Here is a 115,343-nt window from a genome sequence, read left to right on the forward strand (position 1 = left end):
CTCCCGCCGAAAAGATGCCGATACCCACGGGTGGGCCGGACACAAAGGCGCCCAGGTAGGGCACGCCGGTAAATGCGGCCTGCAAGGGCTGTTGCACATAGGTGGCCAGCACCGGACCAAAAACCAGCAGACCCCACATGCCGTAAACAATCGAGGGCACGGCGGCCAACAACTCAATGGCCGTGCCCAACGGCCGCTTGAGCCAGGTGGGCGATAGCTCGGTCAAAAACAGGGCAATGCCAAAACTGACTGGCACCGCAATCAACAAGGCAATGAACGAAGTGGCCAGCGTGCCGTAAATCATGACCAACCCGCCAAACTCCTCCTTGACGGGGTCCCAGGTGGTGCTGGTCAAAAAGCCCAGCCCGTACTTGCTGATGGCAGGCCAGGCGCCGACCGTCAGCGAGGTCAGGATGGCCAGCAACATGCCCAACGTTACCAAGGCAGCCCCTTTGGCCAGCCAGCTAAATATCAGGTCAGCCAAGGGGCCGGATCGGGTCTTTTTGACAGTTGGAGGTTGGGTCATGGCACGCACCGGCTGGGTTGCGGGAGAGCTGGACCCTAGGTCCTCGTGCACCAGTGTAGTGGACATGATTGCGTTCCCAGGCAAACCCATACGAATCATCAAACCTTACTTGAATGCCACTGGCTTGCCGGCGTTGTCCTTGATGTCGCCCCAGGCCTTCTCAATGGCGGCAATCACGGGCTTTGGCATGGGCACATAGTCCAGATCGGCGGCAGTCTTGTCGCCATGCTGATAAGCCCAGCTAAAGAACTTCAGCACTTCGGTGGCATTGGCTGGCTTGTCCTGTTTGGTGTGCATCAGGATGAAGGTGGCACCGGAAATCGGCCAAGCATCCTTGCCAGGCTGGTTGGTGAGGATTTGGTAGAACGATTTGGCCCAGTCAGCACCGGCGGCAGCGGCCTTGAAGCTGTCGTCTTCGGGTTTGACAAAATTACCCGTCGCGTTTTGCACCAGGGCGTAGTTCATTTTGTTCTGCTTGACGTAGGAATATTCCACATAACCCATGGAATTGGGCAGACGGGCCACAAACGCAGCCACACCTTCGTTGCCCTTGCCACCCGCGCCCACAGGCCAGTTCACCGCCGTGCCCTCACCCACTTTGGACTTCCACTCGGCGTTGACCTTGCTCAGGTAGTTCGTGAAGATGAAGGTCGTGCCAGAGCCGTCAGCACGGCGCACCTGCGCAATAGCCGCGTCCGGCAGGTTCAGGCCGGGGTTCAGGGCCTTGATGGCGGGGTCGTTCCAGCGCGCCACCTTGCCCAGATAAATGTCACCCAACAACTGTCCCGTCAACTTCAGCTGACCCGGCTCAATGCCCTTGACATTGATCACCGGCACCACGCCACCCATGACGGTGGGGAACTGCATCTGGCCCTTGGATTTGAGGACTTCGTCCGTTTGCGGCATGTCGGAAGCGCCAAAGTCCACCGTCTTGGAGTCAATCTGCTTGATGCCACCACCCGAGCCGATGGACTGGTAGTTGACCTTCACACCGGTTGATTTGTGGTACTCAGCAGCCCACTTGGAGTAGATCGGCGCCGGAAATGTCGCACCGGCACCCGTGATTTCCTGCGCACTGACTGCACCGGTAAAGACCACAGTGGACAGCAGAAGCAACGACAGTGCTGGCAATTTAAAAGTGATTCGCATGGAAAACCTCGTTCGGTTGGTTAAGGAATGAGGGAACTTTAAGAAAGATATGTGACAGGCCTGTGACAAAAAGCCTTCTTTTCACATGAGGGATGCATGCAACGTCACGCAAGCCTTGTCACAGCCTCGTCATGGGACATTCTTACGCTTGGTGCTTGCAATCTACGCCTCAAGGAAGACACCAAGCGCGCACCAATGCTGAATCGCTTGTTTCTACTTTTCTTTGAATAAAAACAGCTTCTAGCCCTCGTGGAATATACATATCGAACTATCGAAAGCATAGCAACTATCTACTGCAACAGCACCGTCAACTTGTCCAAAAAAGGAACCAATACCATGCCCTCGTTTCCCCATCCACCCCGCCGGCAAGTGCTGCGCACACTGGTCTGCCTTCCCATAGCCTTGGCCACACCCAGCTGGGCCCAGCCCCGCCAGCTCGCGTCCGGATCACGCTCGGTCACCATCGCACAGATTATTGACACTTCCACCGGACAAATCGACGTCACAAAAGACTTCCTGGTCGGCTCCCGCACTGCCTGGCAAGACATCAACAGCCGTGGGGGACTGGCCGGCGCCACCATCAAGCACCATGTCATCGAAGTGAACGGCAGTCCGGCCAGCTTGCGCGCAGCCGTGGAATCCCTCAAAGCCCTACCCCATTGCGTGGCCCTGTTTGGCAGCGCAGGAGACCTGGCAGCCTCTCAGCTGGTGGGCCTGCTCGCACGTGAACTGCCTGACTTGCCCCATGTGGCACCCTGGCTGCAAAACGTGGAAACCAACTCCTCCGACTCGACCTTTCCAATCTTTGCATCGCGCCAGGAGCAAATTGGCCACGCCATCAAGTCTTTGTCCGTCATTGGTATCCGGCAAGTGGGCGCGGTCTACGGGTCGACTGCCGAGTACAACGCCTACCGTGCCGACCTGGAGCAAATTGCCCGTTCACTCCAGCTCTCCATCAGCTCTTACCGCACGGGCGGTGACTTGCGCGACTTGGCGCAGTCGCTTACGCCCGACAGCCCGCGTGTGCTGCTGTTTGTGGGAGGCACGCCAGAACTGGTGCGCTTCTCACAGGGTGTGGAAAAGCAGGCAGCCCAGCGCTACCTGATCGCCATGTCGGACGTGAATTTGCAAAGCATCCAGCAAATGGGGGCATCGCGCTTTACGCCCATGATTGCCACCCAGGTGGTACCCATGGTCAACGCCAGTCTGCCCGTGGTCAAGGCCTATCGCGCCGCGCTGGGACGTCTTTACGATGAGCCACCCACGCCACTCAGCCTGGCCGGCTACATTGCGGCGCGCTACACCCATGCGGTACTGCAAACCCTGGATGGCCCCATCACCCGCGCCAACGCTCTGCTGGCCTTTGCACGGCGTAACCCGGTGGATTTGGGTGGCTTTCACATTGCGCCCAACAACCGGGGCCGTGGTACCACCTACGTCACACAGAGCATGGTCGCGGCAGACGGGCGGTTGGTAGGGTAGAGAACAACCCGGTGCTATGCTCTGGCGGTCGTTCCCTCCTCCAGAAACAAAGAATCAATGCACATCGGTAATCGTCTGGCTGCGGTGGACCTGGGGTCCAACAGTTTTCGTCTTGAAATTGGCCGCATTGAACATGGCAGCTTTATCCGCACCGAGTATTTGAAGGAAACCGTACGCCAGGGTGGCGGGTTGGATGAGGAACGCAACCTCACCCCCGAAGCCATGCAAAACGGCTGGGACTGTCTGGCCCGCTTTGGAGAGCGACTGGCTGGCTTCAAACCCGCCGAGGTACGCGCGGTGGCCACCCAGACCCTGCGCGAAGCCCGCAACCGCGATGTCTTTTTAAGTCAGGCCAACACCATTCTGGGTTTCCCGATCAACGTCATATCCGGGCGTGAAGAGGCCCGACTGATCTACCAGGGCGTGGCCCAGATGCTGCCCCAGTCGAACGAGCGGCGTATTGTGATTGACGTTGGAGGTCGTTCCACCGAAATGATCCTGGGCACCGGTGCGGTTCCCCAGGTCATGGAGTCTTTTCGTGTGGGCAGCATTGCCTGGTCCAACCGCTATTTTCCCGACGGCCAGTTCACCAAGAAGTCTTTTGCCATGGCCGAAATTGCAGCCAAGGCAGTGATGGACGAGGCGCTGGACGCCTACCACCCCAGCCGCTGGGACGTGGCCTATGGTTCCGCCGGAACGGTGGGGGCCATTGCCGACGTGCTGGTGGCCGCCGGCTGGCCTGCCGGCATCGTGAACCAAGAGGGTCTGGACTGGTTGCTGGACAAGCTGCTGGCCGCCCAAAGCGCAGACCGGCTCAAGATCGCCGGCATGCGCGAGGACCGCAAGGCCATCATTGGCGGCGGGGTAAGCATCATGCGGGCTATTTTTGATCTGCTGAGCATCCAATCCGTCGAGCAGGCTGCCGGCGGGCTGCGCCACGGCCTGATTTGCGACCTGTTGGGTGCCACGGCAAACAACGACGATTTGCGTATAAAAACTGTGCAGCGACTGGCCAGCAAATTTGGCGTGGATAGCCCGCACGGCGCACGCGTGGGCCAGGTTGCCACCACGCTGTTTACCCAGCTGGTTGCCTCATCTTCCAATGGGCTGGTGGTTGATGCTGAGCGCCATTTACGCAAGCTCAAATGGGCGGCCCAGTTGCATGAGATTGGCTGTCACATTTCTCACAGCGATTACCACAAGCACGGCGCCTACATTCTGGACAACGCCGATGCCATGGGCTTTTCGCTCTCTGAAATGCACCGTTTGAGTCTCTTGGTTCTGGGCCACCGGGGCAAGTTGCGCAAACTGGAGGCAGTGTTGGGCGAAGACGACCTGGTCCTGCAGTTACAAGCCCTGCGCCTTGCCGTCATCTTGTGCCATGCCCGCCGTGAACCCGATCTGGGTGGCATGACCTTGCAGCGCACGGCGCCAGGCAGCCAGGTTTTGCAATTGCGTTGCCGAGGCGGCTGGGCCGAGGCGTTTCCACAATCGGCCTATTTACTGCGCGAAGAGGTGCAGGTCTGGCAACGCACGCCTTGGTCACTGGAAATTCTGGGCTGCTGACAATGAACCCAACCAGAGCCATCCAGCACATACTGCTTCAATGGCGGCATTTGCTGCACTTGGGCGCCAGCATTTTGGTGCTGGCACTCTCACCATCCAGCTATACCCGTGCCAACCGAGCCACGCTGGCGCAGCAAATCTACCTCAACACCGCACCCATACTGCCTGGATTCACCGTGGGCTGTGTCCTGATCACGGTAGTGCTGACCCGCATTGTTTTGGTCACCGCCCTGAGTTATGGGCTGTCCCAGTACGCGTTGCAATTGGTGATACGGGTTTTGGTTTTGGAGTTGATTCCCCTGAGCGCAGCGCTATTCGTGGCCCTGCGTTGCACCATACCTGACGGTGCAGAACTCACCGCGATGCACGCCAGCGGCCAAGTGGACGGCCCCGCCAGCCACTCGCTGGCGTTCATGCAAGGCGAGGTCCTGCCCCGCACAGTGGCGGGTCTGTTTTCTGGCCTGACGCTTGCGGCCATGAGCAGCGTAGTGGTGCTGGTGGTGGCGTTTGTGGCCAGCTACGGGTTCACCTTGGCGGGACTGCCCGGCTATGTGCGCCTCTTTGGCCAGGTTTTCAACCCGGCGGTCACGATGATTTTCACGCTCAAGACCCTGTTGTTTTGTCTGACTGTGGCACTTGTCCCCATGGCCTCGGCCGTGTTTGGCATGCGCTACCTGTCGGACTCACGCACCCAAGCGGTTCGCACCAGTGCGGAAATGCGCGGACTGGTGCGCATGTTCGTACTTCTATTGGCCATTGAGGTAGCGTCACTGATCGGCAACTATTACTAATATCCCGCCAAAGCACACTATGACCCCACCGCCCGCTCCCACGCCCCCACCCGTTGCCAATCTGGAATTCAAGGCTCGCTTGCTGATGGTCTTTACGCTGCTCTTGGTATGCGGTGCCATTCTGTTTGTTCTGTACGCACGCGGCGCATTTGATTCCACGCAACGCCTGGTGCTGATGGCCGAAGACTCCGAAGGCGTGGCGGTGGGCATGGACCTGACTTTTTCCGGCTTTCCCATCGGCCGAGTGCACCGCATCGAACTGGCGGAAACCGGCAAAGTCCGCATTTTGGTGGACATTACCAGCAAGGACGCGCACTGGCTGCGAACCAGTAGCGTCTTCACCCTGATTCGCGGCGTGGTGGGCAGTCCCGCTATCCGCGCCTATACCGGTGTGCTGGACGATCCCCAGCTGCCCGATGGAGCGGAGCGCACCGTATTGCAAGGCGACGTCAGCGCAGAGATTCCCAAGGTGATTGCATCGGTGCGGGAGCTGATGGACAACCTCAACAACCTTACCGCCGCCGACGGGTCCATGGGAACCAGCCTGCGCAACCTGCAAACGCTGACCGCGCGGCTCAACGGCCCTGGCGGCGCACTCACGGTGGCCCTGGGAAGCGAGCAGGATGCCCAAAAAATCATTGCCATGCTGGACCGCACCCAAGCCTTGCTGGCCAAGCTTGACAGCATGGCGGCCAAAACCGACACCCAGGTGTTTGGTGACAAAGGCATCCTGCCACAAACGCGCGACACCATCGTACAACTTCAGGGTCTGCTCGGCGACTCGCGCGACAGCCTGAAACGCCTCGACCTGGTGCTGCAAGATGCCCAGGCCATCAGCGGCAACGCCAAAGCAGCCACCGCCGATCTGGGCGTTTTGCGTGCCGAAGTGGATGCCAGTCTGCGCAAAGTGGATGGATTGGTCACCGAGATCAACCGCAAATGGCCATTTGCCCGCAGCACGGAGATTCCATTGCCATGAAACTGTCTTTTTATACCCTGACACGGGCCTGGATAGGTGCCATCGCACTGACACTGGCAGCTTGCTCCAGTGCCCCGCCTGCCCCCAATTGGCAAGTTGACGCCAAGGGTGCAATGGACCGAGCCGTGGCGGCCTATCTGGAGGGCAATACCCGGGTGGAACAGGCCGAGCGAACGCAGGCGCGCCAGCAAATTGCCCGTACCGGTCGAGCGGACCTGATAGCGCAGGCCGAGCTGCTGCACTGCGCCGCGCGCGTGGCCAGCCTGGTGTGGGAGCCCTGTACCGGCTTTGAGACGCTGCGCCCAGACGCCACGCCGAGCCAGCGCGCCTACGCCGACTATTTGCGCGGCCAGGTTGCGGCGTCAGACATCCCGCTATTGCCCGAATTGCAGCGTACCGCCGCGCTGCGTGCCCCAAACGATGGCAGCGCCCTGCCAAGCGCGGCCGAGCCACTGTCCATACTGGTGGCTTCGGGCGTTTTGTTGCAAACCGGCAAGGCCAGCCCTGCGGTCATTGAACAGGCGGTCAACGTGGCCTCCAGCCAAGGCTGGCGCAGGCCACTGCTGGCCTGGCTGGGCGTGCAAGTGCAACGTGCCAAGCAAGCCGGTCAAACAACGGAGGCAGAGCGCCTGCTTCGTCGCGTGGATCTGGTGCAGGGAACCGCCAGCCGCTAAAACACCAAGGCACTCAACTGGCCCAGGACCACGCAAAGGCCAAAGCCTGTTGACTGTTACAGCAACTCGGGGGACTGCACCGTCATGATGAAGGTTTGAGGTGTGGTGTCGCGCTCGCGGTAGCGCAACCACCACAACGCACCTTTTTTCACAGAACACTCCTGCGTGCGCAGGCCCAACAGTTGCGACAGCGTCTGCCCCAACGTCGGTTGGTGGCCCACCACCAATACACACCCTTTGGCGTGTGGCCACTGGACCAGTTCCAACAACTGCTCGGGTGTACCCATAGGCGCAATCGCCGGGTTGAGCTTGAATTTTCGATCCAACGCCTGCGCGGTCTGCTCGGTGCGCCGCGCCGGGCTGACCCAAATGCGGCTGCTGTCAGGCAACTGCCGGTCCAGCCAGGCCGCCATGCGCTTGGCCTGTTTCTCGCCGCGCGGCGTGAGCGTACGTGCCATGTCGTCGCCGCTGACATCATCTTCTACCGCTTCGGCATGTCGCCACAGGATCAAATCCATGTGTCAGCCTCAATCTTGGCCTTTGCCGAGGTCAGCATAGCGTGCCATCAGGGCAGCCTGCGCACCCTGTGCGGGTGACTTCTTGCCCGCCGGGGCGTAGCGGGTGTATTTTCCATCCGGCCCCAACTCCCAACTGTCGACGCCATCGTGCAGGTAGGCCACCAGACATTCGTCCACCAGACGTTGGCGCAGGACCGGGTCGGTCACCGGCCATGCCACCTCCACTCGGCGTACCATATTGCGGTTCATCCAGTCGGCGCTGGAGAGGTACAACTCATCGACCTCTCCCTCGCGGAAGTAGAACACCCGTGAGTGCTCCAAAAAACGCCCTATGACAGAGCGCACTCGGATGTTGTCGGTATGCCCTGGCACTTGCGCTGGCAGCATGCAGGCACCGCGCACGATGAGGTCGATCCGCACGCCTTGAAGGCCAGCACGCATCAAGCTGTGAATCAAAGCCTCATCGGTCAGCGAATTCATCTTGACCACGATGCGGGTGTCCTTACCCTGACTGGCCGCTGTGCCGAGCGCGTCAATGCGGGTAATCAGATTTTTGTGCAGATAAAACGGTGCGAACCAGAGCTTGCGCAGACGCGGCAATTTGCTTTGGCTGGCCAGATGCACAAACACATGTTCCATGTCCGAAGTCAGCGCCGGATCAGCCGTGATGTGGCTGACATCGGTGTACAGGCGTGCCGTGCGCGGGTTGTAGTTGCCGGTGGACAAGTGGCCATAGCGCTTGAGCGATTTGCCTTCACGGCGGGTGACGAGCATCATCTTGGCATGGGTTTTGAGGCCCACCACGCCGTACACCACTTGCGCGCCAATGGATTCGAGCATCTCGGCCCAGTTGATGTTGGCTTCCTCGTCAAAACGGGCCTTTAGCTCCACCACCACGGTCACTTCTTTGCCACGGCGCACAGCCTCGCGCAACAGGTCCATCAGTTCCGAATCGGTGCCCGTGCGGTAGATCGTCTGCTTGATGGCCAGCACCTTAGGGTCGTGCACCGCCTCACACAAAAAGTCCAGTACGCCCTTGAAACTCTCAAACGGCTGGTGAATCAGGATGTCACGGGTCTTTAGCTGCTCAAAGAACGACTGCCCCGCGTTGATCTGCACCGGGTAGGACGCCTTGTAGGCTGCGAAGCACAGTTCCGGCCGGTCCACCAGATCAATGAACTGGGTCAGACGCCCCAGATTTACTGGCCCCTGCACCCGGTACAAGGCCTTGGACGGTAAAACGAACTGCTTGAGCAAAAAATCGGACAGGTAATCCGAGCAGCCCGCCGACACCTCCAGCCGCACGGCCTGACCGTAATGCCGATGCACCAGGCCCTGGCGCAGAGCCATGCGCAGGTTTTTGACATCGTCCTCGTCCACCGCCAAATCGGAATGGCGCGTCACACGAAACTGCGAGAACTGCCCCACGTGCCGACCAACAAATAGTTCGCCCAAGTGTGCGCGGATCACGCTGGAGAGCGAAACAATCAGCGTCTTGCCACCCGACACCTTGGCGGGCAGGCTGATCAAACGCGGCAACACCCGTGGCACCTTGACGATGGCAATCTCGTTCTCGCGGCCAAAAGCGTCCTTACCCCCCAGACGCACGATGAAGTTGAGCGACTTGTTGGCCACCTGGGGAAACGGGTGGGAAGGGTCCAGCCCGACGGGAATGAGGAGCGGGCGTACCTCGCGCTCGAAATACTGTTTGACCCATTGGCGCTGCGCAGGGTTGCGATCGCCGTGGGAGACGATCTTGATACCCAGCTTCTCAAAAGCCGGCATCAATTTTTCGTTGTAAAGGGCGTATTGGCGCGCCACGATGTCGTGTACGGCCGCCGCCAGCCGCTCAAACGAGCCTACAGAAAACAGCCCCTTGCGTTCCTTGGCCTGGTAGGCAATCAGGTGGGGTTCCGCCCGCACCTCAAAAAATTCGTCCAGATTGGACGATACGATGCACAGGTAGCGCAGACGCTCCAACAGCGGTACGTCATCGCGCACAGCCCAGTTCAGCACCCGCTCATTGAATGCCAATATGCTGTGGTCGCGATCCAGCAGATCCAGCGCCTTAGCGGGCGCTTGTGGTGTGGGACTGCGAAGAATAGACAACATAGATTCGACCTTCACTATGACACAACAGTGAGGGATTTTTGACGAATTGAATGACAGATTTATGACAAAACCTGGAAACAAGCCGGCGCAGTGGCCAGCTCGCATATCAGGTTGCCAGGAAGTGCTTTCGGTAGCGCGCCGGCAAATCAGCAAGGTGCATCAACATGGGCAAGTCCGCTGAATTGAAGTCCGGGTCCCAGCCCGGTGGACCCAGGACCTTGGATCCCAGACGCAGATAGCCTTTGATCAGCGCCGGTGGCTCCACATCCAATGAAGAATCCAGGTGCTCGATGGGCAGGGGCAGACGCGGACGAACATGGTACTCAATGGGTGCCAGGTGGGTGGCCTGGACCTGTCGCCAGATACTCGCAGCGACATCGCCACAGACCACGCCGTTGTGCAGCATGGGCACACTGGCGCAACCAATCATGGTGTCCAGCTGGTTGCGAACCATAAACGCCCCCAACGCACCCCAAAGGGCCATGATCACGCCGCCGTGACGGTAGTCTTTGTGGACACAGCTGCGGCCAAGTTCCACCATCCGCTTCCGCAGAGAGCGCAGACGTGTGAGGTCGAACTCGGTATCGCTGTAAGTGCTGCCCACTCGCTTCGCCTGCACCGGTGTCAACACCCGGTAAGTGCCAATCACCATGCCTGTGGTCTCGTCGCAGACCAACAGATGCTCGCAAAAGTTGTCGAACAGATCCATGTCGTGCCCCGGCAGCGGGGTATTCAGTCGCGCACCCATCTCGACAGCGAACACTGTGTAACGCAGGCGCTGGGCGGCGCGCACCTCGTCCAGGTGGCGGGCCCAGGAAACACGAATGCTCGGTCGGTCTTGCAAGCGCAAACCACCCGGGCCATTGGCCAGGTCCTGCTCCGTGCAACGTAAAACACGTTGGCATTGCTGCTCAAAATTGCTGGATGCCCTGTGGGTGGCTACATCTAAAACTCGCCCTGCGGCGTCTTCGGTGTACGGTATTGACTCCATCTTGATCTCCGTTTTGTAGATATTCGGAAATTTTGGAAGCTTAAGATGACGTAATGACGTCAAATTAATGACATTTACGTGACGGGGAACTCATTGGCGGTATTTGCAACACATACAATTCACGTCTTGATCTATTGAGGGTTAACCCTTATATTTTGAGAACTATCGCTTTCATGAGGTTTCGCTATGCGCCCCTCCGTGCTTCCCTTCGCCGCAACTTCAAAGTTGTCGGCTTTTGCATTCGGTGCTATGCCGCCCGTTTTGACCCAATCCATGGCCGACACCATCAAAATCACGATGAATCTGCTGGGTCTGCCCTTCGACATCGTCCGCGCCCAGTACGCCCGCGCTGTGCAGTTGGGCCTGATCGAGCGTTCCATGCTGGGTTCGCGTGACTTCTCGCGCACCTTGGAAGCCCTGGAACAACTCTCGCTGGGGCCATGGGCTCGCCACGTTTAAAGGAAATTACGTGCTAGCCCTCTAGCAATATACGTGATGCGCTATATTTTTAATAGCGATTGGATCTGCCGCCGCTGCAACTGCAATGCCTAAACGTTCAGACTGTCAGATGAGCGGTGTAAGCTGTGCAGCCTATGAAATCCTTTGGCACCAGCCCCAAGCGGACCGTGGAAGTTGAGCTCAAACTGGCACTGCACACGACCGATTCCAACCGCCTGGAGCAATCCCTCGCCCGGCTACCCCTGTTGGCGCGCCGCAAGGCCAGCCGGCAAGCGTTGCACAACACCTATTTTGATACCCCGCAGGAGGACTTGAACCGCCAACGCATCGCTCTTCGCGTGCGGCGCGTCGGCAGCGCCAAATGTCCCCAGTGGCTGCAAACCCTCAAAATCGGTGGCAACAGCCAGTCGGCCCTGAGCCGCCGTGGCGAATGGGAAGAATCCATCCCCGATGCCACGCTCAGCCAGACCATGCTCGAAGGCACTCCGTGGAACGAACTTGACCCGGCCGGCACACTGTTTACAAAACTACAACCCTGCTTTATTACGGCCTTTCAGCGTACGCGCTGGACCGTGCGCCGACGCGACGGTAGTACCGTCGAAGTGGCGCTAGACATAGGCCACATCTTGGCAGATGGCCACAACGCACCCATTTGCGAACTGGAACTGGAACTGCTCCAGGGCGACGCCTCCACCCTATTTAGCGTTGCCGCTGAAATTAGCCGCACGTTGGCCGTATTGCCACTGGGCATCAGCAAGGCTGAGCGGGGTTATGCATTGGCCCGCAACACACTACTGCAACCCCAGAACGCACGTCCCCCGGTGCTGCACCCCCGAACCAAAATGCCGCTTGCAGCTGTGCAAGTGCTACGTGAAATGCTGGACCAGTTCTGCGCCAACCTGGCAACACTCACGCAATCCGACGACCCGGAGGTGGTGCACCAAACCCGCGTGGCATGGCGGCGCTTTCGTAGCGGTCTGTCCCTGTTCAAAAAGAGCGAGTGGGTCAAGTCCATACCGGATTGGCAACTTCTGCGTCCCCTGCTGCTGGGCCTGAGTGCCCTGCGAGACCTGGATGTGGCCCATCTGGAAACCCTGCCCATGCTGGCCCATGCCTATACTGGCGATGACCCCAACCGCCAAGCCCATTGGCACGCCATGCAGGAGGCGTTGACCCAGGCAGTAGACCAGCAGCGCCGGGTTGTGCGTACGGCCCTGAGCAGCCCAGTGACCGGCGCCACCCTGCTGGCCCTGACCGCTTGGCTGGAGGGCGGTCCATCAGCCCCATTCACCAAGACGGAAAGTCATGAACGGAAAGCGACGCCACGCCGCTGGGCACACAAACGCATTGCGCACCTGCGGGAGCAATTCAAGGCCAGCCAGCGCAACACCAGTGATCCTGCTGCCGAACACCGCACCCGTATTCTGGCCAAACGGTTGCGCTATGGCATCGAGGCCCTGGCCCCCCTGCTGCCCAAGCGGCGTAGCCACCACTGGTACCAACAGGCGCTGCAGGTGCAAAGCGATATTGGCACCAAGCGGGATGTGCAGCGGGCGCTGGAAATTGCTGTGCGCCTGAAGGCCCATGATGGGTTGCTTGAATTCTTACGTGGGTTTCTCGTTAACACAGCTTGATGATTGGCCTCCTGGCCACCCCGGTTAGTGCTTCGATCCTCGCCTCGCGGTGTGCAACACACACGATCAGGCTCAACACCCCAAGAGGCGGGTTTACCCGATTATCCAATTGGTAAAAGTCGGTAGTCTCAGCCACTCATAAGTGCCTGATTGATCAACCGTTGTTCAACACAGCAACGGACTTTTCGCCACTGCGCACAGCCCGATCTGGCACATCCCCCATCTCCGCTGGACATTGATTCCCCTCTGAAACAGTCAGTACGGGGGCCTGGAGAAACCCACTAGCGCCAACGCCGCAAGCAAAGCTGGCACGCCCTATGCGTATAGGTTGCCCGTCGGCCGCCACACAAAGGTGTTTTGGTCGTATGCGAGTGACATAGACCAACAAGCACAGGAGACCCCATGAAATTTCCCGTTCCGCACGACGTCAAGGCACAGACCATCCCCGGCACCGAAGGTTGGGAGCGCATGTATCCGTACCAATACCAGTTCGTCACTGACGACCCGGTACGCAATCAGTATGAAAAGGAAACTTTCTGGTTCTACGACGGGCTGCACTACCCGGAGCCGCTGTACCCGTTTGACACGATCTGGGACGAAGCCTGGTATCTCGCCCTGTCGCAGTTCAACAACCGCGTCTTCATGGTGCCACCGGTGCGGGGTGTGGACCATCGGATGATCAATGGTTTCGTCTATATCTCGCCGGTTCCGGTGAAGGACCCCGCCGAAATTGGCAGCCGGGTACCCCACTTCATGGAGCGCGCGGGCCACTATTACAAAAACTGGGATGCGCTGGAGGCCAAATGGAAAGTGAAGATGGAGGCCACCATTCGCGAGTTGGAAGCGATCCAGATCCCCAAGCTGGCCGACATGGAAGACATTTCAGTGGTGACAGAGGCGCTGGGTGAATCCAAGGGCTACCACCTGCTGAAGAACTACGACGATCTGATCAACCTGGGCATCAAGTGCTGGCAGTACCACTTCGAATTTCTGAACCTGGGCTACGCCGCCTACGTGTTCTTTCTGGACTTTGTGCAAAAGCAGTTCCCCAGCATTCCGGCCCAACGCGTAACGCAGATGATCTCGGGTATCGACGTCATCATGTACCGCCCCGATGAAGAACTCAAAGGCCTGGCGCGCAAGGCGATTGAACTGGGCGTCGAGGCACTGGTCACATCCAGCACGGAGTGGACGGTGGTCGAAGCCGCGCTCAAAGCGCAGCCCAAAGGCGTCGAGTGGCTGACATCGCTGAATCTGTCGCGTGAGCCTTGGTTCAATGTCTCGACCGGCACGGGTTGGTTCCACCATGACCGCTCCTGGAACGACCAGATGAACGTGCCACTGTCGGGCATCGCCACTTACATCGGCAAGCTCAAGCAGGGCGTCAACATTGAGCGCCCCAGGGAGAAGGTCTGCGCAGAGCGCGACCGTATCACCGCCGAGTACCGCGACTTGATCGTGAATGAAGCCGACCGCAAACAGTTCGACGAGTTGCTGGGTTGCGCCAAGACCGTGTTCCCTTACGTCGAGAACCACCTGTTCTACGTCGAGCATTGGTTCCATTCGGTGTTCTGGAACAAGATGCGCGAAGTCGGCGCCATCATGCAGGAGCACGGCGTCATCAAGGACGTGGAAGACGTGTGGCTGCTGCGCCGCGACGAAATCAAGTCGGCCTTGTGGGACATCGTTACCGCCTGGGCTACGGGCGTGACGCCGCGCGGCACGCATACCTGGCCGCCCGAGATCGAATGGCGCAAGGGCGTGATGCAGAAATTCAAGGAATGGAGCCCGCCACCAGCCATCGGCATCGCCCCTGAAGTCATCCAGGAGCCCTTCACTATCGTGCTGTGGGGAGTCACCAACAAGTCGTTGGCAGACTGGGCCAGCGTGCAGGAGGTGAAGGACCCCGACACCATCACTGAACTCAAAGGCTTCGCTGGCAGCCCCGGCATCGTCGAGGGCATAGCCCGGGTCTGCAAAACGGTGGCCGAAGTCGGTCAACTGCAGGAAGGCGAGATCCTGGTGGCGCCCACCACCTCGCCATCATGGGCGCCGTCTTTTGCCAAGATCAAGGCCTGTGTGACCGATGTGGGCGGCGTCATGAGCCACGCGGCCATCGTTTGTCGCGAGTACGGGCTGCCTGCCGTCGTGGGCACCGGGCTCGGCACCAAAGTGATTCGCAGCGGCATGATGATCCGGGTGGATGGCTCCACCGGCGTGATCACCATCCGCCGCTGAATGCCACACATGCGTTCGGCTGTACTCCCCGTGTCTACCGCAGCGCTGGCTGGCGCTGCGGCATCGGTTGCACCGCTGGTGTGCTGGCTGGAGGACTGCGACAGGTCCTCGCTACCAATAGTGGGCGGCAAATGCGCCTCATTGGGTGAACTGATCCATGCCGGGGTGCGGGTGCCACCCGGCTTTGCGTTGACCACTGCGGGCTATCGACAGTTTATGGCCGAGTCGGGCGTAGCCGAGTCGGTGGCTGCGCTGCTGCGTGGGGCGGATTGCAATGATCTGGAAGCGCTGGAGGGTATCAGTGCCCAAATACGCGCACAAATCGAAGCACATCCCTTTTCCGTCGAGATAGAAGACCAGGTGGCCGAGTGCTACCGCAAGCTATCGCTGCGCTGCTGCATGCCGGCCGCTCCGGTAGCAGTACGCTCCAGTGCAACGGCGGAAGACCTGCCGGGTGCCAGCTTTGCCGGCCAGCAAGACACCTATCTCTGGGTGCGTGGTGTCGATGAGGTGCTGCACCACATGCGCCGCTGCATCTCCAGTTTGTACACGGCGCGCGCCATCGCCTACCGCGCCAACCAGGGGTTTGCGGATGAGCTATTGGCCATCAGCGTAGGCGTGCAGAAGATGGCCAACTCGTACACCGCAGGCGTGATGTTCACGGTGCACCCTGGCAACGGGGACCGCTCGGTGATCGTGATCGATTCCAACTTCGGTTTTGGCGAGTCGGTAGTTTCGGGCGAGGTCACGCCAGACAATTTTGTGGTCAACAAAATCACGCTCGACATCATTGACCGCACGGTCTCTGAGAAGTTGATTTGCTACACCGTGGACACCAAGACACAGACCTCTCAACTGGTGGAGGTGCCGTTCGAGCGGCAGAAGGTGCAATCGCTGCTTGACGACGAAATCACCGAACTGGCCTGGATGGGCAAACAAATCGAAAAACACTACGGCTGCCCAATGGACATTGAGTGGGCCATCGACAAGGACGTGCCCGCAGGCGGCAACATTTTCATATTGCAAGCACGTCCCGAAACGGTTTGGAGCAAGAAGCCGACCGATCAGGCCAAGGCCGCAGTGGGCTCAGCCATGGACTACATCTTGAGCGGCATGCTGGCAGGACGACGCGTGAGTTGAATCACTCCCTACCCGATCACCCCGATTTTTCATATTTTTTAATTTTTCAACAGGAGAAACCATGAGTAAGCCGAAAGACGTAGCCCCCATTGACGATTTGCGCGGTTTTATTGCCGCGCTCGAAGCCAATGGGCAATTGCACCGTGTCAAGACCGAGGTGGATTGGAAGTTCGAACTCTGCCACGTCTCCAAAGTTAACGAAGAACAAAAGGGTCCTGGCCTGCTGTATGAGAACGTCAAGGGCTACGACATCCCGGTGTTCACCAGCGCCTTCACTACCTCGCAGCGGCTGGCCATCGCACTGGAGCAAGACCCCTCGCTGTCGATGAGCCAGCTCTCCAAGAAGTGGATGGAGCTGACCACCAAACAAATGGTCAAACCGGTTTTCGTGGACAACCCACCCGTGATGGAAAACGTCATCACCGGCGATGATGTAGATATCGAGAAATTTCCTTCACCCTGGTTTTATCCGGATGACGGCGGGCGCTTCTTTGTGACCTCGGGTTACCTGGTCACACAAGACCCCGATACCGGCTGGACCAACCTGGGCACCTACCGCTCACAGGTGCTGGGCAAAAACCTGCTGGGCTCGCAGATCATCAAGGGCAAGCATGGCGACATGCACATGAAGAAGTACCAGGAGCGTGGCGAGCTGATGCCCGCCGCCGCCGTGGTGGGCTGCGACCCGGTGCTGTTTCTGGCCGCCTCCACGCTGGTCAGTTCACAGGTCGATGAATACGACGTGGCGGGTTCGCTGCGCGGCCGGCCTGTGCCCGTTTTCAAGTCAGACCTGACTGGCCTGACGCTGCCAGCCAACGCCGAAATCATTGCCGAGGGCTGGATCGACCCCAATGAGCTGATGGACGAAGGTCCGTTTGGCGAGTACACCGGCTACTACTCGGGCAACAAGGGCAAGGACTATCCCAAACCGGTACTGCGCATCGCACGCATCCTGCATCGCAACAAACCCATCATGTGGTCCACCACGGTGGGCAAGCCGATCAACGACATTCACATGATCCAGTCGCTCAACCGCACGGCAACGCTGTGGCATGACCTGGAAACCATGAAAGTGCCAGGCATCCAGAGCGTCTACATTCCGCCGGAAGCCTGCGGACGCTTCTGGGCGGTGGTGTCGGTCAAGCAGATGTACCCCGGTCACTCGAATCATGTAGGCAATGCGGTGATCGCCACCACCACGGGCCACTATGGACTCAAGGGCGTGATCGTGGTGGATCATGACATCGAGGCTGATGACTGGGACCGCATTTGGTGGGCGCTGTCTACGCGCTTTGATCCAAAGCGTTCGGCGCAGATTATTGATCGGGGTCGCTCGACTCCGCTGGACCCGGGTCTGCCAATTGACGCGCGCGACATCACCAGCCGCATCATCCTGGATGCCTGCACACCCTACGAGTGGGCAGACAAGCCGAATGAGATCTTCATGGACCGCACCGTGCTGCAAAAGGTGTCGGACCGCTGGAACGAGTACGGCTTTGCCGGCACCAGTCCGGTGGCAGGCATGATCAACCGCCTGACACGGCCCGAAGTCAAGGGCAAAGCCAAGGGCGGCAAGTAGCCATAGCAAAAGGCGAACCCATCATGAAAGTGCTGCGCTACACCCAGGCCATGGTGGACGAGTTCGTCCGCGCAGGCTACTGGACCAACAAAACCTTCTACGATTCCTACGACCGCAATGCGCGTGAGTTGCCTGACCAGGAGGCGCTGGTTGATTCTCAACACCGCGTAACTTGGCGCGAGGCGCGCGACCTGGTGGATGCCATTGCCACCGGCTGGGTCGAGGCGGGCATCCCCAAGAGCGCGCGCATCGTGATCCAGGCGCCCAACAGCGTCTATGGGTTTCTGGCGCGCGCCGCTGCGGAGCGGGCGGGCCTGATCTCGATGACCGCGTTCGCCACGCTGCGCCAGAACGAGCTGGAGGACATTCTGGAGAAAACGCAGGCCGAGGTTGCGGTGATTCCAGCGGTGTTTCGCGGTTTCGACTACCTGGCCATGTACCGTGATCTGATGGTCCGCTTTCCATCGCTGCGTCGCCTCTACTTGTTTGACGATGTGGTGCCGGATAACGCGCCGGACGGCACGAAGTCCCTGACGCGTACCGCACACCACTATTTGGGGCGCATCGACCGCGCAACACTGAATAAGCGGCGCTTCGATCCTTTCCTGGATGTGGCCCTGTTAACCACCACCTCGGGCACCACCGGTTTGCCCAAGCTGGTGGAGTGGCCGCTGGCACCGCGTGTATGCACGTCCAAGGGTCGCATCGACTTGTGGGCCCTGACCAAGGATGATGTCACCATGGCCATCGCACCGCATGCCGGGGGCGCGGCGGGTACCTTGACCTACTTTGCCGCTCCCCTGTGCGGCGCCAAGACCGTGATGCTGGAGGACTTCAACCCCGAGCTGGCGCTGCAGATGATGGAGCGCGAGAAGGTCACCGCCATTGGCGTGGTGCCGACGCATCTGGTGCGCATGCTGGAGAAAAACGTCGAGGCCTACGACTTGTCGTCGCTGCGTTTCATCCGCTCTGCCGGCGGCTATTTGTCGCCACAACTGGCACGGGAGGCAGAGGCGCGTTTTGGTGCCGTCATCACCTCGGACCTGGGCACCCAGGACAAGGGCTCAGTCAGCGGTTGCCGGGTGAGCGATCCCGGTGAATTGCGCCGCCTCACGGTGGGCCAGATGTTGCCCGGGAACGAGGTCCGATTGCTGGGCGAAGATGGCCAAATCGTGCCGCCCAACGAGCCTGGCGTTCTGTGGTTTCGCGGCCCGCATTCGCCGGCTGGCTACTACCGAGATCCGGTCATGACTGCAGAGGTTTTTGACGCAGATGGTTGGTGCACCACTGAAGACGTGGTCAAGTTCGACCAGGGCTGTCTATGGATCTTGGGCCGACAAAAAGACGTCATCATCCGGGGTGGGCAAAACATTTACCCAGCCGAAGTAGAGGGCCTGATGAATGAACACCCAAGCGTGGCAGCGGTTGCGGTGGTTGCCATGCCCGACGCGGAGTATGGCGAACGTGCCTGTGCATTTGTCGTATTGCGTCAGGGTCAATCACTCGCCCTGGAAGCGCTCAAAGACTTCCTGTCCTCCAAAAAGGTTGCCAAGTTCAAGTGGCCCGAACGGCTTGAATGCATCGACGTAATGCCCACTGTTGGCGACTCCGGCAAAGTGGATAAAAAGGCATTGCGGACGCAACTAACGGCTACGGCACAGATTGCCTGACAGCATTTCCCCATGAACCAACCGAGAACCGAATCATGATGGTGCGAAACTGGATGCAGGTTAACCCGCTTACCATTACCAGCGACACACTGGCGTCGGACGCCAAGCGCCTGCTGAGCGAACACAACCTGCATGTGTTGCCGGTGGTCGACCAGGGCCACCTGCGGGGGCTGGTGACGCGTGCCAACATGCTGCGCATGGGGCATTTTGTGCTTCGCAAACAGGACCCGGATGAATTCAACTTCTTCGTCAACCGTCTGCGTGTGCGGGACGTAATGGTGCGCAACCCCGCCACGGTGTGCGAAGAAGACACTATGGAAGAGTGTCTTCGGCGTGGCCGTGAACTGGGCGTTGCCCAGTTTCCGGTTTTAAGCGGGCATACTTTGGTTGGCATCATCAGTGCCAACGAAATTTTCCAGCTGGCCGCACACTGTCTGAGCCGGTGGCAAGATCACGCCCTGATACCAACACAATGACAAGAACATGAATCAGCACAACAGCAAGCTGCCACTGGTAGTGGCGATCACAGGCGCCACTGGCGTCATCTACGGCGTGGAGTTGCTGCGCATCTTGCGCGAACTGGGGCAGGAAACGCATTTGATCCTGAGTGAAGCGGCAGGCATGAACCTGTCAATCGAGACCGACTACTCCATCGAAGATGTCAAAGCGCTGGCCAGTGTGGTCTACAGCAACAAGGATGTGGGTGCGGCGGTGGCCAGCGGATCATTTCGCACCCGCGGCATGATTGTGACGCCCTGCACCATCAAAACCCTGTCTGCCATTGCCAATTCTTTCACGTACAACCTGGTAATCCGTGCGGCCGATGTCACGCTCAAGGAGCGCCGCCCACTGGTGCTGATGGTGCGGGAAACGCCGTTGCACAAGGGTCATCTGGAACTGATGTCGCGCGTGGCTGACTATGGCGGCATCATCCTGCCGCCCATGCCGGCCTTCTATCACAAGCCGCAGACCGTGATGGACATCGTGCACCAAAGTCTGGGCAAGGCGCTTGATCAGTTCGGGATTGAACACCAGCTCTTTGCACGCTGGACCGGCCAAGATCGCGGCCGCCACAGCAGCACGTAAGCAATGCCCCAACTGCAGTGGCTACCGTGTCCGCTGGTTGTAGAAGGGCCGCGCGTGACGCGCAGCACGCCCGACGATACGGTCATTTATGCCATTGGTGATATCCATGGTTGCAGCGAGCTGCTCAAGCCTCTATTGCAGGGCATTGAGCAGGACATCAACCATCGATCGCGTTCGCGGCATGTTGTCATTTTTCTCGGTGACTACCTCAGCCGAGGACGTGACTCGGTCGCGGTACTTAACCAGGTGATGGCTTGGCGTCCGTCAACGCCGAGCTTGGTCGAAATCATCACCCTCAAGGGTAATCATGAAGACTTGGCCTGTCGCTTTTTGCAAGGCGATATGGAAGCTGGCAGGCATTGGTTTGACTATGACGGTATGGATGCACTGGTCGACTATGGTGTCATCGCCACAGACCCAGCGGCACGGGATGACGCGTCGCTACTATCCTTGCGGGATCGCTTCGCCCAGGCTCTACCACCACCCCATCTGGCTTTCTTGCAGGCGCTGTCGATCAGCCACCGTGAGGGGGATTACCACTTTGTGCATGCGGGCGTACGCCCTGGCGTGGTGCTGGCTGACCAGAATGATCAAGACCAGATGTGGATTCGCAAGCGCTTTCTGGAGTCTGAGGTTGAGCATGGCGCCATCGTGGTCCACGGTCACAGCATATCGGCGCAGCCAGAGGTGCGGCATAACCGGATTGGGATTGATACCGGTGCCTATGCCAGTGGCGTACTCACCTGCCTGGTGCTCGACGGGGCAAAGCGGGAATTTCTTCAGTGCGTTGGATTAGTGGCACCGGCCTGCAAGTCAACTTCCTCTCGGTGACCAAAACCCAAAGCATTGTCAATGTAAAACAGACGCCTCGGCGTCACCCGATACCAGCGCACCTTCGCCAGCGCCTTGACGATTGCTGCGGGTGCCAGCGCAATTTTTCCCACCACCGGAAACTTCTGTCCATAAAGGTCGCGGGCACGCGCCAGTGCGTCGCCATGGATCTCGTCAACAACCCCATCCATCTGCACACCCTTGATGCCGGGCCAGTCCGCGTAGTCGGCCTGAATGGTGATGGCAACCTGGGCACTATTTGCCAGGTTGACGCAATGCCGACTGGTGGGGGCTGACAAAAAATACAAGTTCCAGCCGTCATGCACATAAAAAACTGCGGCGGCCCATAAGCCCTCCGTGCCATGGGTGGCCAGTGTGGCGACATGGTGCGCCTGCAAATACTGCTGCACCCTGGCTGTGAGCGTCATGGCGTGGGTAGTGCTGGCGAGGGCGCGGCGGAATCATGCAGCCCGGGCGACACTTCTTGCAAGCGCCGCAGGCGATACGCCAGTTGCGGTCTTGTAACGCCCAGCATACGCGCCGCTGAAGACAGGTTTCCGTGCGATTTGTCCACAGCCATCTCCAGCAGCATGGCTTCTACCTGATCGAGCGTCATCATCCCGTTCAGTACCGCATCACACAGGGCTTTGCTGCTCTGCGTGAGTGGCGCGTGGATATCCCCATGCACATCCAGCCCCAACTCCAGTGCCTGGCGCTCATCAAAACCCGAAAACATGTGGTGCACTTCAATTCGGGTACCACCGGGTGCCAGAATCACGCCGCGCTCGACCATGTTCTGCAGTTCCCGGATATTGCCCGGCCAGGCGTAGGTCAGCAGCGCACGTTTGGCCTTGTCGGTAAACCCCTTGAGTCGCTTGCCATGGATGGCGCAGTATTTTTCCAAAAACCGCTTGGACAGTGGCGAAATGTCTTCCTTGCGTTCACGCAGCGGCGGAATGTTGATCTGGTAGGCATTGAGCCGGTAATACAGGTCGGAGCGGAACTTGCCCTCTTTGACCAACAGCCGCAGGTCCACGTTGGTGGCGACCAGCAAACGCACATTCACTTTGCGCACGGTCTGGTCACCCAAGCGTTCCACCTCGCCCTCCTGCAGCACCCGAAGCAGCTTGGCTTGCGCCGCCAGCGGCAAATCACCGATTTCATCCAGAAACAGGGTTCCGCCATTGGCACGCTCAAAGCGCCCTGCACGCGAGACGAGTGCACCGGTGTAAGCGCCCTTCTCCACGCCAAACAATTCGGACTCAACCAGGTCCGCAGGAATGGCCGCACAGTTGATGGCGACAAATGAGGCCTTGCTGCGCGTGCCACGTTCATGCAGTGTGCGCGCAAACACCTCTTTGCCAACACCGGTCTCACCCAGCAGCAGCACTGTAATCTGGCTGCCAGCCGCTTGCCGCAGTAGTTCGTAGGCGGCACGGAACGCCGGCGAGTTGCCCACCATGTCGGCTGGCAAGCCCTCGTTTTCACCCATGCTTGTTTTGAGCTGAACGACCTGCGTCTGCAGGTAGATCAATTGTTCTGCAATCGACTCCCGGTTGACGCAATGCGCATAGTCACTGGCGTCATCCCATTCTTCAAGCGGTTTGCCGATGATGCGGCAATGGTCGTCGCCCATCCCCGCGCATTCCACCTCCTTGTAGAGTATGGGGCGCCCCATAAAAGCCGATGTGTAGCCACAGGCATAGCCAATCTGGGTCCAACATACGGGCTCGGTATGAATACCAAAAAAGTGACGGTGCCACTGCCCCTCCCATGAGTTTTCCCACAAAAACTCGCCATAAAACCGCCCCGCTGTCCGGTCCAGTTCCAACCGGATTTGCGTCACCTTGACGATACCTTCCAGCGTGTGGAGTTGCGGGCCGGTCATGAAGGCATCCAGGTCTCCCATGCTTTCTGCGCGAACGCGCGCCAGCTCGGCATCACGCACACCCGACTCGTAACCCATGCGGGTGAGCAACCCCTGCGCCCGATCCATGCCCAGCGTATCAATAAGCTCCTTGCGCAGCAGCGCCTGCGCCTGCGCATGGATGAGCAGCATCCGATGTTCATGCAGCCATATCTGGCCCGTCTCGGCGCAAAAATGCACTTGTGATCGCAAATCACCATTGGCAGCATCGAGTTGCGCACCAGCAACTACGCGAAGTTTGGCCATTGCTCCCCTTCCCAACGGGAATTCTCGGCTTCGACCCATGCACCCGCATGACCGGAAACCCAGAGTCAAATCAAACGGCGATTTTGGACTCTATGCCATGCGCTAACAAGTGCGCAGCCTGCCACGTCTTTAACCTAGCGCAAGGAAAATCCCAAATTTAGGGCCGTTAAAGGGTTAACACTTATGCAACTGCGACCTCTGAAATCCGTACAGCCATAAGCGGCGGTCACTCAGCGCTTTGGCAGCGGTGGTGACTATGCAAAACTGACTGAAGGCCACAGCGCATATCCGCTACTTGAGTTTCAAGTCCCACACCTGATTGATGGGGCCGTATTCACCCTTGGTTGCTGCAGTCGGCATCAACGTGTATTTCGCAGTCAAATGCGATGGATCAGAAAAAGGCAAGGGGTGTTTCGGATTGCATCCCCCGGAGCGCCGGTACCCAGCGTCAGGGCGATGCCCTTCTTTGACTTGTAGGGGCCCGAACGTGAATGCTTGCAATTAAAGGCAACGTCCGTGGTCGACACAAGCGTGAGGGACAACGTGTGCTTCTTTTCCTTCAAATTGACATCAAGAACGCCAGTCGCTGACATAGGGATTTCGGTCGGTCCGGCCAGTGAGCAGGTATAGCTATTGAACTGGCCTCCAGAATCTTTGGTCTTCTCGGTATTGGATATGTCCCATTGGGAGAGAAGTACGGTTGCATTCGGCGCCTCACCCGACAGGAATTCAGCCTCGATGGAAGACCCGCTACGCTGGCTGACCGGAAGGCTGACCTTGACGCTGGCGCGGTAAGTGACCTCGGGCCCGAACTGGGTTCCAGAAATTTCGATCGTCCCGGTGTAGCTACCCAGCTTAGACTGTGCTGCCGCAATGCTGCTCACGCCGGCGCATGCAATGGTGGTAACTGCCAGCACAAGCCGCCGCATACTGGTAGCGTTGCGTCCGGAGTTCAATGCAATGAATTTCATGGATGCCTTTCAAAGTATTTCGATCGAATCTCGGTGGATTCCCATCAACCAACACTTATCCAGCCCTCGTGGACATTGCGTAGACTACTCCAAAATTGATAGTACTTACAACCACTTTTGCATGAACTGCGCCTGACCCAGTGCCGGGTCAAGTTCGTAGTTGGCAAAGCCCAGGCGGCGGTACAGGCGGTCGGCACCCACGTTGCCTTGCAGCACTTCCAGGGTGAGCTTACAGGCACCGCGTTCCACGGCCACGGCTTCGGCCAGGGCCAGCATTTTCTCGGCGATGCCTTGGCCACGGTGGGTGGCGAAGACGGTTACATCGTGCACGTTGACCAGGGGCCGGCAGGCAAAGGTGGAAAACCCTTCGATGCAGTTCACCAGGCCCACGGGCTGGTTGCCGTCAAAGGCCAGCACGCTGTAGGCTTGGGGTCGTGCCGCAAGGGCCGCCACCAGATTGGCCTTGGCGAAGTCGCTCAAGCCATGGCCACCGCCCATGGGGTCTTGGGCGTAGGCGTCCAGCAGCAGTACCACGGCGCTGGCGTGGTCTGCATTGGCGTAGTCAGCACGGCAAACTGTCATGGATGCGCCACGGCGCGCGCTGGGTGCGGTGGGAGGAGTTATTGTCATGCTGGGCGCTCCCGTCATGCGTTCAGTGTGTCGGCAATGCGTTGGGCGCAGGCCCTGGCTTGGGCGGCGTCGCGCGCCTCCACCATGACCCGCAACAATGGCTCGGTGCCACTGGCTCGGATCAGCACCCGGCCGGAGTCACCCAGTTCGGCTTCCACCGCGCGCGTTTCTTGCTCCAGGCGGACATTGGACTTCCAGTCCTGGCCAGGCTTGAGGCGCACGTTGATAAGCGTCTGGGGAAAAAGCGTAACCTGGGCCAGCAACTGCGACATGGTTTTGCCGCTACGTTGTAGGGCTTGCAATACCTGCAGGGCAGAAATCAGGCCGTCACCGGTGGTGTGCTTGTCCAGCGCCAGCAGGTGGCCCGAGCCCTCGCCGCCCAGAATCCATTTGTGCTTGTAGAGCTCTTCCAGCACGTAGCGGTCGCCCACCTTGGCGCGCACAAACTCAACCCCGCGTGCCTTGAGCGCCACTTCCACAGCCATATTGGTCATCAGGGTGCCAACCACGCCAGGTAGATGCTCATCGCGACTCAGGCGGTCGTCGGCCATCAGGTAGAGCAGTTCGTCACCGTTGTACAGGCGCCCGTCGGCATCCACCACCTGCAGGCGGTCGGCGTCGCCATCCAGCGCAACGCCAAAGTCGGCTTGGTGGGCCTTGACCGCATCCACCAGCGCCTGCGGATGGGTGGCACCCACCTCGTGGTTGATGTTGAGGCCATCGGGGGCACAACCAATGGCCACCACGTCGGCGCCCAAGCTCATGGAACACCTTGGGTGCAATTTGGTAAGCCGCACCGTGAGCGGCATCGACCACGATCTTCATGCCCTTGAGGGTGAGGTCGTTGGAAAAGGTGCTCTTGCAAAACTCGATGTAGCGGCCATCCGCGTCATCCAGCCGGCGGGCCTTGCCCAGCGAGGCGGAATCGGCCCAGACGGGGGGTTCTTCCAGCGCAGCTTCCACCGCGCGCTCCCAGTCATCGGACAACTTGGTGCCCTGGGCGCTGAAAAACTTGATGCCGTTGTCGGCAAAGGGGTTGTGGCTGGCGCTAATGACCACGCCCAGCGAGGCCCGCTGTGCGCGGGTCAGGTAGGCCACGCCCGGTGTGGGAAGTGGCCCCAGCAACACCACGTCCACGCCGGCGGAATTGAAGCCGCTCTCCAGCGCGCTTTCCAGCATGTAGCCCGAGATGCGGGTGTCCTTGCCGATCAGCACCGTGGGGCGCGCCTCGGTGCGCTTGAGCACGCGGCCCACCGCGTGCGCCAGGCGCATGACAAAGTCAGGGGTGATGGGGGCCTGGCCGACTGTGCCGCGAATGCCGTCAGTGCCGAAATACTGTCTGCTCATGTTGCTTCTTTACTTTGATACTGCGGATGGTTAACCGCACTGTTGCATGGTCTCAAACACCTTGAGGGCCTGCACCGTTTCTTTGACGTCATGCACCCGCACCACGCGGGCACCATTCTGCACAGCCAGCAGCGCCGCCGTCACACTGGGCACCAGCCGGTCCCGAGCGTCCATGGTGGCCACGTTGGACAGGGACCGCAGCGTGACCGCTGCGAGCGAGGATTTGCGTGACCAACCCGCCAGCACCGGGTAGCCCAACGATAACAGGCTGGACTGCTTCGCCAACAGCGCAAAATTTTGTTGTACCGTCTTGCCAAAGCCAATGCCGGGGTCAATAAAAATACGAGCTGAATCGACCCCTAGCCCTCGCAGTTCTTGCGTAAGCTGCTTCAAAAACAATAGCACTTGCGGCACCACGTCACCTTCCATGGGTGCTATCTGCATGGTCTGCGGGTTGCGGTGCATGTGCATCAGGCACACGCCGCAGTTTGGATGGGTACTGACCACCTGCTGCCCAGTTGGGCTGTCACCGTCGGCACGCCAGCGCAGGGCCCAGATATCGTTGATGATGTCGGCACCCAAATCGAGTGCCGCCTGCATGACGGCTGGTTTGTAGGTATCCACCGATACCGGTACGCCCAGGGTGACGGCATGGCGAATGATGGGCAACACACGCGCCAGCTCGTCTTCCACCGGTAGTTCCAGGGCACCCGGGCGGGTAGATTCGCCACCAATGTCCAGCATGTCGGCACCGTCTTTGAGTAATCGGTCGCAATGGGCCAGAGCGGCGTCTTGGCTGGCGTACTGGCCACCATCAGAAAAAGAATCGGGCGTGACGTTGACAATGCCCATGACCTTGGGTGTACGCAAATCAATCAAAAATCGGCTGGTTTGCCAGTGCATGAAAGGATCCATATGCAATGCCCGTTGAAACAAAAACGGGGCACAAGGCCCCGTCTGCTATTGATGCAAGCCCTTACGCCACGGTCGGGCTGGGATCGACCGCCACGGCAGGAGCTCCGCCGCTGCCACCACCACCACCGGAGTTGGGTGTGCGCGGGGTCCAGTCCTTGGGCGGACGCGGATCCTTGCCGGCCATGATGTCGTCGAGCTGGTCGGTGTCGATGGTTTCCCATTCCAGCAGGGCCTTGGCCATGGCGTGTATCTTGTCCTTGTTGTCCTCAATCAGCTTACGCGCCTCTGCGTACTGCTGGTCGATGATGCGGCGTACCTCGGAATCAACCTTTTGCATGGTCGATTCGCTCATGGTGGTGGTCTTGGTGACGGAACGGCCCAGGAACACTTCGCCTTCATTCTCTGCATAGACCATGGGGCCCAGGGCGTCGGTCATGCCGTAGCGGGTGACCATGTCGCGGGCAATGTGGGTGGCGCGCTCGAAGTCGTTGCTGGCGCCGGTGGTCATCTGGTTCATGAACACTTCTTCGGCGATGCGGCCACCAAACAGCATGCTGATCTGGTTGAGCATGTATTCGCTGTCGTAGCTGTAGCGGTCTTGTGCTGGCAGGCTCATGGTCACGCCCAGGGCGCGGCCACGGGGAATGATGGTGACCTTGTGCACCGGGTCGCACTTGGGCAGCATCTTGCCGATCAGGGCGTGGCCGGACTCGTGGTACGCCGTGTTTTTGCGCTCTTCTTCGGGCATGACCATGCTCTTGCGCTCGGGGCCCATGAGGATCTTGTCCTTGGCCTTTTCGAAGTCCTGCATTTCCACCACACGGGCGTTGCGGCGCGCAGCCATCAGGGCGGCTTCGTTGCACAGGTTGGCCAAATCGGCACCAGACATGCCGGGCGTGCCGCGTGCAATCACGTTGGGGCTCACATCCTGACCCACAGGGATTTTGCGCATGTGCACGTTCAAAATCTGCTCACGACCACGGATATCGGGCAGCGTGACATACACCTGACGATCAAACCGGCCGGGGCGCAGCAAGGCGGCGTCCAAAATGTCGGGGCGGTTGGTGGCAGCCACCACGATCACACCCACGTTGGTCTCAAAACCGTCCATCTCGACCAGCATCTGGTTGAGCGTTTGCTCGCGTTCGTCGTTGCCACCGCCTAGGCCAGCGCCACGTTGGCGGCCCACGGCATCGATTTCGTCAATGAAGATGATGCAAGGCGCGTTTTTCTTGGCGTTCTCAAACATGTCGCGCACTCGTGATGCGCCCACACCAACAAACATTTCCACAAAGTCCGAGCCCGAGATGCTGAAGAACGGCACCTTGGCCTCGCCGGCAATGGACTTGGCCAACAGCGTTTTACCCGTACCCGGAGGGCCTACCAGTAGCAAACCACGGGGAATACGACCCCCGAGCTTTTGGAACTTGCTGGGGTCTTTGAGGAAGTCCACGACTTCCTTCACTTCTTCCTTGGCCTCGTCGCAACCGGCCACATCGGCAAAGGTAACGGTATTGGTGTTTTCGTCCAGCAGACGGGCCTTGCTTTTGCCAAAGCTGAACGCCCCGCCCTTGCCACCGCCCTGCATCTGGCGCATGAAATAAATCCACACACCCACTAGCAGCAGCATGGGGCCCCAGCTAACCAGCAGGGTCATCAACAGCGAGCCTTCTTCACGCGGCTTGACGTCAAACTTGACGTTATTGTTGATGAGGTCACCAATCAGGCCACGGTCCAGATAGGTAGCCGTGGTCCGTACCTTGCGGTCATCGTTGGTAATGGCCATGATCTCGGTGCTGCCGCCCTGACCTTCCTGGATGATGGCGGTCTTGATGTGTTTGTTACGGACTTCATCCAGAAAATCCGAATAGCCCACCACGTTGGCGCCGGCAGCGCCGCGTGTATCAAACTGCTTGAATACGGTGAAGAGCACCAAGCCAATCACCAACCACACTGCAATTTTTGAAAACAACTGATTATTCAAGCGAAGCTCCAAGAGGGGCACAGGTAGAGATACCGTGCTTATCTGGGCCCCATTTTAGGCGTTTCAAGGTAACCGGGACGCAATATTAGGGTTATTTAAGACCCAGACCGATCAGAAAGGTCTCTGATGACCGGTCCCGCGAGGCCTTGGGCTTGAACGGTTTGACCACCTGGAAGGCCGCTTTGAAGTGCTGCACCACGTCGTTGTAACTGGGGCCGTGGAAAACCTTGGCCACCAGTGCGCCCTGCGGTTTCATGTGGTTTTGAGCGAATTCGATGGCCAGCTCAACCAGGAGTTCTACCCGTGCAGCGTCCACCGACGAGATGCCAGATAAGTTAGGTGCCATATCGGACACAACAACATCGGCCTGGCGCCCCTGCAGGGACGCCTCCAGCTGGGTCAGTATCTCGGCCTCGCGAAAATCACCCTGGATAAAGGTTACGCCTTCAATCGGGTCCATGGGCAGCAGGTCCAGGGCGATGATGGTGCCGTCCAGGTCGCCCACCGCAGCCCCACTGGGCGACAGGCGCCGGCGCACATACTGACTCCAGGCGCCAGGGGTGCTGCCCAGGTCCACTACCAGGTAGCCGGGTTTGATCAACCCCAGCGCCTCGTCGATCTCCTTGAGCTTGTAGGCCGCGCGCGCGCGGTAACCCTCCCTGGACGCCAGTTTGACGTAGGGGTCGTTGATGTGATCGTGCAACCAGGCCTTGTTGACCTTCTTGCTGCTCGTTTTCGTTTTCATTTCTGCTTTCTGAGGGAACGGCTCTACCGCCCCATAACCATTGCACGGATAATACCGGTATGCCCTTAATTCAACTGACTCCTGCCCAGCGCAAGGAACACCGCGCCGAAGCTCACCATCTGGACCCCGTTGTCATGGTCGGCGGCGATGGCCTCACCGCCAACGTCAAAAAAGAAATTGACGCCGCCCTCAAATCCCACGGCCTGATCAAGGTCCGCGTGTTCTCGGACGACCGCACTGCCCGCGAAGCCATGTTCCAGTCCCTGGCGGATGAACTCAGCGCCGCACCCATTCAACACATCGGCAAGCTGCTCGTCCTGTGGCGGCCCAAAGTCGAAAAAGAAAAGGCCGTCGATGAAGACCGCATGGCCGGTCCGCGCGACGTCAAAGTGCTCAAGTACGCCAAGCGTGCCGGTCAGCGCCCCGAAGTCAAGACCCTGCGTGTGCTCGGCAACCAGCGCTTAACTGCTGGTGGCAATGTCAAGCGGGCTAAACCTAAACCACCCGTCAGCGTGAAAAAGCGCAACCAAACCTGATTCTTTGCGGGCCAGACCGCAGCGCAGCGTAGCTCTGCCCTCAACTGGTTAACGGTCTTTTGCCAATTTCCCAAACACCACGCCAGCGCAGAGCCACTGCACGACATACATCCCAGTTCCAACCCGATGCCACAGCACCAGGTTGTCGCGAGCCAGGATATGGGGCGTCACGCCAAACTCCACCAACAGCGCCAGCAGAACGCCACCCACTACGAAAAGCGTAGCGCTCTGCGCAGTATCCACGAGGGCTGGTGCCTGCTTTTGTCGAAATAACATAAGCAGCACCAAGCCGCAGACTACGGACACGGTTGTCTGAGCCGTGAACAGCTTGGCGGCCATGCCACCCGCCATAGCGGGGGTGGGCAGGTGCACAAACAGCAGTGGCACCACCAGAAAGCCCACGGTGGTCAGGCTGCCCCACCACAGGGCAGTCAACCACAGCGGCAAAGAGTACAACAGCTTAGACGTATTGCACCGCCACGACTTCATAGACGCGCTCGCCACCGGGGGCCAGCACCACAGCGGTATCGCCCGACAATTTGCCAATCAGCGCGCGGGCAATCGGGGAGCTGATGTTGATGCGCCCGTGCTTGAGGTCGGCCTCGTCTTCACCCACGATCTGGTAGGTAACACGGTAGCCAGTGTCTTCGTCTTCAAGTTCTACCGTAGCACCAAACACCACTTGGCCGTCTGCCTGAATGCTGGTGGGGTCGATCACCTGGGCGGCAGACAACTTGCCTTCGACTTCCTGGATACGGCCTTCAATAAAGCCTTGGCGCTCTTTGGCAGCGTCGTAATCGGCGTTTTCACTCAGGTCACCCTGCGCCCGTGCCTCGGAAATAGCCTGGATAACGGCGGGCCGTTCAACAGTTTTCAATTTGTGCAGCTCCGCCTTGAGTAGCTCGGAGCCGCGCTTGGTAATGGGATAGGTTGCCATGGTGTATCTGGTTTGTTCAGCCTCAAAGTACAAGGACAGTGCGGCGCTCACGCGCGGCACTGTCCTTGCAGTTGGCCCCAATTATGCCAACTTTATGCGGCCAATTGGCTGTGCATTTCTTGTATTGAAATCACATCCAGCTCATCCAGGTACTTCATACCTTCCACAGCAGCCTCGGCGCCGGCTATGGTTGTGTAGGTGGTGACGCGCGCCAACAGGGCCGAGGTGCGAATCTGACGGGAGTCGGCAATGGCGTTACGGCGCTCTTCCACCGTGTTGATGACCATGGCCAGGGGCTCGTTCTTGATCATGTCCACAATGTGCGGGCGCCCTTCGGTAACCTTGTTGACCACCTCGCAGGCCACACCGGCGGCGTTGATGCTCGCCGCAGTGCCCTTGGTGGCTACCAGCGTAAAACCCATATCGGCCAGCTTGCGGGCCACTTCGACCACGCGGGGCTTGTCGCTTTGCTTGACCGAAATAAACGCCTTACCCGAGCGCGGCAGCTTGGCGCCGGCACCGAGCTGCGATTTCACAAAAGCTTCGCCAAAGGTCTTGCCCACGCCCATCACTTCGCCGGTGGACTTCATCTCGGGGCCGAGAATGATGTCCACACCGGGAAACTTGACGAATGGGAACACGGCTTCCTTGACACTAAAGTACGGGGGCGTCACTTCGCGAAGAACACCCTGCGACGCCAGTGACTGACCCACCATGCAGCGCGCGGCCACCTTGGCCAGCGGAATACCGGTAGCCTTGGAGACAAAAGGCACCGTGCGCGAAGCGCGGGGGTTGACTTCCAGCACGTAAATCACATCCTTGCCATCGATGTTCTGGATGGCAAACTGCACGTTCATCAGGCCTACCACGTTCAGGGCGGTGGCCATGGCGGCAGTTTGGCGCTTGATCTCGGCAACGGTAGCCGGGCGCAGGCTGTAGGGTGGCAACGAGCAGGCGGAGTCACCACTGTGCACACCGGCTTGCTCGATGTGTTCCATCACGCCACCAATAAAGGTCACACCGGTGTCATCGCGGATGCAGTCCACATCGCACTCGATGGCGTCGTTCAAGAAGCGGTCCAGCAACACCGGGGAATCGTGACTGACCTTGACGGCCTCGCGCATGTAGCGCTCCAGGTCACGCTGTTCGTGCACGATTTCCATCGCGCGGCCACCCAGCACATAGCTGGGACGCACCACCAGGGGGTAGCCCAAGGCGGCGGCCTTCTCCAGTGCTTCGGGCTCGGTACGGGCCGTGGCATTGGGTGGTTGGCGCAACTCCAACGCGTGCAGCAGCTTTTGGAAACGCTCGCGGTCTTCGGCGGCGTCAATCATGTCGGGGCTGGTGCCGATGATGGGCACGCCATTGGCTTCGAGGTCCAGTGCCAGCTTCAAGGGCGTCTGGCCACCGTATTGCACGATCACACCAACCGGCTTTTCCTTGTCGACAATTTCCAGCACGTCTTCGAGTGTAAGTGGCTCGAAGTACAGGCGGTCGGAGGTGTCGTAGTCTGTCGACACGGTCTCTGGGTTGCAATTGACCATGATGGTTTCATACCCATCTTCGCGCATGGCCAAGGCGGCGTGCACGCAGCAGTAATCAAACTCGATGCCCTGCCCAATACGGTTGGGACCACCACCGAGCACCATGATTTTTTTCTTGTCGGTGGGTGCTGCTTCGCACTCCGCGCCTTCAGACTCGTAGGTGGAATACATGTAGGCGGTGTTGGTGCCGAACTCAGCCGCGCAGGTATCTACCCGCTTGTACACAGGGCGCACACCCATGGCATGCCGTTTTTCTCGCACGGCTTTGTCGGTAGTCTTAAACTGTTTGGCCAAGCGGCGGTCAGAGAAACCCTTTTGCTTCAGGCTGCGCAGCGTGGCGGCGTCGATCCGGTCGAAGGCCGTGCCGCTGGCGGGCTGGGGCAAGCGCTCAATCTCCAGCTCGATCTTGACGATCTGCTCGATCTGCACCAAGAACCAGCGGTCGATCTTGGTCAGCGCAAAGACTTCGTCCACGCTCAGCCCTTGGGCGAACGCATCGCCCACGTACCAGATGCGCTCGGGGCCGGGCTCGCCCAGCTCTTTTTCGAGCACTTCGCGGTCTTGGGTTTTTTCGTTCATGCCGTCCACGCCCACTTCCAGACCACGCAAGGCCTTTTGGAACGATTCCTGAAAGGTGCGGCCCATGGCCATGACCTCGCCCACGCTCTTCATTTGCGTGGTCAAGCGTGAATCTGCTGCAGGAAATTTTTCAAATGCGAAACGTGGAATCTTCGTAACCACGTAGTCGATGCTGGGTTCGAACGACGCCGGGGTAGCGCCGCCCGTAATATCGTTGCGCAGCTCGTCCAAGGTGAATCCTACGGCCAGCTTGGCCGCAATCTTGGCAATGGGAAAACCCGTGGCCTTGGAGGCCAGCGCTGAGGAGCGCGACACACGCGGGTTCATCTCGATGACAACCATCCGGCCATCATCCGGGTTGATGGAGAACTGCACGTTCGAGCCACCCGTGTCCACACCAATTTCGCGCAGCACGGCCAGCGATGCATTACGCAAAATCTGGTATTCCTTGTCGGTCAGCGTCTGCGCCGGTGCCACGGTAATGGAGTCGCCGGTGTGCACGCCCATCGGGTCCAAATTCTCAATCGAGCAGACGATGATGCAGTTGTCCGCCTTGTCGCGCACCACTTCCATCTCGTACTCTTTCCAACCCAACAACGATTCTTCAATCAGCAGCTCGTTGGTGGGCGAGGCTTCCAGGCCACGCTTGCAAATGATCTCGAACTCTTCGGGGTTGTAGGCAATGCCGCCGCCCGTGCCACCCAATGTGAAGCTGGGGCGAATAACGGTGGGGAAACCCAGCGTCTTTTGCACAACCCAGGCTTCTTCCATGCTGTGGGCGATACCCGAGCGTGCGGAACCCAGACCAATCTTGGTCATGGCGTCTTTGAACTTCAGGCGGTCTTCGGCCTTGTCGATGGCTTCGGGTGTGGCACCGATGAGTTCCACCGGTTTGCCGGTGCCCGCGCCCATGTACTTGGCCAGCACGCCGTTGTGCCACAGGTCCAACGCGCAGTTCAGAGCCGTCTGGCCGCCCATGGTGGGCAAAATTGCGTCTGGTTTTTCCTTGGCGATGATTTTCTCGACCGTCTGCCAAGTAATGGGCTCGATATAGGTGACGTCCGCCGTGGCGGGGTCGGTCATGATGGTCGCTGGGTTGCTGTTGATCAGAATGACGCGATAACCCTCTTCGCGCAGTGCCTTGCAGGCCTGCACACCGGAGTAATCGAACTCACAGGCCTGACCAATGATGATGGGGCCGGCGCCGATGATGAGGATGCTTTTAATGTCGGTACGTTTTGGCATTTTTTGACAGCGCTTTACTTTTCAATCGATTCAAACTTGCAAAATTTCAGTTATGGCTAATTCAGACTTGCAGTGGCCAGCTTCACCCCAAACCACAAAAACAATCCACCCACTGCACTGGAGAGGCTGCTGGTCAGGCGCTTGCGGGCACGAAATATCTGCGCCAGGCGTGCGCCTGCAAATATCAGAGCGGACAAATACAGGGCGCTGAAAGTCATTACGATGGCACTCAGGATCAGGAAGGGAATAGCGGGCCTGTCATACGTCGGGTCGATGAACTGCACAAAGAATGACAGCAGAAACAAAATCGCTTTGGGGTTGAGCAGGCTGATGACCAGTGCTCGCTTGAACGGGTGTGCCAGATTCGCGGGCGTCTCGGTGACCGGTTGTTCTGGCGCATCTGAGCTATTCCATTTGCGGATGCCTGCCACGATCAGGTTCACACCCACCCAAGTCAGGTAGGCCGCGCCAGCGTACTTGACCACCATAAACAGCGCCGGATTGGTGCGCAGCAAACTGGCCGCACCCAATGCGGTTAATCCCAATAAAATGGTATCACCCACAAACACGCCACAGGCCCCCTGGTAACCCGATTTAACACCGCGTGTTGATGCCACCGACAACACAAACAGCGAGTTGGGTCCGGGCAGCAAAATGATGCCAAAGGCCCCTATCACATAGGTCCACAGATCAGTGACACCGTAAAAGCTCATGCGGCCTTCCCTGCGCGGCTTTCCATCGACCGGATGAAGCGGTCAAACAGGTAACCGATGTCGTGCGGGCCGGGTGATGCTTCCGGGTGGCCCTGAAAGCAAAACGCCGGCTTGTCGATTCGCTCAAAGCCTTGCAGCGTCTGATCAAACAGACTGATGTGGGTGGCACGCAAGTTGGCAGGTAGCGATTTTTCGTCCACCGCAAACCCGTGGTTTTGGCTGGTGATGCTGACGCGGCCCGTGTCCAGGTCTTTGACCGGATGATTGGCGCCATGGTGGCCAAACTTCATCTTGAAGGTCTTGGCACCACTGGCCAACGCCATGATTTGGTGCCCCAGGCAAATGCCGAACATGGGGATGCCGGTTTCGATCAGTTCGGCCGTCGCCTTGATCGCGTAATCGCACGGCTCTGGGTCACCCGGGCCATTGCTCAGGAAGATGCCGTCAGGTTGGTGTTTCAGGGCGTCCGCAGCAGAGGTCTGCGCGGGCACCACGGTCACCTTGCAGCCGCGCTGTGCCAACATGCGCAAGATGTTGTTCTTGACGCCAAAGTCGTACGCCACCACATGAAAGCGCGGTGCCGTCTGCTGGCCGTAGCCCGGCTTTCCATCCGCATTCGCCAGCGTCCACTCGCTCTCGGTCCACAGTGCCGCCTTCTGGGCCGACACCACCCGGGCCAAGTCCAGGCCCGACATGGACGGTGCAGCCTTGGCTGCCGCAATGGCCTGCTCGACAAGTTCTGTGGTTACCATTTCACCGGCAGCCAGCGCCAGAATGCAGCCGTTTTGCGCGCCCTGGGTGCGCAACTGACGTGTCAGCTGGCGGGTGTCCACGTTGGCGATGGCCACGGTGCCGGCTTGCACCAGGTATTCGCTCAGAGTCGCTGTGCTGCGGAAGTTGGAAGCCACCAGGGGTAGATCACGGATGATCAGGCCAGCGGCGTGCACCTTGTCGGACTCGATGTCCTCGGGGTTGGTACCGTAGTTACCAATGTGGGGATAGGTGAGCGTTACGATCTGCTGGCAATAGCTGGGATCGGTCAGGATCTCCTGGTAGCCGGTCATGGAGGTATTGAACACGACCTCGCCGACAGTGGAACCAGCGGCTCCAATGGAATTGCCAATATAGACCGTGCCGTCTGCGAGCGCCAAGATGGCGGGGGGGGTGGTTCCCTTAAGAGACAAAAGCACTGGGTTCTCCGACTGTGTTACGGGTACGCCCAAGCGTGCTCAAGAACGATTCTTGGCAGCTAGTGTTGGTTGGAAAAGGTGCTTGAAATGCGCTTGGGACGGCTGTTTTCTGGAAAGCCTCTTATTATAACGGAGGGACCCTGATCGCCGTTTTCCTACGACAAGCTGCTGGCGTGCAGGCAAATCGCTGCAGCCGCGGCCACATTGAGCGATTCCTCACCCCCCGGCTGCCCGATGCGCACATGTACCGTGGCGCGGGCCATCAGTTCGGGGCAGACGCCCTGCCCTTCGTGACCCATGGCCCAGGCGCAGGGCTGGGGCAGCACAGATTTTGGATCAGATCACCTTGGTGGGAGCTGGTGACGACGATGGGCACTTGCAGCGCTGCCAGTTCGTCCAGGCTCACGCCTTCGAGCAGGTTCAAGCCAAAGTGCGCGCCCATGCCAGCCCGCAAAACCTTGGGCGACCACAGGGCCGCCGTGCCCTTGAGCGCAATCACCTGTTTGAAGCCAAAGGCCCCTGCACTGCGCAGGATGGAGCCCACATTGCCGGCATCTTGCACCCGGTCCAGGATGACGCTGGGTGCCAAGGGTTGCAGGGCGGCATCTACCGGCAAGTCCAGCACAAAGCCAACGCTGGCAGGCGACTCCAGGCCACTCAGTTCCCGAAACAGCGCGTTGGGAATTACTATGCTTTTGATAGCGGTCTGCGTATATTCCGCGAGGGCTAGAGGGTAATATTCTTCAGTAAATACTGCAACGGATGGTTTCAGCCCGCGTGCCAATGCGGCGCTGCACAGGTGGTCGCCTTCTACCCAGTAGCGTCCGGCTTTGCGATAGGCAGTGTTGTCTTGCGCGACCTTGCGCAACTCCTTGAGCAGCGGGTTCTCACGCGAGGTGATGTGTGCGGGTTGGGATGCGGCGATGCTCATGCCAGCACCTTGGCCACTGGTGCAAAGGTCTTGCGGTGCTGTGGGCAGGCACCATGGGCTTGCAGGGCCGCCAGATGCTCGGCCGTGCCGTAGCCTTTGTGGCCTGCAAAGCCGTATTGCGGGTACAGGGCGTCGAGCTCGGCACACCAGCGGTCACGCGTCACCTTGGCCAAAATAGAAGCCGCCGAGATGGCTTGCACCTTGCTGTCGCCTTTGACAATGGCCTCGGCCCGCATCGTTAGCACCGGCAGGCGGTTGCCGTCGACCAGTACCAAAGTGGGTTTGAGGCGCAACCCTTCAACCGCACGCCGCATGGCCAGCAGGGTGGCCTGCAATATGTTGATCTGGTCGACTTCTTCCGCACTGGCCTGGGCAATAGAGCAGCACAAGGCCTTGGCCCGGATTTCTTCAAACAATTGCTCGCGCCGCTTGGCAGTTAGGACTTTGGAGTCGGCAAGGCCCTGAATCGGACGGCGATCATCCAAAATCACCGCCGCCGCAACCACTGGTCCAGCCAAGGGGCCACGCCCGGCCTCGTCCACGCCGGCGGTCAGTCCGGGGTATCCCAGGAGAGTTTTGCTTGCTCAGCGTGCAAGAATTTTTTCGATCGCATCGGTTGCCAGTTGGGAGGTGTCGCGCCGCAAGCTGTGGTGCAGTGCCAGAAATTGGCGTTGCAACGCCGCCATTTTCGCAGGCTGATCCGAGATATCGGCAAACCATTGCAGCACCGCATTGGCCAGCGCTGGCGGGCTGGCGCGGTCTTGTATCAGCTCTGGCACGATGAAATCCCTGCTAAGGATATTGGGCAGCCCCACCCAGGGCTGCAACTGCTTGGGCCGCATGATCCGCCACGACAGCCAGCCCATACGGTAGGCAATGACCATGGGCCGCTTGAACAAAGCCGCCTCCAGCGTGGCAGTGCCGCTGGCGATCAGCGTCACATCGCAGGCTGCCAGCACGGTGTGCGACTGACCGTCCACAATTTGCACCTGATCCAGCATGCCGGCGCGCTGGGCCGCCCGCTCGATTGCACCGCGCAAGGCCGGTACCGCAGGCACTATCAATTTAATAGCTTCTTGCGACCGTTTGACGAGGGCTGCAGCCTCAAAGAAGCACAAGGCCAGGTGCTGAACCTCAGATGCGCGGCTGCCCGGCAAAATGGCCAACACCCGGTCATCTGGCTGCAGGCCCAGGGCTGCGCGGGCTGCGGCCTTGTCAGGCTCCAGTGCAATCACATTGGCCAGCGGGTGGCCCACATAGCTCGCGTTTATGCCATGGGTGGCCAGCAATTCTGGTTCAAACGGGAAAATGCACAGCACGTGGTCTACGCTGGCGCGAATCTTCTCGATCCGCTCGGGGCGCCAGGCCCAGATGGAGGGGCAGACAAAATGCACGGTCTTCACACCTGCCTGGCGCAGATTGCGCTCTACGTGCAGGTTGAAATCGGTGCATCCACACCGATAAACACATCGGGCTTTTTGGCCAGCAACCGCACCTGTAACTGGCTGCGGATACCCACAATTTCGCGGTAGCGGCGTAACACCTCCCAGCCGAACCCATGCACCGAGAGCTTGTAGTGCGGCCACCAAGCCTCAAAGCCATGGCGTGCCATTTGAGGGCCACCAATACCGGCAGCAGTCAGCCCCGGCCAGCGCGCCTTCAGGCCTTCCAGCATGAGGCCGGCCAGCAGGTCGCCAGAAGCCTCGCCAGCCACCATCGCAATGTTGGGTTGGGTTTGCGGCACCGGGGCCACGGGCGGTGCTGCTTGCATGCCAGACGGCCCTAACGAACGATACCGCGCTGGGGCGTGGTCTGGTGCAAAAAGGACAACATCATGGCCACGTCAGGTGCCGTTTCGGGTTGTTTGGCAACCAGCTCGGCAATGCGGACTTTGGCCTGTTCCAGCGTCAAACCGTCACGGTACAGGGCCTTGTGCATGGCCTTGACACCGCTGATGCGCTCAGGCGTCCAGCCACGGCGGCGCAGGCCTTCAAAGTTCATGGAGCGCGCACCTGCTGGCTGGCCTTGACACATGACAAACGGTGGCAAATCGGCAAACAACAGGGAGCACATGGCCGTCAGGCTGTGTGCTCCCAGCCTGACAAACTGGTGCACCACGGTGAAGCCGCCCAGAATGACCCAGTCGTCTACGTGCACGTGGCCGGCTAGCTGGGAGTTGTTGGCAAAAATAGTGTTGTTGCCGACCTGACAGTCATGCGCCAGATGCACATAGGCCATGATCCAGTTGTCATTACCAACCTGGGTTACGCCCACATCACCCGGTGATCCGATGTTGAAGGTGCAAAACTCGCGGATGGTGTTGCGATCGCCAATGCGCAGCTCGCAGGGTTCGCCCGCATATTTTTTGTCTTGCGGAATGGCACCCAACGAATTGAACTGGAAGATGCGGTTGTCTCGGCCAATGGTGGTGTGGCCTTCTATGACGCAATGCGGCCCCACTGTGGTCCCGGCCGCGATGCGCACATGCGGACCGATGACGGTGTAGGGGCCAACGGTGACGGAGTCGTCCAGCTCCGCAGCCGGATCAACAATAGCACTGGGGTGGATCTGGGTCACAACGTGCTGCCCAATCCGTTCAAGCGATGGTGCGCATGGTGCACATCAACTCGGCCTCGCACACCACATTACCTTCCACGCGGGTCACACCGGCAAACTTGAATATGCCGGACTTGGAACGGATCATAGTGACGTCCATCACCAATTGGTCGCCAGGCTCCACCGGGCGCTTGAATCGGGCACCGTCAATACCCGCAAAGTAGTACACCATTTTGTCGTCCGGGCTCACCCCCATGGTGTCGAACACCAACAGCGCTGCGGCCTGCGCCATGGCTTCGAGCATCATCACACCGGGCATGACCGGGCGGTGGGGAAAGTGGCCGTTGAAAAAAGGCTCGTTGATGGTGACGTTCTTGAGGGCCTGAATGGACACCCCTTTTTCGATGGCCGTGACCCGGTCCACCATAAGAAACGGGTAACGGTGCGGCAGTTTTTTGAGGATTTCGTGAATGTCCATCATTTTTTTGTCTCTTTTTCCAAAGTCTTGATACGGTCTCGCAGGCTGTGCAACTGCTTCAGCGATGCGGCGTTGCGTTCCCAGGTGGCATTGTCGTCCACGGGAAAGATGCCGGTGTAGTGGCCCGGCTTCAACAGCGATTTGCTGACCAGCGTACCGGCAGATATGTTCACATGGGCGCCAATCGTCAAATGCCCCAAAATGATGGCACCGCCGCCTACGGTGCAATTGGCGCCAATGGTGGCGCTGCCGGCCACGCCCACGCAACCGGCCATGGCGGTGTGGCGACCCACCCGCACGTTATGGCCAATCTGGATCAAGTTATCGAGCTTGACGCCGTCCTCAATCACCGTGTCCTGCAGGGCCCCACGGTCGATGCAGGTGTTGGCGCCAATCTCCACGTCGTTGCCAATTTGAACGGCACCCAATTGTTCGATCTTTTCCCAAGCCTCGCCATTCGGTGCAAAGCCAAAGCCATCCGCACCAATGACCACGCCAGGATGCAAAAGGCAGCGCGCTCCCACTACACAATCTTCACCCACTGTCACCCGCGATTTAAGCACCGTACCAGCACCAATGCTGGCTCCACGCTCAACCACACACAGTGCGCCAATGCTGGCCGTCGGATGAACCACGGCAGCAGCATCCACCACCGCGCTGGGATGGATGCCGGGGTGCGGATGTGGATCGCGGTCGCGTTTGTACAGCTGCGTAAGCTTGGCAAAGTACAGGTAGGGCTGATCAGTGACGATACAGGCGCCGCGTGCCACAGCGACTTCGCGCATGGCAGGCGCCACAATGACACAGGCCGCCCGCGAATCCAGCAATTGCTGCTGGTATCGGGGGTTGCTGAGAAAACTGATGTCTTGCGGCGTGGCGGCCTCCAATGGGGCCAGGCCTGTTACCTGCAGCGCGCCATCACCATGTAAATCGCCGCCCAAGGCGGCGACGATTGAAGCCAGGTCACGCTTCATACTTCACACACACGCATCCAAGGCTTACTTGGAAGCGGTGTTGGCGTTGAGGATCTTGAGAACCTTGTCAGTGATGTCGTGTTTGGGGTTGACGAACACCACTTCCTGCAAAACCATATCGTATTTTTCTGCTTCGGCAACCTGTTTGACGGCCCGTGTCGCCCGTTCCAGAAGCTGTTGCAATTCCTCGTTACGGCGACCATTCAGGTCTTCCTGAAACTCACGCTGACGGCGCTGCAAGTCTCGGGCCAAATCGGTGCCTTCCTTCTGACGGTTGGCGCGCTGACTCTCGCTCAGAGTAGGCGCGTCGCGGTCGAACTTTTCTCCAAACGCTTTTAACGCAGCCTGCTGGTCAGTCAACTCCTTCTGGCGCTTGGAAAACTCTTGCTCCAGCTTGGTTTGCGCCGCTTTGGCTGGGTTGGATTGGGTTGTGATGACCTGGTAGTTGATGACGCCTACCTTGAATTCCTGCGCAGCGGCGCTCATGGCGCAACCGGCCAGCACTGCAGAAATCAACCAGGCAAATTTTGACGTTTTCATTAAAAGGAACTTCCGATCTGGAATTGCAATGACTGAATTCTATCGTTATCAAACTGCTTGATGGGTTTGGCAAACGCCAGGCGCAATGGACCAACGGGTGAAATCCAGCTGATACCAATGCCCACCGAACTGCGCATATCTGCGAGCTGGAGGGGTTCGTCGTCACCGTAAATGCCACCCGCGTCGAAGAAGGTGTAAGCACGCAGGGTGCGGTCTTTGCCGCCGCCAGGCAGAGGCGACAACAACTCCAGGTTGAAATTGACCTTCTTGGTGCCGCCAGTGGCTATCAGACCCAACGCGCGCTGGGTCGCGGTTGTCAGGCTACTTTGCTCAAAGCCACGCACAGTTCCCAAACCACCGGAGTAGAAATTCTTAAAGATAGGGTAATAATTGGCGCCACCGGTTGTAGTACCCAGTGACAACTCTGCATTGAAGGCAGCTGTAATCTTGTTGGTAACCGGCACGTACTGCTGGTAAGAGGCCGTACCGCGCACGTATTTCAAATCCCCCGCAATACTCCACTCGGCAGAAGTCTTCATCACTTTGCCCCTGGTGGGCACCAGTGCGCTGTCACGCGTGTCTCGACCCCAGCCAATGGTCAGCGGAACCGCATTGCTGGTGAAGCCAAAGCGATTGGCAAAGTCCTGGTACACCACGGGAAGCAAAGTGCCTGGAACAATGGTGGTCTGGTCAATGCCAAGACCAAAATACACTGTGTCGTATTCCGTGAAAGGCACCCCAAAACGGATACTGCCACCGGTCGTCTCAATGGCGTAGCTGTTGAAGTCAACGTACGGCTTGGAGTTGCGCTGGTACACCTCAATCGACCGCGACACACCGTCTTCCGTGAAATACGGGTTGGTAGTGTTGAATACCAGGGTACGGAACTGCTTGCTGGTGTTGACCTCAACGCCCAACGAATTGCCAGAGCCAAAGGCGTTGTCTTGCTTGAATCCAAAAGACACGCCAAAGCCGTCCGCACTGGAAATGCCAGCGCCCAAACTGATGCTTCCGGTGGGCTTTTCAGCAACGGTCACCGTCAGGTCGACCTGATCCATGGAGCCAGGAACTTCCTGCGTATCCATGGTGACTTCCTTGAAAAAACCCAGGCGGTCCACCCGGTTGCGGGACTGACGAATTTTTTCACCGTCGTACCAAGCGGCCTCGAACTGGCGGAACTCACGACGGATCACCTCGTCACGCGTGCGGTCATTGCCAGCAACATTGATGCGGCGCACGTAGACTCGGCGAGACGGATCGACTTGCAGCGTCACCTCGACCCGATTGGTGGACCGGTCAATGGCAGTGCGCGGTTCCACACGGGAGAATGCATAGCCGAAATCACCGAAATGATCGGTGAACGCCTTGGTAGTTGCGGCAATTTGGTCGGCGTTGTAAGGTTGTCCCACTCGGATAGCAACCAGGGACTTGAACTCATCTTCCTTGCCCAGAAAGTTGCCCAAAAGATTGACTTTCGAGACAACGAACTGATCACCTTCGGTGATGTTGATCGTGATGCTCATGTCCTGCTTGTTTGGCGAAATGGCCACTTGTGTCGTGTCCACCTTGAACTCCAGGTAGCCTCGCGCCAGATAATAAGAACGCAAGGATTCAATATCAGCGTTTAATTTGGCACGTGAGTAGCGATCCGACTTCGTGTACCAGGTGAGCCAACCACCGGTATCCAGGTCGAACAGGCCACGCAAAGTGGACTCGGAAAATGCCTTGTTACCAACAATGCGGATTTCGCTGATCTTGGCGGGCTCGCCTTCTGTCACCGCAAAACTCAGATTGACACGGTTACGGTCCACTGGCGTCACCGTGGTAACCACTTCCGATGCATACATGCTGCGGTTGATGTATTGGCGCTTAAGCTCCTGCTCGGCACGATCGACCAAAGCCTTGTCAAAAGGACGGCCATCGGCCAACCCGATTTGTAGCAGGGCTTTCTTCAGAACGTCTTTGTCGAACTCCTTGCTGCCCACAAATTCAATTTCCGCGATTGTGGGACGCTCTTCCACGATGACCACCAACACGCCACCACTCACCTCGATGCGCACATCCTTGAACAAACCGAGACCGAACAGCGCTTTGATGGAGGCCGCAGCCTTTTCGTCGCTGTAGGTATCACCCACACGCACGGGCAACGATGCAAAAATCGTCCCAGCCTCGGCCCGCTGCAAGCCCTCAACCCGAATATCCTGGACCGTAAACGGCTCGACCGCCCAGGCACCCTGGATGGCCCATAGCGACGCAGCTACCACAGACACGCGGCGCAGAAATTTACGATTGAATTGCATATTCACCAACTTAATTATTCCGGAAGTTTGAGGACGGCCCCGTCAGGTCACCGCAGCAGACGCGTCACATCGTTCACGACGGCAACGGACATCATCATCAGCAGGATGACGAATCCCACTTTTTGCAACCGCTCAGTCCACGTCAGCGTCACAGGCTTTCCAGAAAGTGCCTCCCAAAGATAATACATCAGGTGCCCTCCATCCAGAATCGGTAATGGCAGCAGGTTCAGGACACCCAAACTGATGCTCATCAAAGCCAGAAAAAGCAGAAATTGCGTTGGACCCATTGCAGCGGACTTTCCGGCGTAATCGGCAATGGTGATGGGACCACTGAGGTTGTTAAGCGACGCCTTACCCACCACAATTTGCCCTAGTACCCGCAAGGTCAGTGCAGATGTCTCCCAGGTGTGAGCCAGGGCTTCGCCCACTCCATCCAGCAAACCATACTGAACCGTCGTCATGGCCAAGGGTGATCCGATACCGGCTCGAATACGGCCAATGTACTGATCACCTTCCCGTTCACGCGCGGGTTTGACAGTCACAGTGAGGCGTTCGCCACCCCGGTCCAACTGCCAAGTTTGCGGCAAAGGCTCTGCATCGCGCCCGGATACCCGAATCATGTCACGCAATTGGCCGGCATCCACGATGTCCGTCTGGTCCACCCGCAAAACCACGTCACCGGTGCGCAACTGCGCCAGGGCAGCAGCCCCATCGGGCAATATCGTGCTGATCTGGGCTTGGGAATACGGCCCCAAAATTCCGATTCGTGCGAATAACTGGGCATTAGCGTCGGGCGCGTCCACTTCACTCAACGCAAGCACAACCGCTTGCGTGTTGCGTGCCCCTGGTTTCAGAAATTCAACCTGAACATTGCGGTGCTCCAGCGCACCGCGGGCCATCCACCATCGAAATTTTTCAAACGATTGAACCGGCTCTAACTCCTCACCTTCATAACCGGCTTGCACCACGCGCTCACCGCCCTGAAGGCCAGCTATGGCCAAAACAGTGCCCTGGGATGGCCGTGCCAGCAACGCCTGCGGTTGATCGACGCCAATCCAATTAACCACGCTATAGAGGATTACCGCCAACAGCAAGTTGGCAATGGGGCCTGCCGCCACAATTGCTGCACGGCTACGCAAAGGCTTGGTGTTGAAGGCTAATGCGCTTTCGCTGTCGTCGACCGGGCCTTCACGCTCATCGAGCATCTTCACGTACCCGCCAATGGGCAGCACTCCCACCACGTATTCGGTGCCGGTCGTGGTCGACGTCCAGCCTGCCAGCCGAGGGCCAAACCCAACTGAAAACCGCAAAACCTTGACCCCGCAAGCGCGTGCTACCGAAAAATGCCCCCATTCGTGCACGGCAACCAAAACGGCAATGGCAATAATGAAGGCAACCAGAGTCAACATCATGTACTAGAGCCTTCGTCGCACTCAGGCACACCAACGAGCAACCAGCGTTTGTGCGGCAGCCCTGGTCTGTTGGTCAAGGCTTAAAAGGTCTTCCAGTGAAGTGGGTGCCTGCGGTATGACCGCATTCAGAGTTTCCAGATTGATATGGTGAATCTGGTCGTACCGGATTTGCCGGTCCAAAAACGCGGCGACCGCCACCTCATTGGCGGCATTCAAAACAGCCGTGGTGCCTGGCACTGCCTTGAGTGCCGCCCAGGCCAAACCGATTCCAGGGAAACGCAACGTGTGTCCTTCCGCAGTAATTTCCTCAAACGTCAGACCCGCCATGCTGGAAAAGTTCAATGCAGTGGCGCCAGACTTGATTCGGTCTGGCCACGACAAACCGTAGGCGATGGGCCCACGCATGTCCGGCGTGCCGAGCTGGGCCACTACCGAATGATCAATATACTGGACCATCGAGTGAATTACGCTTTGCGGGTGAATAACTACCTGAATTTGCTCCGGTGCAACGCCAAACAGGAATCGGGCTTCTATAACTTCAAGCGCCTTGTTCATCATGGTGGCTGAATCCACCGAAATCTTGCGTCCCATCACCCAATTGGGATGGGCGCAAGCCTCGTCAGGCGTCACCATGGACAAAGTTGCTGGGTCGCGTGTCCGAAAGGGCCCTCCAGACGCTGTCAAAATAATCTTGTCAATGCGCGCAGGCCAGTCACAAGGATCTTGTGGCAGGGATTGGAATACGGCAGAGTGTTCGCTGTCGATCGGCAGCAAGGTAGCCCCACCAGCTGCCACCGTGTCCATAAACAATTGGCCACCCACCACCAGGGCCTCTTTGTTGGCCAGTAATAGTCGTTTGCCAGATTTGGCAGCTGCCAGGCAGGGGGCTAATCCTGCCGCTCCCACAATGGCCGCCATGATCGTATCCGCCTGCTCGTGGCCAGCTACCATTTCAATGGCGCTAGTGCCCCACAAAACATGGGTAGAGAGGTCTGCCGAGCGGCACTGCGCTTCGAGCAAGCGACCGTGTTCCTCACTGGCCATCACGGCAAACTCCGGCTTGTGCCGTACACACTGCTTCAGCATGGCATCCACACTCGTTGAAGCCGTGAGTGCAAACACTTCAAAGCGTTCTGGGTGATGCTCTAACACATCGAGTGTATTGACCCCAATGGAGCCGGTAGACCCTAGCACCACCACCCGCTTTTTCTCCATCGTCATAGCGTACCCAGCATCATGGCCAGTGGCAGTATGGGCAATAGCGCGTCAACACGGTCCAACACGCCACCATGTCCAGGCAGCAGACCGCTGCTGTCCTTAACACCCGCACTGCGCTTAAACAGCGACTCCACCAGATCACCCACCACACTCATGGTTGCCAGAAACAACGATGCCAACACCATGAAGGTGATGTGGTTGTCCCCCAAGCGGGTATACAGGCTCGCCACATCAACTGCGTAGGCGCTGTCTAGGTACCGCCACAGAAATGCGCAGGCAACGACGCCAGCCATGCCGCCGATTGCACCTTCCCAGGTTTTGCCAGGACTGATGGTGGGGGCGAGCTTGCGTGTAAAGAAACGCCCGCCCAAGGCCCTGCCGGCGAAATAGGCAAAAATGTCAGCAACCCAGACCAATACCAACACAGAAAACAAAAAATTGATGCCCATGATCCGCGCCTGTACCACAGCGATCCAAGCCACCCAGAGTGCAAAAATTCCACCCACCAAACGCACGACCCGAGGAACATGGGTCCATACTGCAACACCACGGTAAAGCAGCCATGCACCCAACACCACCCAAGCACTGCCGGCAAAAATCCACAGTATCTTGAGCGGGGCGTACAGCCCACCCCCCAGCCATGACGCAGCACACATAAATACGCACACACCACCAGCAACCAGTGAAGATGCCTGCCCGCACTGGTTCATGCGTGCCCACTCCCAAGCTGCTGCACCTATCAAAATGAGGGCAACCAGCGCGAACACCTCTGGCACGGGGTAAAAAACAGCAGGTAGCAGCACAGCCAACAGCAACAATGCCGTAATGATTCGTTGCTTGAGCATAGTGAGTCCTTCAGGGCAAGGGGGCTGCAGATACGCTAACGACCTGATTCGAGGTCTTACCGAAGCGTCGTTCACGAGAAGCGTATTCCAACAATGCTGCATCCAATGCAGCCTCGTCAAAGTCCGGCCACAGCAGCTTGCTGAAATACAACTCGGAATAGGCCGCCTGCCAAAGCAGAAAATTGCTCAACCGCTTTTCGTTGCCTGTTCGAATGATCAAATCGGGATCTGCGCAATGTGCTAACGCCAGTGCAGCGGAGAGACTCGCTTCAGTGATAGACGTGCCCTCGGCCGCAAGGCGCGCAGCAGCCGCTGCAATGTCCCAACGTCCACCATAGTTGAAGCACACATTGAGGGTCAGAATGGAATTACCCGCAGTTGCGGCTTCCGCTTCTTCCAGTCCTTTTTTTACACGGGCGGATAGATTGTCTCTGGCTCCCACAAAATGGATGCGAACACCGTCACGCATCAATTTGGGCACTTCCCGTGACAAGGCCAGCGCCAAAATGTCCATCAATCCTGAAACCTCTTCCGCAGGGCGATTCCAATTTTCTGAAGAAAAAGCAAAAACGGTCAGGATTTTGATATTGCGGTCGGGGCAGGCGCTGACAATGCGCTTAAGGGCATCCACACCCTGTTTGTGACCCGCGACTCGAGGCAGGAAACGTTTGGAGGCCCACCGGCCATTTCCATCCATCACAATGGCAATATGGCGTGGCACGCTAACCTGTTCAGCCATTGGGGAGCACTGTTCTTGCATTAGGCGGCAATTAAACCGCCATGATGTCCTGCTCTTTGGCGGCAACCAACCTATCCACTTCGGTGATATGGCGATCCGTCGCCTTCTGGATTTCGGCCTCGGAACGTTTTTGGTCGTCTTCGGATGCCAACTTTTCCTTTACCAATTTCTTGACGGCTTCATTGGCATCACGGCGCAAACTGCGCACAGAAATTTTGGCATTTTCACCTTCTCCGCGTACCACCTTGCTGAGCTCACGGCGACGTTCTTCAGTCATGATGGGCATGGGAACACGGATCAAATCGCCCATGCTGGAGGGATTCAGACCCAAATCGCTGTCGCGGATGGCCTTTTCAATCTTGGCACCCATACCCTTTTCCCAGGGCTGAACGCTGATGGTACGGGCATCCAGCAAGGAAAGGTTGGCAACCTGGCTGAGTGGCAACATGGCGCCGTAATAGTCTACATGCACGGTATCGAGCAATGCGGGGTTGGCGCGTCCTGTGCGAATCTTTGTCAGGTTGTGCTTGAAAGCGGCGATGGACTGGTCCATTTTTACGTCCAGTGTCTTCTTTATTTCATCAATTGCCATAGTTCATACTCCGCTCATCAAATCTATTACCACGCTCCGTCGCACCACTTACACGTGTACCAGCGTGCCTTCATCTTCACCCATCACCACCCGTTTGAGCGCTCCATGCTTGAATATGGAAAACACTTTGATGGGAAGTTTCTGGTCACGGCACAGTGCAAACGCTGCTGCATCCATGATTCCCAGATTCTGCGACATGGCTTCATTGAAAGTTATATTGGAGTAGCGGGTGGCACTGGCGTCTTTCTTGGGGTCTGCCGAATAAACACCATCCACCTTGGTCGCCTTGAGCACAATTTCTGCACCAATTTCTGCACCACGCAACGCAGCAGCAGTATCAGTAGTGAAGAACGGGTTACCAGTACCTGCCGCAAAGATAACTACCTTACCCTCTTCCAGGTATTGCAAGGCTTTCGGCCGGACGTAGGGCTCAACCACCTGCTCAATACCGATCGCTGACATAACACGCGCAACCAGCCCGGCCTTATTCATCGTATCGCCCAGTGCCAAGGCATTCATCACCGTTGCCAACATGCCCATGTAATCAGCAGTGGCGCGGTCCATGCCTACAGATCCACCTGCAACTCCACGGAAGATATTTCCACCGCCAATGACAACGGCCACCTCGACACCCAGTCGCGTCACATCCGCAATTTCATCGACCATACGGACGATGGTGTCGCGGTTGATGCCAAACTGGTCGTCACCCATCAAAGCCTCCCCTGACAACTTCAGCAAAATGCGTTTGTATGCAGGGACTTCTGGGCTCATGGGTAACTCCGGTAATACGCGTACGGCGGGAAAAGGCCTGTTGATCAGGCCGCTTGCTTGGCCGCGGCAACCTGTGCCGCCACTTCCGCGGCGAAATCGTCAACCTTCTTCTCAATGCCTTCGCCGACCACATAGAGCGTAAACGCCTTCACGGTGGTGCCTCCGACCTTGAGCATTTGCTCGACGGTTTGCTTGTCGTTCTTGACAAACGGTTGGTTGAACAACGAAACCTCTTTCAGGTACTTTTGCACACCACCGTCGATGCGCTTGGCAACAATTTCAGCGGACTGCACAGGCTTGCCAGCAGCGGTTGCAACGGCTGCATCTTCAGCAGCCTTGGCGGCTGCAACTGAGCGCTCACGCTCTACTAGTTCAGCTGGCACATCGTTGCTGGTCAGGGCGACGGGCTTCATCGCCGCAACGTGCATGGCCACATCCTTGGCCGCAACTGCATCACCTTCAAATTCGACAACCACGCCAATGCGGGTGCCGTGCAGATAAGAAGCCAGTTGCGCACCGGTAGCAAAACGCTTGAAACGGCGAAAAGTCATGTTCTCGCCAATCTTGCCAATCAAACCCTTGCGTACATCTTCCAGTGTAGGACCAAAACCATCTTGGCTGTAGGTCAATGCACCGAGTGCAGCCACATCGGCAGGATTGTGCTTTGCAATCAATGCAGCCGCCGCGTTGGCCAATGCCAGGAAGCTGTCATTTTTGGTTACAAAGTCGGTTTCGCAGTTGACTTCCAACAAAGCACCAACTGTGCCTTCTATACTACTTACAACTACCCCTTCAGCCGTAATACGCGCAGCCGCCTTGCCTGCTTTGCTACCCAACTTCACGCGCAGCAGCTCTTCTGCCTTGGCCATATCGCCTTCGGCCTCCGTCAGGGCCTTTTTGCACTCCATCATCGGGGCATCTGTTTTTCCACGCAGTTCAGCAACCATGCTTGCGGTAATTGCAGCCATATCGTTTCTCCGTAATCAATTCAATAGTTTAATAAAGGCTAAAAAAAAGGGGCCAAGAAGCCCCCTTTTTCGGGCGGCAGAGGCTTCAGGCAGAAGCTTCGCTCACCTCAACGAACTCGTCGCCACTCTCGGCTGAAACTGCCTTGACCACGTCGTCCATGGCGTTAGCACGTCCTTCGAGAATCGCATCCGCAATGCCGCGCGCATACAGCATCACAGCTTTGGAAGAGTCGTCGTTACCAGGGATCACATAGTCGATCCCTTCGGGTGAGTGATTGGAATCCACAACACCGATCAGAGGGATGCCCAGCTTCTTGGCCTCGGAAATGGCAATCTTGTGGTATCCCACATCAATTACAAAAATAGCATCGGGCAACGCAGTCATATCTTGAATGCCACCAATGTCTTTTTCCAGCTTTTCCATTTCGCGAGCAAACATCAGTTGCTCTTTCTTGCTCATGCTGTCGAGGCCGGCCTCTTGTTGCGTCTTCATGTCTTTCAGCCGCTTGATTGAGGTCTTGACGGTCTTAAAATTGGTCAACATGCCACCCAGCCAGCGCTGATCCACAAAAGGAACACCAGCCCGCTGGGCCTCAGCGGAAACGATATCGCGCGCCTGGCGCTTGGTACCCACCATCAAAATGGTGCCGCGCTTGGCCGACAACTGGCGAACAAACTTGGCAGCATCCTGGAACATCGGCAGCGATTTTTCCAGGTTGATGATGTGAATCTTGTTGCGATGACCAAAAATAAACGGGGCCATCTTGGGGTTCCAGAAGCGGGTTTGGTGTCCAAAATGGACGCCGGCTTCCAGCATTTCGCGCATTGTTACAGCCATAAATTACTCCAAAGGTTAGGTCTAAAATCCAGCCCCCTTATTGGCACCCAGAATATAAATACTGGATGATCAACACCTTGACGGGGCGGATTTGCGATTGCGTTGCCAACAGAACAAGTCGCACCATCAGCAAAGCCTTTCGAGTATAACATGCCAACTCAAGTTGCCCGGTTGTCTTCACATAAAGGGATCACCATGAAGGTCATTTTTTTGGGGAGGTGCGCGAATCAATCGCCTCGCCAAGCCCCAAAACGATGCGTTACGGCGGTAACACGACCTGTATGGAGATTCGCACTGACATTAATCAGTTGACTATTCTTGAAGCCGGTACCAGCATATTACCGCTATCTCAAATGCTGATTGCAGAGATTCCGATTACCGCCAACGCCCAAATTGCGGATGCCCACTGGAATCACATTCAGAGTTGCTTTGATTCGGTTTCTAGCCAAAGCATTGACCTAGTCTCAGCTACACAACTCCAGTACAGTTACTTTCCGGCCCGCGATGCCGAGATGCAGGCTCGGATTGAATATGTAATCCCGATTCCTGCAAAATCAGTTCAAATCGGATCGGCAACCGTAACACCTTACATACTCAACCACCCCGTCATTGATTTTGGTTACTGCAAAGGCAAATCGGTCTTGTTCGCGGGAGATCACGAGCCTCCGTACAACATTTTTGAGCCCGGGAACGACAAGACCACCATAATCCATGAAGTGGTCCAGGTTGTGGGCGTATTCATTGCCGATTGTTCGTACACCGATGCAGAATATGAATGTATCGGCAGCGACGACGCCCTGGAAGCCGCATTTGATGAAGCGCTGTTGAGCAATGCTGGTGTTATCCAAAGAATGGATATCCCGCTGGCTCGCGAGGGAGACTGCTACGAGTACTGAACGCATTTTGAGCCGACACAGCTCCCACCAAAGTGTCGCTCGCCTTCTATTCGACAATGCCACAACACGGCTATTGGAGCAGTCTGCCAGTCTGGTTCTGCGCCCCCACAGTTTGATGCAAAGAGCTGGCCTTGCGGTGGCACGACTTGCCATGGCAATTGCTCCCCATGCTAACGTGATCTGGATACCCTGTGGCCCTGGAAACAACGGGGGCGATGGATATGAAGCAGCGCGCCACCTGCGTCTCTGGGGCAAGTGCCCGGTCGTGACAAGCCTGGGTAACACCATGCACCTGCCTAAAGATGCAGATGCCGCCCGAAAAGGTGCCCTCGAAGCGGGCGTGTGTTTTTCAGACTCCATGCCTAATCAATACGATCTGTGCATTGACGCCCTTTTCGGTATCGGTCGAATCCGGCCGTTTGACGCAACCTGCAGCGCCTGGATACAACATATCAACTACTGCCCAGCACCGGTACTTGCCATCGATGTACCTTCCGGTCTTGATGCGGATACCGGTTCTGGTGGAAGTCTCTGCATAAATGCTGACGTCACACTCAGTCTGTTGACACTCAAGCCAGGCCTGTTCACAGCCGATGGCCGGGAAGCAAGTGGTGACGTCTGGTTTGACGACCTCGGTATTGCGCAGCCAACCAGCGCCTATGCGCAACTGGGAGGCCCTCTTCTTCCACCTTCACGCGCACACAACACGCACAAAGGCAGTTACGGCGATGTCACGATTATTGGTGGAAGTCCAGGCATGACCGGTGCCGCACTGCTGGCAGGACGAGCCGCGTTGCACGGTGGCGCCGGGCGGGTCTATGTCAGCCTGTTGGATTGCGCCGCCTTGGCATTGGATATCGGCCAGACTGAGCTCATGTTTCGCCCTCTATCGGAATTGGCGTACAAGTCCATGACTGTCGTAGCTGGATGCGGCGGTGGTCAAGCCATCGCCTCACATTTGGCGGATATCCTCGACCATTCGGATCGGCTGGTTCTGGATGCGGATGCGCTGAATGCCATCGCCCAAGACACGACGCTACAAGACCGGCTGAGGGCCCGCAGAGTTGGAGCCACTGTACTCACGCCCCACCCGCTGGAAGCTGCTCATTTGCTCAAGCTAGAGACGCATGCGGTACAAGCCAATCGGCTGTCGGCAGCGCAGGCCCTGGCGGACCGATTTGGCTGCACCATCGTGCTCAAAGGTTCCGGCTCGATCATTGCAGCGCCAGGTGTCGTGCCGCACATCAATCCCAGTGGCAATGCTCGACTGGCCAGCGCTGGTACCGGTGACGTATTGGCCGGCTTGATTGGCGCGCGACTTGCTGCAGGTGGTGAAATATTCCACAGCACATGTGAATCGGTTTATAGACACGGCGCAATTGCCGATACCTGGCCCCAGAGAAACACTTTGACTGCCCAGGGTTTGGCACGTGCGTTGTAGGGATCAACGACGCTTCCTGGGAGCCTTTTTGGAAGCAGCTGCAGGCTTATCAGCCAACTTCGATGCCTTCGCAGATTTGCCTCCCAGTCGCTTGATGGGCTCGCCCATCAGTAACAATGACCGCGTGTGTTTTCCCTGCGGTTCAGAGCGTTCAGGCTTGGGTGATCGCGCCTTGGTATCACGCCCCATTCCCTTATCTACCATGGCGCGCGATACCAAGCCTTCGCCATCCTGCACCAGACGGAAATCAATTTTTCGACCATCCAAATCTACGCGACTCACCTGGATGCGCACTCGGGTGCCAATTGCGTATCGGGTTCCGGTTCTCTCACCGCGCAACTCCTGACGTGCTTCATCAAAACGGAAGTACTCGCCTCCCAACTCCGTGATATGAACCAGTCCTTCCACATACATTTCATCCAAAGTCACAAATATGCCAAAGCTGGTCGCCGCAGTGACCACCCCACCATATTCCTCGCCCAAGTGCTCCTTCATGTATTTGCACTTAAGCCATGCTTCCACATCGCGGCTGGCTTCATCGGCGCGACGTTCATTCGCGCTGCAGTGCAAACCCGCCGCCAGCCAGGCCATGCCTTCAGCATTGGTTTTCTTGGGGGCTTGTTTGAGTTGTCCAGCGCGGGCCACGCCACTCTTTTCCAGCCTGCGAGCCAGTTTTGCATGGGCCTCGCCGGGCGTGGGTAGCACCGGTAGCTGGTAGCGGGTCTTGGCCAAAACTGCCTTGATAACCCGATGTACCAGCAAATCGGGATAGCGCCGAATGGGACTGGTGAAATGGGTGTACGCCTCGTAAGCCAGTCCAAAATGCCCGCTGTTGGACGGTGTATAAATGGCCTGCTGCATGGAGCGCAACAACATGGAATGGATTTGCTGGGCATCCGGGCGGTCTTTGGTTGCCAGAGCAATAGCCTGAAATTCCCCAGGGGACGGGTCTTCACTGATGCTCATGCCCAGTCCAGTCGATTTCAGATAGTTCTGCAATATCTCTTTCTTTTCGGGCGTGGGGCCTTCATGCACCCGAAAAAGTCCCGGATGCTTGCTCTGGGCGATGAAATCCGCGCTACAGACATTGGCCGCAAGCATCGCCTCCTCGATCACGCGATGCGCCACATTGCGCGTACGGGGTGCAATTTTTTCGATACGTCCGTTTTCGTCACAAATGATTTGAGTCTCGGTAGTCTCAAAGTCCACGGCTCCGCGCTTTTGGCGAGACTTGATCAGCGCTTGGTACACGCCATGCAAGTTGAGCAAATCTCCCACGCGATCCTTGCGTTTGATTGCCTCTGGGCCTCGGGTGTTGCCCAGGATCGCCGCCACCTCGGTATAGGTAAACCGGGCATGGCTCCACATCACTGCGGGGTAAAACTGGTAGGCCTCGACCCTCCCATCGTCCGATACGAACATATCGCACACCATGCACAGGCGCTCCACTTCGGGATTGAGGGAGCACAAACCGTTGGACAGCTTCTCCGGCAACATGGGGATCACACGGCGCGGAAAATACACACTGGTGGCACGGTCGTAAGCGTCCACGTCAATGGCAGAACCCGTCTCCACATAGTGGCTCACATCGGCAATCGCCACCAGCAACCGCCAGCCCTTGGCTGCGGACTTGCCGCGGCCCTTGGTTGCCGGTTCGCAGTACACGGCATCGTCAAAGTCGCGCGCATCTTCGCCGTCAATAGTGACCAGCGGGACATCGGTCAAATCAATCCGATCCACCTTGTCGTGTGGCAGAACCTTGTCGGGCAGCGTACGCGCCAACGCGATGCAGGCTTGCGAAAACTCGTGCGGCACACTGTATTTGCGCACGGCGATTTCAATCTCCATCCCGGGGTCGTCCACCTCACCCAAAACTTCCTTGATACGCCCCACTGGCTGCCCAAAAAGGGCTGGCGGTTCGACCAGTTCCACTACCACCACCTGACCGGCCTTGGCCACACTGGTGGCGCCCTTGGGTATCAGGACATCCTGCCCATAACGCTTGTCTTCCGGTGCGACCAACCAGACTCCACTTTCTTGCAACAGGCGACCAATAATGGGCTGTTTTGAACGCTCCAGTATTTCAACCACTCGGCCTTCAGGCCTTCCCTTGCGGTCGCTGCGCACGATACGGACCTTGACCCGATCCTTGTGCAGAACAGCCCGCATTTCGTTTGGAGGCAAATAAATGTCTGGGGCACCGTCATCGCGTGAAACGAATCCATGGCCATCGCGATGACCTTGAACAATTCCCTCTACTTCATCCAGAAGTCCGCTGTTTTGGCTAATATTTTTGATATACTTCTCACTTTCCTGAAATGCCCAGATGGCGGAATTGGTAGACGCACTAGTTTCAGGTACTAGCGAGTAACTTCGTGGAGGTTCGAGTCCTCTTCTGGGCACCAACTATAGTAATGTAGTTAATGAAAAGCCGCTGAATTTCAGTGGCTTTTTTTTGTCCTGAAGAATCGTAGTCCAAGTACGCCTTTAAATGGGTATACCAACCAGGTCATGCCCTTGCGCCGCCACAATGCGCGCTTTGGTGAACTCACCAACTTTCAACGTCTTGCTAATCTTCTCTGGCGCAAGCAAGCGCACCACACCATCAATTTCTGGCGCATCAGCGTAGCTTCTACCCACTGCACCTTTTTTACCCATATTCGGCGCCGAGTCCACCAATACCTGCATGGTGGAACCCACGCGTTTTAGCAACTTGGCCACAGAAACCGCTTCAGCAACGGCCATGAACTGCGCACGGCGCTCTTCGCGTACTTCCTGGGGCAGCATGCCAGGCAGGTCGTTGGCTGCAGCACCTTTGACTGGGCTGTAAGCAAAACAACCGGCCCGGTCGATTTGCGCTTCGCGGATGAAATCCAGCAAGTGCGAAAACTCTTCTTCCGTTTCACCCGGAAAGCCGGCAATGAAGGTACTGCGTATAACGAGTTCGGGGCAGTCTTGACGCCACTTCTGCAAGCGGTCCAGATTCTTTTCACCACTGGCGGGACGCTTCATACGCCGCAAAACGTCAGGATGACTGTGCTGCAAGGGGACGTCCAGATACGGCAGCACACGCCCCGTTGCCATGAGTGGAATAATTTCGTCCACACTAGGGTAAGGGTAGACATAGTGCAAGCGCACCCAGGCACCATAGGGTTCGGCAATTTCACCCAGTGTCTGTACCAGTTCCAACATGCGTGTTTTAACCGGCTTGCCATCCCAGAAGCCCGTGCGGTATTTCACGTCCACACCATAGGCTGATGTGTCCTGGCTAATTACCAGCAACTCCTTCACTCCACCCTCAAACAGCGCACGCGCTTCCGTCAGCACATCGCCAATGGGGCGCGACACCAGATCACCGCGCATGGAAGGAATGATGCAAAAAGTGCAACGGTGGTTACAGCCTTCGCTGATCTTCATGTAGGCGTAGTGACGCGGTGTGAGTTTGATGCCCGCAACACCAAAAGAGTTGGGAACGAGATCCAGAAATGGGTCGTGGGGCTTGGGCAAATTGATATGCACCGCATCCATGACCTCCTGGGTGGCATGCGGCCCGGTCACGGCCAGCACCTTGGGGTGCATCTGGCGGACCATGTTGTCCCCATTGTCCGCAGTCTTCGCCCCCAAGCAACCAGTGACAATGACGCGGCCGTTTTCGGCCAAAGCTTCCCCAATGGTGTCCAGGCTCTCCTTGATGGCATCGTCAATGAAACCGCAGGTGTTCACGATCACCAGATCGGCGCCCTGAAAGGTCTTGGAGGTCCGATAGCCTTCGGCGCTCAGTTGGGTCAGTATCAATTCCGAATCGGTTAACGCCTTGGGGCATCCGAGGCTTACAAAACCGACAGTGGGTATATGGGGCTGGGGGGAAAATGCTTCGCTCATACGCTGATTGTCCCAGCTTTTGCATCACCTCATATGCTGAGGCATCGCTGTGTCAGCGCTTCAACCCAAAAGTGCCGAGCAACTGTTCTGTCTGCTTCTGCATCTGCTCCTGCATTTGCTGAAATAGGTTGTTACCCATGGTTCCCTGCACCAGCGGGGCTTGTAAATCCATCAGGGCCTGCATGTTCTTTTCAAGGTACCCGCCCATCAATCCCTGCATGCCATGGCCATAGAAGCGGATGATGTTGGCCAGAACGGGCGCCGTAAACATTGGGGAGCCATTGGCCTCTTCTTCCAGAATGATCTGCATCAGAATGCTCCGCGTGAGATCTTCGCCAGTCTTGGCATCAACCACCATGCACGGCTCGTTCTCCATGACCAATTGCTTGATTTCGGCCAGCGTGATGTAACTGGACGTGTCCGTGTCGTAAAGACGTCGATTGGGGTATTTCTTGATAACCCTTTGTGCCGATTTTCGGTCTGTGGTGGATCTATTTTGCATGAAAAGTGACTGCCTCCCTGAGTTGCATGGAGTGTATTGCAGTGCAATACATTCTAGGGAGGCTCACACACGCTTCGCCCTGGGAATACCCTCGGCCCGTTGGCAAAAACAAAAAAGCCCTGGTTTCATTGAAGAAACCAAGGCATATTTGGTAGGCGCGATTGGACTCGAACCAACGACCCCCACCATGTCAAGGTGGTGCTCTAACCAGCTGAGCTACGCGCCTACAGTATTCGAGAGGCCGAAGTATAGCAGTAAAAGCTGGCCCTTCCGAGCAGCGCGCCCTAGGTGACGAGACTGGGTCATAATTGACGTTTACGTAAACGTCAATCGCTCCAATCTACTACAAGGAAAACACCATGGAAATCGCAGGCAAGGTATTTATCGTCACCGGTGGCGCATCCGGTCTGGGTGAAGGCACTGCGCGCATGCTGGCCAGCAAAGGCGGCAAGGTCGTCGTCGCCGACATGCAGATTGAAAAGGGCGAGGCCGTTGCCATGGAAATTGGTGGTGCTTTTGTGAAATGTGATGTGAGCCAAGAGGCAGACGGTCAAGCAGTGATTGCCAAAGCGGTCTCCATGGGCAAACTCATGGGCCTGGTCAATTGCGCAGGCATTGCACCTGCCGAAAAGACAGTGGGCAAGAACGGACCACACAGCCTGGCGGTATTTACCAACACCATCACCGTGAATCTGGTGGGCAGCTTCAACATGATTCGCCTGGCCGCTGATGCCATGTCCAAGAATGAACCCGAGTCCACCGGCGAACGCGGGGTGATGATCTCCACCGCATCGGTGGCCGCATATGACGGCCAGATTGGCCAGGCCGCCTACAGCGCATCCAAGGGTGGCGTGGTGGGCATGACCCTGCCTATTGCCCGTGACTTGGCTCGCAGCGGTATCCGCAACATGACCATCGCGCCGGGCATCTTCGGCACGCCTATGTTGTTTGGCATGCCCCAGGAGGTGCAGGATGCGCTGGCCGCCAGCGTGCCCTTCCCCAGCCGTCTGGGCACACCACAGGATTACGCGAAGCTAGCACTGCACATCATGGAGAACGACATGCTCAATGGCGAAGTGATCCGCCTGGACGGTGCTATCCGCCTGGCACCACGCTAAATTTCACCGCCGGGCCGCCCCTAGGTGAAATGCGCCCCCTTGGGGGGCAGCGACTCACACGAAGTTGGAGGAGCGTGGGGCAAACATATGCTACACGCCAAAGCCGTCATCCGCAGAAATAACCGCTCCGTTGATGAAATGGCTCTGGTCCGAACACAACATGACCATCAACGCATCCAGATCCTGTGGCTGTCCAACACGCCGCCGGGGCAGCATATGCACGAGTTTCTGACCGGCTTCTGTCTGCCAGTGGCGGTGGTTGATTTCGGTGTCGATGTAGCCGGGGCAGATGGCATTGACGTTGATACCAAAGCGACCCCACTCCAACGCCATGGCCTTGGTCATCTGAATGACTGCCGCTTTGCTCATGCAATACACGCCAATCTGCGGCAACACCCGCAAACCCGCCATGGACGCGACATTGATGATGCGGCCGCCGGTGAAGGTACCCGGAGCAGCCCCTGTGGCCCGCGCCAGCATGCGCTTGCCCACCTCTTGCGCTACAAAAAACGCACCCTTGACGTTGGTGTTAAACATGTAGTCAAAGTCATCTGGGGTTGCGTCCTGGATGCGCTGGCTCGAACTCACGCCAGAGTTATTCACCAAAATGTCGATGGAGCCAACTTCTGTCTCAGCATGGGCCACGGCAGATTTGATAGAGTCATGGTCGTTGACGTCCAGCTCAATTACATGCGCATCGCCTCCGTCGGCATTGATGGTCGCCCGCAGGTCTTTGAGCCTGTCAACCCGGCGACTTGCCAGAACCACGGCAGCCCCCGCACCGGCCAGGGTTCGCGCAAACTGGGCACCCAAACCGCTGGATGCGCCGGTGATAAAGGCCACGCGGCCCGAAAGATCAATGGTGTAAGCCATCTAGAGTACCCCCACAAATAAAAGAACGATCGTGCTATTTACCGCATTCAAGGCGTAAAATTTGCGGTACATCAGACCAGCAACAGACAATGCTTGGCAGAATCCACTTAGCCCCATTATTGAACGAGACCCACCATGACAAACGAAGAAATTCTTGCCCAGTTCGGCCCACGTGAAGCAATGGAATACGACGTGGTCGTTGTCGGCGGTGGCCCTGGCGGTCTTGCCACAGCCATTCGTCTGAAACAACTCGCCGCAGAAAAAGGCACAGACGTAACGGTGGTCGTGCTGGAAAAAGGCTCCGAGCCCGGGGCACATATTCTGTCGGGCGCCATCATGGACCCGATCGCCCTGACTGAACTCTTCCCCAAGTGGAAAGAAATGGGAGCCCCATTAAACCAGCCCGTCACCGATGACGCCATGGTGTTCCTGAGTGAGAAGTCCAGCTTTCGCATGCCCAACTTTCTGTTGCCCAAGTGTTCGCAAAACCATGGCAACTACGTCATCAGCTTGGGCGCTCTGACCCAATGGCTTGGACAACAAGCCGAGAATTTGGGCGTGGAAATTTTCCCCGGCTTTGCCGCTGCCGAAGTGCTGTACAACGCGGACGGTTCGGTCAAAGGCGTGGCTACGGGCAATATGGGCATTGGCAAGGACGGTGAACCCACCGACCACTTCCAGATCGGCATGGAACTGCTGGGAAAATACACCATATTCGCAGAAGGTTCGCGTGGCCATCTCGGTAAACAGCTCATCGCCAAATTCAAGCTCGACGAAGGCTGCGATCCCCAAGCCTACGGCATTGGCATCAAGGAACTGTGGGAGGTCGACCCCTCCCGCCACCAACCTGGCTTTGCCATGCACACCGCTGGCTGGCCGATGGATGAGCAAACCTATGGCGGCTCTTTCATGTACCACATGGAGGACAACAAAGTCTTTTTCGGTTTTGTCACCGGCCTGAACTACAGCAACCCTTACCTGAGCCCGTTTGAAGAGTTCCAGCGCTGGAAGACCCATCCCAACATCCGCTACTACCTGGAAAACGACAAAGGGGAAGTGACCGCCAAACGACTGTCCTATGGCGCGCGCGCAATTACCGCTGGTGGCCTGGTATCCCTGCCCAAAACCGTGTTCCCAGGTGGTGCTCTGGTGGGCTGTGATGCCGGTTTCTTAAACGTGAGCCGTATCAAAGGCAGCCACTCGGCCATCAAGACCGGTATGCTGGCTGCCGAGGCCGCTTACGACGCCATTGTCGCCAACCGCCAACACGACGAACTCAGCGCCTACCCCGAGGCGTTTGAGCGAAGCTGGCTTTTCAAAGAACTCAACAAATCGCGCAACTTCAAGGCCTGGTTCAAGTGGGGCCTGACCATTGCCACACTGATGAACGGCGTCGAACAGTTCGCCCTGCGCGGCAACATGCCCTGGACCCTGCGCCGCACCAAGGCCGACTACGAATACCTGAAACCGGCCGCTGAATGCAAACCAATTGACTACCCAAAGCCAGATGGCAAGCTGACTTTTGACCGATTGAGCAGCATATTCATCGCCAATGTGAACCATGAAGAAAACCAGCCCGCCCACCTGATCCTGAAAGACGCTTCGGTTCCGGTTAGCATCAACCTGGCAAAATATGCGGGGCCAGAAGCCCGCTATTGCCCCGCCGGTGTGTATGAGTTTGTAAAAAACGCCGACAATACCGAACGACTGCAGATCAACGCGCAAAACTGCGTGCACTGCAAGACCTGCGATATCAAGGACCCGACCCAGAACATCAACTGGATCACGCCCGAAGGCGGTGGCGGCCCGAACTACGTAGGCATGTAAGCCATTACGGCAAGTTTTACCAACCTGAGAGGACTTTTAATGTTTCCTGAATACCGTGATCTGATTACCCAGCTCAAGACCAGCGACCACCATTTCAGCCGGCTGTTTGATCAACACAATGCACTGGACCAGAAGGTCAAGAACATGGAATCCCACATAGAGACAGGAACCCCAGAAGAGATTGAGACCATGAAGAAAGAAAAGCTCCTCCTGAAAGACCAGCTTTACGTCATTTTGAAGAAGGCCGGCACGCCCGCTTGAACCGGCGTATGGCTTAGAATCAGCCGGTCAGGAGAGAGCCCCTCCAAAGAGGCCGCCGAAGGCGCAGGACCGCTGATTGCAGCGGTCTGAACGCTCAGGCAAAAGGACTGACAAACGTGGTACGGCAGCGATGCCGCACCACGATCCCCACTGGAGAGAGGCTGCACACGATGCAGCCCACCGAAGGAGCAAACCGCAGTCGGCACACAACGTGTGCGTCAGGCCCGGCGAATCTCTCAGGTAAAGCGGACAGCGGGGGCAGCCCACGGCATGAACCATGTGTTGGTGCCGTGGATACCCAATTGCCCCCAAGGAATCCCATGTCCGCACCCTCCGACACCCTGTTGACGACTCCGCTCAACGCCCTGCACATCGAACTCGGCGCCCGCATGGTGCCCTTTGCCGGCTATTCCATGCCGGTGCAGTACCCCGCCGGCCTGATGGCCGAACACCACCACACCCGTACCGCCGCTGGCCTGTTCGACGTCTCCCACATGGGCCAGTTGCGCCTGGTCGGCCCCGATGCCGCCGCTGCTTTTGAGACCCTGATTCCGGTGGACGTGATCGACCTGGCAGTTGGCAAGCAGCGCTACGGCCTGCTACTCAACGAAGACGGCGGCATCATCGACGATCTGATGTTCTTCAACATGGGGAACAACGAGATTTTTGTGATTGTGAACGGCGCTTGCAAGGTGGGCGACATAGCCCACATCCAGGCCAAGATCGGCACACGCTGCCAGGTCATCCCCATGCCTGAAATGGCGCTGCTGGCACTGCAAGGGCCACAGGCCGTCACGGCCCTGTCGCGCTTGGCACCCGGTGTGGAAAAGCTGGTATTCATGACCGGTGGCAACTTCACGGTCAACACTGGCACCCAAAAGATCGACGTGTTCCTGACCCGAAGTGGCTACACCGGAGAAGACGGTTTCGAGATCTCCGTGCAAGCATCCCAGGCCGATGCACTGGCACGCGCTCTGCTGGCCCAACCCGAAGTCAAACCCATTGGCCTGGGAGCCCGCAATTCCCTGCGCCTGGAAGCGGGTCTGTGCCTGTACGGCAATGACATCGACACGACTACCAACCCGGTGGAAGCCAACCTGCTGTGGGCTATGCAAAAGGTGCGCCGTGCCGGTGGAGCGCGCGAAGGCGGTTTCCCGGGTGCTACAAAAATACTAGCGCTACTTGCAGATTCTACGAGGGCTGGAGCCCGAAAACGTGTTGGATTAATTGCGCAAGAACGTATCCCGGTGCGTGACCACACCGAACTGCAAGACGGCAAGGGCAACAAAATTGGTGAAGTCACCAGCGGCCTGCTCGGCCCCACCATCGACAAGCCGGTGGCCATGGGCTATGTGGATGCCGCCTTTAGTGCCCTGGGCACCCAGGTGGTGGCCATAGTGCGCGGCAAGCCGGTGCCCATGGTGGTGAGCGCCATGCCTTTTGTGCCAACCCGTTACTACCGAGGTTAATCAGGGCTGGCCGAGTCGCACGGTGTGCGGCTACAGTCTGCGCTGGCATTGCGGTTGATCCATTTTTAATTGTTTTCATTTTTCTCAGGAGTTTTCCATGTCCATTAAGTACACCCCCGATCACGAGTGGCTCAAAGTTGAAGGCGCCATCGCCACCGTGGGCATCACGCACCATGCGCAAGACGCGCTGGGCGATGTGGTGTTTGTTGACCTGCCCGAAGTAGGCGCCACCCTGGAAGCCAAGGCCATTGCTGGCGTGGTGGAGTCGGTCAAAGCGGCGGCCGATGTGTACATGCCGGTTAGCGGCGAGATCACCGAAGTGAACGAAGCCCTGCGCGCCGACCCGGCCCTGGCCAACACCGACCCCATGAACGCAGGCTGGTTCTTCAAGGTCAAGCTGTCCAATGTCTCCGAACTGGACGCCATGATGGACGAGACCAGCTACACCGCATTTTCCGCATCCTGAACTGGCCCGTCCCCGACACTACTGCTCCTCGCCCATGCCTACAACGCCCACTCTCACTCAGCTTGAAAACGCCAACGAATTCGTCGCCCGCCACATCGGCATCGACGAGGCCGACGAGCAGCGCATGCTCCAGGCCATTGGCGAAAGCTCGCGCAGCGCGCTCATCGCCAGCATCGTGCCGCGATCCATCGCCCGCAGCACCAAGATGGCTATCCCCGATGCCATTTCTGAGGCCGCAGCACTGGCCGAGCTCAAGACACTGGCAGGTAAAAATCAGATCTTCAAAAGTTTCATTGGCCAGGGCTACTACGGCACGCACACGCCCGGCGTGATTCTGCGCAACGTGCTGGAAAACCCCGCCTGGTACACCGCCTACACGCCCTACCAGGCCGAGATTTCACAGGGCCGCATGGAGGCACTGGTCAACTTCCAGACCATGATCTGCGACCTGACCGCCATGCCCATGGCCAACGCCTCCATGCTGGACGAAGCCACGGCAGCCGCCGAAGCCATGACGCTGGCCAAACGCACGGTCAAGGCCAAAGGCAACGTGTTTGTGGTCAGCGGCGACTGCCACCCACAAACCATCGAAGTGGTCCAGACCCGCGCCAAGCCCATGGGCTTTACAGTCAAGGTGGCCAACTCGGCCGACGAATGGGAAGCCGCCATTGCCGGTGACGATTACTTTGCTGCGCTTGCCCAATACCCCGCCAGCAGCGGCTGGCTGACCGACTGGAAGCCTGAGGCCGACAAGGTGCATGCCAAGAACGCGGCCTTCATCATGGCCGCCGACCTGCTGGCACTAACGCTGGTGGTGCCTCCGGGCGAAATGGGCGCCGACATTGCGATTGGCACGACCCAGCGCTTTGGCATGCCCCTGTGCGCCGGAGGCCCGCACGCCGCCTACATGGCCTGCCGCGACGAATACAAGCGCTCCATGCCCGGCCGCCTGGTGGGCGTCAGCGTCGACAGCCACGGCAACCCGGCCTACCGGCTGGCGCTGCAAACGCGCGAACAGCACATCCGCCGCGAAAAGGCCACGTCCAACATCTGCACCGCGCAGGTGTTGCCAGCCGTCGTGTCCAGCATGTACGCCGTGTACCACGGGCCTGCGGGCTTGAAGCGCATTGCCCAGCGCGTGGCGCGCTACACCGCCATCCTGTCCAAGGGTCTGGCGCAACTGGGCTTTACGACCACGCACCACGAGTCGGCATTTGACACGCTGAGCTACAAAACAGGAGCTGCTACCAAAACAATAGCTGCTCGCGCTGTAGCGGCGAGGGCTAACGTGCGAATTGCCTGGGATGATTACATTTGCGTCTCGCTCGACGAGACCACCACCCGCGCCGATCTGGCCCTGATCTGGTCCTTCTTTGCCAAAGACGGCCAGGCACTGCCAACGGTTGAGTCGCTCGAAGCCGGCACCGAATCGTTGATTCCCGCCAAGCTGTTGCGCACCAGCGCCTTCCTGACCCACCCGGTGTTCAACACCCACCACTCCGAGACCGGCATGCTGCGCTACATCCGCATGCTGTCGGACAAAGACCTGGCGCTGGACCGCAGCATGATCCCGCTGGGCAGCTGCACCATGAAGCTCAACGCCACCAGCGAGATGATTCCCATCACCTGGCCCGAGTTTGCGGACATCCACCCCTTCTGCCCGGCCGATCAGCGCCAGGGCTACGCCGAGCTGGACGTGCAGTTGCGCGCCTGGCTGTGCGCCGCCACGGGCTATGCCGGCATCAGTTTGCAACCCAATGCCGGCAGCCAGGGTGAATATGCCGGCCTGCTGGCCATCAAGGGCTTTCACGAGAGCAAGGGCCACGGCCACCGCAACATCTGCCTGATCCCCTCCAGCGCGCACGGCACCAACCCCGCCAGCGCCATGATGGTCGGCATGACCGTGGTGGTGACCAAGTGCGACGACAACGGCAACGTGGACATGGCCGACCTGAAGGCCAAGTGCGAACAGCACAGCGCCAATCTGGCGGCGGTGATGATCACCTACCCCAGCACCCACGGCGTGTTTGAAACCAGCGTCAAAGAGCTGTGCGCCCTGGTGCACAGCCACGGTGGCCGCGTCTATGTGGACGGTGCCAACATGAACGCCCTGGTGGGCACGGCAGCGCCCGGCGAGTTTGGCGGCGATGTGAGCCACCTGAACCTGCACAAGACCTTCTGCATCCCCCATGGCGGTGGCGGCCCCGGTGTTGGCCCCGTTTGCGTGGTGGCCGATCTGGTTCCATTTTTGCCCGGCCACGCAACCGGTGGCGTCAAAGGTTCGGGCGCTGTCAGCGCTGCACCGTTGGGCAATGCGGCTGTGCTGCCCATTAGCTGGATGTACTGCCGCATGATGGGCGCCGACGGTCTGCAGCACGCCACCGAGGCAGCCATTCTGGCGGCCAACTACATCAGCGCCCGCCTGAGCGACCACTACCCCACGCTGTACGCATCGGCCAATGGCCACGTGGCACACGAATGCATTTTGGACCTGCGCGGTCTCAAAGACACCAGCGGCGTAATGGCCGAAGACGTGGCCAAGCGCCTGATGGACTATGGCTTCCACGCCCCCACCCTGTCGTTCCCGGTGGTCAATACCCTGATGGTGGAGCCGACCGAGAGCGAAACCCTGGCCGAGCTGGACCGCTTCATCAACGCCATGATCGCCATCCGGGGCGAAGTGACTAAAGTTGAACGCGGTGAATGGCCACAAGACAACAACCCGCTCAAGCACGCCCCGCACACCGCGGCCAGCCTGCTGGGTGATGCGTGGGACCGGCCCTACAGCCGTGAAGTCGGAGCCTTCCCGGTGGCTAGCCTTAAAGCGGTGAAATACTGGCCAGCTGTGGGCCGAGTGGACAACGTGTATGGCGACCGCAACCTGTTCTGCTGCCAGTGGCGTCGGTCAAGACCGATTGAGCCAAATTCACGACGGGGGGGGGGGGGGGGGGGGGGGGGGGGGGTGGCACCGCTTTGCAGCCGCCGCCCTGGCCAGGCTAGACCTGGCACCGCAGCGGGAGAGCCTGTAGCTGGTAACCCCAGACACAGCGCCGAAGGAGCAACCACCCCGGAAACTCTCAGGCAAAAGGACCGCTGCGGTTAGGGATTTATTTCCCTTTGCACTCTGAAGAGTTGCCGTGGATTTGTCTCCCGGCACACCGCAGGAGCAAGCGCCCCGCCCAGCCGGTGGGGTGCGAATCTCTCAGGTCTCAAACAGAGGGGGTCGTCTGGCCCGCACACGGTGTGCGGGTTGGCGACTTCTTTGTTTGCGACTAATCTTTGAGAGAGTGCTTCATGAAACACATTGCCATCATCGGCGGCGGCATCACGGGCGTCACCAGCGCCTACACCCTGGCAAAGGCCGGCTACCGCGTCACCCTGATCGAGAAGAACCGTTACGCCGGCATGGAAACGTCGTACGCCAACGGCGGCCAGCTATCAGCCTCCAACGCCGAGGTCTGGACCCACCCCAGTACCCTGGTCAAAGGCTTGAAGTGGATGTTCACCAAAGACGCACCGCTGTTGATGAACCCCCTGCCGACCTGGCACAAGCTGAGCTGGATGGCCGAGTTTGTGGCCGCCATTCCCCGCTACCGCGACAACACCGAGGCCACCACCCGCATGGCCATTGCCGCACGCGAGCACCTGTTTGGCTGGGCACAGGCCGAGGGCATTGACTTTGACCATGTGCGCAAGGGCATTCTGCACATTTACCGCGACAAAAAAGGCTTTGACCATGCTGGGCGGGTTTCGACCATGCTGGCTGCGGGCGGCCTGGAACGCCGCGCTGTGACACCGGATGAAATGAAAGCCATAGAACCCACACTGGCGGGCCGGTATTACGGTGGCTACTTCACCGAGAGCGACTCCACCGGCGACATCCACAAATTCACCCACGGCCTGTCGCAGGCCTGCGCACGCAAGGGTGTGAATTTTCTCTACGGCTGCGAGGTACTGCGCGCCCAGGCCGATGGCCAGAACGCCCAGATCACACTGCAAACCGAAGGGAAAACCGAAACCCACGTTTTTGACAGCATCGTGGTTTGCGCCGGTGTGCATGGCCGTGGCATTGCAGCGCAATTGGGCGACCGGCTCAACATCTATCCCGTCAAGGGCTATTCCATCACCGTGGAATTGAATGACGCAGTCAGCCAGCAGGCGGCACCCCAGGTGAGCCTGCTGGACGACGAGACCAAGCTGGTCACCAGCCGCTTGGGCCAAGACCGCTTCCGTGTGGCGGGCACGGCTGAATTCAACGGTGTGGACCACGACATCCGCGCCGACCGTATCCGGCCCCTGGTGCAGTGGGTCAACCAATGCTTCCCTGGCGTGAGCACGCGCCGCATCGAGCCTTGGGCCGGGCTGCGCCCGATGTTGCCGGCCATGATGCCACGCGTAGGCCAGGGTCGCCGTGCCAACGTGTTCTACAACACGGGGCATGGCCACCTGGGCTGGACGCTGTCGGCCATCACGGCGCACCAATTGGCGGGGCATGTGCAGCAGCACTTTGCAAAGCGTGCGCCGTCCGTCACACTCGGCCTGAAAGGAGTACCCGATGGCAGTATCCGTATTTGATTTGTTCAAAATTGGCATTGGCCCCAGCAGCTCGCACACCGTGGGGCCGATGCGTGCGGCACGCCAGTTCGTGCTGCGCCTACAACAAGGCGGCCTGCTGGAGCGCACTGTCACCGTGCGGTGCTCCCTGCATGGCTCACTGGGCGCCACTGGCAAGGGCCACGCCAGTGATGTGGCCGTGCTGCTGGGCTTGTGCGGCCACGAGCCAGACACGGTGGCGGTGGACAGCATTGCCGATCTGGTGGCCACCATCCGCGCCGAGCGGCAATTGGTGTTGGGCGGCACCCACCGCATAGCCTTTCAAGAGAAGGATGACCTGCAGTTTCTGCGCGCACCCCTGCCGTTTCACGCCAACGGCATGCGATTTGTGGCGTTGGACGCAGTCGGAAACGAGCTTGCCAACCGCGTCTACTACTCGGTGGGCGGCGGCTTTATCGTCAGCGACGAAGTGGCTACCGACGGCAGCCGCCACAAAGTGATTGCACCCGACGCCACGGTGCTGCCGCTGCCCTTCACCACGGGTGATGCCTTGTTGCAACTGACCCAGCAACATGGCCTGTCCATCGCGCAGGTGATGCGCAAAAACGAACAGCACTGGCGCAGCGACGCCGAGATCGATGCTGGCCTCTTGCGCATCTGGCAGGTGATGCAAGACTGCGTCAAGCGCGGCTGCGCCACCGATGGCGTGCTGCCCGGTGGCTTCAAGGTCAAACGCCGCGCCCACGCGCTCTACCTAGCGCTCTGCGCCAACCCCGAAGCCGCCCTGCGCGACCCCCTGCAGGTGCTGGACTGGGTCAACCTCTACGCCCTGGCCGTCAACGAAGAAAACGCCGCCGGCGGGCGCGTGGTCACGGCGCCCACCAATGGCGCGGCGGGCATCATCCCGGCGGTGCTGCACTACTACACGCGTTTTGTGCCGGGTTCTAACGATGCTGGGGTCATCGACTTTTTGCTCACCGCCGCCGCCATCGGCATTCTGTACAAAGAGAACGCCAGCATCAGCGGCGCCGAGGTCGGCTGCCAGGGCGAGGTGGGCGTGGCCTGCTCGATGGCCGCGGGCGCCTTGTGCGCGGTCATGGGCGGCACACCCGAACAGGTGGAAAACGCCGCCGAGATCGGCATGGAACACCACCTGGGCCTGACCTGCGACCCCGTGGGCGGGCTGGTGCAGATTCCGTGCATCGAACGCAACGCCATTGCCTCGGTCAAGGCCATCAACGCGGCGCGCATGGCGCTGCGGGGTGATGGTTCGCACTTCGTGAGCCTGGACAAGGTCATCAAGACCATGCGTGAAACCGGCGCCGACATGAAGACCAAGTACAAAGAAACAGCGCGTGGCGGGCTGGCGGTGAATATTGTGGAGTGCTGAGCCCAATGCCCTGCCAATAGGTTGCGCCGTTGCCGCAATGGCTGAGGTAGGATGCCACCTCACCACAGCAGGGAGACACTGCGCATGCCACACCACCATCGTTCAACCCGCTGGGTGCAGATCGCCACGGTAGTGGTCAGCTTGCTCTTGCCCACAGCCGCAACCATGGCAGCCAAACCGGCCTTGCAGGCCTGCCGGGTCGAGGGTATTCCCAACGAAGTGCAATGCGGCACCGTGCAGCGCCCGCTCGACCCTGCGCGACCCAATGGCCCGCAAATCGATGTGCACTACCTCGTAGTGCCCGCCATGGCCCGCAACAAGCAGCCTGATGCGGTGCTGTTGCTGGCCGGTGGCCCTGGTCAAAGCGCCATCAGCGTGGCGCCCAGCGTAATGTCGCGCCTGGGGCGACTCAACAACCGGCGTGATCTGGTGTTTATTGACCAGCGCGGCACCGGTCAATCCGCGCCGCTGCAGTGCGCCGATGAATCGCACCTGCCAATACAGGAAGCACTGGACCCCGCTGCACAGCTCAAGCGCCTGCGCCAGTGCAAGGAAAGTCTCGAAAAATTGCCTTATGGGGATCTGCGCTTCTACACCACCACGCTGGCCATGCAGGATTTTGAAGCGGTGCGTCTGCAACAGGGCGTAACCCAGTGGAACCTGGTCGGCGCGTCCTACGGCACCCGGGCGGCACTGGAATACCAGCGGCAGTTCCCTGGCAGCGTGCGCCGCACTGTGCTTGACGGCGTGGCGCCACCCGACATGGTTTTGCCAGCCAGCTTCTCCGTCGATGGCCAGGCCGCACTGGATGCCTTGTTTGCCGCCTGCGAAAAAGACACCCAAGCCGGCCGTGGTTGCGCGCGGCGTTTTCCAACCCTTCGCCAGGAGTGGCAGAGCCTGCTGGCGGGGCTGCCCCGCACGGTGACCGTCAATCAACCCATGACTGGCATCCCGGAAACCTTCACATTGACCCGCAGTGCGGTGTTGCAGTCGGTTCGCGCTCCACTGTATGCACCGGCCCTGGCTGCGGCGTTGCCGGCGGCCATCCGTGCGGCGGCGCAGGGGCGCTATGAGGGACTACTGGGTCTATCGGGGGCACTGGCGTCATCCAAAGCCTTGCGGCTCGCCATGGGCATGCATTTTTCGGTGGTCTGCACCGAAGATGTGCCGCGACTGACCACAGACACACAGCCGGTCGGGGCTGACTTCGGCACCTCGGACGCCGATCTGTACCGCGCAGTCTGCAGCTTTTGGCCACGGGGTGCGGTGGATGCCGATTTCTACCAAGTACCCAAGGCACAGACCCCGGTGCTGTTGCTCAGCGGTGGGGCCGACCCAGCGACTCCGCCACGCCACGGAGCACGCGTAGCCGCCGCGCTGGGAGCCAAGGCGCAGCACATCGTCGTACCGCAAGCTGGGCATGGCGTCATGAGCCTGGGCTGCATGCACGATGTGGTGTTTCGCTTCATTACGGCGGCCACCGACGCTCTGGCGTTGCCACAAGACGCCAGCTGTGCCGTCCACATTCCCAGGCCTGATGTCTTTCTGCCCCCCATTGCACCCAACACCAAAGCCGCAGGCCAACCATGATCCAGATCGACCAAGTCAGCAAGCGGTTTGAGCTACCTGGCACCGCCAAGCCATTTCGTCGCGCACCCAAGCAGTTGGTGCAGGCAGTGCGCAGCGTCAACCTGCATGCACCCAATGGGCGTATCACTGGTTTGCTGGGCCCCAACGGCGCCGGCAAGACCACCACGCTGCGCATGTTGGGTGCCCTGTTCCAACCCGACAGTGGCAGCATCTCTGTAGATGGCATTGCCGTGGCACAGCAACCCAGGGCGGCGTTGGCTCGCATGGGCATTTTGGGTGATGCGCATGGTCTGTACCCGCGCCTCACCGCACGGGAAAACGTAGTCTATTTTGGCCGCCTGCAGGGCATGGCGCACGACGCGGCAAACGACCGTGCCGAAGAGCTATCGCGCTTGCTGGACATGGCTTCGATTTTGGACCGGCGCGCCGAAGGATTCAGCCAGGGCGAGCGCATGAAGACGGCGCTGGCGCGTGCCTTGGTGCACGACCCGGCCAACATTGTGCTGGACGAGCCCACCAACGGACTGGACGTACTGGCCACCCGCGCCCTGCGCGACGCCCTGCGCTACCTGCGTTCGCCCGAAGGGGGCAACAAGTGCATCGTTTTTTCCACGCACATCATGCCGGAGGTGCAGCAGCTGTGTGAGCATGTGGTGATCATGGCCCATGGGAGCAGCGTGGCAGAAGGCACGGTAGACGAGTTGCTGGCCCAGACCGGTAAAGCCAATTTTGAAGACGCGTTTGTCCAGCTGGCCTTTGAAGCCCAGCCAGCAGGAGGTCAACCATGAAAACGTTTTTGCGGAACATGGCCATCGTTGTCGCCAAAGAGATCATGGACGCCTTGCGCGACCGCCGCACCTTGCTACGACTCTTGGTGCCGGCGGTGCTGATGGGGCCCTTGCTGCTACTGGCGGTATCGGGGCTGATTTCGTCGCTGGAAGACCGCGCAGAAAAGCACGAGGTCCTGGTGGCTGGCATGGAACATGCACCCAGCCTTCGCAACTACCTGGAGCGACAGACGTACACCATCAAAACCGCGCCGCCGGACTACGAAGCCCGCCTGCACGCATCCACCTTGCTGGAGCCGGTGCTGGTCATCAAACCATCGTTTGAGCGCGATCTGCTGGAAGGCGAGCGCCCCACAGTGGAACTGGTAAGCGACAGTGCCAACCAGCGTGCCGGCGCCGGCTTGCCGCCCCTGCAGCGCCTGATGGCCGGCTTCAACCGGGAGCGTGCCACGCTAAACCTGGCCTTGCGTGGTGTTTCCACCGACCTGTTGCAGCCGGTTGAGGTGCAGGAGCGCGACCTGGCCAGCGTTCAGGCCCGTGCCACCCGCATGACGGCCATCATTCCCATGTTCATCATCATGGCGGTGTTGTACGGCGCGCTGACTGCCGCCCTGGACAGCACGGCGGGCGAGCGCGAACGGGGTTCGCTGGAGCCGCTGCTGATGAACCCGGTACAACACCTGGCGCTGGTGACGGGCAAGTGGTGCGCAGTGGCCACGCTGGGCATGGCGGTGGCATTGATATCGAGCCTGAGTTTTGTCCCGGCACAGTGGTTTTTGAAAAGTGACAGCCTGCAGGCCATGTTCCGCTTTGGCGCGCCCGAGGTTATTTCGTTCTGGCTATTGCAACTGCCACTGGCTGCCGGACTGGGCGCGGTATTGATGGCGCTGGCCATTCGTTCCAAGACCTTCAAGGAGGCGCAGGCCGGCAGTGGGTTAATCATTACCCTGGTCGCCCTGTCGCCCATGATCAGCATGCTCAACCCCGGCGGCGAGGCCTGGTGGTACCTGTGGGTGCCGGGTCTGAGCCAGAACACGCTGATGATGCTGGTACTCAAGGGCGAAACACTGGGCTGGGCGCAGATTCTTCCCAGTGTGGCCGTCGGCCTGGCGCTCACAGCTGCTTGTCTGAGCTATGTAGCGTGGTCGATGCGGGCTGCGGTAGCACGGTGACGTCAAAATTTCGCGCGTGCTGGTAAGCTGGACCTGACAAGCGTCAATTCGCTCGACTATCATTCTTCGATGAAGTTTCAACGGGTGATCGGTAGCCTTGCCACGCGCATCATCTTGGTGGGCATCGTTTTCGTTGCGCTAGGAACACTGGCGCGCACCTTGGTGCTGACGCAGTACCTGCGGGAAGACGTTGGTGCGGTGATGGCCACACAACAACTGACCTTGGCCAACTATGTGGCGCGCGACATCGACCAGAACATACTGGAACGCCAGAAGCTGCTCCAGCAAATGGCGGCCACGCTGCCGCTGGACCAGCTGAACCACCCTGCCCAATTGCGCGAATGGTTGGGCTCCCGGCATGCGCTGCAATCATCCTTTTCGGACGGCTTCGTTGTCACCACCACCAACGGCCAGGTAGTAGCCGATTACCCAGAGCGCCCCGAGCGCGCTGGCCTGGACTATGGCGACCACGACTACATCCGCGTAGCCCGGGATGGCGTTATCGCGATCGGCGCACCGGCGGTGGACCCGGTCATTCAAAAACCCATCCTCCCCATGGCAGTATCAGTGCGCGATGCATCCGGCAAGGTGCAAGCCATTCTGATCGGCACGACGGCCCTGGATGCCACTGGCTTTCTGAGCTTTGCCCCGAACGACCGTGTTGGTGAGGGCGGCAGTTTTCTGTTGATTTCCCCCCGCGACCGGCTATTCGTCGCGTCCACCGATCCAGCCATGGTGCTTAAGCCTACACCGGCCGACGGCGTCAACCCCTTGCACGACCGCGCTATGCAAGGCTACCGCGGCACTGGCATCACGGTCAACGCCCAGGGTGTAGAAGAAATTTCCGCCGTGGCTTCCGTTCCCAGTACCGGTTGGTTTGTGGTAGCCCGCATACCCTCGTCAGAGGCATTTGCGGTAATCGGCCGCACCCAACAGTATGTTGCCAAGAACACTTTCCTGAGCATGGTGGTTTTCTTGCTGATCACCGGCGGCTTCCTGATCTATGTATTTCGTCCCCTGCTGCACGCAGCCGACCACGCCGACCGCATGACCCGTGGCGACGTCCCCTTGGAACCCCTGAGAGTGGTGCGCCAGGATGAAGTCGGCCACCTGACAGAAGCCTTTAACCGCCTGCTGGAAAAGTTACAGGCCAGTCAGGCAAAAATGGAACACATGGCACACCACGACGTGCTAACGGGCCTTCCCAACCGCGCGCTGCTCAACGATCGGCTGACACAAGCATTGGCCCGAGCCAGTCGCAACCAGACCCAGCTGGCATTGCTCTATGTGGATCTGGACCGTTTCAAGCCCATCAACGACCTGTTGGGGCATGAAGCCGGTGATGCCGCCCTAATGCAAATCGCCCAGCGTCTGACAGAGGTGGTGCGCGAGTCTGATACCCTGGCCCGAGTGGGTGGTGACGAATTTGTGCTGCTGCTGACCGATCTGCAGGGTTCAGGCGAACATGCAAAGGCAGCTGCCTCTGCCGTAGCGACCAAATGCCTGGATGCCATCGCAAAACCCATCACCTTGCATGGCGATCAGCACACCATTGGCGCATCCATTGGTATCGCCTTGGGAGATGGCACCGTGTCGCCACAAGACCTGCAGGTGGCTGCCGACAGCGCCATGTACAAGGCCAAACAGGCCGGTGGACAGCGCAGCTACTGCATTCCGGCCAGACCGGCAATCGCCAGCGCATAGCCATTGACCCCAAAGCCCGCCATGACCGCGTTGGCCGCTGGCGAAATGTAGGAATGGTGGCGAAAGGCCTCACGCGCGTGCACATTGCTGATGTGCAGCTCAATCAACGTGATACCCGTGCCTTTGATGGCGTCCTGCAACGCCACGCTGGTGTGCGTGTAGGCACCCGCATTCAAGATAACACCGGCCAGTTTTCCCTTGGCATGCAGCGCGCCGGCTTCATGCAGCCAATCCACCAATTCGCCTTCGTGGTTGGACTGGCGAAATTCCAGCGCAAAACCGTTGGCAGCGCACGCGCGCTCACACAACAGGCGCACATCATTCAACGTCTGTGTGCCATACACCTGCGGTTCGCGCGTGCCCAGCAGGTTGAGGTTGGGGCCGTTGAGGACAAAAGCAGTTTTCATGGCGGAGTTTCGTGAAATTCAGTGATTTGGAGAATGCTACTACTTTTATAGCTGTCTACGTATATTAGACGAGGGCTAGAGGCACATTTCGCTCTAAATACTGGCTGCAATCGGTGGCAGCACATGCTGCACATCCCCACACTGGGCGCGGTTGCGCAGGGCGTGTTCCATCACCACCAGGGCCAGCATGGCCTCGGCAATCGGGGTGGCCCGGATGCCCACGCAGGGGTCGTGGCGGCCTTTGGTGATGATTTGGGTGACGTTGCCGGCCACATCAATCGAATCGCGCGGCGTGATGATGGAGCTGGTGGGTTTGACAGCAATACTCACCTCCAGGTCTTGCCCGGTGCTGATGCCACCCAGCACGCCACCAGCGTTGTTGCTGGCAAAGCCCGCCGGTGTGAGCGAATCGCCATGCGTGGTGCCACGCTGCGCCACGCAGGCAAAGCCGGCGCCTATTTCCACGCCCTTGACGGCGTTGATGCCCATCATGGCGTAGGCAATGTCCGCGTCCATCTTGTCAAACAGTGGCTCGCCCAGACCCACCGGCACGTTGGAGGCGCAAACACGAATCCTGGCTCCGCACGAGTCGCCAGACTTGCGCATGCTGTCCATGTAGTCTTCCAGCGCCTGCACATCGGCCACCGGGGCAAAGAAGGGGTTGTGGGAAACGTGGTCCCAGCTCTCAAACGCAATCGACAGCTCACCCATTTGCGTCATGCAGCCTTTGAAGGTGGTGCCGTACTTTTCCTTCAACCATTTTTTGGCCACCGCGCCAGCGGCAACCATGGGCGCAGTCATGCGCGCGCTGGAGCGGCCACCACCGCGCGGGTCGCGAATGCCGTATTTCTGAAAGTAGGTGTAATCCGCATGGCCGGGGCGGAAGGTTTCCAGAATGTTGCCGTAGTCTTTGCTGCGTTGGTCGACGTTTTCGATCAACAGGGCAATCGGCGTGCCAGTGGTCTTGCCCTGGTAGACGCCGCTCAAGATCTTCACGGCATCGGGCTCGTTGCGCTGGGTGACAAAGCGGCTGGTGCCGGGTCGGCGGCGGTCCAGGTCGCCCTGAATGTCGGCCTCGCACAAGTCCATGCCCGGCGGACAGCCGTCAATCACGCAGCCAATGGCCGGGCCGTGGGATTCACCAAAGTTGGTGACTGCGAAGAGATGTCCAAAGGTATTGCCGCTCATAGGTGGGGATTATCCCCGACGCCGCGTCGCTATCATGCACCCCAAGGGAGAAAAGCCGGTGCAACAAGCAAATATCGTCAACACATTCATCGCACGCTGGAGCGGTGTCACGGCGTCAGAGCTGTCCACCGCCCAAAGCTTTGTGCGTGAGCTGTGTGACCTGCTGCAGGTAGCGCCGCCCCACCCCACACCCGCACAAGACTACATGTTTGAGCGCCCCATTACCTTCCACCACGGTGATGGCTCCAGCAGCGCAGGGCGTATCGACTGTTACCGGCGGGGGCACTTTGTGCTGGAGGCCAAAAAGCTCAAGACTGGCGGCCACACCAAAGGTTTTGACGACGCGCTGATGCGTGCCCGCGCACAGGCCGAGGGCTATGCACGCGCCCTGCCCGCGCCAGAAGGCCGCCCGCCTTTTTGCCTGGTGGTCGATGTGGGCAACGTCATCGAAGTGTATGCAGAGTTCACCCAAAGCGGCGCCACCTACACCCCGTTCCCAGACCCGCGCAGCCACCGCATCAAGTTGGCCGATTTGGCCAAGCCCGAGGTGCGTGCCACCTTGCGCGCCATCTGGACCGACCCGCACAGCCTGGACCCCAGCCGCGCCAGCGCCCGCGTCACCCGCGAAGTGGCGGGGCAACTGGCCAAACTGGCCAAATCGCTGGAGCAAAGCGGCCACCGCGCCGACCACGTGGGCGCATTCTTGACCCGCTGCCTGTTCAGTATGTTTGCCGAAGATGTAGAGCTACTGCCCGAAGGCAGCTTTATAAAACTGCTGCAAACCTACCGCGACCAGCCCGCAACAGCGCAGCAAATGCTGCGCATCCTGTGGACCGACATGGACCACGGTGGCTTTTGCGCTGCGCTGGCTGCACCCGTGCTGCACTTCAATGGCAAATTGTTCAAGGAGCCCTCGTCGGATGGATATAGCTTGCTATTGAATCGGGAGCAAATCGACCAACTCATCGCCGCCGCCCAAGCCAACTGGCGCGAGGTAGAGCCCGCCATTTTTGGCACCTTGCTGGAGCGCGCGCTGGACCCCACCGAGCGCCACGCGCTGGGCGCCCACTACACGCCACGTGCCTATGTAGAGCGCCTGGTGCTGCCCACCGTGATCGAGCCCTTGCGCATGGAATGGGCCAACGCCCAAGCCGCTGCCGTGGTGCTGGCCCAAGAAGCGGCCGAACTCAGCGGCAAAGCGCATGACAACAAAATGGCCGAGGCCCGCGCCGAGGTTCACAAGTTTCACCACCAGCTCTGCACCACCCGCGTGTTAGACCCGGCGTGTGGCAGTGGCAACTTTTTGTACGTGACGCTGGAACACTTGAAGCGGCTGGAAGGCGAGGTGCTCAACCAGCTAGAGGCCTTGGGTCAAACGCAAGACAGTCTGGCGCTGGAGGGCGAAACGGTTACCTTGCAGCAGTTGCGCGGTATTGAGCTGAACGAGCGCGCCGCCGCGCTGGCCGAGCTGGTGTTGTGGATTGGCTACTTGCAGTGGCACATTCGCACCCGTGGCAACAAGGCCGTGGCCGAGCCGGTAGTGCACAACTACGGCAACATCGAATGCCGCGACGCGGTGCTGGCGTGGGACGACCTGGAGCCCGCCTACGACCCGCATGGCGTGCTGTTAACCCGTTGGGACGGCACCACCTTCAAAATCCACCCTGTCACTGGCGCGCAGGTGCCCGACGAAGCTGCCCAGGTGCCGCAATGGAAATATCTGAACCCGCGCAAGGCGCAGTGGCCGCAGGTGGATTTCATTGTGGGCAACCCGCCGTTCATTGGCGCGTCGACCATGCGCGCGGCGCTGGGCGATGGCTATGTAGAAACCTTGCGCAAGGTGTGGAGCGATGTACCGGAATCGGCAGATTTTGTGATGTATTGGTGGGGGCATGCCGCTGCTTTAGTGGCTGCGGGTTTAGTGCAGCGCTCGGGGTTGATTACGACCAATAGCTTGCGGCAGACGTTTAACCGGCGGGTGGTGCAGGCAGTGTTGGATGGCAGCGGGGCACAGTTTGCCGCCGCCCTCATACTGCCAAACGCGCAGAAATCGGTCGGCGACAAACCGCACCCCACTGCTGGCGGTGCGTCGCTGGTGTTCGCCATAGCGGACCACCCGTGGGTGGACTCGGCCAATGGTGCGGCGGTGCGGATTGCGATGACCGTGGTTCAGGCTGGTAATTCGCCGCTGGAGGGCCGTTTGCTCGCGGTCGCCGATGAGCAAACCGGCGAGTATGGCGAGGTGGCTGTCACGCTGGACGAGCAAACGGGGTTGATCCATGCGGATTTGAGCGTGGGGGCCAACGTGGCATCGGCTGTGGCGCTGCGAGCCAATGGCGGAATCACCAGCCGCGGCGTCATGTTATTCGGGGCAGGCTTCATCATCACCCCTGCAGAAGCGCTTGCACTCGGACTTGGAGGCATCACCGGCTTGGAACGCGTGATCCGCGAATACCGCAATGGCCGCGACCTGACCGACGGACCGCGAGGGGTAAAAGTCATAGACGCATTTGGTCTGACCGCCGAGCAACTCCGCAACCAATTTCCTGCCGTGTACCAAAGGCTTTTGGAACGCGTGAAGCCGGAGCGCGACGCGAAGGGCACGAGCAAAGACGGCGCTGGCTACGCGGCGCTGTGGTGGCTCTTCGGCAAACCTCGGCAAGAAATGCGCAAGCAACTCGCCACCCTACCCCGCTTCATCGCCACCGTAGAAACATCCAAACACCGCACCTTCCAGTTTCTGTCCGCCTCGGTGCTGCCCGACAACAAGCTCATCGCCATCGCCTTGGCCGATGCGTTCTCGCTCGGCGTACTGTCCAGCCGCACCCACGTGGACTGGTCGCTGGCGGCAGGTAGTTGGCTGGGCGTGGGCAACGACCCGGTGTACGTAAAAACACGTTGCTTCGAGGCCTTCCCCTTCCCCTCCGAAGACACCGGCCTAACCCCCGACCTACGCACCCGCATCGCCCACCTGGCCGAGCAGATCGACGCGCACCGCAAGCGCGTGCTGGTGCAGGCGTCCCCCGCAAAGAAGGCAGACAAGCTAACCCTGACCGGCCTCTACAACGTACTAGAAGCCTTAAGAGAAGGCCGCGAACTAACGGCCAAAGAAAAGACCATCCACACCCAAGGCCTGGTAGGCGTCCTCAAAGAGCTGCACGACGAACTGGACACAGCGGTGTTGCAGGCCTACGGTTGGGCCGACCTGCACGCCACGCCTGCCGACACGCCAGAGTTGCTAATCCGCCTGGTGGCCCTGAACGCACGACGCGCTGCAGAAGAAAAGACCGGTCTGGTACGCTGGTTGCGCCCTGAGTTTCAAAATCCGGTTGTGGTGGATTCGCTATCAAACAAGGAGCTGCCTACGTATATTCCACGAGGGCTACAGGCAGATTTGGCACTAAACAATTCCGATAAAACGGCTATGGCGCCAGCCACCAGCACCACCCTGGCCTGGCCTGCGACCCTGCCCGAGCAGGTGCGCGCAGTGGCCCAACTGCTAGCCAGCGCCAACACCGCCCTGCCACTGTCAGCCCTGGAGGCCAGCTTCAAAGGCCGTGGCCCCTGGAAGAAAAGTCTGCCCCGCATTCTGGAAACGCTGGAAGCCTTGGGGCGCGCGCGTCGCGTTGGCGCTGACTGGAGAAGCTAGGCGCAATATCCCGGCAGGGTACAACGGCTAGAAGCCGTGTGTCTTGCCGCTAACCCGGGTCAGCCTTTGGCGTTGTCAGCAGGGGTGTCGTCTTCGCCCTCAGGCCAGTCGCGGATATAGGCCTTGAGCATCTTGTTTTCAAAATTCTGGCTGTCCACCACCGTCTTGGCGACGTCGTAGAAGCTGATCACACCCATCAGCATGCCCTTGTCCATCACCGGCATGTAGCGCGCGTGGCGGTCCAGCATCATGCGGCGCACCTCGTCCATGTCGGTTTCCATGGTGCAGATCAGCGGGCCGTTGTCCATGGCCCGATAGACCGAGGTGGTACCAAAAGCACCACCGTTTTTGACCACCGCAATGATCACTTCGCGAAAAGTCAGCATGCCCACGACCCGGCCATTCGAGATGACCACCAATGAGCCTATGTCTTTTTCGGCCATGAGCCCGGCGGCATCGGCCAGGGAATCTTCGGGGGTGGTGGTGTAGAGCGTGCCGCCCTTGACGCGCAGGATATCGCTGACTTTCATGGGTTTTCCTTGTTGCACCGAGTTGGCAAAATTCACCCAAATATAGCCCACAATCGGCAGGTTTCATCACTGCTCGAAATGCGGAGAATTTCTATGCCCGGTTACGCTGACCCCGGATTTGACACCCTGGCCCTGCACGCAGGCGCCACCCCCGACGCCACCGGCGCCCGCGCCGTGCCCATTCACCTCACTACCTCCTTCGTTTTCGAATCCAGCGAACACGCGCAGTCGCTGTTCAACCTGGAACGCGCGGGCCATGTGTACAGCCGCATCAGCAACCCGACCAACGCGGTGCTGGAGCAACGCGTTGCGGCACTGGAAGGCGGCATTGGCGCCATTACGGTGGCCAGCGGCCAGGCGGCCCTGCACCTGAGCATTGCCACGCTGATGGGTGCCGGCTCGCACATCGTGGCCAGTACGGCGCTTTACGGCGGCTCACAAAACCTGCTGCACTACACCCTGCGCCGATTCGGCATTGAGACCACTTTCGTCAAGCCAGGCGATATGGACGGCTGGAAGGCCGCCATCCGCCCCAACACCAAGCTGCTGTTTGGTGAAACCGTGGGCAACCCCGGGCTGGAGGTGCTGGACATTCCCACGGTGTCTGCCATCGCCCACGAGGCTGGTGTCCCGCTGCTGGTGGACTCCACGTTGACCTCTCCGTGGCTGATGCAGCCGCTGGCACTGGGGGCCGATCTGGTCTACCACTCGGCCACCAAGTTCCTCAGTGGCCACGGCACAGTCATTGGCGGCATCGTAGTGGATGGTGGCAGTTTTGACTGGGCACGTGCCTACGCGGCCAGCGGCAAATTTGAAGAACTGGCCGCGCCCTACGACGGTTTTCATGGCATGAACTTTAGTGAAGAAAGCACCGTGGGCGCCTTCTTGCTGCGCGCGCGGCGCGAAGGCCTGCGCGACTTTGGCGCTTGCATGAGCCCGCACACGGCCTGGCTGATTCTGCAAGGCGTAGAGACGCTGAGCCTGCGCATGGAACGCCACATGCGCAACACCGAGAAGGTGGTGCAGTTCCTGGCCAGCCAGCCCTTTGTGGGCCGTGTGGGCCACCCCATGCTGGAAAGCCACCCCAGCCACGCGCTGGCGCAAAAGCTTTTGCCCAAGGGGGCGGGTTCGGTGTTCAGTTTTGACCTCAAAGGCAACCGCGAACAGGGCAAGAAATTCATCGAGACGCTCAAGGTGTTTAGCCACCTGGCCAATGTAGGCGACTGCCGCAGCCTGGTGATCCACCCGGCCAGCACCACACACTTTCGCATGACCGACGAGGCGCTGGCAGCGGGCGGCATTACGCAGGGGACGATTCGCCTGTCCATCGGGCTGGAAGATGCCGACGATTTGATTGACGATTTGAAGCGTGCGCTCAAGGCCGCCGAGAAAGCTGGAGTCTAAAAAATGGAACTGCTCGTCAACGGCGCTAAAACCTATTGCTACACCGGCGGCAAGGCCTTCGATACCGCCAAGCCCACGGTGGTTTTTATCCACGGCGTGCTCAACGACCATAGCGTCTGGATTCTGCAAAGCCGCTACCTGGCCAACCATGGCTACAACGTGCTGGCGGTAGACCTGCCCGGCCACTGCCGCAGCGCGGGTGAGGCACCCTCTTCTGTGGAAGAAGCGGCAGACTTCATTGCCGCCCTGCTGGATGCCGCCGGGGTGCAAAAGGCCGCGTTGGTGGGCCACAGCTGGGGCTCGCTCATCGCCCTGGAAGCCGCCGCCCGGCTGAAAGAACGCGTGACGCATCTGGTGCTGGTGGGCACGGCCTTCCCCATGAAGGTATCGCCGATGCTGATTGAGGCTTCGCTGAACGAGCCCGAAAAAGCCCTCTCCATGGTCAACGTGTTCTCACGCAGCACACTGGCGGCGCCCCCTTCGGTTTTGGGGGCCGGCACCTGGGTTTATGGCACGGGTATGGCGCTCGGCCGGCGGGTGCTGGCCAGCAACACCGCTGTCAACGTGTTCCATCGGGGTTTTGTGGCCTGTGACCGCTATGCCAACGGCGAGGTGGCCATCACGACCATCACCTGCCCGGTGCTGTTTGTGCTGGGCGCACAAGACCAAATGACCATGGCAAAGTCGGCGCAGCCACTCATCACCAAGGCCCGCGCCAGTGGCAAGGCGGTGCGGGTAACAACACTGCCCGTGGGCCACCACCAGATGAGCGAAACACCCGAGGCAACTTTGTTTGCGATCCGTGACTTTCTGAATGCGCCCACGGGTCAGCCTGCGGCATGACGGTTCACACGTTCGCCCTGCCCCGCGTATTGCCCCAGCATTGGATTGGCAGGAGCCTGATGGCCAGCCTGCTCTGTCTGACCGCCACACTCTGCAGCGCCACCGAACTGCAACTGCTAACCGAAGAGAATCCCCCGCTCAACTATTCTGAAAACGGTGTCCCAAAGGGCCTGAGTGTGGACGTGGTGCGCGGCATCCAGCGCCGTCTGGGCAACACCGACTCCATCAAGGTCCTGCCCTGGGCCCGTGCCTACCGCTTGGCTACCACGGAACCAAATGTTGCCCTGTTTGGCACAGCACGCAGCGCAACGCGGGAGGACCAGTTTCAATGGGTAGGACCACTGGCAACGGCGATTGCCTCGTTCTACAGCAAAGCCGGCTCGGGCCTGCAGATTGCCAGCATGGAAGACGCAAAGAAGGTGTCGCGCATTCTGGTGGTACGCGACTTCTACACCCACCAGATGCTGGTAAAGCTGGGCTTCAACAACCTGGAACTGGTATCCAACCCTGAAACCATGGTGAAAATGGCCGTGCACGACCGTGCACCACTGATGTTTGTGGGCAACGTGACACTGACAGAGCTGCTGGAAAAAGCCGATGCCAAGCGAAGCGACGTGGAACTGGTCTACACCGTGACCAGCATCCAGACCTACATCGCGTTTTCTTTGGGCACACCCAGGGAAGTGGTCTCTGCCTGGCAGGCGGCACTGGACGCCATGAAGCGCGACGGCAGCTACAACGCTATTTATGCCAAGTGGTTGCCCGGCGAAACCCCGGCCAAAATCAAACCAGACCCGGCGATTGCCCCCTATTGAGGGGTTCCATACCGCCAAGGGTTTGGCGTGCCGTCAAAAACTACATTCCAGCCTTGACCGACAACACGGGGCACGAAACCGACATCAACAACTCCTGGGCCACACTGCCCAGGATGAGCTTGCCGACCGGTGAGCGTTTGCGGATGCCGATGATGAGCAGCGAAGCTGGCAAGGTATCCACCAGGTTTTCGATCTCTTCAACCGTGCTCTTGCCCCGGCCAAATTGCTTGAACACGCCGTCCACCTTGGCATCGGCCAACAGTTTTTCAATGCGCTCTGCGTCATGCGCGCTGGCCATGGAGGCATCATCGCCATCACCAGGGGTTGCGTTAACCACCATCAGCGGCTCATTGCGGCGTTTGGCAATTTCAATCCCCTTGTCCAAGGCAGCCTGCCCTTCGGGGCGGGGGGCGTAGGCAACAAGAATGGTCATGGATCTTCCTTTAGTGGGCAGTGGTGATGGGAATCAAGGCATTGTGCATGGTCTGCACAAAACTGCAGTGTCGCCGAATGGTCATGGTGCATCCCCATCGATCGATTTTTGGGCCAGCACAGCGGCAACCCGCAGCCGCAATTCAGGCAGTAACTCGGCCTCAAACCAGGGGTTATTGCGCAGCCAGCGGTTGTTGCGCGGGCTGGGGTGCGGCAAAGGCACCACGGCAGGCCAATGGCTGCGCCACGCCTGCACCACCTGCGTGAGTGAGCGTCCGCGCGGTCCCGGCAGGTGGTAGTCCAGCGCATACTGGCCAATCACCAAGGTGAGTTGCACATGGGGTAGCGCTTGCAGCAGTGGCGCCCGCCATTGGGGTGCGCATTCCGGCCGTGGCGGCAAGTCACCGGATCGACCGGTGCCGGGGTAACAAAAGCCCATGGGTGCGATGGCCACCTGGGAGGCGTCGTAAAAGACCTCGGGAGGCATGCCCAACCAGTCGCGCAGCCGGTCGCCACTCGCATCGGTAAACGGCAGCCCCGACGCGTGCACTTTGCGCCCCGGCGCCTGGCTGGCGATCAGGATGCGGGCGCTAGCCCCCGCCTGTAGCACCGGACGTGGACCCAGCGGCAGATGCGCCTCGCAAAGGCGGCAGGCACGGATTTCGGTTAGCAGTTTAGGCAGCGTCGACATTTGGGGAAAATGCTATACCATTCATAGCACCTCACGTAGTGTTACCGAGGGCCAGCGGCCAATTTGCCACATCTTCTCGGTCTGGGGAGTGCGTTCCACCAACCAGGTGCTCAGCAGCGGCTGCAACAGCGTCGTATCCGGGTCCACCAGCAGCACATAGCGCGCCTCCGTGCCCGGCTGCATCACCTCGCGCAGCTGGCCAACCCAATCAATAGAAATCAAAGTCTGTAGCAAAGGCTCCAGCCGCAGTGGGTCCACATGCAGGGTGCTGCACAGTTGCTCCAGCGTCATGCCCTTGGCAGGTTGCGTGCGCACCAGCTCAAGCTGCTGCACCACCTCTAAAGAAAACTGAAAACGCCAGCCGTGTGGTAATCGGCGCAGCGTTCCCCCGGCCAGCAGGCTGGGCAAGTAGGCCGTGAGTGCCGCACCCAACAACACAATGACCCAGACCAGATAAATCCAGACCAACAAAATGGGCAGCGTGGCAAAAGCGCCATAAACCATCGAATAGGTGGGCACGCTGGACACATAAAACGCCAAACCGCGCTTGGCCAGCTCCATGCCGGTGGACACGAACACGCCACCCATCCAGGCATGGTCCCAGCGCACATGGGTGTTGGGTACAAAGCGATACAACGCCGCCATGCCGCCAGCCACCGCCAAAAATTGCAGCAGATTGAGCAACAGCGACACACCACCCGGCAAGTCGCCCACCATACCCTTGGAAAAGGAAACGGCATACGAGGTCATGCTCAGGCTCACTGCCAGCAGCACCGGCCCCAGGGTGATGGCGGACCAGTAGATCACCACACGCTGGGTAAACGGGCGCGGTTTGCGCACCCTCCAGATGTTGTTGAGCGTACGGTCTATGGTGAACACCAGCGCCAGCGCCGTGAACAACAGGGCCACCAGGCCCAGCGAGCCCAGCTTGTTGGCTTTGCCGGCAAACTGGTTGAGGTAGCCCAGCACCTGACGGGCAATGTTGTCAGGAACCAGACTTACGATTAGCCATTTTTGCAACACATCCTGGAACTTGGCAAACATCGGAAATGCCGTAAACACGGCCAGCGCCACGGTAATGAACGGTACCAGCGCAATGATGGTGGTAAAGGTCAGGCTACTGGCCGTCAGGCTCAGGCGATCTTCGCGAAAGCGCTCGCGCAGCGTGCGCAGTGCGTGGAACCACGGCACGTGGGACACTTCCAGCAGCCAGCCCTGTAATAGTCGTATGAATTGCATGGCCGCTATGATGCCACCGACATGAACGCTCCCTCATCAACCCCCTCCTCATCCGTCAACACCACGCGCTGGCTCGCCGTGGGCAGTGTGCTGGCACTGATTCTGCTGTCCTTGGCCTGGGAACTGGTTCTCGCACCCCTGCGCCCCGGCGGTTCCTGGCTGGCCCTCAAGGCCCTGCCGCTGTGCATTCCACTGGCCGGCCTCTTGAAAAACCGGCTCTACACCTACCGCTGGGTCAGCCTGGTGGTGTGGCTGTATTTCATTGAAGGGGTGGTGCGCGCCTGGAGCGACAAGGCACCGGGCAACTATTTGGCCATGGTTGAAATTGTGCTGTGCCTGCTGCTGTTTGTGGCCTGCGCCCTGCATGTGCGCCTGCGCCTGGGTCCACGCGGCGCCAACAAAAATCCTGATAGCCTGGAGGTTGCACCATGAGCACCGACAACCCATTGATCACGCAACTGCGTAGCATCGTTGGCCCAACCAACGTCCTGAATGAGGGCGACCTGAGCGCCTGGGAGCTGGACTGGCGCAAGCGCGAGCGCGGCCACGCCCTGGCCGTAGTGCGCCCCGCCAGCACAGCAGAAGTTGCCTCCGTGGTAAAGGCCTGCGCTGCTGCAGGCGTCAGCATCGTCCCCCAGGGCGGCAACACCGGCATGGTAGTGGGCTCCACGCCCGACGCCAGCGGCACGCAGGTGGTGCTGAGCCTGACCCGCATGAACCAGGTGCGCGCACTGGATGGCGCCAACCTCACCATTACCGTAGACGCCGGTTGCGTGCTGCAATCCATTCAAGAGATGTGTGAACAGGCCGGCTTTTTGTTCCCCTTGAGCCTAGCCTCCGAGGGCAGTTGCACCATCGGCGGCAACCTGGGCACCAATGCGGGCGGCACCCAGGTCGTGCGCTATGGGAACACACGCGAACTCTGTTTGGGCCTGGAGGTGGTCACGCCACAGGGCGAGATTTGGGACGGTTTGACGGGCCTGCGCAAAGACAACACCGGCTACGACCTGCGCCACCTGATGATTGGCTCCGAAGGCACGCTGGGTGTCATTACCGGCGCCACCATGAAGCTTTACCCACTGCCCAAGGCGCAACTCACCGCGTTTGCCGCCGTGCCCTCGCTGGACGCCGCCGTGCAACTGCTGGGCCTGGCCCACCAGCACCTGAGCGCGGGCCTGACCGGCTTTGAGGTCATGGGCCAATTTGCCCTGAGCCTGGTGACCAAACACTTTGCGCAAATCAAGGTACCGTTTCAAAACACGGATTTCCCCTACTGTGTCGTGCTGGAGAACTCCGACCAGGAGTCTGAAGCGCACGCACGTGAACGTTTCGAGCATTTGCTGGAAGTCGCCATGGAACAAGGCTGTGTGGTAGACGCCGTGGTGGCCGAAAGCATCACCCAGGCCCGCGCGCTGTGGCACATCCGGGAGAGCATTCCGCTGGCGCAGGCACAAGAGGGACTCAATATCAAACACGACATCTCGATTGCTGTATCGCGCATCCCCGAATTTGTGCGCCAAACCGACGCCCTGCTGCAAGCCGCCTACCCCGGCGCCCGCCTGGTCAACTACGGCCATCTGGGCGACGGCAACCTGCACTACAACGTGCAGGCGCCCGAGGGCGGGGACGCCGAAGCTTTTTTGCGAGATGATGAAAAAGGCGTCAACGGCATCGTCTACGACATGGTGGACCAGTACAAAGGTTCCATCAGCGCCGAGCACGGCATCGGCAGCTTGAAACGCGACAAGCTGGTGCAGCACAAGTCGCCCGTGGCGCTGGACATGATGCGCGCCATCAAACGGGCACTGGATCCACACAACCTCATGAACCCAGGAAGAATGCTATCAATTAAATAGCATACTACGCATAGTTGACGAGGGCTATCGGCCCATCGCAACCATCAATTGCCTAATATCAAGCTCAGTATGATACCTGTGGTGATGGCAACCAACAGGTAGTCACCACCACTTTGCACCCATTGGTAGCCACGGGGCGGGGGGGTAAGACGGTGGGCACGCCAGTCTTCTACGACATATTGCCGTTCACGGTACTGGGGAGGCAAACGCCCGCCGCGGTAGTACATACGGTCTGGCCCGCCGCCACGCTCGCCATGTTGGGGTTGGCCATAGTAGCGATAGTTGTCGCGGTAGTCACCACGATAGTCACCGCGATTGTTGTCACGATAATCGCCGCGATTGCTGCCACGATAGTTGTTGCGGTAGTCACCGCGTTCGCGGTCGTTCCTGCGTTGGTCGCGATCGTAGGTGTTCTGGGACTGGTTGTTGTTGTTGTAGTTGCGGTTGGCACCGGGCGAGTCGCCTTGGGCCCAGGCAACCTGGCTCGTGACCAATATGACGGCCATGACAGTGGAGAAAACTTTTTTGCTACGCATGGAGGGCTCCTGGTGAGGGAAAATCTTCAGGCTTTGCGGGCGCCGAGTGGTTCATCGTGTACCCACAAATCATTTTTATTATGCGCCGACAAAATCCATCTGTCCGTGCGCCAGCGAACGCGGCATGGTTGACCGGTTACAGTGGCGGGGTGGATGTCGCAATAGGGGCGCCTTCCATGAACAAAATCGAGTTTGACTGACCTGACCGACGGAGGAGACACCATGAGCAAAATGGCACCGGAGATGCTGGCCTTGCAGCGTTTGTATCACTGGGAGAAGACCTCTCCAAACCGCGTCGCGTTTACCCAACCGATGGGTGGCGGTGTGGTCCAGGACACCACCTGGGGCGAGGTGGCCAATCAGGTGCGCCGGATGGCGAACTACCTGCAGTCGCAAGGCTGGGAGCCCGGCTCCAAGGTCGCAATCCTGTCCAAAAATTGCAGCTGGTGGATCATGAGCGATCTGGCGATCTGGATGGCTGGCTACGTTTCGGTGCCGTTGTACCCGACGCTGGCAGCAGCAACCGTCCACCAAATCCTCACGCACAGCGAGGCCAAAGCCTGTTTCATCGGCAAACTCGACGGCTGGGAACAGATGAAGCCAGGTGTTCCCGTTGGGATGCCGTGCCTGAGCTATCCATTGTCGCCACCCGACGCCATCAAGTCCTATCCCGGCTGGGAGAAGATCTGCAAAGACACCCCACCGCTGCAAGGCAATCGGGAGCGTGGTGGGGACGAACTGGCCACCTTGATTTACACCTCTGGCACGACCGGCATGCCCAAGGGGGTGATGCACAGCTTCAGCAATTTCGCTTGGGCGCTGGACGCAGGCATCCGGCGCCTGCCGATGGGCGCGGATGACCGCATGTTGTCGTACCTTCCGCTGGCGCACGTGGTCGAGCGGGTGCTGGTCGAACACGGTTGGTTACGTACTGGTATGCAGGTTTTTTTCGCCGACTCGCTCGACACATTTGCAGCAGACCTGCAACGCGCCCGCCCGACGATCTTCTTCTCGGTGCCGCGCTTGTGGGTGAAGTTTCAGCAGGGCGTACACCACAAGATGCCGCAAGCCAAGCTCAACCTCCTGTTGTCGATTCCAATTCTGAGCGGCATTGTCCGGCGCAAGTTGCTGAAGGCCCTGGGCCTGGATCAGTGCCGCATCGCCGCAGGGGGTGCGGCACCGATGCCGCTAGCCCTGTTGCAGTGGTACAGCAAGATTGGCCTGGACATCAACGAAGGTTACGGCATGACCGAGAACCTGGCCTTATCCCATATCACCGAACCCGGCAAGAACCAGCAAGGCACCGTGGGGCCTGCCTACGACGGCGTCGAAGACCGGATCGATCCCGAGAACGGCGAGATCCAGATGCGCAGCCCGGCGCTGATGCTGGGCTATTACAAGGAACCCGAAAAAACCCGGGAAGCCATGACCGAAGATGGCTGGTTGCGCACCGGCGACAAGGGCCGCCTCGATAAGCAGCGTGTCTTGTCCATCACCGGTCGTGTCAAGGACCTGTTCAAGACCGGCAAGGGCAAATACGTGGCTCCGGCGCCGATCGAGGACAAACTGATGACGCACGAAGCGATTGAAGCCTGTGTGGTCACCGGGGCGAACTTGGGGCAACCCCTGGGAATCATCATGCTGGGTGCCGACTACCAAAGTCGGGCCGCCGATGCCGGCGCACGCGCCGAACTCGAGCAATCCCTGGCACAACACCTCAAAACGATCAATGCGGCGCTCGACCCACATGAGCGCTTGCAGTGTTTGGTGGTAGCCAGTACGCCTTGGACGGTTGAGAACGAGATCCTCACGCCAACCTTCAAAATCAAGCGCAACCGGATCGAGGAGTTGTACGCCGCAAGTTACGATGGCTGGGAGTCATCCGGCAAGAAAGTGATCTGGTAAGGACGCGGCCCCAACTCCCGTCAAGTCACAGGGCGCAGTCCGCGATAGCTACTGCGGCACCAGTTCTACCCGCCGGTTTTTGGCGCCTGCCATATCCTGAGCAAGAGCAAGGCTGCTCCCCAGGACGCATATCGTCTATCGTGATGCGAGTCATATCACTTCTTTTCATGGCCAGGGAAAACATTACAAGCACGCAAAAGTGATAGTGTCTGTGCGATGAAATACACAACACAAATTGTCATGATCACACTGCACAGTCCGAAGACTTTTCCATGCATTGTCGATAAAATGTTGACACACTCAGGTTGCCATTTCGCTTGACTTCGCCTGGTTGGTAACGGTCACAGTTTCATGCAACTCCTTAAAACTTATATCGTCGAAGATAGCCAAGTCATACGCGACAGTCTGATTGCCGCACTGGAAGAGATGACCCCCATCGAGGTAGTGGGTGTTGCGGAAGATGAGGCAACTGCCGTGCAGTGGCTGGGCGAGTCCAGCAATGCCGCAGATCTGGTCATCGTTGATATTTTCCTCAAACGTGGATCCGGCTTGGGCTTGCTGCAATCGTCACAGCGGGCAAAGCAACAACGCACCATGGTGGTCCTGAGCAACCACGCTACACCCGAGATACGCCGCAGGTGTGCCGAATTGGGCGCCAGCAAGGTTTTCGACAAATCGAACGAACTGGAGGCGTTGATGCTTTATTGCGAACGCTTGGCTGCCGGCGAAGCAGGTAGCAGCGGATGCGGCGAACTCAATTGAACGCAACTACTGGATCAAACCGTTCTTCAACGCGTAATAGGTCAGGTCGCTATTCGATGCCAAGCTCAGCTTTTCCATGATGCGCGCACGGTACGTGCTAACCGTCTTGATACTCAGCGACATGTGTTCGGCAATATGTCCTACCGCCTCTCCTGCCGCCAACCGCAAAAACACCTGCAGTTCACGTTGCGACAGTTTTTGATGCGCCGATTTCTCCAACCCCCCGCCACCGGCCAACGCCTCTGCCAGTTGTTCGGCAACACTGGCGCTGATGTACTTGCGTCCACGCGACACAGTGCGTATGGCATCAACAATGTTTTCGGGGTCGCAGTCTTTGCCCAGATAGCCACTGGCACCCTGCTGCAACAATGCCGTGGCGTAATGCGCTTCGGGCAAGGCACTCAAGATCAGCACCGGCAGGTCAGGGGCGCGCGCCTTGATGGCGACCAGTGCTTCAACTCCACCTTGGTCGCCCATGGAGAGGTCCATCACCATGACATCGACACCACCCGCGCGTGCGATGTCCAGCGCTTCGCGGCCATTGGCGGCTTCGGCGACAACCGAAAAATCCACATGGTCGGCAAAAAACTGTCGAAGTCCAGCGCGCACAATGGCGTGGTCATCAACGATGGCAATGCGGATCATGGTGTTTAACGCTTCCTACCCTAATTGACTTTGCATTCTAGGCCAGCCCATGCCACTGTCTAAAATCAAGACGCGAATGCCATTGGCCATTTTGCTGCTGCTGGTTGCTTCCCTCACCATGGTTTTTATTACCGAGGATTCGAATCGGCGTGCAACAAATTTAATGCAAAGGCTTGGCGACATTGCCACGAACCGCCTTCACTTGTATGACCTGATCAAGGGCGTGTTGGATGCAGAGTCCGGTCAACGGGGTTACCTGTTGTCTGGTCGCGAGGAATATCTGGCGCCCTACAGCGTCGCGCTCAAAAACATTGAGGTCGCCTTCGCACAACTCGACGCGGCCTACAGCAGTGAGCCGGCATCAAAAGTACTTCTGACGAAGCTGCATGCGCTGACCGCCACCAAATTGTCAGAACTTGCCATCACCGTCCAAATGCTGAAAGACGGCAAGTACCAAACCGGCAAAGACTTCACGCTCAGCGGCATTGGCCAGGAGTATATGGAGGCGATCCGTGCGACAGGTGCCGAGTTATTGGCAGTCGAAACCCAGCGACTCCAGACCAGCCAGCGCGAAGTGTCTGATATTCTGGTGTACAGCCGTGTGGGCGTAGCGCTGTTGACTGCCCTCAGCCTGTTCCTAGTCCTATTGAATATGCGGGAAAACCTGGCATTCAAGGCCGTGCAGGAAAAACACCGCGTGGCGATGCAGGCGGAGCAGGAGAATCTGCAGAGTGAAGTCATGCGCCGCACCGCGAAATTGCTCGAAGTCAACAACCACCTGCAAACCGTGCGTGAAGACGAGCGTCACCGCATCGCCCGCGACCTGCATGACGAACTGGGCGCATTGCTGACGGCGGCCAAGCTGGATGTTGCGCGCATCAAGTCACGCTTGGGTACGACCGCGCCCGAAGCACTGGAACGCATCAACCACCTAGCTACTACCCTCAACGCAGGCATCGCCATGAAGCGGCGCATCATTGAGGACTTGTGGCCGTCGTCACTGGCCAATTTGGGTCTGGTCGCATCACTAAAAATCCTGGCTGGCGAGTTTTCAAAGACCGCAGGCATACCGGTCCATTGCGCGTTACAACCCGTCCAATTGACTCCCAATGCACAACTTGTGGTTTACCGCCTGGTTCAGGAAGCCACAACCAATATTGCAAAGTACGCAAAGGCCGACAACGTGTGGCTTGAACTTGCCGCACTGAATGGTCGCGTGGAAATGACTGTGCGCGATGATGGCGCAGGATTTGATACCCGCCAAATTGCCAGCAAAGCCCACGGTTTGTTGGGTATGCGCTTTCGGGTGGAGGCGGAGCTCGGGTCATTGGAACTCATTTCCAAGCCGGGCGAAGGCACGTTGGTACGTGCCCAGTTGCCGGAGTCTTTGTCTTTGCCACAATCCGGTTGACCCTTTGACGCCCTAAGCGGCCAACTTCAGCGGCAACAGCCGGCGATATTCCTTTTTCGACACCGCATAGCACTCACACGACTTGTGCTCCAGACCTTCACGGTCCAGCACAACGATGTGGCCACGGCGGTAGCGAATCAGCCCTGCGTCTTGCAACTTGTGGGCTGTCATAGAGATGCCTTCACGGCGCACGCCCAGCAGATTGGCGGCGAGCTCGTGGGTCATGGCGAGTTCGTCGCTGGGCAGGCGATCCAGCCCCAACAATAGGCGGCGGCAGAATTGTTGCTCAATCGTGTGGTGGCGGTTACAGATGGCAGTTCGGGCCATTTGCCCCAGCACGCTCTGGGCGTAGCGCATCACGACCTTCATGACACCGCAAGATTGCTCAATTTCGCTTTTGACAAAGCGTGCGCTGATGCGAAATGCGCGGCCAGCGCTTTGCACCACGGCGTCTGTGGCTGCGGAATCAGCACCGAGCAAGAAGGCAATGCCAACGACGCCATCGTTACCGACCACCGCCACCTCTGCGGACGCGCCTTCGCGTGTCATGGTCATCAGCGACGCGACAGCGGTTGTTGGAAAGTAGACGTATTCCGGCGATCGGTCCGCAGCGTAGAGAACCTGGTTGAGTGAGAGCTCTACCAGCTCCAAACGGCTTTGCCAACGGCTCAGGTCTTCTGCAGGCAAGGTGGCCAACAATTGGTTTTGCTGTGCACCGAAGGCGTATTGGTGTGTTGTTCCCATGGGGCTCTCCTTGAATGAATAAGTCGATGCCCTGATATTCCCGCAACAGCTGTCCATGCGGTATCGGCCAATGCCGCGATGTGGTGTGGGACTAGTCCTACATACGCCAATACACTATTCTTTTAATAGCGTATTACGTATATTTGACGAGGGCTAGCACCCAATTTGATCAATCACCCCACCCGCTCACCCGTCTGTAGCCGCCACAGCGCCGCATAACCGCCGCCCCGTGCTACCAGTTCGTCGTGGGTGCCACTTTCCACAATGCGGCCAGCCTCCAGCAGGTGGATGCAGTCCGCCTGGCGCACGGTGGACAGGCGGTGGGCAATGACGATGGTGGTGCGGTTGCGGCTCACCACGTCCAGCGATCGCTGGATGGCGGCCTCGGTCTCGTTGTCCACGGCGCTGGTGGCCTCGTCCAAAATCAGCACCGGCGGATTTTTGAGGATGGCGCGGGCCAGGGCCAAGCGTTGGCGCTGCCCGCCCGAGAGCTTTTGCCCCCGCTCACCAATGCGGGTGGCAAAGCCCAGCGGCAATTGCTGGATGAACTCGGTGCACTCTGCCGCACGGGCGGCTTCTGCAATCTGCGCGTCGGTGGCGCCTACTGCGCCATAGGCGATGTTCTCGGCCACCGTGCCATCGGTCAGAAAGGTGTCTTGCGACACGTAGCCCACGGCGCGGCGCAGGTCTTGCAGGTTCAGGGTGTCAATAGCTTGGCCGTCGAGTAAAATGCGCCCCGATTGCGCCGTGTAAAAACGCAGCAACAGCTTGACCAGTGTGGACTTACCTGAGCCGGTGGAGCCCACAAACGCCGTGGTCTTGCCAGCCGGCAGGGTCAGGTTAATGTCTTGCAGCGTGGGCGTGGCGTCATAGGAAAAGCCCACGTGTTCAAAGCGCAGCTCACCCTTGACCCCGGCGATGGGGAAGTGCTGGCCTTCGTAGGGAATGGCAATCGGTGTATCCAGCAACTTCATGGCGCGATCAATGGACGCTACCGAGCGCTGGTACATGTCGGCCACATCCGCCAGGCCGGTCATTGGCCACAGCAAGCGCTGGGTCAAGAACACCAGCACCGAATAGGCGCCTACCGCCAGATCGCCGTGCAGCGTAAGCCAGCCGCCATAGAGCAGCGTAGCGGTGAAGCCGCACAAAATCGCCATGCGGATCACCGGCGTGATGGCTGCGCTAAAGCGGATGGCATGGGAATTGGCCGTGCGATAGGCATTGCTGCCCTGCTCGATATGGCTGGCCTCAAATCCTTCGGTGGCAAAGGCCTTGATGGTGGCCAGACCCAGCAGATTGTTGTTGAGCCGAGCACTCACATCGCCTGCCGCCTCACGCACTTTGGCGTAACGTGGCGCCAGACGCTGCTGAAACCAGAAGGCACCCAACAGAATGACCGGTACCGGTAGCAAGGCAATCAGTGCCAGGCCGGGTTGCAAAGCCAGAAACACTCCACTGATCATGATGCTGGAACAGAACACCTGAATGATCTGGTTGGCCCCACCGTTGAGAAAACGCTCCATCTGGTTGATGTCATCGTTCAGGATGGACATCAGGTTACCGGTGCGCTGGTTCTCAAAATAGGCCATCTCCAACATCTGCACATGGCGGTAGGTGTCCAGGCGCAGATCGTGCTGAATATCTTGCGCCAGCTGGCGCCACTTCAATTCGTACAGGTACTGGAACAGCGACTCGCCGCCCCACACAAATACGTTGAACACGCCCAATGCCAGCAACTGGTGCCAGGTGCTGGTAATACCCAGAAAACCCAACACGTTGCGCGCCAGAAAGCTCTGCTCACCTTTGACCACCACATCCACCGCGGCACCAATCAGCACCTCGGGCAGGATGTCAAAGAACTTGTTTAAAACCGAGTAGAGCGACGCCAACCAGAAGTCACGCCGGTAGTTTGCGGCATAAGCCAGCAGGCGCTTGACCGGGTGCATGGCGCCGCCCGCCGCCTACTTCTTAGGCGTTTTACCCGCTGGGGCGGCCGCCTTTGAGTCAGCCGGTGGCGGCAGGCCCAGGTGTTTCACCACCGCCTGTTCCAGCACCTTGACCCTGGCTGCTACCAAACTCTGCGTTTGTGCTACCAGCTTCTCGCCCAGCGCCCGCTCAAAATCGCCCCCCATTTGCATGAACTTGCGATTGACGGGCGACTCGATGATGGTGATCAACTGCTTGAGTTCGTCCTCGGTGAACTTTTCTTCGAGCAGTGCGCCGATCGTCGATGGCCCCAGTTTCACGGCCTGTTGGCGCACCTGGGGGCCTACCTCTTCCACATACTGCTTCAGGTCTTGCTGAACCAGCTTGGCGGCGGCCTCGCGTTTTTCGGGCGGCACGCGGGTTTGCAGTGCCATGGCTGCCTGCTGCTGCAACTGCATCGCCGGCCGTGCGACCAGGGTCTGTGCGGTCTGCTCAATGGCCGCCTGTTGCAGCACCAGAATGCGATTGACCAGTTCTTTCTTGACAAACGATGACTGCGCCTGGGCGACTCCGGCCACCAGCACCAGTGCCAGAGTGAGAATTTTTTTCATGAAAACACTTTATGCGATGGAACAGGAGGCTACTGTAACGCGGTTGCTCCAGCTGGACGTTGCACCGTCCATCATAATCAAGCAACCTCTACCCAACAGAGCACATTGAACAGAACACATTGATATGGAACGCAAAGACCGCCCCGTGCCAGACCTGGTAATTGACGCGCGCGACATGGAACCCCCCGAGCCCTTTGTTGCCACCTTGGACGCGCTCGATACCATGGACCCCAAACACACACTACTGCTGATTATCAACCGCGAGCCGCATCCGCTGTACCGCGCCCTGAACAACAAGGGCTATGCGTACCAGACCGACATCACACCCGACTACACCTTCGAGATCCTGATCTGGCGCAAATGAGTCAGATGCAAGCGACGTTTGGCATAGCGCATGGTTACCACAGCACCCGGACAGAACCACTAAAATTTGCCGCTAACCCGCAGCCCTTGCCCACTATGCCCCATTCCACGACCCAGCGCCCCATTCGCAGCCAGTACGAAGACTTCATGCGCCACGTCTACACCACGGGCGTGCACAAGGGGGACCGCACCGGCACCGGCACGCGCAGCGTGTTTGGTTACCAGATGCGCTTTGATTTGAACGAGGGCTTTCCGCTGGTCACCACCAAGAAGGTGCACCTGCGCAGCATCATCCAGGAGCTGCTGTGGTTTCTGACCGGCTCCAGCAATAACAACTGGCTCAAGGAGCGCAATGTCTCGATCTGGGACGAATGGGCGCGCGAGGACGGCGACCTTGGCCCGGTTTACGGCGTGCAGTGGCGCAGCTGGCCCACGCCGGACGGCGGCCACATCGACCAAATCGCCGAGGTGATCCAAACGCTCAAGACCAACCCCGACAGCCGCCGGATCATTGTCAGCGCCTGGAATGTGGCTGAACTCAACAAAATGGCCCTGATGCCCTGCCATGCGTTCTTCCAGTTCTATGTGGCCCCTAGCGAGACACCCGGCGGCAAGGGCCGCTTGAGCTGCCAGCTGTACCAGCGCAGTGCCGACATTTTTTTGGGCGTGCCTTTCAACATTGCCAGCTATGCGTTATTGACGCACATGGTGGCGCAGCAATGCGATCTGGACGTAGGCGACTTCATCTGGACCGGTGGCGACTGCCACATTTACAGCAACCACCAGGACCAGGTTGAGCTGCAACTGAGCCGCGCACCGTTTGCCTACCCCACGCTGCACTTCAAGCGCCGGCCCGACAGCATCTTCGACTACCAGTTTGAGGATTTTGAGGTACTGGGCTACCAATGCCACGACGCCATCAAGGCCCCGGTGGCCGTGTGATTAGCCGCAAACAACTGCTGGCCCTGGTGGCCATCACCCTGATGTGGGGCCTGAACTGGCCCATGATGAAATTCTCGCTGCGCGAGATGACGCCGCTGTACTTCCGTGCAGTCACCATGAGCAGCGGCGCCATGTGTCTGTTCATCTTCTACCGCCTGCGCGGCTTTCGCATGTTGCCAGAGGGGCAGGAATGGGGCACGGTGATCAAACTGGGGCTGCCCAATATACTGGGTTGGCACACCATATCCATCTTCGGCGTTATGGAATTGGCCTCGGGGCGTGCTGCCATATTGGGCTTCACCATGCCGATCTGGACCGTACTGATTGGCACCCTGTTTCTGGGTGACAAGCTGACAACCCGCACCACGGTGGCCGTGGTCGCGGTGGGCACCGCCATTGCGCTGCTGCTGTCGCACGAACTCGATACGCTAACAGGCCGCCCCGCCGGAATCCTCTGGATGGAAACGGCCGCATTGCTATGGGCTATTGGCACGGTGATGATGCGACGCGCCCGCATAACCCTGCCGGTAGAAACGCTCACGGTGTGGATGCTGATTCTGTCCAGCGTGTGCCTGTGGATCATGGCTATCGCGCTGGAGCCCTGGCCGAGCTGGCATTTCAGCGGCGCCATGTGGGGCAGCCTGCTGTTTGGCGTCGTCATCAACTACGGGGTTGCCCAGATCATCTGGTTTGGCATGGCGCGCAATTTGCCGCCGGCCACTAGCGCCATGAGTATCATGGCAGTCCCGCTGATCGGCATCCTGTCGGCCACGCTGATTGTGGGTGAGAGGCCGCACTGGGAAGATTACGTGGCCATGGTCTGCGTGATGGCCGCCATTGCCGCAGTCCTGATACCCAGCCGCCGCAGCAAGCCAACACCCACCTGATTGATTTTTTGCATGCAACTGCACCTCATATTCGCCAAGGCCCGCAATGGCGTCATCGGCAAAAACAACGCCCTGCCCTGGCATTTGCCCGAAGACATGGCGCACTTCAAGCGCGTGACCATGGGCTGCCCGGTCATCATGGGGCGCAAGACTTGGGACTCGCTCCCAGCGCGTTTTCGGCCCCTGCCGGGGCGTGTCAATTTGGTCGTCACCCGCCAAATAGGTTGGAACGAAATTGGGGCTCAGCCCTCGTCCAGCTTACGCAATGCGCTCCTGTTTTGTGAGCAATTCGAGCACGTCTGGGTCATTGGCGGTGCCGAGCTCTATGCGCAGGCGCTGCCCTACGCCCATACCGCCGTGGTAACCGAGATTGACGCCGACTTTGATGGCGATGCTTTTGCCCCACAATTTGGCCCGCAGTGGATTGAAACCACTCGCGAAACCCACACCGCAGCCAACGGGCTGGGCTTCAGCTTTGTGACCTATCGCAACCCCAACCCACTACCAACCCCTGAAAGAGACTAACCATGTCAGGACACGGATTCCACGTTCACGGCCCGCACGACCACGAAATCGAACACGCCCAGCAAGGCGGTCACGGTAGTGGCCACGAAAACGGCGGCATGATCAACCAGATCGCCATGTTCACCGCCATCATCGCCACCATGGGCGCCATATTTGGCTACATGGGCGGCGCCACCCAGGCCAATGCCGGCCTGTACAAAAACAACGCGGCCATCAAGAAGACGGAAGCCGCCAACCAGTGGAATTACTACCAATCCAAGAGCACCAAACAGTCGCTGGCGGAAATGTCGCGCGACCTGGCCACCAAGGACGACGACAAGATCAAGTACCAGACCAAGTTGGACCGCTACGACAAGGAAAAAGCCGAGATCAAAACCGTAGCCGACAAACTTGAGGCCGATGCCACCGAGTGGGACCATCAAAGCGATGCACAAATGCACCTGCACCACCGCTGGGCACAAGCCACCACGGTGTTGCAAGTCTCCATCGCGCTGGCGGCCATTGCCCTGTTGAGCAAAAAGAAGTGGCTGGAGTACGGCATGTTTGCCGCAGGTGGTCTGGGTGTTGCCGTTGGCGCCATGGCCATGCTACACATGTAATAGCAGCATACGTATATTCCAAGAGGGCTAGCGCCTGAAACATGCGTCAACATCTACAGGAGCAGTGCCGATGCTGCCCACAACCATTAGCTGTCAATGCCAAGCAGCAGGCAGATCCCAGGTCGCCACCCAGTCAGGTAACTGTTCAGCCGGCATGGGCCGGGCGATGGCATAGCCCTGGGCCAGTTCACAGCCCAGCGCCATCAACTGCACGCCATGGGCATCGGTTTCAACGCCCTCCGCAATGACTGTGCGGTTGAAGGCAGCAGCCAGTCCGATAACCCCTTTGACAATCGACAAATTGCCAGTGTCTTCCAACATGTCGCGGATAAAACTCTGATCGATCTTCAGAATATCCACCGGTAAGCGACGCAGATAGGTGAGCGATGAATAACCGGTGCCAAAGTCGTCCAGGGAGAATTTCACCCCCAGACTGTGGCAGTCCGCCATGATTTTTTGCACGGCGCCCATATCTTCCAGCGCACTGGTTTCCAGTATTTCCAATTCCACCATGTCAGGGTCAATCCGTGGGTGACTGGCCAACAGTGCAGCCAACTTGGCGGTGAACTGTTCGTCCAGAAACTGGCGCGCGCTCGCGTTGATGCTGACCGGTAGCTTAAGCCCAGCCTGCGCCCAGGCGTCGAGTTGCATGAAGGCCGTCGCCATCACCCAGTCGCCCACTCGCTCGCTCAGCGGATGCTTTTCAATAGCCGGCAAGAAGCTGGCGGGTGCCAGCAAGCCCCGCTCCGGGTGGTTCCAGCGTATCAACGCCTCCGCCCCCACCACGGCACCACTGCGCATGTTGACCTTGGGCTGGTAGTACAGCACCAACTCCTGCTGCCGCAAAGCTTGCTCGATACGGGATTGCTGGTTAGAGCGGGTCTTGACTTCGGCGTCCTGGTTCGCATCGAACAAATGAAATCGGTTTTTGCCGCCGCGCTTGGCCTCGTACATGGCGAAATCGGCGTTGCGCATCAACTGGTCAGCGTCTACGTTGTCATTCGGGTACAAGGTTACGCCGATGCTGGTGGTGACCGACAGTTCCATGCCACCGACTAGCACGGGGCAAGCGCATGCGGCCAAAACCCGGTTAACCAATTGCACGCAGTCTTCAACGCCACGTAGGCCCGTCAGCACCACCACAAATTCATCGCCGCCCATGCGAGCCAAGGTGTCGCCCTCACGCAGCCCGTCGCGCATCTGCTGGGAGATGGCTACCAGCAGTTCATCTCCAACGCTGTGACCAAATGCATCGTTGATGGACTTGAAACTGTCAATGTCCATATACAACACGGCCAGAATTTGGCTTTGACGTTGGCAATTCGCCATGGCCTGTTGAAGGCGGTCCGACAGCAGCAACCGGTTGGGCAAGTTGGTCAGCGCGTCAAAGTGTGCGCCGTGTTCCAGCATTTCCTGATGCCGTTTGAGGGGTGTAATGTCGGAGAACAGCGCCACATAATTGGTGATGGCGCCCTTGGCCTCGCACACGCGGCTAACGCTCAACAACACCGAAAAGGCTTCACCGTCTTTGCGCCTGCTCCATATCTCTCCCTTCCACTCGCCGTCGCGCATCAACGCACACCGCATCGCCCTGAACACAGAGTAGCTCTGGCGACCGGATCGAAAAGTCAGCGGGTCTTTTCCCAAAACCTCGTCATGGGTGTAGCCGGTAATATGGGTAAAGGCTGCGTTGACATCCACAATCAGGCCTTCTGCATTGGTGATTAGGATGCCCTCATTGGTATCGGTGAACACCCTGGATGTCAGACGCAACTGCGCTTCAGCCAACTTCTGTGCGGTAATGTCGCGGGCGATCTTTGAGGCGCCAATGATTTTTCCCCAACCGTCGCGGATGGGAGAAACGGTGACTGACACGTTGACGCGCCTACCGCTCTTGCACACGCGCACCGTGTCGAAGTGGTCAATGACTTCACCGTTCAAGATTCTTTCAAGAATAAATTTTTCCTCGTCCTTGCGGTCGCTCGGCAGCAGCAATTCAATGCTGCGCCCTATCATTTCTTCTGCGGTGTAGCCGAATATTTTGGTGGCAGCCGGGTTCCAGCTGGTCACAATACCATTCACAGACTTGCTCACCACGGCATCGTCCGTGGAACTCAGAATGGCATTGGACAGGCGGGCGGCGGCCTCCAATTTGACCTTCTGTGTGATATCGCGCGTGATATTGGAAGCACCAACGACCACCCCATCGCGGTCACGAATAGGAGATATGGTGACCGACACATAGATGCGGTTGCCATTCTTGTGCAAACGTTCGGTTTCGAAGTGGTCCACTCGGGCCCCACTGAGTACCCGTTTCAGGATGTGGACTTCCTCTTCACGGCGCTCCGGTGGAAACAGCACCAGCATGGACTTGCCCAACATTTCCCCTTCGGTGTAGCCAAAGATGGACTGCGCACCCGAATTCCAACTGACGACCAGACCATCCATATTTTTGCTGATGATCGCATCATCCGAGCTCTGCACAATGGCCAGGAAGTGTTCCAACGAGTGCTCCAGGGTCCTTGCGGCATCCAGTGCCGCTCCAACCCTCAAAATGTTTGAAAATGAACTTTTAACCATGGTGCCCCCATTTGGTTTTTCAAGTTTTTCAAGCTTTTGAAGATTCAGTTTAGTTTTTCTGGGAGAAGTTGCAAATTCCAATCCACACGGTTATGCGGCCGGCGCCGCCTCCGTTACCGGCAGACATTCGCAATTTGGTTGGCCGCATGCGTAGCCAGATAAAATGCATTTTCGTAACTACTTGATTTTTAACAGTTATTTCGTTTTATGAAACTCGCCACCTGGAACATCAACTCTCTGTCCGTGCGCCTGCCGCAAGTGCTCGACTGGCTCGCCGCCAACCCGGTGGACGTATTGGCCCTGCAGGAACTCAAAATGACGGACGACAAGTTTCCGGCGGACGCCTTCCAGGCCGCTGGCTACTCTTCCCAGTGGTTTGGCCAGAAGACCTACAACGGCGTGGCCCTGCTCACGCGCACACCCGCTACCGAGGTCGTGAAGAACATACCCGGCTTTGACGATGACATGGCGCGCGTGATTACTGGCACCGTGGAGGGTGTGCGCGTTATTGGTGCTTATTTCCCCAACGGCCAGGCGCCAGGCACTGACAAGTTTGAATACAAGATGGAGTGGCTCAAGGGCCTGCGCCATTGGGTCAAGGCCGAGCTGGAGAGGCACCCACAACTGGTGCTGATGGGCGACTACAACATCACCTTTGACGATCTGGACGTGTGGGACCCCGAGGGCATGCGCGAACAGATTCACTGCACCGAAGACGAGCGTTACCACCTGCGCGCCCTCATTGCGCTGGGCCTGCACGACAGCTACCGCCTGTTCGACCAACCCGCAAAGAGTTATAGCTGGTGGGATTACCGCGACTTTGGTTTCCGCCGCAACCGTGGCATGCGCATTGACCATATCTTGATTAGCAACGCGCTCAAAGACAAGGCCACCGCCTGCACCATCGACAAGACGCCGCGAAGTAACGAGCGCCCCAGTGACCATACGCCGGTGGTGCTGACACTGAATTGAGCGCGATTCGCCGCTGGGCCGCCCCAAGGCGAATCAGTCCCCTCGGGGGCAACGACCCGCGCAGCGGTGGAGTGTGGGGGCCACACTTACTCCAAACCCAGCTCCTGGATTTTGCGCGTGATGGTGTTGCGCCCGATCCCCAGTTTCTGCGCCGCCTCAATGCGCCGGCCCTTGGTGTGGGCCAATGCAGCCAGAATCAGACGCGACTCAACCCGTTGCGTCAGTGCATCCCATACATCCGTTCTTCCTGCGCACAACAGCGCAGCGGCTTCGGCCTGCAGCTCGGACTCCCAGCCAACCGTGGGTTGCGCGAGTGCCGCGTTGAGTGAGCTTGCCACCGGGGCCGCTACCGACACGGGAACCACGTGGGCAACCGCAGAGTCCACGTCGCCATCCCCCGCCGCCAAATGCACCCCGACTTCGGGTGGCAAGTCTTTGGGCTCAATCACCTGGGCTGGTGCCATCACCGTGAGCCAGTGGCACATGTTTTCCAGCTGACGCACGTTACCTGGGAAGCCAAAGCCTTCCAGCCAGGCCAGGGCGGCGTCAGAAATTCGCTTGGGTTCTACCCCAAGCTGCTGGGCGCTTTGCTGCAAAAAATGGCGTGTCAACATGGGCACGTCTTCCTTGCGCTCACGCAGCGCCGGCAGGCGCAGGCGGATGACGTTCAGGCGGTGGAACAGGTCTTCGCGGAAGCCCCCTTCCTTGACCCGCAACTCCAAATCCTGGTGCGTGGCTGCAATCACCCGGACGTTGGCCTTGACGGCGGTATGACCGCCAACACGGTAGAAATGCCCATCGCTCAACACGCGCAGCAAACGGGTTTGTAGCTCAAACGGCATGTCGCCAATTTCATCCAGAAACAGCGTGCCGCCATCGGCCTGCTCAAAGCGTCCTCGGCGCATGGTTTGCGCCCCGGTGAACGCGCCGCGTTCGTGGCCAAAGAGTTCGCTTTCCAGCAAATCCTTGGGGATGGCCGCGGTGTTGATGGCTACAAACGGGCCTTTGGCGCGCGGTGAATGCTTGTGCAGGGCGCGGGCCACCAGTTCTTTGCCAGAGCCGGATTCACCGGTGATCATGACCGTGACGTTGCTGGGTGACAGGCGCCCAATGGCGCGGAACACATCCTGCATAGCCGGTGCCTGGCCCAGCATTTCGGGCGACTCCGTCATGCTTTCTTCGCTCACTTCCTCGCGCTGGCTTTCTTCCACGGCGCGGCGAATCAGCTCCACTGCCTTGGGCAAATCAAAAGGCTTGGGCAGGTACTCAAACGCGCCGCCCTGAAAGGCGCTGACCGCGCTGTCCAGGTCCGAGAAAGCGGTCATGATGATGACCGGCAGCCCCGGATATTTGGTCTTGACCTTGTCAAGCAGCTCCAACCCCGAGCCGCCGGGCATCCGAATGTCGCTCACCAGGATTTGTGGGCCTTCGTCTTCGGCCGCTGTACTGAGCGCGGCCAGCACCTCGCGGGAGCTGGAGAAGCTGCGGGTGGGCAGGTGTTCGCGCAGCAAGGCCTTCTCCAGTACGAAGCGGATGGACTGGTCGTCATCTACTATCCAAATCGGCTTCATAGTGGTGCGTTCCCTGGTTCTTGGCAGTTACGGTAACGGAATCAAGATTTTGAAATCCGTACGGCCTGGTACGCTGTCGACCTCGATCAGGCCATGGTGCTGTTGAACAAAGGTTTGCGCCAATGTCAGCCCCAGGCCAGAACCACCTTCCCTGCCCGATACCAGTGGGTAGAAAATGCGGTCCTTGATCGAATCGGGTACGCCCGGTCCGTTGTCAATGACATGCAATTCCAATGCCAACCGGTAGCGTTGTTTGCCAAAGGTGATCTGGCGCAGCACGCGGGTGCGAAACGTGAGCACGGCGTCACCCGCAGCGATGCGATCCACCAGGGCCTGGCAAGCGTTGTGCGCGATGTTCAGCAGGGTTTGGATGAGCTGTTCATGATCACCCCGAAATTCGGGAATAGAGACATCGTAGTCACGCACCACGCGCAGGCCCTTGGGAAACTCGGCCAGAATCAACGAACGCACCCGCTCGCAGACCTCGTGGATATTGACGTCACTCACCATGTGTGGGCGGCGGTGTGGAGCGAGCAGGCGGTCCACCAGGCTCTGCAGGCGATCGGCCTCGCGGATGATGACCTGGGTGTATTCGGTCAGATCGGGCGACTCCATCTCCATTTCCAGCAACTGCGCCGCACCACGAATACCTCCCAGCGGGTTCTTGATTTCGTGCGCCAGATTGCGGATGAGTTCCTTGTTGGTCTGGGCCTGCTCGGCCAGGCGCTCTTCACGCTCCTGGCGTGTCTGCTGCTCCAGTGGCACCATCTCGACGATGATCTCGGTCACCGGTTCGGTCCAGGTGATGATGACATGCACTGGCAAGGGCTCGGCGCTGATGCGTTTTAAAAAAGCGTCGTAGCGCAGTACATCAAAGGCGTTCTCGCGTGCACCGTTCAGGGCATTGCGAAACAGAGCAGGTTCGGTAAAGGCCTCCGCCAGATTCGACCCAACAATGTTGCGCCGGGAAATGCCCATGGCATCTTCCAAAGCGGAGTTGGCGAAGGTGACGGATGCATCCGGCCCCACCACGGCCACCAGCGTGGCCAGAAGATCAAATGCTTGTAAACGGGACGGTGCTTCCACCAAACCGTCTATTTAGGAGAAGAACTGGCCGAAGCGGACGACAGGCGGCCCAACTCGCGCCGGATGCCATCGATGTCGCTTTCATTGCGGGCAATGTTGGCCTTGAGTTCGGCGACCCGCTCCAGGTACTTCTGTTGGTTGCGGGCTTCAGAGGCGAGCCTCTCGGGCTCGCCATTGTTGTATTCCTTGACCAGTTCAACCTGGCGTGTCTCAGCTTTTTTGAGCTCGGATTCCAGAATCATGCGCGAATCGGAGTCTTTGGCGCGCTGGTCGGCAGAATCTGTACGTGTGCCGGGCTGGGCGCCACTCGCTGCACGGCTGGCGGCGGGCTTGTTGGACTGAACCACGGTCACATTGCCGCCAGAGATCAGCTTGCAGGACTTAGCCTGGGCCTCCGTGACCGTGTTGGTGTATTCATTGCCGCAGCGGTAAATCTTGGCCTGGGCCCAACTGGTGGTGCCCACCAAACTGGCCAACAAGGGAATCAAAAAAACAATTTTCATGTAGTGTCCACACAGCCCGTTCAAGGTTGGCCAGCCAGTATGCTTCAAAAAGAGGCAAAAACAAAATTTCGCCTCACCGATGTCGCTATGTGATCACTTTGCTAACCATTGGTTGCAAAAAAAAAGGACGGCGAGTGCCGTCCTTTTCGATCAATCCACAATGACTGCCCCCGAATGGGCAGCCAAATCCCATTACAGGGAGTAGTACATATCGTATTCAACCGGGTGCACCGCCATGCGAAAGCGGGTCACTTCGCTCATCTTGAGCTCGATGTAGGCATCGATCATGCTGTCGGAGAACACGCCGCCCTTGGTCAGGAACGCACGGTCTTTGTCCAGGCATTCCAGCGCCTGGTCCAGGCTGTGGCACACGGTGGGTACCAGCTTGTCCTCTTCGGGAGGCAAATGGTACAAGTCTTTGGTAGCCGCTTCGCCGGGGTGGATCTTGTTTTCCACGCCGTCCAGACCGGCCATCAGCAGAGCGGCAAAGCCCAGGTAAGGGTTCATCAATGGATCGGGAAAGCGGGCTTCCACGCGACGGCCCTTGGGGTTGGCCACAAACGGGATGCGGATCGAAGCAGAACGGTTCTTGGCCGAGTAAGCCAACTTGACCGGTGCTTCGAAGTGCGGAACCAGGCGCTTGTAGCTGTTGGTGCCGGGGTTGGTGATGGCGTTCAGCGCACGGGCATGCTTGATGATGCCGCCGATGTAATACAACGCGAAGTCGCTCAAACCGGCATAGCCGTCGCCAGCAAACAGGTTCTTGCCGTCTTTCCACACCGACTGGTGCACGTGCATGCCAGAGCCGTTGTCGCCGTGGTAGGGCTTGGGCATGAAAGTAGCGGTTTTGCCGTAGGCATTGGCCACGTTGTGGATCACATACTTTTGCAGCATGGTCCAGTCGGCGCGCTCGACCAAAGTCGAGAAGCGGGTGCCAATTTCGTTTTGGCCCGCGCCCGCCACTTCGTGGTGGAACACTTCAACCGGGATGCCCAGGGATTCGAGAATCAGGGACATCTCGGCGCGCATGTCTTGCGTGCTGTCGACCGGGGGCACGGGGAAGTAGCCGCCCTTGGTGGTGGGACGGTGGCCGCGGTTGCCGCCTTCGAGCTTGGAGCCGCTGTTCCAGGGGGCTTCGTACTCGTCGATTTCGTAGAAGGTGTTGTTGGGTTCGGTGCTCCAACGTACGCCATCAAAAATGAAGAACTCTGGCTCTGGGCCGAAGAAGGCCGTGTCGCCAATGCCGGAGGCCTTGAGGTAGGCTTCAGCGCGCTTGGCGATGGAGCGCGGATCGCGGTCGTAGGCCTTGCCGTCGGCAGGCTCAACCACATCACAATTCATGATGATGGTGGTTTCTTCAAAGAAAGGGTCGATGTTGGCAGTGTTGGGATCGGGCATGAGCAACATGTCCGACGCTTCAATGCCTTTCCAGCCAGCAATGGACGAACCGTCAAACGCATGGCCCGACGCAAACTTGTCTTCATCAAAGTGCGAAACAGGCACGGTGGTGTGCTGCTGCTTGCCGCGGGTATCGGTGAAGCGGAAGTCGACAAACTTGACTTCGTTCTCTTTCACCATCTTCATCACGTCTGCGACGGTCTTGGCCATCAAATACTCCTGTTACACGGTTGTGAAAATTCTCGCCTTGCCTCCATTGCAGTTTTTGTGCCAAAACCCGGGCAAGCACCATTTTTGGTAAATCAGGCTATTTTGCCTTGAGACACGTCAGTTTTCCGTTGTGTTGCGTCAAAGTCCGCGTGTGAAGCGGGGGGCGAACGCCTGCCATTTCGGTTGATGCACCAAATCAAGGCTCTTTTGCGTGCACCAATTAAGTGCAATTCTATTTGCGCACCATCTCAGGGCCTAACTTGGCATGCGCCTGCCCCAAACCCTGCAGCAGGGCAGCATAAGCGGGGGCTACAGCAGCGGGTGCGCCTTTTACACCAAGCTCGATATGGTGCCCGTACTGTGCGTGGTCCACGCTGGGCAGGCTGAACACCTTGACCGCATGGTCACGCTCAATGTCCTCCATGAGCGGGGTCAGGCTGGCCTCCATGGCCCCAAACACGATGACCGACTGCTCGACCCAAGCATCCTGCACAAACAGGTGGTGGTAGTGCGTGTCCAGCACCCACTCCATCATGGGATGGGCCATGACCGGGAAACCCGGAACAAAATAAACGCTCCCGCAGTAAAAGCCGGGAATCTTGTTGAACGGGTTAGGGATGATCTGCGCACCGACAGGAAACGTACCCATGTTGAGCCGGTGCAGGTTGTCACTGCGGTTGGGCTCGTAGGCAACGCCCTTCTCCCGGGCAAAGTCCTGCATGCGTTCACGGATCAGCGTCTCAGCCTGGGGGTGCAGGGCCAATTCACGCCCCAGGGCCCGCGCGGCGCACTGGCGTGTGTGGTCATCCGGGGTGGCACCAATTCCTCCACAAGAAAACACCACGTCACCCGAGGCAAAGGCGCGCGCCAGCGTCGCGGTGATGCGCTGCGGATCGTCACCCACGTAGTCGGCATAGGCCAGTGGCAGCCCCCGTGCAGACAGCAACTCAATGGTTTTTGCAAGGTGCTTGTCCTGACGCTTGCCAGACAGGATTTCATCGCCAATGATGATGAGGCCAAAGTTCATGTTGATCTATTCCACGGAAATCAAAAGCGGTGGTTCGGCGACCGGGATTTCCGCCACGATCACGGCCTCGGCCGCGCGTTCCTGGCGCAGAGCCTGCAAGGCCGCCAAACAGTAATGGGTGAACCACAGGGACGAAAAAGCAAACACCAGGGTGTAAATCCAGATTGCCAGCGGCACCAGGAAGACAAAGAAAGTGACCGCAAACAGGGCGCCAAACGCCCACACCAGGCTGGGCGCGGCCCCCAGGTAACCGGTCAACACGCCCATGCCCAGCAGTTGCATGCGATGACGCTTCAAAACCGTGCGGCGCTCTTCGGCGCTGGCGTGGTTAGCCAACGCGTCGAAGGACATGACCCGGTAGGTGAGCCAGCCCCAAATCAGCGGCGGCAAAATCAGCACCAGGGGCGGCACAAACCACAGCGGAAGAGAGGCCACCGTGGCCAGCAGTGCCAGCACCGTGGAGCCCAAAGACCAGGCCACACTGTAGAGAAACGACGCACCGTTGCGCTCTTCCAGTGCCGGAAAACGCCGCAGCGCCACCAGACGCACCAGCATCGGCGTCATCAACAGCGCTACCACCAGCAACGACACCATAACGATCAGGGGCGTCACAACGAAGATGACGACCATTGGGGCCAGCACCGTCTTGATGCGTCCCAACCCAATGCTGTCCAGCCAGGCCCAGCCGTTGTTGACGAACTCGCTGGATTCCAGCAACAGACGCACCTGGTCCATCGCTACATCCCAGTAGAAATAACCTAGGCCTACGGTCAGGGCGACCACCAGAACCAGCGGCAACACCGACAACAGAATCACCCGCGGCCTCAAGCAGTACGCAGCCGCGCGCCAGAACGAATCAAATAGCATGCTCATGTGACAAGGATACCGGGCTTTGAATAGCCTGCAAATCCGCCTCGCTTAACCAGCGCCACTGGCCTGGCGTCAGGTCCACAGGCAAACGCAGACCCCCAATCTGCGAGCGGTGCAAGCCCTCCACGCGGTTACCAACCGCTGCCACCATGCGTTTGACCTGGTGGTACTTGCCCTCGGTAAGGGTCAGGCGCAGATGGAGCGGGCCCACAGCCGCGCAAGCTGCGGCACGCACGGGTTTGGGGTCGTCATCCAGCACCACCCCATCCAGCAGCTTCTGGACCTGGCGCGCGTCCAGCGTGTGCTTGACCGTTACCTCATAGACCTTGGGAACATGGTGGCGCGGTGAACTCATGCGGTGGATGAACTTGCCGTCATCCGTCAGTAACAGCAGACCTGTCGTGTCCTGGTCAAGCCTTCCTACCGCCTGCACGCCCTGCACCGCAGCCTTTTGTGGCCGCAATCGCAGCGGCGACGGCAGCAGCGAGTAGATGCTGGGGTAGGTGGATGGCTTTTGTGAACATTCGGTGCCAGCGGGCTTGTGCAGCATCAGGTAGGCTTTTTCATGGTACGGCCAGTCCACCCCCTGGACCCTGAAGCGCAACCCATCCGCTACAAATTCCGTAGCGGCTTGCGTACATTCCACGAGGGCTGGAGACTCATTTTCCATATAAACTTGAACCAAACCCTGCTGAACCAGCCCGGCGCAAACACGCCGGGTGCCAAATCCTTGTGAGTAAAGTATTTCCTGTAGCTGCATGCGGTGTTTCTCGTTGGTCTTCATTGTGGGGGATTCTCGTGCCGCCCGAATCTTGCCACGAAGCCCACCATGCCGGCATGTTGATGCTGCATCGCAGCAAAACACTGGGCAACCCGGTCGAAAGGCAGTAGACTGCCACGAACTATGACAGCCACGCAGATGGCTCCATATATTCAGGGTGAGTGACATGATCTATGCTGTTTTTGTATTGGGATTGGCGCTGGGTGGCGGCGTCGTTTACTGGCTGCGCCGGTCAAAAACCCCGGACCGCAAACGCATTCCCAAAGATTGGCCGCTGACGGTACGTGCGTTGGTCAACAACCGTGAAAAGCAAGTCTGGCTGTGGCTGACCAAGGTGATGTTTGACCATCAGATATTGATCAAATTGCCCATCACCCGGTTTACCTCACCCGCCCAGCAGGCCGATGCTGCGCACTGGTACCACTTACTCAATGGGGTTTACTGCACCTTTACGCTGTGCAATATGGAAGGTGAAGTGATTGGGTGCATTGATGTACCAGGCCCCAAGGGATTGTCCCTGAGCAACCAAACCCTCAAACACAACCTGCTGTCGCAATGCGGCATCCACTACACGGTGGTGGACCCGGCCAACCTGCCCCACCTGATCCAGATCCGCACAGCTTTCCTGGGCGAGCAAGCGGCCAGAGGCAACGCGAACGGTGAACTGGAGTCGCGCTTCAAGAACGTGAGCCAGCATTTGTACGCTATTGTGGACCGCAAGCGCAACACCAAGAACCAGTCCGTAGCCCAGCTGGATGCGTCCATGCCCAACTCCTCGGGCTACGCTGAAAGCATGCTGGAGTCCTCCGGCTGGGAACAGAATTCCTTCGTGACCCCTCTGGACAGCCGCGCCGCAAAGCTCTAGGTGGGTAAACCCTTAGCAAAGTAGGCATGCGGATTGCATATGGTAGGGTGTTTGTGCCGTCCGGCGCAAAGTCAAGCTACGTCTAAAATATCAAAAAACACCCACACAACATGCTCTCGCTCTTCCGATCCAAGCCAAAAACCCCGAGATTCCGGTCGAATCCCCGGTCGCTCAACGCAAGCGCATGGACTTGGAAGAACGCAAGGCATTCCGACAAGAAATGTTATATCAGTCCATCCGAGAGACATTTTTGTCAATGGAAGTGATTGGCAGCATGTACAAATTCAAAGTTATGCCGGTGGATGCACGTCACCACCGCTTCATCGCCATGATCGACGTCGCCAAATCTTTCGTCACTGGCAAAGAAGCCCGCACCAAGAGTTTTGCCGCCATCGAGAAGCTCATGCGCGCCAATACCTACAAGCGCTTTGGCATACTGATCGAAGGCACCTATTGGCGCGTGAGTGAATCAGAAACCCAGTTTGAACGCCAGGCCCGGGCCGCTGACCCGGTCGGTAGCAGCACGCCAGAACGGGCATTTGCCAGTGCTCAGGCCTCAGATTCCACCGTTGCACACGAACCCGCATTGGCACGTCACGCTTACCAACCCGTGTCAGAAGACGAAGCCAGAGCCTTTATGGAAGCCATCAGCATGGGCTTGGCCCCGCCGGTGGTACAGGTGGGCGACTTTGAATACCAATCCGATCTGGCACCGCTGGACAGTGGCATCATGATTGGCGGAACCCAGTACGGCAAGCTGTAAGCGAAGCCGTCAGCCCAGCCCCCGTTCATCTGATCCACCCTAGAATGTGGTGGTGAACGCACCCTTGCCCACCCACGCTCCGCGCCGCCCTATTCGTGAACTACCCGATGAGCTGATCAGCCAGATCGCTGCCGGCGAGGTGGTGGAACGTCCGGCATCAGTAGTGCGTGAGCTGGTCGACAACGCGCTGGACGCCGGGGCCACCCAAATCACCGTGCGACTGCTGGCCGGTGGCGTGCGCCTGATCAGTGTGGAAGACGATGGCCAGGGCATCCTGCCCGACGAGCTAAGTCTGGCCTTTCGCCGCCACGCCACCAGCAAGATTGGCAGCCTGGTGGATTTGGAGTCGGTGGCCACCATGGGGTTTCGGGGTGAGGCCCTTGCTGCTATTAATTCAATAGCTGACTGTGCAATATTGTCGAGGGCTAGCGGCCAATCGGGCGCTCACCTTTTGGACGGACGCACGGGCGAACTCAAACCGGTGGCCCGCAGCCAGGGCACCACGGTCGAGGTCAAAGAGCTGTTCTACAGCACACCAGCGCGGCGCAAGTTCTTGAAGACCGACGCCACCGAACTGGCCCACTGCATTGAATCGGTGCGCCGCCACGCGCTGGCCCGACCCGATGTGGGTTTTGCCATCTGGCATGAAGGCAAGCTGATTGAACAATGGCGCCGCTGCGAAGCCCCAAGCCAGGAGCAACAACTCACCCAACGCCTGGCCGACGTGTTGGGCGCGGACTTTATTGCCCAATCGATTGCGGTGGACTGGCAGGCCTCCAACACCCAACGCACGGGCAGCGACACGCCAGCACTGCGCATCTGGGGCCGGGTGGGCATTCCCGATGCCGCACGGTCGCGCGCTGACCAGCAGTTTTGTTACGTGAACGGCCGCTTCGTGCGCGACAAGGTGCTCACGCACGCCGCCCGCAGCGCCTACGAAGACGTGCTGCACGGCCACCGCCAGCCGGTGTATGCGCTGTACCTGGCCATGGACCCGGCGCGGGTGGACGTGAACGTGCACCCCACCAAGATCGAGGTGCGTTTCCGCGATAGCCGCGAGGTGCACCAGGGTGTGCGCCACGCCGTGGAAGACGCATTGGCTGCGCCACGCGCCAGCACCGCAGGCACCACCAGTACTGCCAACACCCCGGCCAGCACGATCTGGCCCAATCACTCAGAGTCAAATCAGGCTCCAGCCCTCGTCAAATATACACAAGGCGCTATGAATTTCGCAGTGAACCCGAAGCCAACCGGCCACCGCGTCAGCGACATCAGCCTGCTCTGGCAGCGCAACACCAGCCCGCCGCAAGGCTGGGCGGCAGAGGGTTTTGCGCAGGTCAAGGAGGAGCCCGCAACGCGGGCGGGGGACACGGAGCAAAACCCTCTGCCGCCCAGCCACCCAGCCAACAGCGAGGACGCCACCCAAATCTGGCCCCTGGGCCGTGCGCTAGCGCAACTCCAGGGCATCTACATCCTGGCCGAAAACGCCCAGGGCCTGATCATCGTGGACATGCACGCCGCCCACGAGCGCATCGTGTACGAGCGGCTCAAAAACCAGTTGGCCCAGCAAACCGCAGACGGCGCGACGACCACCGTGGCGCAGCTCACCAGCCAGCCCCTGTTGATACCCGCCACCTTTGCAGCAACCCCCGGCGAGGTCGCCACCGCCGAGGCCCACTTCGCCACCCTGCACACCCTGGGACTGGAGATTTCTCCCTTCTCACCCAAAACCCTGGCCGTGCGCGCCGTGCCCACCACCCTGGCACAAGGCGACG

At 58.9% G+C, this 115,343-nt stretch carries 99 protein-coding genes, 2 tRNA genes, 5 pseudogenes and 4 riboswitches (2 of these 110 only partly in view); of the genes and pseudogenes, 48 read left to right on the forward strand and 58 right to left on the reverse strand.

From position 1 onward, the window contains the following. On the reverse strand, positions 1-526 hold the 5' portion of the coding sequence (pstC, locus tag IPI80_RS06450; RefSeq protein WP_413858717.1) for a phosphate ABC transporter permease subunit PstC. 440 nt of this gene lie to the left of the window's left edge; only the first 526 of its 966 coding nucleotides appear in the window; its start codon is at positions 524-526; the stop codon falls past the left edge of the window. A 105-nt stretch (positions 527-631) separates the two neighbouring features. Continuing rightward, on the reverse strand, positions 632-1,675 hold the full coding sequence (gene pstS, locus IPI80_RS06455; RefSeq protein WP_413858310.1) for a phosphate ABC transporter substrate-binding protein PstS: 1,044 nt from the start codon (positions 1,673-1,675) through the stop codon (positions 632-634). Between the two features lie 336 nt (positions 1,676-2,011). Here pstS and IPI80_RS06460 point away from each other — a divergent pair, with 336 nt between their 5' ends. Genes IPI80_RS06460 through IPI80_RS06480 form a run of 5 tightly spaced genes read left to right on the forward strand, consistent with a single transcriptional unit; the run spans position 2,012 to position 7,167 of the window. Then, the gene (locus tag IPI80_RS06460; RefSeq protein ID WP_413858312.1) at positions 2,012-3,157 is read left to right on the forward strand and encodes an ABC transporter substrate-binding protein; all 1,146 of its coding nucleotides are present in this window, start codon (positions 2,012-2,014) and stop codon (positions 3,155-3,157) included. Between the two features lie 57 nt (positions 3,158-3,214). Next, on the forward strand, positions 3,215-4,723 hold the full coding sequence (locus IPI80_RS06465) for an exopolyphosphatase (protein ID WP_413858314.1): 1,509 nt from the start codon (positions 3,215-3,217) through the stop codon (positions 4,721-4,723). 2 nt (positions 4,724-4,725) lie between these two features. After that, a complete protein-coding gene (locus IPI80_RS06470) occupies positions 4,726-5,514 on the forward strand; it encodes an MlaE family ABC transporter permease (protein WP_413858316.1) in 789 nt (262 codons plus the stop codon). A 19-nt stretch (positions 5,515-5,533) separates the two neighbouring features. Further along, positions 5,534-6,493, forward strand: coding sequence for an MlaD family protein (locus tag IPI80_RS06475; RefSeq protein ID WP_413858318.1), 960 nt, complete (start codon positions 5,534-5,536; stop codon positions 6,491-6,493). Continuing rightward, a complete protein-coding gene (locus tag IPI80_RS06480) occupies positions 6,490-7,167 on the forward strand; it encodes a hypothetical protein (RefSeq protein WP_413858320.1) in 678 nt (225 codons plus the stop codon). The genes IPI80_RS06475 and IPI80_RS06480 overlap by 4 nt, the downstream gene beginning before the upstream one ends. A gap of 56 nt (positions 7,168-7,223) precedes the next feature. On the opposite strand, the gene IPI80_RS06485 is transcribed toward IPI80_RS06480, so the two are convergent. From IPI80_RS06485 to IPI80_RS06495, 3 genes are all read right to left on the reverse strand, one after another. Then, entirely contained in the window at positions 7,224-7,685 is a 462-nt protein-coding gene (locus tag IPI80_RS06485) for a SixA phosphatase family protein (protein ID WP_413858322.1), read from the reverse strand. 9 nt (positions 7,686-7,694) lie between these two features. Beyond that, complete coding sequence (gene ppk1 / locus IPI80_RS06490; protein ID WP_413858324.1) at positions 7,695-9,797, reverse strand: polyphosphate kinase 1; 2,103 nt, start codon at positions 9,795-9,797, stop codon at positions 7,695-7,697. 106 nt (positions 9,798-9,903) lie between these two features. After that, positions 9,904-10,788 (reverse strand): GNAT family N-acetyltransferase, encoded by an 885-nt coding sequence (locus tag IPI80_RS06495; protein ID WP_413858326.1) that lies wholly within the window; start codon positions 10,786-10,788, stop codon positions 9,904-9,906. 273 nt (positions 10,789-11,061) lie between these two features. Between IPI80_RS06495 and IPI80_RS06500 the strand changes: the two genes are divergently transcribed. From IPI80_RS06500 to IPI80_RS06540, 9 genes are all read left to right on the forward strand, one after another. Continuing rightward, positions 11,062-11,247 (forward strand): hypothetical protein, encoded by a 186-nt coding sequence (locus tag IPI80_RS06500; RefSeq protein WP_413858328.1) that lies wholly within the window; start codon positions 11,062-11,064, stop codon positions 11,245-11,247. Positions 11,248-11,381: 134 nt separating this feature from the next. Beyond that, on the forward strand, positions 11,382-12,881 hold the full coding sequence (locus IPI80_RS06505) for a CHAD domain-containing protein (RefSeq protein ID WP_413858330.1): 1,500 nt from the start codon (positions 11,382-11,384) through the stop codon (positions 12,879-12,881). 402 nt (positions 12,882-13,283) lie between these two features. After that, positions 13,284-15,119 carry a PEP-utilizing enzyme gene (locus IPI80_RS06510; protein WP_413858332.1) on the forward strand — a complete coding sequence of 612 codons (1,836 nt, stop codon included), beginning with the start codon at positions 13,284-13,286 and terminating at the stop codon, positions 15,117-15,119. Between the two features lie 30 nt (positions 15,120-15,149). Further along, complete coding sequence (locus IPI80_RS06515) at positions 15,150-16,259, forward strand: PEP/pyruvate-binding domain-containing protein (protein WP_413858334.1); 1,110 nt, start codon at positions 15,150-15,152, stop codon at positions 16,257-16,259. Positions 16,260-16,320: 61 nt separating this feature from the next. Continuing rightward, positions 16,321-17,838 carry a phenylphosphate carboxylase subunit beta gene (gene ppcB / locus IPI80_RS06520; protein WP_413858336.1) on the forward strand — a complete coding sequence of 506 codons (1,518 nt, stop codon included), beginning with the start codon at positions 16,321-16,323 and terminating at the stop codon, positions 17,836-17,838. 23 nt (positions 17,839-17,861) lie between these two features. Next, positions 17,862-19,508: an AMP-binding protein gene (locus IPI80_RS06525; protein ID WP_413858338.1), complete on the forward strand. Its 1,647-nt coding sequence runs from the start codon at positions 17,862-17,864 to the stop codon at positions 19,506-19,508. 35 nt (positions 19,509-19,543) lie between these two features. Next, positions 19,544-19,984: a CBS domain-containing protein gene (locus IPI80_RS06530; RefSeq protein WP_413858340.1), complete on the forward strand. Its 441-nt coding sequence runs from the start codon at positions 19,544-19,546 to the stop codon at positions 19,982-19,984. Between the two features lie 7 nt (positions 19,985-19,991). Further along, positions 19,992-20,594, forward strand: a complete 603-nt coding sequence (locus IPI80_RS06535; protein ID WP_413858341.1) for a UbiX family flavin prenyltransferase — start codon at positions 19,992-19,994, stop codon at positions 20,592-20,594. A 3-nt stretch (positions 20,595-20,597) separates the two neighbouring features. Continuing rightward, positions 20,598-21,425: a metallophosphoesterase gene (locus IPI80_RS06540; RefSeq protein ID WP_413858343.1), complete on the forward strand. Its 828-nt coding sequence runs from the start codon at positions 20,598-20,600 to the stop codon at positions 21,423-21,425. Here the strand turns inward: IPI80_RS06540 and IPI80_RS06545 are convergent. The 8 genes and pseudogenes from IPI80_RS06545 to IPI80_RS06580 all read right to left on the reverse strand — a co-directional run bounded on the left by IPI80_RS06545 (position 21,374) and on the right by IPI80_RS06580 (position 30,190). Further along, positions 21,374-21,853 (reverse strand): pyridoxamine 5'-phosphate oxidase family protein, encoded by a 480-nt coding sequence (locus IPI80_RS06545; protein ID WP_413858345.1) that lies wholly within the window; start codon positions 21,851-21,853, stop codon positions 21,374-21,376. The two genes, IPI80_RS06540 and IPI80_RS06545, sit on opposite strands and share 52 nt — an antisense overlap. After that, on the reverse strand, positions 21,850-23,598 hold the full coding sequence (locus IPI80_RS06550) for a sigma 54-interacting transcriptional regulator (protein WP_413858347.1): 1,749 nt from the start codon (positions 23,596-23,598) through the stop codon (positions 21,850-21,852). The genes IPI80_RS06545 and IPI80_RS06550 overlap by 4 nt, the downstream gene beginning before the upstream one ends. A gap of 377 nt (positions 23,599-23,975) precedes the next feature. Further along, the gene (locus tag IPI80_RS06555; RefSeq protein ID WP_413858349.1) at positions 23,976-24,569 is read right to left on the reverse strand and encodes a hypothetical protein; all 594 of its coding nucleotides are present in this window, start codon (positions 24,567-24,569) and stop codon (positions 23,976-23,978) included. Positions 24,570-24,674: 105 nt separating this feature from the next. Then, the gene (locus IPI80_RS06560; RefSeq protein WP_413858351.1) at positions 24,675-25,199 is read right to left on the reverse strand and encodes a GNAT family N-acetyltransferase; all 525 of its coding nucleotides are present in this window, start codon (positions 25,197-25,199) and stop codon (positions 24,675-24,677) included. Between the two features lie 14 nt (positions 25,200-25,213). After that, a pseudogene (glmM, locus tag IPI80_RS06565) lies at positions 25,214-26,546 on the reverse strand (phosphoglucosamine mutase). Between the two features lie 30 nt (positions 26,547-26,576). After that, positions 26,577-27,449 carry a dihydropteroate synthase gene (gene folP / locus IPI80_RS06570; protein ID WP_413858353.1) on the reverse strand — a complete coding sequence of 291 codons (873 nt, stop codon included), beginning with the start codon at positions 27,447-27,449 and terminating at the stop codon, positions 26,577-26,579. A gap of 73 nt (positions 27,450-27,522) precedes the next feature. Then, positions 27,523-29,445 carry an ATP-dependent zinc metalloprotease FtsH gene (ftsH, locus tag IPI80_RS06575; RefSeq protein WP_413858355.1) on the reverse strand — a complete coding sequence of 641 codons (1,923 nt, stop codon included), beginning with the start codon at positions 29,443-29,445 and terminating at the stop codon, positions 27,523-27,525. A gap of 91 nt (positions 29,446-29,536) precedes the next feature. Then, the gene (locus IPI80_RS06580; protein WP_413858357.1) at positions 29,537-30,190 is read right to left on the reverse strand and encodes an RlmE family RNA methyltransferase; all 654 of its coding nucleotides are present in this window, start codon (positions 30,188-30,190) and stop codon (positions 29,537-29,539) included. Positions 30,191-30,249: 59 nt separating this feature from the next. On the opposite strand from IPI80_RS06580, the gene IPI80_RS06585 reads away from it, so the two are divergent. Next, positions 30,250-30,726, forward strand: coding sequence for a YhbY family RNA-binding protein (locus tag IPI80_RS06585; RefSeq protein ID WP_413858359.1), 477 nt, complete (start codon positions 30,250-30,252; stop codon positions 30,724-30,726). A 48-nt stretch (positions 30,727-30,774) separates the two neighbouring features. Here IPI80_RS06585 and IPI80_RS06590 read toward each other — a convergent pair whose 3' ends face one another. From IPI80_RS06590 to rpsB, 21 genes and pseudogenes are all read right to left on the reverse strand, one after another. Next, positions 30,775-31,185, reverse strand: coding sequence for a DUF4149 domain-containing protein (locus IPI80_RS06590; protein ID WP_413858719.1), 411 nt, complete (start codon positions 31,183-31,185; stop codon positions 30,775-30,777). A 1-nt stretch (position 31,186) separates the two neighbouring features. Then, positions 31,187-31,663, reverse strand: a complete 477-nt coding sequence (greA, locus tag IPI80_RS06595) for a transcription elongation factor GreA (protein ID WP_413858721.1) — start codon at positions 31,661-31,663, stop codon at positions 31,187-31,189. Positions 31,664-31,755: 92 nt separating this feature from the next. Continuing rightward, complete coding sequence (gene carB / locus IPI80_RS06600) at positions 31,756-35,031, reverse strand: carbamoyl-phosphate synthase large subunit (RefSeq protein WP_413858361.1); 3,276 nt, start codon at positions 35,029-35,031, stop codon at positions 31,756-31,758. Positions 35,032-35,087: 56 nt separating this feature from the next. Then, complete coding sequence (gene leuE / locus IPI80_RS06605; protein WP_413858363.1) at positions 35,088-35,744, reverse strand: leucine efflux protein LeuE; 657 nt, start codon at positions 35,742-35,744, stop codon at positions 35,088-35,090. Next, positions 35,741-36,934 (reverse strand): glutamine-hydrolyzing carbamoyl-phosphate synthase small subunit, encoded by a 1,194-nt coding sequence (carA, locus tag IPI80_RS06610; protein WP_413858365.1) that lies wholly within the window; start codon positions 36,932-36,934, stop codon positions 35,741-35,743. Before carA ends, leuE begins: the two co-directional genes overlap by 4 nt. 155 nt (positions 36,935-37,089) lie before the next feature. Next, positions 37,090-37,865 (reverse strand): annotated as a pseudogene (locus IPI80_RS06615) (TrmH family RNA methyltransferase). Then, a pseudogene (gene rnhB / locus IPI80_RS06620) lies at positions 37,862-38,478 on the reverse strand (ribonuclease HII). The pseudogenes IPI80_RS06615 and rnhB overlap by 4 nt, the downstream one beginning before the upstream one ends. Continuing rightward, positions 38,450-39,582, reverse strand: a pseudogene (lpxB, locus tag IPI80_RS06625) (lipid-A-disaccharide synthase). Before lpxB ends, rnhB begins: the two co-directional pseudogenes overlap by 29 nt. A 65-nt stretch (positions 39,583-39,647) precedes the next feature. Next, positions 39,648-40,442: an acyl-ACP--UDP-N-acetylglucosamine O-acyltransferase gene (lpxA, locus tag IPI80_RS06630; RefSeq protein ID WP_413858367.1), complete on the reverse strand. Its 795-nt coding sequence runs from the start codon at positions 40,440-40,442 to the stop codon at positions 39,648-39,650. Positions 40,443-40,461: 19 nt separating this feature from the next. Further along, positions 40,462-40,902 (reverse strand): 3-hydroxyacyl-ACP dehydratase FabZ, encoded by a 441-nt coding sequence (fabZ, locus tag IPI80_RS06635; RefSeq protein WP_413858369.1) that lies wholly within the window; start codon positions 40,900-40,902, stop codon positions 40,462-40,464. Next, positions 40,899-41,873: a UDP-3-O-(3-hydroxymyristoyl)glucosamine N-acyltransferase gene (gene lpxD, locus IPI80_RS06640; RefSeq protein WP_413858371.1), complete on the reverse strand. Its 975-nt coding sequence runs from the start codon at positions 41,871-41,873 to the stop codon at positions 40,899-40,901. The genes fabZ and lpxD overlap by 4 nt, the downstream gene beginning before the upstream one ends. Before the next feature lie 24 nt (positions 41,874-41,897). Continuing rightward, the gene (locus IPI80_RS06645; RefSeq protein WP_413858373.1) at positions 41,898-42,413 is read right to left on the reverse strand and encodes an OmpH family outer membrane protein; all 516 of its coding nucleotides are present in this window, start codon (positions 42,411-42,413) and stop codon (positions 41,898-41,900) included. Continuing rightward, a complete protein-coding gene (bamA, locus tag IPI80_RS06650; protein ID WP_413858375.1) occupies positions 42,413-44,719 on the reverse strand; it encodes an outer membrane protein assembly factor BamA in 2,307 nt (768 codons plus the stop codon). Before bamA ends, IPI80_RS06645 begins: the two co-directional genes overlap by 1 nt. Before the next feature lie 41 nt (positions 44,720-44,760). After that, complete coding sequence (gene rseP / locus IPI80_RS06655) at positions 44,761-46,125, reverse strand: RIP metalloprotease RseP (RefSeq protein ID WP_413858377.1); 1,365 nt, start codon at positions 46,123-46,125, stop codon at positions 44,761-44,763. Between the two features lie 21 nt (positions 46,126-46,146). Further along, a complete protein-coding gene (locus tag IPI80_RS06660) occupies positions 46,147-47,346 on the reverse strand; it encodes a 1-deoxy-D-xylulose-5-phosphate reductoisomerase (RefSeq protein ID WP_413858379.1) in 1,200 nt (399 codons plus the stop codon). Then, positions 47,343-48,188, reverse strand: a complete 846-nt coding sequence (locus IPI80_RS06665) for a phosphatidate cytidylyltransferase (protein WP_413858381.1) — start codon at positions 48,186-48,188, stop codon at positions 47,343-47,345. Before IPI80_RS06665 ends, IPI80_RS06660 begins: the two co-directional genes overlap by 4 nt. 10 nt (positions 48,189-48,198) lie before the next feature. After that, the gene (uppS, locus tag IPI80_RS06670; RefSeq protein ID WP_413858723.1) at positions 48,199-48,927 is read right to left on the reverse strand and encodes a polyprenyl diphosphate synthase; all 729 of its coding nucleotides are present in this window, start codon (positions 48,925-48,927) and stop codon (positions 48,199-48,201) included. A gap of 31 nt (positions 48,928-48,958) precedes the next feature. Next, positions 48,959-49,519, reverse strand: coding sequence for a ribosome recycling factor (gene frr / locus IPI80_RS06675; protein ID WP_413858383.1), 561 nt, complete (start codon positions 49,517-49,519; stop codon positions 48,959-48,961). Between the two features lie 48 nt (positions 49,520-49,567). Next, positions 49,568-50,290 (reverse strand): UMP kinase, encoded by a 723-nt coding sequence (gene pyrH, locus IPI80_RS06680; protein WP_413858385.1) that lies wholly within the window; start codon positions 50,288-50,290, stop codon positions 49,568-49,570. Between the two features lie 44 nt (positions 50,291-50,334). Continuing rightward, positions 50,335-51,258, reverse strand: coding sequence for a translation elongation factor Ts (gene tsf / locus IPI80_RS06685; RefSeq protein WP_413858387.1), 924 nt, complete (start codon positions 51,256-51,258; stop codon positions 50,335-50,337). 85 nt (positions 51,259-51,343) lie between these two features. Then, a complete protein-coding gene (gene rpsB, locus IPI80_RS06690; RefSeq protein WP_413858389.1) occupies positions 51,344-52,096 on the reverse strand; it encodes a 30S ribosomal protein S2 in 753 nt (250 codons plus the stop codon). A gap of 281 nt (positions 52,097-52,377) precedes the next feature. Here rpsB and IPI80_RS06695 point away from each other — a divergent pair, with 281 nt between their 5' ends. Beyond that, a complete protein-coding gene (locus IPI80_RS06695) occupies positions 52,378-52,992 on the forward strand; it encodes a hypothetical protein (protein ID WP_413858391.1) in 615 nt (204 codons plus the stop codon). A gap of 73 nt (positions 52,993-53,065) precedes the next feature. Beyond that, entirely contained in the window at positions 53,066-54,433 is a 1,368-nt protein-coding gene (locus IPI80_RS06700) for an NAD(P)H-hydrate dehydratase (protein WP_413858725.1), read from the forward strand. A 3-nt stretch (positions 54,434-54,436) separates the two neighbouring features. Here the strand turns inward: IPI80_RS06700 and rnr are convergent, their stop codons facing one another. Then, the gene (gene rnr, locus IPI80_RS06705) at positions 54,437-56,731 is read right to left on the reverse strand and encodes a ribonuclease R (RefSeq protein ID WP_413858727.1); all 2,295 of its coding nucleotides are present in this window, start codon (positions 56,729-56,731) and stop codon (positions 54,437-54,439) included. A 22-nt stretch (positions 56,732-56,753) separates the two neighbouring features. Between rnr and IPI80_RS06710 the strand changes: the two genes are divergently transcribed. Further along, positions 56,754-56,838: transfer RNA gene (locus tag IPI80_RS06710), tRNA-Leu, on the forward strand. A gap of 82 nt (positions 56,839-56,920) precedes the next feature. Here the strand turns inward: IPI80_RS06710 and rimO are convergent. The 3 genes from rimO to IPI80_RS06725 form a co-directional block, all read right to left on the reverse strand. Next, positions 56,921-58,315 (reverse strand): 30S ribosomal protein S12 methylthiotransferase RimO, encoded by a 1,395-nt coding sequence (rimO, locus tag IPI80_RS06715; RefSeq protein WP_413858393.1) that lies wholly within the window; start codon positions 58,313-58,315, stop codon positions 56,921-56,923. Positions 58,316-58,367: 52 nt separating this feature from the next. Then, on the reverse strand, positions 58,368-58,817 hold the full coding sequence (phaR, locus tag IPI80_RS06720; protein ID WP_413858395.1) for a polyhydroxyalkanoate synthesis repressor PhaR: 450 nt from the start codon (positions 58,815-58,817) through the stop codon (positions 58,368-58,370). Between the two features lie 149 nt (positions 58,818-58,966). Then, positions 58,967-59,043, reverse strand: a tRNA-Val gene (locus IPI80_RS06725). A 133-nt stretch (positions 59,044-59,176) separates the two neighbouring features. Between IPI80_RS06725 and IPI80_RS06730 the strand changes: the two genes are divergently transcribed. After that, positions 59,177-59,935, forward strand: coding sequence for a 3-hydroxyacyl-CoA dehydrogenase (locus IPI80_RS06730; protein ID WP_413858397.1), 759 nt, complete (start codon positions 59,177-59,179; stop codon positions 59,933-59,935). 90 nt (positions 59,936-60,025) lie between these two features. On the opposite strand, the gene IPI80_RS06735 is transcribed toward IPI80_RS06730, so the two are convergent. Further along, positions 60,026-60,808 carry an SDR family oxidoreductase gene (locus IPI80_RS06735; protein ID WP_413858399.1) on the reverse strand — a complete coding sequence of 261 codons (783 nt, stop codon included), beginning with the start codon at positions 60,806-60,808 and terminating at the stop codon, positions 60,026-60,028. A 135-nt stretch (positions 60,809-60,943) separates the two neighbouring features. Here IPI80_RS06735 and IPI80_RS06740 point away from each other — a divergent pair, with 135 nt between their 5' ends. The 11 genes and pseudogenes from IPI80_RS06740 (at position 60,944) to IPI80_RS06790 (ending at position 76,029) form a co-directional block, all read left to right on the forward strand. Next, on the forward strand, positions 60,944-62,635 hold the full coding sequence (locus IPI80_RS06740) for an electron transfer flavoprotein-ubiquinone oxidoreductase (protein WP_413858401.1): 1,692 nt from the start codon (positions 60,944-60,946) through the stop codon (positions 62,633-62,635). Positions 62,636-62,674: 39 nt separating this feature from the next. Further along, on the forward strand, positions 62,675-62,896 hold the full coding sequence (locus IPI80_RS06745; protein ID WP_413858403.1) for a YdcH family protein: 222 nt from the start codon (positions 62,675-62,677) through the stop codon (positions 62,894-62,896). Positions 62,897-62,914: 18 nt separating this feature from the next. Beyond that, a riboswitch (glycine riboswitch) is annotated at positions 62,915-63,016 on the forward strand. A gap of 20 nt (positions 63,017-63,036) precedes the next feature. Then, positions 63,037-63,159, forward strand: a riboswitch (glycine riboswitch). Between the two features lie 57 nt (positions 63,160-63,216). After that, positions 63,217-64,365, forward strand: coding sequence for a glycine cleavage system aminomethyltransferase GcvT (gcvT, locus tag IPI80_RS06750; RefSeq protein WP_413858405.1), 1,149 nt, complete (start codon positions 63,217-63,219; stop codon positions 64,363-64,365). A gap of 97 nt (positions 64,366-64,462) precedes the next feature. Then, positions 64,463-64,831, forward strand: a complete 369-nt coding sequence (gene gcvH, locus IPI80_RS06755) for a glycine cleavage system protein GcvH (RefSeq protein ID WP_413858407.1) — start codon at positions 64,463-64,465, stop codon at positions 64,829-64,831. 34 nt (positions 64,832-64,865) lie between these two features. Then, positions 64,866-67,721, forward strand: a pseudogene (gene gcvP / locus IPI80_RS06760) (aminomethyl-transferring glycine dehydrogenase); the annotation flags it as partial. 114 nt (positions 67,722-67,835) lie between these two features. After that, positions 67,836-67,934: riboswitch (glycine riboswitch) on the forward strand. Between the two features lie 11 nt (positions 67,935-67,945). After that, positions 67,946-68,058, forward strand: a riboswitch (glycine riboswitch). Between the two features lie 67 nt (positions 68,059-68,125). Then, a complete protein-coding gene (locus IPI80_RS06765) occupies positions 68,126-69,406 on the forward strand; it encodes a D-amino acid dehydrogenase (RefSeq protein ID WP_413858409.1) in 1,281 nt (426 codons plus the stop codon). Further along, positions 69,387-70,775 (forward strand): L-serine ammonia-lyase, encoded by a 1,389-nt coding sequence (locus IPI80_RS06770; RefSeq protein WP_413858411.1) that lies wholly within the window; start codon positions 69,387-69,389, stop codon positions 70,773-70,775. The genes IPI80_RS06765 and IPI80_RS06770 overlap by 20 nt, the downstream gene beginning before the upstream one ends. Before the next feature lie 84 nt (positions 70,776-70,859). After that, positions 70,860-72,365 (forward strand): alpha/beta hydrolase, encoded by a 1,506-nt coding sequence (locus tag IPI80_RS06775; protein ID WP_413858413.1) that lies wholly within the window; start codon positions 70,860-70,862, stop codon positions 72,363-72,365. After that, complete coding sequence (locus IPI80_RS06780; protein ID WP_413858415.1) at positions 72,362-73,153, forward strand: ATP-binding cassette domain-containing protein; 792 nt, start codon at positions 72,362-72,364, stop codon at positions 73,151-73,153. Before IPI80_RS06775 ends, IPI80_RS06780 begins: the two co-directional genes overlap by 4 nt. Next, entirely contained in the window at positions 73,150-74,325 is a 1,176-nt protein-coding gene (locus tag IPI80_RS06785; protein ID WP_413858417.1) for an ABC transporter permease, read from the forward strand. The genes IPI80_RS06780 and IPI80_RS06785 overlap by 4 nt, the downstream gene beginning before the upstream one ends. A gap of 69 nt (positions 74,326-74,394) precedes the next feature. Further along, the gene (locus IPI80_RS06790) at positions 74,395-76,029 is read left to right on the forward strand and encodes a diguanylate cyclase domain-containing protein (protein ID WP_413858419.1); all 1,635 of its coding nucleotides are present in this window, start codon (positions 74,395-74,397) and stop codon (positions 76,027-76,029) included. On the opposite strand, the gene aroQ is transcribed toward IPI80_RS06790, so the two are convergent. Both aroQ and aroC read right to left on the reverse strand, forming a co-directional pair. Further along, a complete protein-coding gene (gene aroQ, locus IPI80_RS06795; protein WP_413858421.1) occupies positions 75,990-76,436 on the reverse strand; it encodes a type II 3-dehydroquinate dehydratase in 447 nt (148 codons plus the stop codon). The two genes, IPI80_RS06790 and aroQ, sit on opposite strands and share 40 nt — an antisense overlap. 93 nt (positions 76,437-76,529) lie before the next feature. Further along, entirely contained in the window at positions 76,530-77,624 is a 1,095-nt protein-coding gene (gene aroC / locus IPI80_RS06800; RefSeq protein ID WP_413858423.1) for a chorismate synthase, read from the reverse strand. 58 nt (positions 77,625-77,682) lie between these two features. Here aroC and IPI80_RS06805 point away from each other — a divergent pair, with 58 nt between their 5' ends. Next, positions 77,683-81,273 carry a class I SAM-dependent DNA methyltransferase gene (locus tag IPI80_RS06805; RefSeq protein WP_413858425.1) on the forward strand — a complete coding sequence of 1,197 codons (3,591 nt, stop codon included), beginning with the start codon at positions 77,683-77,685 and terminating at the stop codon, positions 81,271-81,273. Between the two features lie 59 nt (positions 81,274-81,332). Here IPI80_RS06805 and IPI80_RS06810 read toward each other — a convergent pair whose 3' ends face one another. Next, positions 81,333-81,803, reverse strand: coding sequence for a CBS domain-containing protein (locus tag IPI80_RS06810; RefSeq protein WP_413858427.1), 471 nt, complete (start codon positions 81,801-81,803; stop codon positions 81,333-81,335). 93 nt (positions 81,804-81,896) lie between these two features. On the opposite strand from IPI80_RS06810, the gene IPI80_RS06815 reads away from it, so the two are divergent. Genes IPI80_RS06815 through IPI80_RS06825 form a run of 3 tightly spaced genes read left to right on the forward strand, consistent with a single transcriptional unit; the run spans position 81,897 to position 84,865 of the window. After that, positions 81,897-83,207 carry an O-acetylhomoserine aminocarboxypropyltransferase gene (locus IPI80_RS06815; protein WP_413858429.1) on the forward strand — a complete coding sequence of 437 codons (1,311 nt, stop codon included), beginning with the start codon at positions 81,897-81,899 and terminating at the stop codon, positions 83,205-83,207. Positions 83,208-83,210: 3 nt separating this feature from the next. Beyond that, positions 83,211-84,050 (forward strand): alpha/beta fold hydrolase, encoded by an 840-nt coding sequence (locus tag IPI80_RS06820; RefSeq protein WP_413858431.1) that lies wholly within the window; start codon positions 83,211-83,213, stop codon positions 84,048-84,050. Further along, positions 84,047-84,865 carry a substrate-binding periplasmic protein gene (locus IPI80_RS06825; RefSeq protein WP_413858433.1) on the forward strand — a complete coding sequence of 273 codons (819 nt, stop codon included), beginning with the start codon at positions 84,047-84,049 and terminating at the stop codon, positions 84,863-84,865. The genes IPI80_RS06820 and IPI80_RS06825 overlap by 4 nt, the downstream gene beginning before the upstream one ends. Positions 84,866-84,905: 40 nt before the next feature. On the opposite strand, the gene IPI80_RS06830 is transcribed toward IPI80_RS06825, so the two are convergent. The 3 genes from IPI80_RS06830 to IPI80_RS06840 form a co-directional block, all read right to left on the reverse strand. Next, positions 84,906-85,298: a universal stress protein gene (locus IPI80_RS06830; protein WP_413858435.1), complete on the reverse strand. Its 393-nt coding sequence runs from the start codon at positions 85,296-85,298 to the stop codon at positions 84,906-84,908. An 81-nt stretch (positions 85,299-85,379) separates the two neighbouring features. Further along, positions 85,380-85,988 (reverse strand): uracil-DNA glycosylase family protein, encoded by a 609-nt coding sequence (locus IPI80_RS06835; RefSeq protein ID WP_413858437.1) that lies wholly within the window; start codon positions 85,986-85,988, stop codon positions 85,380-85,382. Positions 85,989-86,009: 21 nt separating this feature from the next. Next, positions 86,010-87,227: a YihY family inner membrane protein gene (locus tag IPI80_RS06840; protein ID WP_413858439.1), complete on the reverse strand. Its 1,218-nt coding sequence runs from the start codon at positions 87,225-87,227 to the stop codon at positions 86,010-86,012. Positions 87,228-87,248: 21 nt separating this feature from the next. Here IPI80_RS06840 and IPI80_RS06845 point away from each other — a divergent pair, with 21 nt between their 5' ends. Both IPI80_RS06845 and IPI80_RS06850 read left to right on the forward strand, forming a co-directional pair. Continuing rightward, on the forward strand, positions 87,249-87,659 hold the full coding sequence (locus IPI80_RS06845; protein WP_413858441.1) for a DUF2069 domain-containing protein: 411 nt from the start codon (positions 87,249-87,251) through the stop codon (positions 87,657-87,659). Next, positions 87,656-89,083: an FAD-binding oxidoreductase gene (locus IPI80_RS06850; RefSeq protein ID WP_413858443.1), complete on the forward strand. Its 1,428-nt coding sequence runs from the start codon at positions 87,656-87,658 to the stop codon at positions 89,081-89,083. The genes IPI80_RS06845 and IPI80_RS06850 overlap by 4 nt, the downstream gene beginning before the upstream one ends. A gap of 44 nt (positions 89,084-89,127) precedes the next feature. Here the strand turns inward: IPI80_RS06850 and IPI80_RS06855 are convergent, their stop codons facing one another. Continuing rightward, positions 89,128-89,619 carry an RcnB family protein gene (locus IPI80_RS06855; protein ID WP_413858445.1) on the reverse strand — a complete coding sequence of 164 codons (492 nt, stop codon included), beginning with the start codon at positions 89,617-89,619 and terminating at the stop codon, positions 89,128-89,130. Positions 89,620-89,841: 222 nt separating this feature from the next. Between IPI80_RS06855 and IPI80_RS06860 the strand changes: the two genes are divergently transcribed. After that, the gene (locus tag IPI80_RS06860; RefSeq protein WP_413858447.1) at positions 89,842-91,524 is read left to right on the forward strand and encodes an AMP-binding protein; all 1,683 of its coding nucleotides are present in this window, start codon (positions 89,842-89,844) and stop codon (positions 91,522-91,524) included. A 351-nt stretch (positions 91,525-91,875) separates the two neighbouring features. After that, a complete protein-coding gene (locus IPI80_RS06865) occupies positions 91,876-92,286 on the forward strand; it encodes a response regulator (protein WP_413858449.1) in 411 nt (136 codons plus the stop codon). A gap of 6 nt (positions 92,287-92,292) precedes the next feature. Here IPI80_RS06865 and IPI80_RS06870 read toward each other — a convergent pair whose 3' ends face one another. Beyond that, positions 92,293-92,931, reverse strand: coding sequence for a response regulator (locus tag IPI80_RS06870; RefSeq protein WP_413858451.1), 639 nt, complete (start codon positions 92,929-92,931; stop codon positions 92,293-92,295). A gap of 49 nt (positions 92,932-92,980) precedes the next feature. Here IPI80_RS06870 and IPI80_RS06875 point away from each other — a divergent pair, with 49 nt between their 5' ends. Further along, a complete protein-coding gene (locus IPI80_RS06875; RefSeq protein ID WP_413858453.1) occupies positions 92,981-94,342 on the forward strand; it encodes a CHASE3 domain-containing protein in 1,362 nt (453 codons plus the stop codon). Between the two features lie 12 nt (positions 94,343-94,354). Here the strand turns inward: IPI80_RS06875 and IPI80_RS06880 are convergent, their stop codons facing one another. The 3 genes from IPI80_RS06880 to IPI80_RS06890 form a co-directional block, all read right to left on the reverse strand. Then, on the reverse strand, positions 94,355-95,086 hold the full coding sequence (locus IPI80_RS06880) for a Crp/Fnr family transcriptional regulator (protein ID WP_413858455.1): 732 nt from the start codon (positions 95,084-95,086) through the stop codon (positions 94,355-94,357). Between the two features lie 173 nt (positions 95,087-95,259). Beyond that, entirely contained in the window at positions 95,260-97,035 is a 1,776-nt protein-coding gene (locus IPI80_RS06885) for an ABC transporter ATP-binding protein (protein ID WP_413858457.1), read from the reverse strand. Between the two features lie 15 nt (positions 97,036-97,050). Further along, positions 97,051-97,626: a hypothetical protein gene (locus IPI80_RS06890; RefSeq protein WP_413858459.1), complete on the reverse strand. Its 576-nt coding sequence runs from the start codon at positions 97,624-97,626 to the stop codon at positions 97,051-97,053. 124 nt (positions 97,627-97,750) lie between these two features. On the opposite strand from IPI80_RS06890, the gene IPI80_RS06895 reads away from it, so the two are divergent. The 5 genes from IPI80_RS06895 (at position 97,751) to IPI80_RS06915 (ending at position 100,942) form a co-directional block, all read left to right on the forward strand. Continuing rightward, positions 97,751-97,990 carry a DUF2249 domain-containing protein gene (locus IPI80_RS06895; RefSeq protein ID WP_413858461.1) on the forward strand — a complete coding sequence of 80 codons (240 nt, stop codon included), beginning with the start codon at positions 97,751-97,753 and terminating at the stop codon, positions 97,988-97,990. Positions 97,991-98,085: 95 nt separating this feature from the next. Continuing rightward, entirely contained in the window at positions 98,086-98,931 is an 846-nt protein-coding gene (locus IPI80_RS06900; protein ID WP_413858463.1) for a thymidylate synthase, read from the forward strand. Further along, on the forward strand, positions 98,895-99,818 hold the full coding sequence (locus IPI80_RS06905) for a DMT family transporter (RefSeq protein ID WP_413858465.1): 924 nt from the start codon (positions 98,895-98,897) through the stop codon (positions 99,816-99,818). The genes IPI80_RS06900 and IPI80_RS06905 overlap by 37 nt, the downstream gene beginning before the upstream one ends. 12 nt (positions 99,819-99,830) lie before the next feature. After that, complete coding sequence (locus tag IPI80_RS06910) at positions 99,831-100,343, forward strand: dihydrofolate reductase (protein WP_413858467.1); 513 nt, start codon at positions 99,831-99,833, stop codon at positions 100,341-100,343. Between the two features lie 2 nt (positions 100,344-100,345). Next, complete coding sequence (locus tag IPI80_RS06915) at positions 100,346-100,942, forward strand: DUF4337 domain-containing protein (RefSeq protein ID WP_413858469.1); 597 nt, start codon at positions 100,346-100,348, stop codon at positions 100,940-100,942. A 93-nt stretch (positions 100,943-101,035) separates the two neighbouring features. Here the strand turns inward: IPI80_RS06915 and IPI80_RS06920 are convergent, their stop codons facing one another. After that, the gene (locus IPI80_RS06920; RefSeq protein ID WP_413858471.1) at positions 101,036-103,522 is read right to left on the reverse strand and encodes a PAS domain S-box protein; all 2,487 of its coding nucleotides are present in this window, start codon (positions 103,520-103,522) and stop codon (positions 101,036-101,038) included. A 207-nt stretch (positions 103,523-103,729) separates the two neighbouring features. Between IPI80_RS06920 and xth the strand changes: the two genes are divergently transcribed. Beyond that, positions 103,730-104,494, forward strand: coding sequence for an exodeoxyribonuclease III (gene xth / locus IPI80_RS06925; protein ID WP_413858473.1), 765 nt, complete (start codon positions 103,730-103,732; stop codon positions 104,492-104,494). Positions 104,495-104,580: 86 nt separating this feature from the next. Here the strand turns inward: xth and ntrC are convergent, their stop codons facing one another. The 7 genes from ntrC to IPI80_RS06960 form a co-directional block, all read right to left on the reverse strand. Beyond that, on the reverse strand, positions 104,581-106,065 hold the full coding sequence (ntrC, locus tag IPI80_RS06930) for a nitrogen regulation protein NR(I) (RefSeq protein WP_413858475.1): 1,485 nt from the start codon (positions 106,063-106,065) through the stop codon (positions 104,581-104,583). Positions 106,066-106,092: 27 nt separating this feature from the next. Beyond that, positions 106,093-107,151 carry a nitrogen regulation protein NR(II) gene (gene glnL, locus IPI80_RS06935; RefSeq protein WP_413858477.1) on the reverse strand — a complete coding sequence of 353 codons (1,059 nt, stop codon included), beginning with the start codon at positions 107,149-107,151 and terminating at the stop codon, positions 106,093-106,095. Between the two features lie 8 nt (positions 107,152-107,159). After that, positions 107,160-107,654, reverse strand: coding sequence for a hypothetical protein (locus IPI80_RS06940; protein WP_413858479.1), 495 nt, complete (start codon positions 107,652-107,654; stop codon positions 107,160-107,162). 192 nt (positions 107,655-107,846) lie between these two features. Then, on the reverse strand, positions 107,847-109,262 hold the full coding sequence (gene glnA / locus IPI80_RS06945; protein ID WP_413858481.1) for a type I glutamate--ammonia ligase: 1,416 nt from the start codon (positions 109,260-109,262) through the stop codon (positions 107,847-107,849). Positions 109,263-109,494: 232 nt separating this feature from the next. Continuing rightward, the gene (locus IPI80_RS06950) at positions 109,495-110,295 is read right to left on the reverse strand and encodes a competence/damage-inducible protein A (protein ID WP_413858729.1); all 801 of its coding nucleotides are present in this window, start codon (positions 110,293-110,295) and stop codon (positions 109,495-109,497) included. Continuing rightward, on the reverse strand, positions 110,296-111,162 hold the full coding sequence (locus IPI80_RS06955; protein WP_413858483.1) for an EI24 domain-containing protein: 867 nt from the start codon (positions 111,160-111,162) through the stop codon (positions 110,296-110,298). It lies immediately after the preceding gene. Next, positions 111,146-111,919 carry a 16S rRNA pseudouridine(516) synthase gene (locus tag IPI80_RS06960; RefSeq protein WP_413858731.1) on the reverse strand — a complete coding sequence of 258 codons (774 nt, stop codon included), beginning with the start codon at positions 111,917-111,919 and terminating at the stop codon, positions 111,146-111,148. The genes IPI80_RS06955 and IPI80_RS06960 overlap by 17 nt, the downstream gene beginning before the upstream one ends. A gap of 187 nt (positions 111,920-112,106) precedes the next feature. On the opposite strand from IPI80_RS06960, the gene IPI80_RS06965 reads away from it, so the two are divergent. The 3 genes from IPI80_RS06965 to mutL form a co-directional block, all read left to right on the forward strand. After that, positions 112,107-112,805: a hypothetical protein gene (locus tag IPI80_RS06965; RefSeq protein WP_413858485.1), complete on the forward strand. Its 699-nt coding sequence runs from the start codon at positions 112,107-112,109 to the stop codon at positions 112,803-112,805. 274 nt (positions 112,806-113,079) lie between these two features. Further along, positions 113,080-113,568, forward strand: a complete 489-nt coding sequence (locus IPI80_RS06970) for a hypothetical protein (protein WP_413858487.1) — start codon at positions 113,080-113,082, stop codon at positions 113,566-113,568. Positions 113,569-113,620: 52 nt separating this feature from the next. Next, a protein-coding gene (mutL, locus tag IPI80_RS06975; protein WP_413858489.1) for a DNA mismatch repair endonuclease MutL crosses the window boundary here: on the forward strand, positions 113,621-115,343 show its 5' portion. Its footprint extends 266 nt past the window's final position; only the first 1,723 of its 1,989 coding nucleotides appear in the window; the start codon lies at positions 113,621-113,623; its stop codon lies beyond the right edge, outside the window.

The sequence above is a fragment of the Candidatus Aalborgicola defluviihabitans genome (genome assembly GCF_016705985.1).
Taxonomy (GTDB): Bacteria; Pseudomonadota; Gammaproteobacteria; order Burkholderiales; family Burkholderiaceae_C; genus Allorhodoferax; species Allorhodoferax defluviihabitans.

What these genes read in the sequence shown, in the direction of transcription:
- pstS (WP_413858310.1), bottom strand. Translation starts at nt 1,675, where the DNA reads ATGCGAATCACTTTTAAATTGCCAGCACTGTCGTTGCTTCTGCTGTCC.
- IPI80_RS06460 (WP_413858312.1), top strand. Translation starts at nt 2,012, where the DNA reads ATGCCCTCGTTTCCCCATCCACCCCGCCGGCAAGTGCTGCGCACACTG.
- IPI80_RS06465 (WP_413858314.1), top strand. Translation starts at nt 3,215, where the DNA reads ATGCACATCGGTAATCGTCTGGCTGCGGTGGACCTGGGGTCCAACAGT.
- IPI80_RS06470 (WP_413858316.1), top strand. Translation starts at nt 4,726, where the DNA reads ATGAACCCAACCAGAGCCATCCAGCACATACTGCTTCAATGGCGGCAT.
- IPI80_RS06475 (WP_413858318.1), top strand. Translation starts at nt 5,534, where the DNA reads ATGACCCCACCGCCCGCTCCCACGCCCCCACCCGTTGCCAATCTGGAA.
- IPI80_RS06480 (WP_413858320.1), top strand. Translation starts at nt 6,490, where the DNA reads ATGAAACTGTCTTTTTATACCCTGACACGGGCCTGGATAGGTGCCATC.
- IPI80_RS06485 (WP_413858322.1), bottom strand. Translation starts at nt 7,685, where the DNA reads ATGGATTTGATCCTGTGGCGACATGCCGAAGCGGTAGAAGATGATGTC.
- ppk1 (WP_413858324.1), bottom strand. Translation starts at nt 9,797, where the DNA reads ATGTTGTCTATTCTTCGCAGTCCCACACCACAAGCGCCCGCTAAGGCG.
- IPI80_RS06495 (WP_413858326.1), bottom strand. Translation starts at nt 10,788, where the DNA reads ATGGAGTCAATACCGTACACCGAAGACGCCGCAGGGCGAGTTTTAGAT.
- IPI80_RS06500 (WP_413858328.1), top strand. Translation starts at nt 11,062, where the DNA reads ATGGCCGACACCATCAAAATCACGATGAATCTGCTGGGTCTGCCCTTC.
- IPI80_RS06505 (WP_413858330.1), top strand. Translation starts at nt 11,382, where the DNA reads ATGAAATCCTTTGGCACCAGCCCCAAGCGGACCGTGGAAGTTGAGCTC.
- IPI80_RS06510 (WP_413858332.1), top strand. Translation starts at nt 13,284, where the DNA reads ATGAAATTTCCCGTTCCGCACGACGTCAAGGCACAGACCATCCCCGGC.
- ppcB (WP_413858336.1), top strand. Translation starts at nt 16,321, where the DNA reads ATGAGTAAGCCGAAAGACGTAGCCCCCATTGACGATTTGCGCGGTTTT.
- IPI80_RS06525 (WP_413858338.1), top strand. Translation starts at nt 17,862, where the DNA reads ATGAAAGTGCTGCGCTACACCCAGGCCATGGTGGACGAGTTCGTCCGC.
- IPI80_RS06530 (WP_413858340.1), top strand. Translation starts at nt 19,544, where the DNA reads ATGATGGTGCGAAACTGGATGCAGGTTAACCCGCTTACCATTACCAGC.
- IPI80_RS06535 (WP_413858341.1), top strand. Translation starts at nt 19,992, where the DNA reads ATGAATCAGCACAACAGCAAGCTGCCACTGGTAGTGGCGATCACAGGC.
- IPI80_RS06540 (WP_413858343.1), top strand. Translation starts at nt 20,598, where the DNA reads ATGCCCCAACTGCAGTGGCTACCGTGTCCGCTGGTTGTAGAAGGGCCG.
- IPI80_RS06545 (WP_413858345.1), bottom strand. Translation starts at nt 21,853, where the DNA reads ATGACGCTCACAGCCAGGGTGCAGCAGTATTTGCAGGCGCACCATGTC.
- IPI80_RS06550 (WP_413858347.1), bottom strand. Translation starts at nt 23,598, where the DNA reads ATGGCCAAACTTCGCGTAGTTGCTGGTGCGCAACTCGATGCTGCCAAT.
- IPI80_RS06555 (WP_413858349.1), bottom strand. Translation starts at nt 24,569, where the DNA reads ATGAAATTCATTGCATTGAACTCCGGACGCAACGCTACCAGTATGCGG.
- IPI80_RS06560 (WP_413858351.1), bottom strand. Translation starts at nt 25,199, where the DNA reads ATGACAATAACTCCTCCCACCGCACCCAGCGCGCGCCGTGGCGCATCC.
- folP (WP_413858353.1), bottom strand. Translation starts at nt 27,449, where the DNA reads ATGCACTGGCAAACCAGCCGATTTTTGATTGATTTGCGTACACCCAAG.
- IPI80_RS06580 (WP_413858357.1), bottom strand. Translation starts at nt 30,190, where the DNA reads ATGAAAACGAAAACGAGCAGCAAGAAGGTCAACAAGGCCTGGTTGCAC.
- IPI80_RS06585 (WP_413858359.1), top strand. Translation starts at nt 30,250, where the DNA reads ATGCCCTTAATTCAACTGACTCCTGCCCAGCGCAAGGAACACCGCGCC.
- greA (WP_413858721.1), bottom strand. Translation starts at nt 31,663, where the DNA reads ATGGCAACCTATCCCATTACCAAGCGCGGCTCCGAGCTACTCAAGGCG.
- carB (WP_413858361.1), bottom strand. Translation starts at nt 35,031, where the DNA reads ATGCCAAAACGTACCGACATTAAAAGCATCCTCATCATCGGCGCCGGC.
- leuE (WP_413858363.1), bottom strand. Translation starts at nt 35,744, where the DNA reads ATGAGCTTTTACGGTGTCACTGATCTGTGGACCTATGTGATAGGGGCC.
- fabZ (WP_413858369.1), bottom strand. Translation starts at nt 40,902, where the DNA reads ATGATGGACATTCACGAAATCCTCAAAAAACTGCCGCACCGTTACCCG.
- lpxD (WP_413858371.1), bottom strand. Translation starts at nt 41,873, where the DNA reads ATGAAGCGTGACCTGGCTTCAATCGTCGCCGCCTTGGGCGGCGATTTA.
- IPI80_RS06645 (WP_413858373.1), bottom strand. Translation starts at nt 42,413, where the DNA reads ATGAAAACGTCAAAATTTGCCTGGTTGATTTCTGCAGTGCTGGCCGGT.
- rseP (WP_413858377.1), bottom strand. Translation starts at nt 46,125, where the DNA reads ATGATGTTGACTCTGGTTGCCTTCATTATTGCCATTGCCGTTTTGGTT.
- IPI80_RS06660 (WP_413858379.1), bottom strand. Translation starts at nt 47,346, where the DNA reads ATGACGATGGAGAAAAAGCGGGTGGTGGTGCTAGGGTCTACCGGCTCC.
- IPI80_RS06665 (WP_413858381.1), bottom strand. Translation starts at nt 48,188, where the DNA reads ATGCTCAAGCAACGAATCATTACGGCATTGTTGCTGTTGGCTGTGCTG.
- uppS (WP_413858723.1), bottom strand. Translation starts at nt 48,927, where the DNA reads ATGGCTGAACAGGTTAGCGTGCCACGCCATATTGCCATTGTGATGGAT.
- frr (WP_413858383.1), bottom strand. Translation starts at nt 49,519, where the DNA reads ATGGCAATTGATGAAATAAAGAAGACACTGGACGTAAAAATGGACCAG.
- pyrH (WP_413858385.1), bottom strand. Translation starts at nt 50,290, where the DNA reads ATGAGCCCAGAAGTCCCTGCATACAAACGCATTTTGCTGAAGTTGTCA.
- tsf (WP_413858387.1), bottom strand. Translation starts at nt 51,258, where the DNA reads ATGGCTGCAATTACCGCAAGCATGGTTGCTGAACTGCGTGGAAAAACA.
- rpsB (WP_413858389.1), bottom strand. Translation starts at nt 52,096, where the DNA reads ATGGCTGTAACAATGCGCGAAATGCTGGAAGCCGGCGTCCATTTTGGA.
- IPI80_RS06695 (WP_413858391.1), top strand. Translation starts at nt 52,378, where the DNA reads ATGGAGATTCGCACTGACATTAATCAGTTGACTATTCTTGAAGCCGGT.
- rimO (WP_413858393.1), bottom strand. Translation starts at nt 58,315, where the DNA reads ATGAGCGAAGCATTTTCCCCCCAGCCCCATATACCCACTGTCGGTTTT.
- phaR (WP_413858395.1), bottom strand. Translation starts at nt 58,817, where the DNA reads ATGCAAAATAGATCCACCACAGACCGAAAATCGGCACAAAGGGTTATC.
- IPI80_RS06730 (WP_413858397.1), top strand. Translation starts at nt 59,177, where the DNA reads ATGGAAATCGCAGGCAAGGTATTTATCGTCACCGGTGGCGCATCCGGT.
- IPI80_RS06735 (WP_413858399.1), bottom strand. Translation starts at nt 60,808, where the DNA reads ATGGCTTACACCATTGATCTTTCGGGCCGCGTGGCCTTTATCACCGGC.
- IPI80_RS06740 (WP_413858401.1), top strand. Translation starts at nt 60,944, where the DNA reads ATGACAAACGAAGAAATTCTTGCCCAGTTCGGCCCACGTGAAGCAATG.
- IPI80_RS06745 (WP_413858403.1), top strand. Translation starts at nt 62,675, where the DNA reads ATGTTTCCTGAATACCGTGATCTGATTACCCAGCTCAAGACCAGCGAC.
- gcvT (WP_413858405.1), top strand. Translation starts at nt 63,217, where the DNA reads ATGTCCGCACCCTCCGACACCCTGTTGACGACTCCGCTCAACGCCCTG.
- gcvH (WP_413858407.1), top strand. Translation starts at nt 64,463, where the DNA reads ATGTCCATTAAGTACACCCCCGATCACGAGTGGCTCAAAGTTGAAGGC.
- IPI80_RS06765 (WP_413858409.1), top strand. Translation starts at nt 68,126, where the DNA reads ATGAAACACATTGCCATCATCGGCGGCGGCATCACGGGCGTCACCAGC.
- IPI80_RS06770 (WP_413858411.1), top strand. Translation starts at nt 69,387, where the DNA reads ATGGCAGTATCCGTATTTGATTTGTTCAAAATTGGCATTGGCCCCAGC.
- IPI80_RS06775 (WP_413858413.1), top strand. Translation starts at nt 70,860, where the DNA reads ATGCCACACCACCATCGTTCAACCCGCTGGGTGCAGATCGCCACGGTA.
- IPI80_RS06780 (WP_413858415.1), top strand. Translation starts at nt 72,362, where the DNA reads ATGATCCAGATCGACCAAGTCAGCAAGCGGTTTGAGCTACCTGGCACC.
- IPI80_RS06785 (WP_413858417.1), top strand. Translation starts at nt 73,150, where the DNA reads ATGAAAACGTTTTTGCGGAACATGGCCATCGTTGTCGCCAAAGAGATC.
- IPI80_RS06790 (WP_413858419.1), top strand. Translation starts at nt 74,395, where the DNA reads ATGAAGTTTCAACGGGTGATCGGTAGCCTTGCCACGCGCATCATCTTG.
- aroQ (WP_413858421.1), bottom strand. Translation starts at nt 76,436, where the DNA reads ATGAAAACTGCTTTTGTCCTCAACGGCCCCAACCTCAACCTGCTGGGC.
- aroC (WP_413858423.1), bottom strand. Translation starts at nt 77,624, where the DNA reads ATGAGCGGCAATACCTTTGGACATCTCTTCGCAGTCACCAACTTTGGT.
- IPI80_RS06810 (WP_413858427.1), bottom strand. Translation starts at nt 81,803, where the DNA reads ATGAAAGTCAGCGATATCCTGCGCGTCAAGGGCGGCACGCTCTACACC.
- IPI80_RS06815 (WP_413858429.1), top strand. Translation starts at nt 81,897, where the DNA reads ATGCCCGGTTACGCTGACCCCGGATTTGACACCCTGGCCCTGCACGCA.
- IPI80_RS06820 (WP_413858431.1), top strand. Translation starts at nt 83,211, where the DNA reads ATGGAACTGCTCGTCAACGGCGCTAAAACCTATTGCTACACCGGCGGC.
- IPI80_RS06825 (WP_413858433.1), top strand. Translation starts at nt 84,047, where the DNA reads ATGACGGTTCACACGTTCGCCCTGCCCCGCGTATTGCCCCAGCATTGG.
- IPI80_RS06830 (WP_413858435.1), bottom strand. Translation starts at nt 85,298, where the DNA reads ATGACCATTCTTGTTGCCTACGCCCCCCGCCCCGAAGGGCAGGCTGCC.
- IPI80_RS06835 (WP_413858437.1), bottom strand. Translation starts at nt 85,988, where the DNA reads ATGTCGACGCTGCCTAAACTGCTAACCGAAATCCGTGCCTGCCGCCTT.
- IPI80_RS06840 (WP_413858439.1), bottom strand. Translation starts at nt 87,227, where the DNA reads ATGCAATTCATACGACTATTACAGGGCTGGCTGCTGGAAGTGTCCCAC.
- IPI80_RS06845 (WP_413858441.1), top strand. Translation starts at nt 87,249, where the DNA reads ATGAACGCTCCCTCATCAACCCCCTCCTCATCCGTCAACACCACGCGC.
- IPI80_RS06850 (WP_413858443.1), top strand. Translation starts at nt 87,656, where the DNA reads ATGAGCACCGACAACCCATTGATCACGCAACTGCGTAGCATCGTTGGC.
- IPI80_RS06855 (WP_413858445.1), bottom strand. Translation starts at nt 89,619, where the DNA reads ATGCGTAGCAAAAAAGTTTTCTCCACTGTCATGGCCGTCATATTGGTC.
- IPI80_RS06860 (WP_413858447.1), top strand. Translation starts at nt 89,842, where the DNA reads ATGAGCAAAATGGCACCGGAGATGCTGGCCTTGCAGCGTTTGTATCAC.
- IPI80_RS06865 (WP_413858449.1), top strand. Translation starts at nt 91,876, where the DNA reads ATGCAACTCCTTAAAACTTATATCGTCGAAGATAGCCAAGTCATACGC.
- IPI80_RS06870 (WP_413858451.1), bottom strand. Translation starts at nt 92,931, where the DNA reads ATGATCCGCATTGCCATCGTTGATGACCACGCCATTGTGCGCGCTGGA.
- IPI80_RS06875 (WP_413858453.1), top strand. Translation starts at nt 92,981, where the DNA reads ATGCCACTGTCTAAAATCAAGACGCGAATGCCATTGGCCATTTTGCTG.
- IPI80_RS06880 (WP_413858455.1), bottom strand. Translation starts at nt 95,086, where the DNA reads ATGGGAACAACACACCAATACGCCTTCGGTGCACAGCAAAACCAATTG.
- IPI80_RS06885 (WP_413858457.1), bottom strand. Translation starts at nt 97,035, where the DNA reads ATGCACCCGGTCAAGCGCCTGCTGGCTTATGCCGCAAACTACCGGCGT.
- IPI80_RS06890 (WP_413858459.1), bottom strand. Translation starts at nt 97,626, where the DNA reads ATGAAAAAAATTCTCACTCTGGCACTGGTGCTGGTGGCCGGAGTCGCC.
- IPI80_RS06895 (WP_413858461.1), top strand. Translation starts at nt 97,751, where the DNA reads ATGGAACGCAAAGACCGCCCCGTGCCAGACCTGGTAATTGACGCGCGC.
- IPI80_RS06900 (WP_413858463.1), top strand. Translation starts at nt 98,086, where the DNA reads ATGCCCCATTCCACGACCCAGCGCCCCATTCGCAGCCAGTACGAAGAC.
- IPI80_RS06905 (WP_413858465.1), top strand. Translation starts at nt 98,895, where the DNA reads ATGCCACGACGCCATCAAGGCCCCGGTGGCCGTGTGATTAGCCGCAAA.
- IPI80_RS06910 (WP_413858467.1), top strand. Translation starts at nt 99,831, where the DNA reads ATGCAACTGCACCTCATATTCGCCAAGGCCCGCAATGGCGTCATCGGC.
- IPI80_RS06915 (WP_413858469.1), top strand. Translation starts at nt 100,346, where the DNA reads ATGTCAGGACACGGATTCCACGTTCACGGCCCGCACGACCACGAAATC.
- IPI80_RS06920 (WP_413858471.1), bottom strand. Translation starts at nt 103,522, where the DNA reads ATGGTTAAAAGTTCATTTTCAAACATTTTGAGGGTTGGAGCGGCACTG.
- xth (WP_413858473.1), top strand. Translation starts at nt 103,730, where the DNA reads ATGAAACTCGCCACCTGGAACATCAACTCTCTGTCCGTGCGCCTGCCG.
- ntrC (WP_413858475.1), bottom strand. Translation starts at nt 106,065, where the DNA reads ATGAAGCCGATTTGGATAGTAGATGACGACCAGTCCATCCGCTTCGTA.
- IPI80_RS06940 (WP_413858479.1), bottom strand. Translation starts at nt 107,654, where the DNA reads ATGAAAATTGTTTTTTTGATTCCCTTGTTGGCCAGTTTGGTGGGCACC.
- glnA (WP_413858481.1), bottom strand. Translation starts at nt 109,262, where the DNA reads ATGGCCAAGACCGTCGCAGACGTGATGAAGATGGTGAAAGAGAACGAA.
- IPI80_RS06955 (WP_413858483.1), bottom strand. Translation starts at nt 111,162, where the DNA reads ATGAGCATGCTATTTGATTCGTTCTGGCGCGCGGCTGCGTACTGCTTG.
- IPI80_RS06960 (WP_413858731.1), bottom strand. Translation starts at nt 111,919, where the DNA reads ATGCAGCTACAGGAAATACTTTACTCACAAGGATTTGGCACCCGGCGT.
- IPI80_RS06965 (WP_413858485.1), top strand. Translation starts at nt 112,107, where the DNA reads ATGATCTATGCTGTTTTTGTATTGGGATTGGCGCTGGGTGGCGGCGTC.
- IPI80_RS06970 (WP_413858487.1), top strand. Translation starts at nt 113,080, where the DNA reads ATGTACAAATTCAAAGTTATGCCGGTGGATGCACGTCACCACCGCTTC.